General features: G+C 53.3%; 91 protein-coding genes (1 of these 91 running past the window's edge). 17 read left to right on the top strand and 74 right to left on the bottom strand.

Going from position 1 to position 83780, the window contains the following annotated elements; all coding sequences use genetic code 11:
* Positions 1-147 precede the first annotated feature (147 nt).
* From KNP81_RS06630 to KNP81_RS06600, 7 genes are all read right to left on the bottom strand, one after another.
* Positions 148-837: a glycerophosphodiester phosphodiesterase gene (locus tag KNP81_RS06630; protein WP_214719380.1), complete on the bottom strand. Its 690-nt coding sequence runs from the start codon at positions 835-837 to the stop codon at positions 148-150.
* A 1-nt stretch (position 838) separates the two neighbouring features.
* Positions 839-2149 (bottom strand): ABC transporter substrate-binding protein, encoded by a 1311-nt coding sequence (locus tag KNP81_RS06625; RefSeq protein ID WP_214719378.1) that lies wholly within the window; start codon positions 2147-2149, stop codon positions 839-841.
* Positions 2150-2164: 15 nt separating this feature from the next.
* Positions 2165-2974: a carbohydrate ABC transporter permease gene (locus tag KNP81_RS06620; RefSeq protein ID WP_214719377.1), complete on the bottom strand. Its 810-nt coding sequence runs from the start codon at positions 2972-2974 to the stop codon at positions 2165-2167.
* Positions 2971-3876, bottom strand: coding sequence for a carbohydrate ABC transporter permease (locus tag KNP81_RS06615; protein ID WP_214719375.1), 906 nt, complete (start codon positions 3874-3876; stop codon positions 2971-2973). Before KNP81_RS06615 ends, KNP81_RS06620 begins: the two co-directional genes overlap by 4 nt.
* A complete protein-coding gene (locus KNP81_RS06610; protein ID WP_214719374.1) occupies positions 3873-4964 on the bottom strand; it encodes an ABC transporter ATP-binding protein in 1092 nt (363 codons plus the stop codon). The genes KNP81_RS06615 and KNP81_RS06610 overlap by 4 nt, the downstream gene beginning before the upstream one ends.
* Positions 4961-5557 carry a glycerol-3-phosphate responsive antiterminator gene (locus KNP81_RS06605; RefSeq protein WP_214719373.1) on the bottom strand — a complete coding sequence of 199 codons (597 nt, stop codon included), beginning with the start codon at positions 5555-5557 and terminating at the stop codon, positions 4961-4963. Before KNP81_RS06605 ends, KNP81_RS06610 begins: the two co-directional genes overlap by 4 nt.
* A 254-nt stretch (positions 5558-5811) precedes the next feature.
* A complete protein-coding gene (locus KNP81_RS06600) occupies positions 5812-7299 on the bottom strand; it encodes a cryptochrome/photolyase family protein (protein WP_214719371.1) in 1488 nt (495 codons plus the stop codon).
* A gap of 74 nt (positions 7300-7373) precedes the next feature.
* Here KNP81_RS06600 and KNP81_RS06595 point away from each other — a divergent pair, with 74 nt between their 5' ends.
* Positions 7374-8000: a class I SAM-dependent methyltransferase gene (locus KNP81_RS06595; RefSeq protein WP_214719370.1), complete on the top strand. Its 627-nt coding sequence runs from the start codon at positions 7374-7376 to the stop codon at positions 7998-8000.
* Positions 8001-8002: 2 nt separating this feature from the next.
* Here the strand turns inward: KNP81_RS06595 and KNP81_RS06590 are convergent, their stop codons facing one another.
* Positions 8003-8281, bottom strand: a complete 279-nt coding sequence (locus KNP81_RS06590; protein WP_214719369.1) for a hypothetical protein — start codon at positions 8279-8281, stop codon at positions 8003-8005.
* 76 nt (positions 8282-8357) lie between these two features.
* On the opposite strand from KNP81_RS06590, the gene KNP81_RS06585 reads away from it, so the two are divergent.
* Positions 8358-8828, top strand: coding sequence for a GNAT family N-acetyltransferase (locus KNP81_RS06585; protein WP_214719368.1), 471 nt, complete (start codon positions 8358-8360; stop codon positions 8826-8828).
* 17 nt (positions 8829-8845) lie between these two features.
* On the opposite strand, the gene KNP81_RS06580 is transcribed toward KNP81_RS06585, so the two are convergent.
* The 5 genes from KNP81_RS06580 to KNP81_RS06560 all read right to left on the bottom strand — a co-directional run bounded on the left by KNP81_RS06580 (position 8846) and on the right by KNP81_RS06560 (position 12945).
* Positions 8846-9895 carry a C45 family autoproteolytic acyltransferase/hydrolase gene (locus KNP81_RS06580; protein WP_214719366.1) on the bottom strand — a complete coding sequence of 350 codons (1050 nt, stop codon included), beginning with the start codon at positions 9893-9895 and terminating at the stop codon, positions 8846-8848.
* Between the two features lie 63 nt (positions 9896-9958).
* Complete coding sequence (locus KNP81_RS06575; RefSeq protein ID WP_214719365.1) at positions 9959-11698, bottom strand: methyl-accepting chemotaxis protein; 1740 nt, start codon at positions 11696-11698, stop codon at positions 9959-9961.
* Positions 11699-11795: 97 nt separating this feature from the next.
* Positions 11796-12245 carry a hypothetical protein gene (locus KNP81_RS06570; protein WP_214719364.1) on the bottom strand — a complete coding sequence of 150 codons (450 nt, stop codon included), beginning with the start codon at positions 12243-12245 and terminating at the stop codon, positions 11796-11798.
* Positions 12246-12257: 12 nt separating this feature from the next.
* Positions 12258-12680, bottom strand: a complete 423-nt coding sequence (fabZ, locus tag KNP81_RS06565; protein ID WP_214719363.1) for a 3-hydroxyacyl-ACP dehydratase FabZ — start codon at positions 12678-12680, stop codon at positions 12258-12260.
* 13 nt (positions 12681-12693) lie between these two features.
* On the bottom strand, positions 12694-12945 hold the full coding sequence (locus tag KNP81_RS06560) for a DNA-directed RNA polymerase subunit beta (RefSeq protein WP_029594701.1): 252 nt from the start codon (positions 12943-12945) through the stop codon (positions 12694-12696).
* A 205-nt stretch (positions 12946-13150) separates the two neighbouring features.
* On the opposite strand from KNP81_RS06560, the gene mscL reads away from it, so the two are divergent.
* Positions 13151-13528 (top strand): large-conductance mechanosensitive channel protein MscL, encoded by a 378-nt coding sequence (gene mscL / locus KNP81_RS06555; RefSeq protein ID WP_214719362.1) that lies wholly within the window; start codon positions 13151-13153, stop codon positions 13526-13528.
* 27 nt (positions 13529-13555) lie between these two features.
* Here mscL and KNP81_RS06550 read toward each other — a convergent pair whose 3' ends face one another.
* From KNP81_RS06550 to KNP81_RS06535, 4 genes are all read right to left on the bottom strand, one after another.
* Entirely contained in the window at positions 13556-14653 is a 1098-nt protein-coding gene (locus KNP81_RS06550) for a glycerate kinase family protein (protein ID WP_251130286.1), read from the bottom strand.
* 66 nt (positions 14654-14719) lie between these two features.
* Positions 14720-15499: a flagellar hook-basal body protein gene (locus KNP81_RS06545; RefSeq protein WP_214719361.1), complete on the bottom strand. Its 780-nt coding sequence runs from the start codon at positions 15497-15499 to the stop codon at positions 14720-14722.
* 11 nt (positions 15500-15510) lie between these two features.
* Positions 15511-16284, bottom strand: coding sequence for a flagellar hook-basal body protein (locus KNP81_RS06540; RefSeq protein WP_021066151.1), 774 nt, complete (start codon positions 16282-16284; stop codon positions 15511-15513).
* Positions 16285-16402: 118 nt separating this feature from the next.
* Positions 16403-18334, bottom strand: a complete 1932-nt coding sequence (locus tag KNP81_RS06535; RefSeq protein WP_214719360.1) for a sensor histidine kinase — start codon at positions 18332-18334, stop codon at positions 16403-16405.
* 181 nt (positions 18335-18515) lie between these two features.
* On the opposite strand from KNP81_RS06535, the gene KNP81_RS06530 reads away from it, so the two are divergent.
* Positions 18516-20327, top strand: coding sequence for a sensor histidine kinase (locus tag KNP81_RS06530; protein ID WP_214719358.1), 1812 nt, complete (start codon positions 18516-18518; stop codon positions 20325-20327).
* Positions 20308-21087 carry a response regulator gene (locus KNP81_RS06525; RefSeq protein ID WP_214719355.1) on the top strand — a complete coding sequence of 260 codons (780 nt, stop codon included), beginning with the start codon at positions 20308-20310 and terminating at the stop codon, positions 21085-21087. The genes KNP81_RS06530 and KNP81_RS06525 overlap by 20 nt, the downstream gene beginning before the upstream one ends.
* 35 nt (positions 21088-21122) lie before the next feature.
* Here KNP81_RS06525 and KNP81_RS06520 read toward each other — a convergent pair whose 3' ends face one another.
* From KNP81_RS06520 to KNP81_RS06440, 17 genes are all read right to left on the bottom strand, one after another.
* On the bottom strand, positions 21123-21431 hold the full coding sequence (locus tag KNP81_RS06520) for an SDR family oxidoreductase (RefSeq protein WP_353048079.1): 309 nt from the start codon (positions 21429-21431) through the stop codon (positions 21123-21125).
* A 35-nt stretch (positions 21432-21466) separates the two neighbouring features.
* Positions 21467-21886, bottom strand: a complete 420-nt coding sequence (locus tag KNP81_RS06515; protein ID WP_214719352.1) for an SDR family NAD(P)-dependent oxidoreductase — start codon at positions 21884-21886, stop codon at positions 21467-21469.
* A complete protein-coding gene (locus KNP81_RS06510) occupies positions 21887-22321 on the bottom strand; it encodes a DUF4275 family protein (protein ID WP_214719351.1) in 435 nt (144 codons plus the stop codon).
* Positions 22322-22423: 102 nt separating this feature from the next.
* A complete protein-coding gene (mreB, locus tag KNP81_RS06505) occupies positions 22424-23410 on the bottom strand; it encodes a rod shape-determining protein (RefSeq protein WP_021066145.1) in 987 nt (328 codons plus the stop codon).
* Positions 23411-23487: 77 nt separating this feature from the next.
* A complete protein-coding gene (gene murA / locus KNP81_RS06500; protein ID WP_214719350.1) occupies positions 23488-24789 on the bottom strand; it encodes a UDP-N-acetylglucosamine 1-carboxyvinyltransferase in 1302 nt (433 codons plus the stop codon).
* 246 nt (positions 24790-25035) lie between these two features.
* Positions 25036-25254 carry a DUF1146 family protein gene (locus KNP81_RS06495; protein WP_214719349.1) on the bottom strand — a complete coding sequence of 73 codons (219 nt, stop codon included), beginning with the start codon at positions 25252-25254 and terminating at the stop codon, positions 25036-25038.
* Between the two features lie 197 nt (positions 25255-25451).
* Complete coding sequence (locus KNP81_RS06490; RefSeq protein WP_251129003.1) at positions 25452-26648, bottom strand: EAL and HDOD domain-containing protein; 1197 nt, start codon at positions 26646-26648, stop codon at positions 25452-25454.
* Between the two features lie 172 nt (positions 26649-26820).
* Positions 26821-27231, bottom strand: coding sequence for a F0F1 ATP synthase subunit epsilon (locus tag KNP81_RS06485; protein WP_128123479.1), 411 nt, complete (start codon positions 27229-27231; stop codon positions 26821-26823).
* Between the two features lie 28 nt (positions 27232-27259).
* Complete coding sequence (atpD, locus tag KNP81_RS06480; protein WP_285222543.1) at positions 27260-28678, bottom strand: F0F1 ATP synthase subunit beta; 1419 nt, start codon at positions 28676-28678, stop codon at positions 27260-27262.
* 34 nt (positions 28679-28712) lie between these two features.
* Complete coding sequence (gene atpG, locus KNP81_RS06475; protein ID WP_214719348.1) at positions 28713-29570, bottom strand: ATP synthase F1 subunit gamma; 858 nt, start codon at positions 29568-29570, stop codon at positions 28713-28715.
* A gap of 36 nt (positions 29571-29606) precedes the next feature.
* A complete protein-coding gene (gene atpA, locus KNP81_RS06470; RefSeq protein WP_114165153.1) occupies positions 29607-31115 on the bottom strand; it encodes a F0F1 ATP synthase subunit alpha in 1509 nt (502 codons plus the stop codon).
* A gap of 18 nt (positions 31116-31133) precedes the next feature.
* Positions 31134-31667, bottom strand: a complete 534-nt coding sequence (locus KNP81_RS06465) for a F0F1 ATP synthase subunit delta (RefSeq protein ID WP_214719347.1) — start codon at positions 31665-31667, stop codon at positions 31134-31136.
* Complete coding sequence (gene atpF, locus KNP81_RS06460) at positions 31667-32194, bottom strand: F0F1 ATP synthase subunit B (RefSeq protein ID WP_021066136.1); 528 nt, start codon at positions 32192-32194, stop codon at positions 31667-31669. Before atpF ends, KNP81_RS06465 begins: the two co-directional genes overlap by 1 nt.
* A gap of 71 nt (positions 32195-32265) precedes the next feature.
* Complete coding sequence (gene atpE / locus KNP81_RS06455; protein WP_012727360.1) at positions 32266-32487, bottom strand: F0F1 ATP synthase subunit C; 222 nt, start codon at positions 32485-32487, stop codon at positions 32266-32268.
* A gap of 69 nt (positions 32488-32556) precedes the next feature.
* Positions 32557-33294 carry a F0F1 ATP synthase subunit A gene (gene atpB, locus KNP81_RS06450; RefSeq protein WP_021066134.1) on the bottom strand — a complete coding sequence of 246 codons (738 nt, stop codon included), beginning with the start codon at positions 33292-33294 and terminating at the stop codon, positions 32557-32559.
* Positions 33294-33722 carry an ATP synthase subunit I gene (locus KNP81_RS06445; RefSeq protein ID WP_214719346.1) on the bottom strand — a complete coding sequence of 143 codons (429 nt, stop codon included), beginning with the start codon at positions 33720-33722 and terminating at the stop codon, positions 33294-33296. Before KNP81_RS06445 ends, atpB begins: the two co-directional genes overlap by 1 nt.
* Positions 33719-33946 carry a hypothetical protein gene (locus KNP81_RS06440; RefSeq protein WP_021066132.1) on the bottom strand — a complete coding sequence of 76 codons (228 nt, stop codon included), beginning with the start codon at positions 33944-33946 and terminating at the stop codon, positions 33719-33721. Before KNP81_RS06440 ends, KNP81_RS06445 begins: the two co-directional genes overlap by 4 nt.
* Positions 33947-34591: 645 nt before the next feature.
* Between KNP81_RS06440 and KNP81_RS06435 the strand changes: the two genes are divergently transcribed.
* The 4 genes from KNP81_RS06435 to KNP81_RS06420 all read left to right on the top strand — a co-directional run bounded on the left by KNP81_RS06435 (position 34592) and on the right by KNP81_RS06420 (position 40210).
* Positions 34592-35992 (top strand): FAD-binding oxidoreductase, encoded by a 1401-nt coding sequence (locus tag KNP81_RS06435; RefSeq protein ID WP_251129010.1) that lies wholly within the window; start codon positions 34592-34594, stop codon positions 35990-35992.
* Positions 35993-36057: 65 nt separating this feature from the next.
* On the top strand, positions 36058-37320 hold the full coding sequence (locus tag KNP81_RS06430; RefSeq protein WP_214719389.1) for a (Fe-S)-binding protein: 1263 nt from the start codon (positions 36058-36060) through the stop codon (positions 37318-37320).
* A 182-nt stretch (positions 37321-37502) separates the two neighbouring features.
* Positions 37503-38627: an ABC transporter ATP-binding protein gene (locus tag KNP81_RS06425; RefSeq protein ID WP_021066129.1), complete on the top strand. Its 1125-nt coding sequence runs from the start codon at positions 37503-37505 to the stop codon at positions 38625-38627.
* Entirely contained in the window at positions 38624-40210 is a 1587-nt protein-coding gene (locus KNP81_RS06420) for an ABC transporter permease/substrate-binding protein (RefSeq protein WP_214719344.1), read from the top strand. Before KNP81_RS06425 ends, KNP81_RS06420 begins: the two co-directional genes overlap by 4 nt.
* 63 nt (positions 40211-40273) lie before the next feature.
* On the opposite strand, the gene KNP81_RS06415 is transcribed toward KNP81_RS06420, so the two are convergent.
* From KNP81_RS06415 to glyA, 10 genes are all read right to left on the bottom strand, one after another.
* The gene (locus tag KNP81_RS06415) at positions 40274-41434 is read right to left on the bottom strand and encodes a GGDEF domain-containing protein (RefSeq protein WP_251130285.1); all 1161 of its coding nucleotides are present in this window, start codon (positions 41432-41434) and stop codon (positions 40274-40276) included.
* Between the two features lie 156 nt (positions 41435-41590).
* A complete protein-coding gene (gene upp, locus KNP81_RS06410; protein ID WP_021066126.1) occupies positions 41591-42220 on the bottom strand; it encodes a uracil phosphoribosyltransferase in 630 nt (209 codons plus the stop codon).
* Positions 42221-42363: 143 nt separating this feature from the next.
* On the bottom strand, positions 42364-43713 hold the full coding sequence (locus KNP81_RS06405) for a glycoside hydrolase family 191 protein (protein ID WP_214719343.1): 1350 nt from the start codon (positions 43711-43713) through the stop codon (positions 42364-42366).
* A 359-nt stretch (positions 43714-44072) separates the two neighbouring features.
* Entirely contained in the window at positions 44073-45302 is a 1230-nt protein-coding gene (locus KNP81_RS06400; RefSeq protein ID WP_214719342.1) for a hypothetical protein, read from the bottom strand.
* A gap of 128 nt (positions 45303-45430) precedes the next feature.
* The gene (locus KNP81_RS06395; protein WP_251129001.1) at positions 45431-46159 is read right to left on the bottom strand and encodes a hypothetical protein; all 729 of its coding nucleotides are present in this window, start codon (positions 46157-46159) and stop codon (positions 45431-45433) included.
* A 116-nt stretch (positions 46160-46275) separates the two neighbouring features.
* Positions 46276-47514, bottom strand: a complete 1239-nt coding sequence (locus KNP81_RS06390; protein WP_214719340.1) for a sensor histidine kinase — start codon at positions 47512-47514, stop codon at positions 46276-46278.
* 1 nt (position 47515) lies between these two features.
* Complete coding sequence (locus KNP81_RS06385) at positions 47516-48193, bottom strand: response regulator transcription factor (protein WP_214719339.1); 678 nt, start codon at positions 48191-48193, stop codon at positions 47516-47518.
* Between the two features lie 72 nt (positions 48194-48265).
* Positions 48266-48535 carry a hypothetical protein gene (locus KNP81_RS06380; protein ID WP_214719338.1) on the bottom strand — a complete coding sequence of 90 codons (270 nt, stop codon included), beginning with the start codon at positions 48533-48535 and terminating at the stop codon, positions 48266-48268.
* A 108-nt stretch (positions 48536-48643) separates the two neighbouring features.
* Positions 48644-49570: a hypothetical protein gene (locus KNP81_RS06375; RefSeq protein ID WP_214719337.1), complete on the bottom strand. Its 927-nt coding sequence runs from the start codon at positions 49568-49570 to the stop codon at positions 48644-48646.
* A 3-nt stretch (positions 49571-49573) separates the two neighbouring features.
* Positions 49574-50827: a serine hydroxymethyltransferase gene (gene glyA, locus KNP81_RS06370; RefSeq protein ID WP_058764822.1), complete on the bottom strand. Its 1254-nt coding sequence runs from the start codon at positions 50825-50827 to the stop codon at positions 49574-49576.
* A gap of 128 nt (positions 50828-50955) precedes the next feature.
* On the opposite strand from glyA, the gene KNP81_RS06365 reads away from it, so the two are divergent.
* Positions 50956-51741: an alpha/beta hydrolase gene (locus KNP81_RS06365; protein ID WP_214719335.1), complete on the top strand. Its 786-nt coding sequence runs from the start codon at positions 50956-50958 to the stop codon at positions 51739-51741.
* Between the two features lie 35 nt (positions 51742-51776).
* Here the strand turns inward: KNP81_RS06365 and KNP81_RS06360 are convergent, their stop codons facing one another.
* The 9 genes from KNP81_RS06360 to rho form a co-directional block, all read right to left on the bottom strand.
* The gene (locus KNP81_RS06360) at positions 51777-52319 is read right to left on the bottom strand and encodes a TIGR01440 family protein (RefSeq protein WP_214719333.1); all 543 of its coding nucleotides are present in this window, start codon (positions 52317-52319) and stop codon (positions 51777-51779) included.
* Entirely contained in the window at positions 52316-52756 is a 441-nt protein-coding gene (gene rpiB, locus KNP81_RS06355; protein WP_021066115.1) for a ribose 5-phosphate isomerase B, read from the bottom strand. Before rpiB ends, KNP81_RS06360 begins: the two co-directional genes overlap by 4 nt.
* Positions 52757-52760: 4 nt before the next feature.
* The gene (locus KNP81_RS06350) at positions 52761-53255 is read right to left on the bottom strand and encodes a low molecular weight protein arginine phosphatase (RefSeq protein ID WP_251128999.1); all 495 of its coding nucleotides are present in this window, start codon (positions 53253-53255) and stop codon (positions 52761-52763) included.
* 40 nt (positions 53256-53295) lie between these two features.
* The gene (locus KNP81_RS06345) at positions 53296-54294 is read right to left on the bottom strand and encodes an L-threonylcarbamoyladenylate synthase (protein WP_214719329.1); all 999 of its coding nucleotides are present in this window, start codon (positions 54292-54294) and stop codon (positions 53296-53298) included.
* Positions 54260-55132: a peptide chain release factor N(5)-glutamine methyltransferase gene (gene prmC / locus KNP81_RS06340; protein ID WP_214719386.1), complete on the bottom strand. Its 873-nt coding sequence runs from the start codon at positions 55130-55132 to the stop codon at positions 54260-54262. Before prmC ends, KNP81_RS06345 begins: the two co-directional genes overlap by 35 nt.
* Positions 55132-56202 (bottom strand): peptide chain release factor 1, encoded by a 1071-nt coding sequence (gene prfA, locus KNP81_RS06335; protein WP_214719327.1) that lies wholly within the window; start codon positions 56200-56202, stop codon positions 55132-55134. Before prfA ends, prmC begins: the two co-directional genes overlap by 1 nt.
* A gap of 79 nt (positions 56203-56281) precedes the next feature.
* On the bottom strand, positions 56282-56893 hold the full coding sequence (locus KNP81_RS06330; protein ID WP_214719325.1) for a thymidine kinase: 612 nt from the start codon (positions 56891-56893) through the stop codon (positions 56282-56284).
* A gap of 137 nt (positions 56894-57030) precedes the next feature.
* A complete protein-coding gene (locus tag KNP81_RS06325; protein ID WP_021066109.1) occupies positions 57031-57273 on the bottom strand; it encodes a type B 50S ribosomal protein L31 in 243 nt (80 codons plus the stop codon).
* Between the two features lie 82 nt (positions 57274-57355).
* Positions 57356-58696 carry a transcription termination factor Rho gene (gene rho / locus KNP81_RS06320; protein ID WP_021066108.1) on the bottom strand — a complete coding sequence of 447 codons (1341 nt, stop codon included), beginning with the start codon at positions 58694-58696 and terminating at the stop codon, positions 57356-57358.
* Between the two features lie 378 nt (positions 58697-59074).
* Here rho and KNP81_RS06315 point away from each other — a divergent pair, with 378 nt between their 5' ends.
* Together KNP81_RS06315 and KNP81_RS06310 are read left to right on the top strand one after the other, a co-directional pair.
* Complete coding sequence (locus KNP81_RS06315) at positions 59075-59773, top strand: C40 family peptidase (protein ID WP_214719323.1); 699 nt, start codon at positions 59075-59077, stop codon at positions 59771-59773.
* A gap of 131 nt (positions 59774-59904) precedes the next feature.
* Positions 59905-60303 carry a hypothetical protein gene (locus tag KNP81_RS06310; RefSeq protein WP_131471447.1) on the top strand — a complete coding sequence of 133 codons (399 nt, stop codon included), beginning with the start codon at positions 59905-59907 and terminating at the stop codon, positions 60301-60303.
* 10 nt (positions 60304-60313) lie between these two features.
* Here the strand turns inward: KNP81_RS06310 and KNP81_RS06305 are convergent, their stop codons facing one another.
* From KNP81_RS06305 to KNP81_RS06265, 9 genes are all read right to left on the bottom strand, one after another.
* Complete coding sequence (locus KNP81_RS06305; protein ID WP_214719321.1) at positions 60314-61084, bottom strand: ABC transporter permease; 771 nt, start codon at positions 61082-61084, stop codon at positions 60314-60316.
* Positions 61074-62000, bottom strand: a complete 927-nt coding sequence (locus tag KNP81_RS06300) for an ATP-binding cassette domain-containing protein (protein WP_214719319.1) — start codon at positions 61998-62000, stop codon at positions 61074-61076. Before KNP81_RS06300 ends, KNP81_RS06305 begins: the two co-directional genes overlap by 11 nt.
* Before the next feature lie 101 nt (positions 62001-62101).
* Positions 62102-63070 (bottom strand): class II fructose-bisphosphatase, encoded by a 969-nt coding sequence (gene glpX, locus KNP81_RS06295; protein WP_029594665.1) that lies wholly within the window; start codon positions 63068-63070, stop codon positions 62102-62104.
* Positions 63071-63086: 16 nt separating this feature from the next.
* The gene (murA, locus tag KNP81_RS06290) at positions 63087-64340 is read right to left on the bottom strand and encodes a UDP-N-acetylglucosamine 1-carboxyvinyltransferase (protein WP_214719317.1); all 1254 of its coding nucleotides are present in this window, start codon (positions 64338-64340) and stop codon (positions 63087-63089) included.
* A gap of 26 nt (positions 64341-64366) precedes the next feature.
* Positions 64367-65017, bottom strand: a complete 651-nt coding sequence (gene fsa / locus KNP81_RS06285; protein WP_214719316.1) for a fructose-6-phosphate aldolase — start codon at positions 65015-65017, stop codon at positions 64367-64369.
* A gap of 79 nt (positions 65018-65096) precedes the next feature.
* Positions 65097-65927: a hypothetical protein gene (locus KNP81_RS06280; protein ID WP_214719314.1), complete on the bottom strand. Its 831-nt coding sequence runs from the start codon at positions 65925-65927 to the stop codon at positions 65097-65099.
* A 98-nt stretch (positions 65928-66025) separates the two neighbouring features.
* Positions 66026-66880, bottom strand: a complete 855-nt coding sequence (gene fba / locus KNP81_RS06275) for a class II fructose-1,6-bisphosphate aldolase (protein WP_214719312.1) — start codon at positions 66878-66880, stop codon at positions 66026-66028.
* A gap of 157 nt (positions 66881-67037) precedes the next feature.
* Positions 67038-67400, bottom strand: a complete 363-nt coding sequence (locus KNP81_RS06270; RefSeq protein ID WP_058764844.1) for a response regulator — start codon at positions 67398-67400, stop codon at positions 67038-67040.
* Positions 67401-67480: 80 nt separating this feature from the next.
* Positions 67481-67831, bottom strand: a complete 351-nt coding sequence (locus KNP81_RS06265) for a YxeA family protein (protein WP_029594660.1) — start codon at positions 67829-67831, stop codon at positions 67481-67483.
* 112 nt (positions 67832-67943) lie between these two features.
* On the opposite strand from KNP81_RS06265, the gene KNP81_RS06260 reads away from it, so the two are divergent.
* Positions 67944-68366 (top strand): hypothetical protein, encoded by a 423-nt coding sequence (locus tag KNP81_RS06260; RefSeq protein WP_214719311.1) that lies wholly within the window; start codon positions 67944-67946, stop codon positions 68364-68366.
* Between the two features lie 37 nt (positions 68367-68403).
* Here KNP81_RS06260 and KNP81_RS06255 read toward each other — a convergent pair whose 3' ends face one another.
* Positions 68404-70059, bottom strand: a complete 1656-nt coding sequence (locus KNP81_RS06255) for a glycerol-3-phosphate dehydrogenase/oxidase (RefSeq protein WP_214719309.1) — start codon at positions 70057-70059, stop codon at positions 68404-68406.
* A gap of 262 nt (positions 70060-70321) precedes the next feature.
* Between KNP81_RS06255 and KNP81_RS06250 the strand changes: the two genes are divergently transcribed.
* From KNP81_RS06250 to KNP81_RS15445, 3 genes are all read left to right on the top strand, one after another.
* Positions 70322-71437 (top strand): NADH-dependent flavin oxidoreductase, encoded by a 1116-nt coding sequence (locus KNP81_RS06250; protein WP_214719307.1) that lies wholly within the window; start codon positions 70322-70324, stop codon positions 71435-71437.
* A 266-nt stretch (positions 71438-71703) separates the two neighbouring features.
* Positions 71704-71916, top strand: coding sequence for a hypothetical protein (locus KNP81_RS06245; RefSeq protein ID WP_029594656.1), 213 nt, complete (start codon positions 71704-71706; stop codon positions 71914-71916).
* A gap of 114 nt (positions 71917-72030) precedes the next feature.
* Complete coding sequence (locus KNP81_RS15445; RefSeq protein WP_125317989.1) at positions 72031-72699, top strand: helix-turn-helix transcriptional regulator; 669 nt, start codon at positions 72031-72033, stop codon at positions 72697-72699.
* Between the two features lie 14 nt (positions 72700-72713).
* Here KNP81_RS15445 and KNP81_RS06235 read toward each other — a convergent pair whose 3' ends face one another.
* From KNP81_RS06235 to KNP81_RS06210, 6 genes are all read right to left on the bottom strand, one after another.
* Positions 72714-73262, bottom strand: a complete 549-nt coding sequence (locus tag KNP81_RS06235) for a GNAT family N-acetyltransferase (protein ID WP_029594654.1) — start codon at positions 73260-73262, stop codon at positions 72714-72716.
* Positions 73263-73305: 43 nt separating this feature from the next.
* The gene (locus KNP81_RS06230; RefSeq protein ID WP_029594653.1) at positions 73306-74136 is read right to left on the bottom strand and encodes a TVP38/TMEM64 family protein; all 831 of its coding nucleotides are present in this window, start codon (positions 74134-74136) and stop codon (positions 73306-73308) included.
* A gap of 133 nt (positions 74137-74269) precedes the next feature.
* On the bottom strand, positions 74270-75865 hold the full coding sequence (locus KNP81_RS06225; protein WP_021066089.1) for a CTP synthase: 1596 nt from the start codon (positions 75863-75865) through the stop codon (positions 74270-74272).
* Between the two features lie 236 nt (positions 75866-76101).
* Positions 76102-76581: a DNA-directed RNA polymerase subunit delta gene (gene rpoE, locus KNP81_RS06220; protein ID WP_029594652.1), complete on the bottom strand. Its 480-nt coding sequence runs from the start codon at positions 76579-76581 to the stop codon at positions 76102-76104.
* A gap of 149 nt (positions 76582-76730) precedes the next feature.
* Positions 76731-77000: a hypothetical protein gene (locus KNP81_RS06215; protein WP_214719305.1), complete on the bottom strand. Its 270-nt coding sequence runs from the start codon at positions 76998-77000 to the stop codon at positions 76731-76733.
* Positions 76976-78016, bottom strand: coding sequence for a hypothetical protein (locus tag KNP81_RS06210; protein ID WP_214719303.1), 1041 nt, complete (start codon positions 78014-78016; stop codon positions 76976-76978). The genes KNP81_RS06215 and KNP81_RS06210 overlap by 25 nt, the downstream gene beginning before the upstream one ends.
* 171 nt (positions 78017-78187) lie before the next feature.
* Between KNP81_RS06210 and KNP81_RS06205 the strand changes: the two genes are divergently transcribed.
* Positions 78188-79486, top strand: a complete 1299-nt coding sequence (locus KNP81_RS06205) for a methyl-accepting chemotaxis protein (protein WP_029594650.1) — start codon at positions 78188-78190, stop codon at positions 79484-79486.
* 38 nt (positions 79487-79524) lie between these two features.
* Here the strand turns inward: KNP81_RS06205 and KNP81_RS06200 are convergent, their stop codons facing one another.
* The 5 genes from KNP81_RS06200 to KNP81_RS06180 all read right to left on the bottom strand — a co-directional run.
* Positions 79525-81654 (bottom strand): (Fe-S)-binding protein, encoded by a 2130-nt coding sequence (locus KNP81_RS06200; protein ID WP_021066085.1) that lies wholly within the window; start codon positions 81652-81654, stop codon positions 79525-79527.
* A 90-nt stretch (positions 81655-81744) separates the two neighbouring features.
* Positions 81745-82461, bottom strand: a complete 717-nt coding sequence (locus KNP81_RS06195; protein WP_029594649.1) for a hypothetical protein — start codon at positions 82459-82461, stop codon at positions 81745-81747.
* A gap of 6 nt (positions 82462-82467) precedes the next feature.
* Positions 82468-82983 (bottom strand): GNAT family N-acetyltransferase, encoded by a 516-nt coding sequence (locus tag KNP81_RS06190; RefSeq protein WP_214719301.1) that lies wholly within the window; start codon positions 82981-82983, stop codon positions 82468-82470.
* A gap of 133 nt (positions 82984-83116) precedes the next feature.
* Positions 83117-83545 carry a hypothetical protein gene (locus tag KNP81_RS06185; protein WP_214719299.1) on the bottom strand — a complete coding sequence of 143 codons (429 nt, stop codon included), beginning with the start codon at positions 83543-83545 and terminating at the stop codon, positions 83117-83119.
* Positions 83542-83780, bottom strand: the 3' portion of a protein-coding gene (locus KNP81_RS06180) for a YwiB family protein (protein WP_214719297.1). Its footprint extends 181 nt past the window's final position; only the last 239 of its 420 coding nucleotides appear in the window; the start codon falls outside the window, past its right edge; it ends in the stop codon at positions 83542-83544. Before KNP81_RS06180 ends, KNP81_RS06185 begins: the two co-directional genes overlap by 4 nt.

Here is an 83780-nt window from a genome sequence, read left to right as displayed (position 1 = left end):
GAATAGGTTCATTATAGCGATTCATGCGCACACGAAAAACCCCGAGTGAGGCACTTTTTTCAAGTGTCCATCATTCGGGGTTCAGTTCACACGTCGCGCCAGCTGGCCTCTTTCTTACATATCGATTGAGTTATATCCAGCCTCACTTCAATGACGCAACCTCGATTGGAACCGCTCGACCTCGTCCGTCATGATGGCGTCGACACCAGTCATGTCCGGCAACTCGCTCGGATTGTTGATTGTGTAGAGGCGAAGCAACCGATTCTGTTCGCGAATCGTCGCCGCGTCCCTCGTCCCGATAAACTTCGGTTGGGCATGGACCGCCTCGGCTCCGACCCGTTCGACGAGCTCAATCAAGTGCGGATGACCGTCCCCAGTTAAGACGGCGATTCGCGCCTCGCGGGCGACGTCCCGCAACCGGACGAGCGTGTCCGGGTTGAACGAGGAGAAGACGACACGCTGCTCGAGCTTGAACTCGGTGACGGCGAGCCACGTCAAATACTCGATTCCTTCATAATCAAATTGATCTGTCTTCAGCTCGATATTGAGCGTGACGTCGGACGGTTCAATCAAGACGAGTACTTCCTCGAGCGTCGGGATCCGTTCCCCGCTCTCCGTCCGGAGCAAGCGAAGCTGTCGAAGCGTCATATCTTTGACGAAGCCGCTGCCGTTCGTTGTCCGGTCGACTGTCTCGTCATGGATAACGACGAGGCGTCCGTCGCGCGTCAATTGGACATCGAGCTCAATGCCGTCGACGTGAGGTAACGCCGCCTTGAACGCACTGATCGTGTTCTCCGGATACTTGGCGCTATAGCCGCGATGTGCGTAAATCAACATATCATTGCCCCAAGGTGGAAGTCGTCTCATCGGCCGCACGCTTCAACGCGTCCTTGACCGAAACACCTTGATACAGGCTCTCCATGGCATTGACGACGCTTTGGCGGGACTGCGGGAACGTCGAGATGAGTGCGCCTTGTGTCGCCGGTGAAGCTTTCGTCTCGCTCAATTGATCGACTGTCACTTTCAATTGCGGATACTCAGCCCACATCTCTTTGACGACCGGCTCGTCATATGCTTCCGGGTTGATGGCGAAGTAGCCCGTCTCGACGTGCCACTTGGCCTGTGCTTCTTTCGATGCCGCAAACTTCATGAACTCCCATGCACCCTGTTTCGTCTCATCAGCGATGCCGTCACCCATCCAGAGTGAGGCTCCGCCAATGATGACACCTTCCCGATCAGCTTCGTTCGGGACCGGTAAGTATGACGCCCCGACCTCGAAGTCGGCGTTGTCCGCGACGGTGCGAATGCCGGCCGACGAGTCGAGATACATGGCAACTTTCCCTGATTGGAAAGCGGCACGCATGTCGTCCCAGTTTTGACCGACGTTCATAAACGTCTTCTCGTCATACATCTCTTTAATCAAGTTGAAGGCGTTCTGCCCCTCTTCCCCATCGAAGACAGCTTTCGTCGGTGCCCCGCTACGGCCATTGTCATTGTCGACATAGAGCCCGCCTTGCGCGGCGACGAGTTGCTCGAAGAACCAACCGTAGTTGAGCATCGTGAAGCCGGTCTGCCCGTCGGTCGTCAGTGCCTTCGCAGCTTGCTTCAGTTCGTCATACGTGCGCGGCGCTTTCTCTGGGTCGAGACCCGCTTTTTCAAACGCGTCTTTGTTGTAGATGAGCACCGGTGTCGAAGAGTTGAACGGCATCGAATACTGCTTGCCGTCGACTTGGTAATAGCTCAAGATGTTCTCTTCCCAGACGCCCGTATCGAAGTCCTCTTTGTCGATGAACTCCTGAACCGGCGTGATTTTGTTCGAGTCAATCATATATTTCGTGCCGACCTCGAACGTCTGCATGATGGCCGGTGCGTCCGGTGACCCTGCGACGGCGTTGAACTTCGTGAGCGCCTCTTCATACGTGCCTTGGAACACCGGTTTCACTTCATAGTCGTCCTGTGACTCGTTGAAAGCGTCGACTTGGTTGTTGAGTGCGGTCTCTAAGTCCCCGCTCATCGCGTGCCAAAACACGACTTCTGTCTTCCCATCCGTCGTCGTGGTCGCCGCTGCCTCTTCCGCTTCTTGACTGCCACATGCCCCGAGCAATAACACCGAACTGGCCAACCCTGCGAATAATGCTTTCTTTTTCATGAACGTTTCCCCCTATTATTTGATCGCACCTTGCGTCAAGCCTTCCTGTAACTGCTTTTGTCCTGCGAATAACAGCATCAGCGTCGGGATGATGATCAAGATGACCGCCGCCATGACGACACCCCAATCCGAGGCGACCTCGTTCGACTGCATCTGCTTAATCCCGATTTGCACCGTGCGGGCCTGCTCCGTGTTTGTCACGAGGAGCGGCCATAAGTACATGTTCCATGTCGTCAAAAAGCTGTATACCGACAGGGTGACGAGCGGCGTCTTCGACACCGGCAAGACGACGTTCCAAAAGAAGCGGAAGCGGCTGATGCCGGCGATTTGTGACGCCTCATACATCTCGTATGGAATCGTCTTGAACTGTTGCCGGAGCAAAAACGTCCCGAACGCGAGCGCGAAGAACGGCACCGACAGCCCCCAAACCGAGTTGAGCCAACCGAGCGACTGGATTGTCAAGAAGTTCGGTACCATCGTCGCTTCCCAAGGCACCATCATCGTCGCGAGGAAGAGCATGAAGATGAGCCCTTTCCCTTTGAAATCGATGAAGACGAACGCGAAGGCGGCAAGACTCGATAAGACGACTTGGCCAACCATGACGATGAGTGCGACGACGAGACTGTTCCATAAATACGTTATGAGCGGGATGCGCTCGAACGCAGCGACATAGTTGTCGAACGTGACGTCACGCGGGATGAGGTTTCCTTTTAACACCTCACTCCCGTCCATCAGACTGATTGAGAACGCGTAGGCGATCGGGAACAGCATGACGACGGCGCTCAAGACGAGGAGCGTATACGTGACTACTTTCCGGAGTGTCATTGGTAATGCACCTTCCTTTCGACGAGCTTGAACTGGAGCCACGTCAATGTCAGGACCGCGAGGAACAAGAGCACGGCCTGCGCACTCGCCCCGCCGACGTTATAGTTGATGAACGCATCTTTGTAAATGGCGTAGACGATGACGTTCGTCGAGTTCGTCGGCCCGCCTTTCGTGAGTAAATCAATCTGCCCGAACGTCTGGAACGCGTTGATGAGCGAGATGATGCCGACGAAGAAGAGCGTCGGAGACAGCATCGGAATCGTGATGGCCCGAAGCTGGGTCCAATATCCTGTCCCGGCGATGTCCGCACTCTCGTAAAGCGTCCGGTCGATGTTTTGTAGGCCGCCGAGGAGAATCAAGAACGTGAATCCGATGTTCATCCAGACGGTTGCGAGCGACACCGACAGGAGCGCGTACTGCGGGTCGAGGAGCCACTGCACCCCGCTTGCCCCGACCGCTTCCAAGAAACGATTGAAGATGCCGATCGACGGGTTGTACATAAACATCCAGATGACCGACGAGGCAGCGACGCTCATCCCCATCGTCGCCGAGAACGCCGTCCGGAAGATGCCGATGCCGCGTAACTTCTCATTGGCGAGCAGCGCGAGTCCGAGCGCGATGACGATTGTGAGCGGCACGGTCAACAGGACGAAGCCGACCGTCGCCTGAATGCTCTGCCAAAACGAGGCGCTCGTGAACAGTTTGGCGTAATGCTCGCCCCCGACATAACTGAGCGGCGTTCCTTGTGTATCCGTTTGAAAGAAACTCAAGTAAATCGTCCGGAACAGCGGATAGACGAGGAAAATCCCGAATAGCGCGATCGACGGGGATAAGTAGAGTAGCCCGCTCGTCGCGTCCGATAATCGAGTCCGGACGCGTTGTCTCGGAAGGGCAACCGTCATTGGAACACCTCCAACGCCTCGAACAGTTTCGGTTGCCGCGGTTCAATACGATTGCCGTTCGTATCAAACAAAGATATCTGTTTCGGGTCGACGTGACAGGCGATTTTCTCCCCGATCGACAGCGGCCATTGTCCCGGCCATTTGGCGAGCCATTCGACGCCGCCCATATCGAAGGCGAGAATCGTCTCCGTGCCGAGCACCTCGACGTTCTTCAGCTCGGCATAGAACGTGACATCCTCTTGCGCAGGCGTGATTTGTTCCGGGCGGATACCGAGCGTCGCCGTGTCTTCTCGCGTCAGCGTGTTCGGATGGAACAGGCGTCCGTCCGAGGCGGCCCAACCGTTGTCCGTCCGTTGTACCGGTGTGAGATTCATCGGCGGTGACCCGATGAACGAGGCGACGAACGTATTCGCCGGCTTATTGTACAAATCGAGCGGTTGACCGACTTGTTGGACTTCACCATCGTTCAACAGCATCATCCGGTCGGCCATCGTCATCGCCTCGACTTGGTCATGGGTGACGTAAATCATCGTCAGCTTGAGCTTCCGTTGCAGCTGTCGGATCTCCGAGCGCATTTTGGCCCGAAGTTTCGCGTCCAAGTTCGAGAGCGGCTCGTCCATGAGGCAGATCGGTGACTCGGTCACGATGGCTCGGGCCAAGGCGACACGCTGGCGCTGTCCGCCTGAGAGCTCGCGCGGCTTCCGCATCAAATAGTCGGTCAGTCCGAGCGCCTCGGCCGCCGCTAGGCATCGTTCGCGTTGCTCGAGCTTCGTCAGTCCTTTCGTATGTAAGCCGAACGTGATGTTCTTCTCGACGGTCATATGCGGATAGAGCGCATAGTTTTGGAACACCATCGACAGCTGTCGTTCGCTCGGTTTCAAGTCGTTCGCGGCGACGCCGTCGATGCGGAGCGTCCCGCTTGTGATGGACTCAAGCCCGGCGATCATTCGCAACATCGTGCTCTTGCCGCAGCCCGACGGTCCGACGAGGGCGAAGAATTCACCGGCCTCGATGGTGACGTCGATACCGCGGATGACTTCTGTCTCGTCATATGCTTTTTTGATGTTCTGCAGTTGAATCGATTTCATATGATTTCCTCCTTCATTCCTTGCGACGCCCAGAGCCGCTCGTCCCCGGTCGAGACGGCGAACGCCCCATGAGACAGTGCTTCATGCACGTGAATCGGCTTCCGGATCATCCCGCCCGTCACGATCGGCAGCGAGACGTGTTCGGCGACATGTTCGATGACGCTCGGGATCAGGCCCGGCATCAATTCGAGCGCGTCCGGCTGTTGGTCTTTCGCCATCTTGATGCCTGACGAGATGGCGTCCGAGTCGACGAGAAACAGACGCTGCACCGTCATCAGTCCGGCCCGTTTGGCATGTTGGATGACAGATGCCTTCGTCGTCACAATCCCATCGGCCCCGACCCGTTTTGCCAAATAGTCGATGCCGTCCCGGTCGAGGCTGATGCCGTTGATGCGTTCGGCGTGCAGGAACACGGTCCGATTCTCCTGTTTCAAATGGGCGACGTAGCGGTCGAGTGTGCTGAGCGTCCCCATCATGAGGAACGTCGTCGTCACGTCCGATTGCAGGAACTTCTCGAGTTGTTTCGGTGATTTGATGGATGCGATCATCTTCTCTTGTCCGATCGTGCGCAGCGCTTCATTCACTTGAATCATCCTTCCCTAGAAAAAAGGACCAACAGAAACATGACGTCACGGACGTATGGGCTTCTGTTGGTCTCTCGAATGTTCTACCAGTTGCTATTCACTTGGCATGTGGGGTCTCACAAGTCATATCGTACCGGATGAATGTAAAGCGGTCGTGAAGGACGTGCAAAAGTTTGTGAAGACGACGTAAAAAAAACGACTCATCATGAGTCGGTTTTGTAAATTCATTCGACGATACAAGCTCATCCTTCAGGCGCCTCCGTTTATAAAGAGTCAGTCTGGGCGAGCGTCTGTCTCGCCTTCGCCAAAATGTCGGCTTTGACGGCATCATCGCGGCCTTGCCAGTTGCGAACCATCATCTTCATGCGCTGGTTCTTCGCGAACCGCTCCTCGTGCTTGTCGATGAAGTTCCAATAGAGCGCGTTGAACGGACAGGCATATTCTTCCGTCGTGTGTTTTGGGTTGTACATGCAGCCTTTGCAGTAGTCGCTCATCTTGTCGATATACTTGCCCGAGGCGATATACGGCTTCGTCGCCAACTTCCCGCCGTCGGCATGGAGCGCCATCCCGAGCACGTTCGGCAACACGACCCAATCGTAGGCGTCGATATACATCTCGTTGAACCAGTCGCTCGTCTGCTGCGGTGACACCTCGAACAGCGTCGCGAAGTTCCCGAGCACCATGAGCCGCTGGATATGATGGTTGTGTGAACGCTCGATGACCGGCTTTACGCTCTGATGGACGCAGTGCATGTCTGTCTCGGCGTCCCAGAAGTAATGCGGCAAGTCGCGCTTATGCTTGAACGTGTTGACCGACTCGTACCCCGGCATCGATGCCACATAGACGGCGCGCATATACTCTCGCCAACCGAGGATTTGACGGACGAACCCTTCGACCGAGGCGAGCGGTGCGTCCGACTCCACCGCCGCTTGGACGACCTCATCCGGAGTCAGCAGTCCGACGTTGATGGCTGCGGACAACAGGCTGTGTGACATCTCTTGATTGTCCGACAACATCGCGTCTTGATACGGACCGAACGTCTCGAGTCGCTCCTCAACGAACCGTTTCAATGCCCGTCGTGCCTCACTGCGCGTCACCGGCCAAACGAACGGCGTGATGTCCCCCGGATGGTCAGCGAAATCACGATTCACTTTTTCGATGACGTCTTTTGTGATCGCGTCTGGTCGGAAATGAATTGGTGCTGGGAATGTCAGCCCGTCTTTCGGTGGCTGGCGGTTGTCCGCATCGAACGACCATTTTCCACCGCGCGGTTTCCCATCCTCGAGCAATATCTCAAACCGCTTCCGCATTTGGCGATAGAACCTGTTCATCCGCCATGGCCCGCTGCCGAGCGTGTCGACCGCTTCCTGTTTCGTTAAATAGAAGAGTGGTACGTCCGAATGTTCGACGAGCTTGTGTTTTTGACCGAACTGTTTCAGTTTTTTCTCCATCGCGGCGTCGGTGACGGCCGTGTAATGGATTTCTTCCGGTTCATATCGTGTGAAGTGGTCGTCCCATGAGCCCTGGAACGAGTCAGCCTCGTGATAGTCGACCGTATAGCCTTTGTCGCGCAACTCCTCGGCGAAATGACGCATCGCCGAGAAGATGAGGACGAGCTTCTGTTTATGGTACGGCCGCCACATCGCCCGGGATGTCGCCTCGATCATCACGATGACATCATCCTCCTCGATGTGTCTGACTAGCTCAAGCTCGTGTGACAACTGATTGCCGAAAATCCAAAAGGAACGCATCGATTCAACTCCCCTCTTAAAATGGTTATGCTACACTCAATTTACAACTGCTTCATTCAGAAAGGAATGGTTTGATGCGCTTCACACGTCTTCAAACATGGATTGACAGTCAATACGAGAACCCACGCGGTATCGTCGGGACATACATCGGCGAGAAGATGGTGCGTCAACACCGGGTCGAAGTCGATTGGACGATTGAGCAACTTCTGATTCAACCTGACAATCGCGTGCTCGACCTCGGTTGTGGGGCCGGCGACGCGTTGGCACAAATGCTACGTCGCTATGCTCATGTGCATGTGACCGGACTCGACCGTTCCCCGACGATCGTCCGCTCGGCGTTGAAACGAAATCGAGCAGACGTACATTCCGGACGAGCCGAAGTCGTCGAGGGCGATCTCGGGACGCTCCCGTTTCCGGACGCACAATTCGACCGCGTCTTCAGCATCCATACGATTTACTTTTGGGAAGACGTACCCGCGGTGCTTGCCGCCATCGACCGTATCCTCAAACCAGGCGGGTCATTCGTCATCACGTACTGTGATGGGAAAGGTGGCGTGAACTGGGACGGTATCACGGCAATCGTGCGTGAACAGTTGATTCCTGCTGCTTCTGTGCTCGGGTTCATTGATGTCCATGAACGCCGAGGACCTGACTCGCGAGATTATCATACGGTCGCCGTGACGGGACAAAAGCCAGTCTAACGTCATCCCCGGCTCTTCCGTGTCACGGCTACCCCGCCAAATCCGCTGATGATGGCGATATAGAACCCTAAATCATAGAACCAGCCAGTGTTGTTCACCTCATAGACGCGATACGTGTCATTGAACAATCCTAAAATGAGTGACACCGGGGCAATCCAGCCGTGCCAGACGCCCCAAAAGAATCCGGCCGGGTCGGTCGTGTACGTCCCGTCGCCCGGCACACAGCCGCCGAGGACGACAATCAAACTGAACATGATGGCTAATAATCCGATTCGTTTCATCTGAATCCCTCCTGCTATGAGTATTCCCGCTTTTACGGAAAACAGTGCCGTTCAACACGCTGAAGGAGCTGAGGACATGACGATTTATAGGATTCAACGAATTCACGATTTAGAGGAACTTGACTTGACTCAATTGCTTTTAGCTAGTCGTCAGGAAGGCTTTCGCATGCTCGACCGGTTGATCGATGACTTTCGAAATGGACACAACGGGTTCAATCACCCCGGCGAGTGTCTACTTGGTGTGTTTGACACCTCTGGTAATCTAGTCGGCATCGGAGGATTGAATCAAGATCCATATTCTCTGGGACTTCCGCTCGGTCGATTGAGACGATTTTATATTTTGCCGGCTTGTCGCAGACAAGGTATCGGGAGACGTCTCGCGAACGCATTGTTGCTCGAAGCGAAGCGAACCTTCCTCACCGTCGTTCTCCGGACCTATACGATACAAGGGGCACAGTTCTATGAATCGCTTGGCTTCACCCCATACGATACCTCGACTACAAGTCACATAATCCGCTTCAACGAAACAAGCAGCGACTCGTCATGAGCCGCTGCCTGTTTGTGTTATCGCCATAGTTGAACCGTGTTCGCAAACTCGATATCGGTCGCGATTTCCCCATCGAGGGCATGCAAATCGAAATCCTTACCGTCGAGCCACTCCTGAAAATCGAAGATGACCGGGTCGCGGTCGCCACCGAGGGCGAACCACGTCTCGAGCGTCTCCGGGAAATAGGCGGCCGTGTGAATCGTGCCGGCCCAGCTCTTATACAGCTCGGAGAAGACACCCTTGTCCGAGTCGTTCATGAGTCGGAACGCGCTCTCGGCGTCTTGGACGATATGTTGATACATTTTGATCTCCATCATCCGACGTGTCGAGTCGTCGAGATGGTAGCGGTTCTCGTGCTGCAGGAGCTCGAAGTGGTTCGTGCAGATGTTGGATTCACGGACACGGATGTCGCGCGGTGTCGCTTCGATGACGCGCGTCTTCGACGACTTGTCGTGGACGACATACGTGAACGAGCCCCGATGTGGAATCTCTCTTAATAAATCGACCGCCTCTTCGACCGTCGCGCACGTCTCGAGGATCATCCGCCCGATCATCTGGCAGACGAAACCATCCCCGGGACGACGACGGTTGATAAAGTTATAGCCCATGGCGAGCCCTTTCTCGTTCATTCCGTCCATTCGGCCCGTGACTCGTGAGACGGGACCGATGACGGCGTAACCCTCGTCCGGCTGGAACACGTTGTAGCGCCCATCGTACGTCATCGGGTGATAGTCATAGTTGCGGACGAGGAAGTTGTCCCCCGTCAAAATCGAACAGCCGCTGACCGGGTTATTGACCCGGAAATGACCGAAGTGAAGGAGCGTGTCGGCGAGCGTCAATTCGAGCTCATCCTGCAGGCCGAGCAGTTCTTCCCAAATCTTCGGAGCGAACCGGTCGAACGCCTGCTTCGCCTCGCGCTCGTCAATCTCAAAGCGCGGGACGCGGAGCTTCCACTGGTCGGTCCGGTTCTCGAGCAGTTTGCTGCGCTTGATGTATTGTCCTTGAAAGCGGCCAAAGTCATAGTGACTGCCGCGGAATTGTGTGAGTTCACTTGAGACGCGTTGCATGAAAAAACCTCCCTTGCGCCTAGTATAACGGACGCAACGGAGGTATGTCTGACTTGAGACTGTTTACAACTTGAACTGTCGGCTCATGCGTTGCATGTCCTCGGCCGTGTGCGACAAATCTTTAACGAGCCGGTTCATCGTCTCGCTCGTCGCCGACATCTGTTCGGTCGAGGCGGCCACTTCCTCGTTACCAGCCGTACTCTCTTCAGAAATCGACGCGATGTCAGAAAGACCACGTTTGATGTCGTCTTGGTTCGTCTTGACGCGTCCGAGCTGCCCTTGCATCGAGTTCGTCAGGCGCTGCATCTCCCGCACACTCTGTTCAATCTCATTGAAGGCGCGCTTCGTCTCCTCGAGCGTCCGCTTGCCGTCCTCGGCAGCGTGCATGCTGTCCGTGAACGTCTCGCCGAGCGCGATCGAGTTTCGTTTGACGCTGCCAACGATTTCCGAAATCTCACTGACCGACCGCGCAACGCTGTCGGATAACTTGCGAATCTCAGAAGCGACGACGGCGAAGCCTTTTCCATGCTCCCCGGCACGAGCCGCCTCGATGGCCGCGTTCAAGGCGAGCAAGTTCGTCTGCTCAGAGATTTGACGGATCATCGTGACGAGCGCCGTCACTTCGTCCGCCTGTTGCTCGAAGTCCTTCACCTGGCCTTGCGACTCGCGCACTTGCAGATGGATGTTCGTCATCTTGCCGACGGCATCCTCCATCAGTTCGAGCCCTTCTGCCGTCACACGACTGACGACTTCCGCTTGTTCGCTCACGCCGTTCCCGTCGTGCGCCGTCTGGTCGACGAGTCCCGAGAACTCATTCATATGTCCGTACAGTTTCATCGTGAGCACGCTCTGATTCTCGACACCGCCCGCGATTTCTTCCATCGTGAACGCGATTTGACGCGAGGCATCGTTCACTTCTTCCGAGATGCTCGCCACGTTGCCGCTCTCGTCACGCACCGTCTGGGCGGACGTTTGTAATCCGGAGATCAAGTCGCGGAGCATTTTCGTCATCTGATCCATCGAGGCGGTGAGCCGCTTGATTTCGTCATTCGCCTTCAACTGGATGTTGTCCATCTCACGAGCCGCCGTCGCCAAGTCCCCGCTCGCGATATGGGTCGCGACACGCTCGAGCTCCCGGAGCGGACGAAGTTTCCAGCCAAGGTAGCGCCAGATGATGACTGAGGCGACCCCGAGCAAGACGACGAGTCCGATAAGAATCGGCGGCAAACTCTCTTGCAACACGTCTTCCGTCACCGCGGCGACGTCACTCGCCCCTTTATCGATGCCGAGGACACCGATGACGTCCCCGCCTTGTTTGATTGGAACGAGTACCGTCATATAGTCCCCGTACTCTTGGTCCTCGACAATCGGTGTCGTGACGGCCCCACCGTCGAACGCCGCTTTCGCATCTTCGAACGACGTCGCCGTCGTCGGCGTGCCAATCTCAACCGCATCGGCCGCGCTCATGCCATCGACGATGATTTGAAGCTCTTCGCCGTCAGCTGCGAGCGTATAGACGTACATCGCCCCGATTTGCGTCCGATATGTGTCGAGCTGTTCCCGAAACTGCTCGAACCGTTCATCTTTGGTCGGATTTTGCATAAAGGCCGCATACGCCTCCGCATCAATCGCCTCGCTGATGCGGGCCCCGTCCTCCAATAGAACGGCTTGCATCGAACTCTGTACCGTGTGCTTTGTGCTAACATATTGCAACACGCCGAACGTGACGATGAGCAGCGTGATGAACGCCAACATCATCGCCAAAATTCGCGTCTGCAGTAACTGTGGTTTATTTCGTTTCATGTGATTCCCTCCATTCGTCCTTACTGTGTGTATCGGACGATTCCCGAAAAAACTGCACAAAAAAACGGATGATTTTCGACAAAAATCATCCGTTCGTTCATTCATTTGTCGAATCTACAACCTCGAGCGGCATCGACACCTCAGCCTCGCCCTCTTCTCCGACATGGAAGAGAGGCAGCGTCTCGGTGACGAATAGGTCGGGGTTCAAATCCGCTTGATAGACGTACGTGCGCACATCCCCTTCGCGTTCCGCGACGAGTTCACCGAACGGAATCGGGACACGCGTGCCGTCGACTTCATAACTAATGATCGTCGTCGGATCGAGGCGACGGTCTTCGAGCATCCGAATCGTGAACAACATCGTTGAGCTGTTCGTCCGCTCGAGCGAGACTGCAATCGATTCTGATTGACCGGCTCGCTTGTCGATCATCGCATCATCGACGTCCTGTTCGAACACGACGTTCTCCTCGACCGGATCATCTTGCACTTGTTGGCAACCGACGATGGTCGCCAATCCGAGAATCAAGGCAATCACCAATACGCGCATCTCGTTCTCTCCTCACTTCAAGGCGAAAGTGAGTTCCGCTTCACAAGCAACTTCTCCATCGACTGTCGCCACGGCGCGTCCTTTACCGATTGGTCCGCGCACTTTCAAGATTTCGACCTCGAGGCGCAATTGATCGCCTGGGACGACTTGACGTTTGAAGCGACATCCGTCGATGCCTGCGAAGAACGCGAGCTTGCCGCGGTTCGACTCTTGCTTGAGCATCGCGAACGCGCCGACTTGCGCGAGCGCTTCGACGATCAAGACGCCAGGCATGACGTTATAGTCCGGGAAATGTCCGTTGAAGAATTCCTCATTCGCCGTCACATTCTTTAACCCAACGGCCCGCTTGCCTTCATTGACCTCGAGAATTCGGTCGATGAGCAAGAACGGGTACCGATGCGGGATCACTTCTTTAATCTGTTCAATCGTGTACATGGTTCCACCACCCTTATGATGTTAGCCAAAAATCGGTGATATGGCGCCACGTGTCGATGTTGAACACGTCCTTCCACTCGCCTCCGCCAATCACGCTGTACCCGATGATGGCCCCAATCGCAAGCATCACGAAAGCCAACAGCAGGACAACGATGACGCGTAACAAGATCGGGAAACGTCGATGGTTCGATAATCGCTTCCGCTCCGTCCGCTCTTTGGACTCGGTCTGTTCCGAGCCGTTCTGTTCTTCGTTCGCCACGTCCATACATCCTTTCAGCTGAATTAATCATAACATATTAGTACCTGGTAATAAAACAATTGCATGAGTTCTATATAAGTGTAACGTATCTACTATCGGTCGAACAAGCGCCCGGCCTAGGACACGAACGACGCTTCTGTGAAAATACTGCCCACTCCCACCTATGCTGTGCTACCATAAGAGTATTCATCGTTTAGGAGGTATTATTTCTATGTGGAAAGAATTCAAAGAGTTTGCGATTAAAGGCAATGTGATTGACCTGGCCGTCGCCTTCATCCTCGGGGCTGCCTTCACGGCCATCGTCACGTCGCTTGTCAATGACATCTTCATGCCGTTCCTCGGCATCCTCATCGGCGGCATCGACTTCTCGACGCTCGCGGTATCGGTGCTCGGCGTGAACGTGACGTACGGCAACTTCCTGCAAGAAATCGTCAAGTTCTTCCTCATCGCCTTCGCGTTGTTCATGATGGTCAAAGTATTGAACCGTCTGAAGCGAGAAAAAGCGGTCGAAGAGACACCGGAGCCGGAATTGTCGCGTGAAGAACAGCTCCTTTCGGAGATTCGTGACCTATTAAAAGAACGTTCGTGACCAAAAGACGCCTGAACCGAAGTTGGTTCAGGCGTCTTTGTCGATTAACCGGAACGCTCGGCTGACGGCGTCCGTCAAGAGCGGCGCCGCTTGCTGCATCGACTCTTCGAGCGTCATCACCCGGCAAACGATTGGGAACACGGCTTCGATGCCGACGTCCGGAACGGCAATCAGTTCCGATTGTCCCGCGAAGACGAGCGTCGGGACCCCGTGTGCATATGCGATTCGGGCCAATCCATAAGGTGCTTTTCCGTGGAGCGATTGCTCATCGAACCGGCCTTCCCCGGTGATCAACCAGTCGGCCATTTGCAACGTTTCCTCTAGTTTCGACCACCGTACTACCTCGTCAATCCCGCTCCCATATACGGCTCCGAGCTGATAGAGCGCGAAGCCGATCCCGCCGGCCGCGCCCGCCCCCGGTTGTCCCGTCACATCACGCTCGAAGCAACGGGCATACGCGGCGAGCTGTTCGTCATAACGGTCGACGTCCGTTAGCGCCAATCCTTTCTGCGGACCGAATACGGCGGCCGCCCCAGATAGACCGAGTAACGGATTCGTCACATCCGAGGCCATCCGCCACTCGACATGACGCGCTTCCGGTAGGAGTCCGGTCCAATCGACTTGCGCGACGCGCTCGAGTTGATGCGGGAACGAATCAATGACATGCCCTGTCTCATCAAGAAAGCGGACGCCGAGCGCCTCGAGCAAGCCTTTCCCTCCATCGACGGTCGCGCTCCCGCCGAGACCGACCGTGATGCGTGTCGCCCCGTGCCCGAGTGCATCTTTAATCTGCAGTCCAGTCCCATAAGAACTGTAGCGCCACGGGTCGAGCACGTCGATGAGAGTAAGACCGGACGCCTCAGCGACTTCAATCACTGCCTCGCGCGTTCGTTCCGACCAGCCATACCGGGCTTGCCGCACCGTCCCGTCAAGCGACATCACGTCTTGCGTGACCACCTCGGCATGCGGGTGCGTCAAGAACCATGCATTCAAAAAACCTTCCCCGCCGTCTGAGATTGGTACCTCGACGACGTCATGCCCAGCGAGCGCTGCACGCACCGCCCGATTGGCTTCCACGCTCGTGAGTGACCCTTTGAACGAATCCATTGCCACGACAATCCGCATGTCCATCCCTCCTCCTATTTTTAGTGTAACGCAAAAACCGCCCTTCCGAAGAAGAACGGTAAGTGATTACCGAAGTGACGTGACGAGTCCCATCATCTGGTCACTCATCGACAACGCTCGTGAATTCATCTGATACGCGCGTTGCGTGATCGTCATGTCGGTCATCTCTTTCGTCAAATCGACGTTCGATGACTCGAGCGTCCCTTCAATCAACAGATTGCCGAGCGGGCGATCGATGTCCGCCGCCAAGTCGGCCGCATAGACGTTGTCACCGAGAGGTCGTAGCGCCGATGTGTTACGTACCTCAACGATGTCGAGACGACCAAACTCTTGCTCGACGCCGTTCACGCTGGCGACGACCATCCCATCTTGACGGACACGGTGCGCCGTCGCTTCGTTCGGCATGACGATCGGGTTCCCGTCCGCACCAAGAAGGGCGTTACCGTTCACGTCGACGAGCGTCGTCGTGTCGCCGACCGAGAGCTGCATGTTCCCACTCCGGGTCAATCCGACACCGTTTTCCGTCTCGATGGCGAAGAACTGACGGCTCGCTTTCAAGAACACGTCAAGGGCCCGGTCGGTCTTTCGGATTTGGCCGATATTGAACTGTTGGCTAATATCGGCGACGTGGCCGCCGACACCGATGCGAATCCCGTTCGGCGTATCGCGTCCGATTTCGAGCTCGGCGCGCGGTTGATTGTCATACGCCTGCGACAAGAGCGAGGCGAAGTGGGTTTGTTCCCGCTTATAGCCAGCCGTGTCGACGTTGGCTATATTGTGACCGGTCACATCGAGCTGGCGTTGAAGCTGCGTGAGCGACGAGACCGAGTTATAAATCGATTGCATAAGCTTCCTCCTTAACGAATCCGAGCGATTTCAATGGCCCGCTCGGCACTCTTGTCATACGCTTGGACAACTTTTTGGTTCGCCTCGAACTGACGGTACGTCGTCATCAAGTCGGCCATCGTCCGATCGAGATCGACGTTCGCCTCTTCAATGAATCCTTGTTGGAACTGAACATTCGCAGCAGGCGGGGCGTCTCCGTTGACCCGATAGTCGTTCCCGACTTGCTCGAGTGTAGCCAAGTCATCGATTTGGACGGCACCGAGCGTCGCCACATTCTGCCCGAGTGACGTGATTTGTCCGTCACCTGACAACGTGAACTCACTTGACGGCAATTGAATCCGTTCGCCGGCGTCCGAGAGGATATACCCGCCATCTGCTGAACGCAAGAAGCGTTCTTCATCGACCGCGAAGCGCCCGTTCGTCGTATAGAGCGTCTCACCGTTCTGTTCGACTGCGAACATGGCCGCACCCGTCGCGTCAGCCGGTACCTTCATATATACGTCGGTCGGGCTGCCCGTCTCGGAGATGCTTCCCGTCGAGAAACGCGGCATCGTCTCTTGTAGATATACGCCCGTCGACAACGTGCCGACTTCGCCTTGCACGCGTGAGCGCGCATTCCCAGGGTGGCTCACTTGGGCAAGCAACATTTCTGGGAACGAGCGGACGACGCCGTTTGATGCTTTGAATCCAGGGGTCCGGACGTTACCGAGGTTATTGCTCAAAATCTCTTGTTGACGCTGGAGCGCGTTCATCGCGCCCGCCGCCGTATATAATCCGCGTAGCATGCTTCGTCTTCCTTTCGTCGTTCAAAGTCTTCACTTTCTATATCGTACCAAAGGAACGTTTCATTCACCGTTTTTTGAAAAAAACTAAAAAAACCACTTCGCAATGAAGTGGTTTTCGTCAATCGACAATCGGGAGTTCGACCGTCATGGTCGTCCCATTCCCCAGTTCCGAACTGACGCTGATTGTACCGCCGTGCGATTCGATGATTTCCTTACAGATTGCAAGCCCAAGGCCGGTGCCTCCAATATTGCGACTCTGCTCGTTCTGCACACGGTAGAACTTCTCAAACAGCTGTTCGGCATCTGCGGGTGCTACACCCATGCCTTCGTCTTCGATGGCGATCCGGATGACATCGTCATCACACGAGACGTTAACGGCGATATTACCGCCGTCGGGTGAATATTTAATGGCGTTATTCAAGATGTTCGAGAACACTTGACGTAGTTGCGCCGGGTCTCCGGAAATGCGAATCGTTTCATCACAATCGAAATGGAACGCATGCAATTCGGTTGAGCCGGCATGAATTTCAAGAACATCAGACAATAGTTCAAACAAATTCTCGACTTTGAAGTCTTGTTCCGTTTTACCGGCTTCCATCTTCTGAACATCCAGTAAGTTACTGACGAGCCGCTCGAGCCGGGTCGTCTCACTGTGAATCATGCTCAAGTAGCGTTTTCGCTTCTCTTCATCGACATGCCGATGTTCAAGCAATTCAGTAAATCCAAGAATGGATGTGAGCGGGGTCCGAAGTTCGTGAGAGACCGTCGCGACGAGTTCCGTCTTCAAGCGGTCGATCTCGATTTCTTTCGTAATATCCCGCGACACAAACATCACACCGAAACGTTCGTCCTGCATTTCAATCGGTTCGGCGTACATCCGTACGGTACGTGTTCCCCCTTGCATCGAGTACGTAAACGTTTCGTCGAAGATTCCGAGCCGTTTGGCCCGGTCGGTGAAGCGGTTCAATCCTTCTTGATTGTCGATTTGCTCCATGAACGGTGCATAGAAGGCATCAATCGGATAGAGGCTCTGACGGTCGCCGAACGGGAATGGTTGGTCATACAGTTCGAACAGCGCCTCGTTCCCGAAGCGTTGGTTCGTCTCGAGCTCGACAAAGACGATGGCGTCCCGCATAGTGTGTACCATCTGCGCGGTTTTCTCGCGCTCACGCTCGAGTTCATCGTGTTGTCGAATCAATGACGTCGACATTTCGGAAAAAGACTTGGACAATTGTCCGACCTCGTTTTTCAACGGTTGAATCGGGATGAGCGTCGCATGCGGGTCGACCGCCAGTCGTTCACTGTTCGTGATGAGCGATTGAAGTTGATTCGTCAAACGCACGATGTACGGCTGCAGGCTGACGAAGAGGATGAACAATGCACCGAGCAAGATGAGCAACCACATCCATTGAGCTTTGGCGAGCTGTTCCGACAGTTCCTCCCGAAGACCCGTCTCTTGGAAGTCAAGGTCGGCCCGGTAGTCGGTGAATACCGATTCCATATCGACGATGCTCGCACTCATATCGGCCGCACTCTTCGTATTCAGTTTGAAGCGGGTCTGGGTCGAGCCCGCATTTTTCGGCATAAGTTGTCCGACGGTCGCCATCTGTAAGAATGGCTCATCGATTTCTCCGTTCGCCTTGGCGATGACGTACCGTTCAAGACCCGGCATGACGCGTGACGTATAAATGCTGAACAGAAGGCGCGCATCTTCTGCGAACGTCGTCTCTTCCTTGCTCGCAGCGTTTTCTTCAAACCAGCTCGTCTGGTCGTCAATCCGTTCTTGCGCTCGTCTCACTTCCGCAAGCAAGGCGTCCTCCCCGAGCAACACGTGACCGCGCATCTCATATTGCATCGACTGCCATGTCTCGAACAAGTCGGTCGCCCGTGATCGTTGTTCACTGATACGTTCAAGTTCGACCGTCGTGTCTCGGATTGCCTGCTGGGTATAAAAATATGTGCCGAGTGACGTCAACGTGATTAAGGCGATTAATACATAAAACACGGTGAGGACTTGGCGGCTAATTCGTTGTTCAATCCAGCGTTTCATATATAGCCTTCTTTCATATTGATGATTAATCGGATTGGGTAGTTTCGTATGTTCGGCTATTCAAAAAAGTCAGTTTCGTGTACGATAAGAAAACATTGGTCACTTCTAAAAGTGAACGACTAGTGTCAGTATATCGTCCGTTTCTCACAAGAAACTCACAAATCACGAAGGGAATATGCAGATGACCCCTAAATCGATTGGGCTGGTCGTATTGATGATTGTCTTTGCACTCGCAGGCGGGCTCGCCTTGACACGAGGACAAACCATCGACGACGCAGTCACCGTCACACAAGGAACGGCCGATTTGACCGATTCCCGCGTGACCGAACACATCATGCGTCTGGATGGGACATGGCGCTTCCAATCGAGCTTTCTCGATCAAGTAGACCGTGAATCCTATCGAAGCGTTCCGCATATGACGCCACACAAAACGGCGACCTATGAGGCTGACATTAGCCTACCTCCGGGACAATATGCACTACGCGTCCCGCGCAACCACCCACATGTCAATCTCCTCATTGATGGAAAAAACGTCTCGCCCGTCTACGCATCGACAGTTGAAGACCCTCGGCATGCTTACCTCGTTCTCCTGGATACGCATACCCCGACGTTTCGTTTGACGATTCAAACAGCCGAGACGGAGGAGCTCGCAACTGGCGTTTCCGACAGTTTGCTCATCGGACCGACGAGCAATATGATGACGTACCATAATAAATATTTCAGTTATGAGTTTGTCATCGTCCTCATCTCGCTACTTATTTTCTCGTTCTATGCGATCGTTTGGCTATTTCATCGCAAAGAAGCGCTTTATTTGTATGGAGCCGCTTTCTTTTTCCTTGTCAGTATTTCACTGTTGATGAGCGATCAAATGATTGTCTTCGAACTTATCCCACTGATGACTTATGTCTTGGCCCATAAATTGAATTTGATTACAGCGCTCTTAAGTGTTGCCATGCTCATTAACTTTGCGCTTCAGCTCGAACGCGTTCCATTCCGTCACTTTTTGAAGTATGTGGCGTATCCATTTTATGCACTTAGCCTGATTGCCTTGGTGCTACCTTACACTGCACATACTATGTTTGATCAATTTGCATGGTTTTACGTTCTGTTCATCACGTTCTTTTGGACCGGTCTGAATATCAACTGGTTGTTCGAGCGGAAAGATAACGGCTATCCGTTTGAATTTTTAGTGTTCACGGTGGCACTCATTATCGGGTACATCGGGCAGTTGTTAAACGCCTTGATTGATCACCCGAATCAGGAACTGTATACGAGTGTCATGTCACTCATTTATTTCTTGCTCATGTTCACGTTACTTCCGATTCACTTGTCGACCGATAAGCGACAAAAACGGGAAGTTCAAACATTCGCCAATCAAAGTGAAATCTCATTTTTCAACGCCCAAATCAAACCACACTTCTTATATAACACGTTCGGGAACGTCATTGCGCTCTGTTATACAGCACCGATTGAAGCAGCACGGTTACTCAGTCACTTGAGCACATACGTCCGCTTCATCTTTGAGAACGGCCGCACTGAGAATGACATCTCACTTGGTCAAGAACTTGAGGTTATCGATTCGTACTTAATGATCGAGCAAACTCGTTTCAATGACGCCTTCACCATCACGAAGGATATCGATGAATCTGTGCTCAACGCTTCAATCCCACCGCTGTTATTGCAACCGCTCGTCGAGAACGCGGTTCAACACGGGTTGATGAAGCAAGAAGGTGTGAAACGGCTCATGTTATCGGTCCAGGAATCGGATGATTCAATCGATATCCGGATTGCCGACAACGGCATCGGTTTCGATCCAACACCGCATTTGAAACAATCAAATGGAATCGGTATCCCGAATGTCAGAAATCGGATCGGTTTCTTGCCAGGTGCCACGTTTAAATTAAATTCTGAGCCTGGGGTCGGTACGCATGTGCATATTCGACTTCCAAAACGAGAAAGGATGAATTCGCAACATGCGCACGATTTTGATTGAAGATGAACACCATATTTTGAGGATGATGGAACGCCTCATCCAAGCCGAACCGAACTTAAAATGGATGGGCTCGTTCCACGATCCGTTCCAAGCGCTTGATTTTTTAGCAAACCAGGAAGTCGACCTCGTGTTTCTCGATATCGAGATGCCACAGATGAGCGGCCTTGATTTCGCCAAACGTTTACCCGAAACAACGCAAGTCGTCTTTACGACGGCACACAGCCAATATGCGGTCGAAGCGTTCAACTTACAAGCGACACACTACCTGCTTAAACCAATCACCGAACAGATGATTCACGACCTGATCCCGCGCGTCTCGAAGCGATACGCGGAGACACTATCGACCGATCATCACCGGACGTGTACGATTCAATGTCTTGACCACTTCTCAGTCAAGACACAAGACGGCGACCTCGTCAAATGGCCGACGCAAAAAACCGAGGAACTGTTCGCCTACTTGATTTTCCACCGCGATAAAGTCGTCAACAAATGGCTCATTGCCGAGACGCTTTATCCAGATATCGACGAGCCGCAGCGGGCGCTCCATAACGTCTATAACCTTGTCTATCGGTTGAAAAAGACGCTCGCCGAGTATGATTTGAGCATCACGGTTCAGACGATTAACAACGGTTACTCGCTCCATTTGGATGACGCCTGTCTTTGCGATTACCATGACTGGTTAGATGCAAAAGAAAAGCCGTTCCCGCAAACAGATTTGTCCACTCGACTCTTTGTCGACAAAGATTATACATGGCATTAAAAAGAGCTTCTCCCAATTCAAGGGAGAAGCTCTTTTCAGCGTCCGACGAAGCCACCGTCGACGTGAAGATGTTGGCCGTTGACCCACGCCCCGTCCGGCCCCATGAGAAAAGCGATATAGCGGGCCGTGTCCTCAGGTGTCCCGACGCGTCCATACGGGAACAGCGGTACGAGTTGTTCGCGGAGCACGTCATCAATCCAACCCGAATCGGTCGGGCCCGGGTCAAGCGCGTTCACGGAGATTCCATACTGACCTGCCCCGTTAGCGAGCGCCGGCGTGATCGCGATCACAACATGCCTTTCGTGGCGATATAGGCCAAATTGGACGCATCCGCCCCACCGGATACCATGAACAGAATTCGTCCGTCCGTATGCCCAGCCTATTTGTATCGCTCGATGAATGCAAACGTCAGACCGAGCGTCCCTTCGTTATTGACGAGATAATGCCGGCGGAGTGTCTCGGTCGTGAACGTATCGACGCCCACGTGCCGCTCATACGTCGCGTTGTTGATGAGGCGGCTTGGAGTACCGAGCGCCGCTTCGACGCGGTTGAGCAACCCTTCTACGTCTCCAGACGATAAGTCGTACGACTCATGGGCCACGCGAGCCCCCAATGCCCGTAATTCGTCGACGAAGCCGTCGATGAAGTCCGGTTCCGCTCCGACACCTTCCGTGCCGTCAAACGGGCTCCAGTGCGTGATATACAAGTCATGACCTGACGTAGCGAGTTTTCGCGCGATGGCCGCCCCAATGCCTTGCGTCCGGCTGACGCCGGTAATGAGTGTGAGTGGTCGTGTCATTTAATGATCCCCTTTAGTCCCAAATTTGGTGAGAAAATATGGTCCCCAGTCCGCTTCGTGCGGGATGACATACGTCCACGTGTAAGCTGGGTCTACGATATAGACATCCGCATAGTCCATTGTTTCAACAATCAAGTCTCTCCTAGTGAGTGGTTTTGCTTGCGTCAAATCGAGCTCGAGCACATCGTTCGAGTGTTGAAAAAAGAGTATCGCTTTCCACTTCCTGACCCGTTCGAACGCGCGATCAGCGGCTGTTCTGACGAGACAGCCGTCAGTCCCTGCCACGATATCCTCCCATAGATGAGGAGAAAGTCGTGTCGGCTGTTCAGGTCGTATGAAGTGCGTCAACCATTTTTGACGCGCTTCTTGGCCTCGGTCTTCAATCTCTGTGACCTCGACTCCTTTTGCCGTCAATCGCTCAATCAATGGATTCATCTACAACCCTCCCTCCCTTATTTTATCCATTTACAGGAAAATCGGACAGTGTTGAACGCAAAAAAGGTACGACGCCTATTGACGTCGTACCTTTAGATGATCTTACTTCAAACGATCCAAGTGCTCGAGCATGATGCCCGTGCCGTGCGCGACGCTGAGCGTCGGCTCTTCGGCGATCATGACCGGCAACCCGACACGCTCGGCGACGAGCTGGTCGATCCCGTGGAGGAGCGAGCCGCCACCTGTCATGATGATGCCGCGGTCGATGATATCGGCCGCAAGTTCCGGAGGCGTCTGTTCGAGCACGCGCTTCGTTGCTTCGACGATCTCATTTGCCGATTCGGCCATCGCTTCACGGAGTTCTTCCGACGTGATGGTTACCGTACGCGGAAGCCCACGCACCATGTCACGACCTCGGATATCCATCGTCTCGTTACGGCCGCCTGGGAAGACCGTCGCAATCTCTTTCTTGATTTGCTCGGCCGTCCGCTCACCGATGACGAGCTTATGCTTGTCTTTGATGGCGCGGAGGATGTCCGTATCGAACCGGTCCCCGGCGATTTTAATCGTTTCGCCGCAGACGATATCGCCCATCGAGAGGATGGCAACGTCTGTCGTTCCGCCACCGATGTCGACGATCATATGACCGACCGGCTTCCAGATGTCCATGCCCGAACCGACGGCTGCCGCTTTCGGTTCTACGGCGAGGAAGACCTCTTTTGCGCCGGCCTTCTCGGCCGCCTCACGGATGGCTTTCGCTTCGACCGGTGTCACGTTCGCCGGCGTACAGATGAGCATGCGGATGCCGCCAAAGAAACCGCGGACTTGAATCTTCTCGACGAAGTGACGAAGCATCTCTTCGGTTGTCGCGAAGTCGGCGATGACGCCGTCACGGAGTGGACGGATGGCGACGATGTCACCAGGTGTACGTCCGACCATCTGATACGCTTCTGTCCCGACAGCGAGTACTTTCCCTGTCGAACGTTTAATGGCAACGACCGATGGCTCGTCGAGGACGATGCCTCGACCTTTGACGTGGATGACGACGTTTGCTGTTCCTAAATCAATCCCGATATCTTTTGAAAACATGGTGTGTAGGTTCCTCCGTTCATTACTTCATTGAAAAGAGCGAGAAGAGTCTCTCCTCGCTCCTATGAGTCTATTAATTAGTTCTTAACCATTTCTTCGGCAACTTCGACGTTCCCTTGGATGCGCTCGATGTCAGCACCGAGAGCTTGCAATTTCTTGTGGAAGTCGACGTATCCACGGTCGATGTGGTAGAGATCGCCAACGCGTGTCTCTTCGTCCGCAATGAGTCCAGCGAGGACAAGGGCAGCACCAGCACGAAGGTCAGTCGAGACGACTTCAGCACCTTGGAGGCGAACGCCACCTTTGATGATGGCCGAACGGCCTTCGATTTTAATGTCTGCGTTCATGCGGCGGAACTCTTCCACGTGCATGAAGCGATTCTCAAACACTGTTTCTGTGATGACCGATGTACCGCCTGCTTTCAAGACGAGTGCCATCATTTGAGCTTGGATGTCAGTCGGGAAACCAGGGTGTGGCATTGTCTTCACGTCGACCGGCTTCAACTCATCCGGTGCCATGACACGCATGCCTTCTGCTGTATCCTCAAACTTGACGCCCATTTCTTCCATCTTCGAGATGAGCGGACGAAGGTGCTCGCGCTCAGCACCGATGACTTCGATGTCGCCGCCTGTGATGGCTCCAGCGACGAGGAACGTACCTGCTTCAATGCGGTCAGGAATGATTGAATGCTCAGCGCCGTGAAGCTTATCGACACCTTCGATGCGAATCGTTTCTGTACCGGCACCGCGCACGTGTGCGCCCATACCGTTCAAGAAGTTGGCAAGGTCAACAATTTCAGGCTCTTTGGCGACGTTCTCGATGATCGTCGTGCCTTCCGCGAGGACAGCAGCCATCATGATGTTCTCTGTCGCGCCGACAGATGGGAAGTCCAAGTAGATTTTCGCACCTTTCAAGCGACCGTCAACCGAAGCTTCAACGAAACCGTTGCCGATGACCGTCTTTGCACCCATTGCTTCGAACCCTTTTAAGTGGAGGTCAATCGGACGTGAGCCGATTGAGCAACCGCCCGGCATCGCAACACGTGCGTGCCCAAGGCGAGCGAGAAGAGGACCCATGACGAGGATTGAAGCACGCATCTTACGGACGTACTCAAGTGGCGCCTCGTCTTTGATTGTGCCCGACGCATCGACAGTGACTTCATTGCTCGCTTCGTCAAATGCAACCTCTGCACCGAGGTGGCGAAGCACTTTGTTAATCGTGTACACATCAGCGAGGCGCGGCACGTTTTGAAGTACCGACTTTCCTTCACCTGCTAAAAGAGTGGCAACCAATGTTTTGAGTACGGCGTTTTTAGCTCCTTCAACACGCACAGTACCTGACAATTTACGTCCTCCACGGACTACAATCAAATCCTTCATATCTCTCTTTGTCCTCCAACTTCGTTAATTTTTTGTTTTATACGTCGATATCCGTTACCGGATGTGGTTGTGTCGATTACTATGATGGTTTGTATTACGTGACGCTTCATCAGAGAGAAAAATAATAATAAAAGCAACCATAAAATTCTGATGAAAAATTTCGTCATGTCAGACGAATTTATCCTATCACGATAAACATATACGATACGTTACAGCAGGATTACAGTTTAGTAATCATTTCCCTGCCTACTGCAATGGTGCGAGTGCCTGAGCCAATCGGATATACTCCAAAAAGAACTGGGCGATCAGTGAACCGAAGACGACGGCCACGAGGACGCGCAAGACAGCTGCTTGCGGACTCCTCACTTGATTGAGCAAGCGGTCCCATTTGACCGGCATGAGCGCCCACCAAGCGACGTAGATCGCTACGACGTAGATGAAGAGCGATAATACGGTGTTTAGCATCGACGATTCCCCTCTTTTCAAAAATTCGTACCGTTTTTAATCATAGCATGTCACGTTAGAGAAAAAAAGACTTAGCGTTCAAGTGAGTGGTTGAATGGGTTCATCCGATCAACTCGCTTTCTCTCCAAAAACCGCATACAAAAGGAACGTCAATCGGCGCATGGCCTTAGTACAGTAATTGACGTCCCTTCAATATTTCAAACATTATTCACTTCAGCATCATAAGTTTGGCTCCAACGGATGGCTTCGACATAGTGTCGAGACAAATCCGGCATCGTCTCATCGACGTCGACCGTCAATTGCTCGTAGGCGAGAACGGTCTCAAGTAACCCGCGTAATTCGTTGTCGTCCCCGAGGAGAGCCGCCTTGACGATTGGTTCGACCGGAAGCTCCGACACGAGCGTCTGCATCGTCTCATCCAAGATGACGTCAAGCGACGAGAAGATACCCGTGATGAACGCGTCGAACGCCGCCACGTGCGGTAACGTCTCGGCCGCAATCAATTCCATCATCTTGCCGCGGATGACACTCTGTTTAATCAATTCTTTCGATTCGGACGTCTGTAGCTCACGCAACAGCATCAAATACGACCAACGCCGCATCTCATCGAGCCCGATACGCGCGACGGCCTGTTCGATTGATTGAATCGTGTGACGTCCCTTTTGATACACCGTGTTGACCGAGCGTAACATTTTATACGACAAGTCGACGCTTCGTTCGATTTGGCTGGCGATGCGTCGGAAGTCCGGTTCCGGCTTATCGAGTTCCTTCAGCACTTCGACGAGCGTATGCCGGAGCGGATGGACCTCCGCACCGTGGACGACCGTCGGACGACTGAAGAAGTAGCCTTGGAACATGTGATAGCCGAGCTTCTTGGCAATCTCATATTCAAACGGTGTCTCGATTTTCTCCGCCAGAAATTCGACGCGATGGCCGAGGGCGTCGATGAGCCGCTTCTGTTGGTCGATCGGTGTCGCCTGGTAGTCGATTTTGATGATATCGGCGAGTCCGATGAGCGGCCGATACTTCTCTTCGAACACAAAGTCGTCGAGGGCGATCGTATAGCCTTTCCGACGTAACGAACGTAACGCCGCCAAGACTTTCTCCGTCGGTTCGACATGCTCGAGCACCTCGACGACGAGCGTCTGCCTTGGCAGTAAAGCCGGGACCTCACTCTCAATCAAGTTTTGCGGAAAGTTGATGAACGCTCTCGTCCCTTCCGTCAACTCCCGGAAGTTGAAAACGAGATAGGCGTTATGAATCACATCGGCGGTCGCAAGTGCGTCATCGACATGTTCAAATATATTTTTCTCGCTGCGGCGATATAACAGTTCATAGCCACAGACGCGTAATTTTTGATCAAAGATCGGTTGGCGCGCAACATAAACTTTCATCCCATTGTCTCCTTTACCGTAGTTCCCATCTATATTATCGGATAAGGTGCGCCTATCTTCCACTATTTGGGCGTAAAACTTTTGATGCTTTAGACCCATATATAATGAAGGAACGTGATTGATTCGGTCCATCCACAAAAAATCTCCCCTGCGGCTGCAGGAGAGATGTCGGTTATTCTTTGATATCGCGAATGCTCAAACGGTTAATCGCTTTTTTGAGCGCGAGCTCCGCACGACGGAATTCGAGGTCCGAGAGCTTCGTGTCTTGTAGACGACGCTCGGCACGAACTTTCGCCGCAGAAGCGCGGTCGTAGTCGATTTTATCCGCCATTTCGGCTGTTTCAGCTAAGATCGTCACCGTATCGGGACGAACTTCCATGAAACCGCCACTGAGTGCGATCAGCGTGCGTCCACCATCTTCGTGGCGCAGTTTGAGAACTGAGATATCGAGCGGTGTCACCATCGGGATGTGTTTCGGTAAGATACCGAGTTCACCGGTCACCGATTTGGCAATCACCATCCGTGCCTCGCCCTCATAGGCTGCACCATCCGGGGTGACGACGTTGACGTGAAGAGTATTCATCGTCTAGTTTCCCCCTTCCGTGTAGGTCTTAGACCAACGTCTTCGCTTTTTCGATGACGTCTTCGATTGGACCAACGAGACGGAATGCATCTTCTGGAAGATCATCGTGTTTACCATCGAGGATCTCTTTGAAGCCGCGAACTGTCTCTTTAACTGGTACGTACGAACCTTTTTGGCCTGTGAACTGCTCAGCCACGTGGAAGTTTTGTGACAAGAAGAACTGAATACGACGGGCACGGTGAACCGTGAGCTTATCGTCTTCAGACAACTCGTCCATACCGAGGATTGCGATGATATCTTGAAGCTCTTTGTAACGTTGAAGCGTCTGCTGGACGTTACGGGCTACTTCGTAGTGCTCTGGTCCGACGATGTCAGGCGAGAGGGCACGTGAAGTCGATGCGAGCGGGTCAACGGCTGGGTAAATACCCATCTCCGAAAGACGACGCTCTAAGTTAGTCGTTGCATCAAGGTGAGCGAACGTTGTCGCTGGAGCCGGGTCAGTATAGTCATCGGCTGGTACGTAAACCGCTTGAATCGATGTGACCGATCCTTTAGCTGTTGACGTGATCCGCTCTTGAAGCATACCCATTTCCGTTGCGAGTGTTGGCTGGTAACCTACAGCAGATGGCATCCGACCGAGGAGGGCTGAAACTTCCGAACCTGCTTGTGTGAAACGGAAGATGTTATCGACGAAGAGAAGAACGTCTTGTCCTTGCTCATCGCGGAAGTATTCTGCCATTGTAAGACCCGTCAAGGCTACGCGAAGACGCGCGCCCGGCGGCTCGTTCATCTGACCGAAGACCATCGCCGTTTGCTTGATAACGCCTGAGTCCGTCATCTCGTGGAACAAGTCATTTCCTTCACGCGTACGCTCACCGACTCCTGCGAATACAGAAATACCGCTGTGCTCTTGCGCGATGTTGTTGATGAGTTCCTGGATGAGAACGGTTTTACCTACACCGGCACCACCGAAGAGGCCGATTTTACCACCTTTGATGTATGGTGCGAGAAGGTCGACGACTTTGATTCCCGTTTCCAAGATTTCAACTTTTGTCGACAACTCATCGAACGTCGGTGCTTGACGGTGAATCGGTGACCGACGAACAGTCGGTGACACTTCTTTATCGTCAATCGGGTTACCGAGTACGTTGAAGACACGACCGAGCGTCTCTTCTCCGACTGGTACTGAAATCGGTGAACCTAAGTCAAGTACTTCCATGCCGCGGCGAACGCCGTCTGTTGAGTCCATCGCAATCGTACGGACCGTGTCATCGCCAAGGTGGATCGCCACTTCGAGCGTCAAGTCGACGCTGACATCTTGTGCCGATGCAGCCACGTGTGTGACTTTAAGGGCGTTATAGATGTTCGGTAAGTGGTTGTCAAACTTAACGTCGATAACTGGGCCCATGACTGCGACTACGCGGCCTTTCATGCCGTATTCGTTCATCGTGTTAGCCTCCTACAATCTAGAGGGCGTGCGCTTATTCAAGCGCAGCCGCACCTCCGACAATCTCTGTGATTTCTTGTGTGATCGCCGCTTGACGCGCGCGGTTGAACTTGAGCTTGAGTCCACGGATGAGTTCATCCGCGTTGTCTGTCGCGTTCGACATCGCCGTCATCCGAGCCGCGTGCTCCGATACTTTTGCATCGAGGAGCGCGCCGTAGATGAGTCCTTCCGCGTAACGCGGGAGAAGCGCTGCTAAGATCGTTTCTTCTTCTGGTTCGTATTCATACATCACATTGGATGCGGTCTGTTCGATATTCCCAAGCGGAAGCAATCGATCAATCTTCACTTCTTGGCTGATGACAGAGATGAATGAGTTGTAGCAGAGCTTCAATTCATCAATCTCGCCTTCACTGAACGCGCCGACCGTCTGTTTGACGATCTCTGCGACTTCAACGAATGATGGCTGGTCGTTGAGTCCTGTCATGGCACTGTACACCGGAATGTTACGGGCCTTGAAGAACTGAACGCCGACCTTCCCGATCACGTACAGACGGTACTCGTCTGTTGAATCGTGTTTGGCTTTCAACTCGCGATACACGTCACGAAGGACGCTGGCGTTGTATCCACCAGCAAGTCCGCGGTCTGACGTGATGACGATATAGCCGGTCCGTTTAACGGGACGGACTTGAAGCATCGGGTGTGTTGCGCCTGAAGTACCGCCGGCAATCGACGAGATGACTTCCTGCAACTTGGTCATGTACGGCTTGAAGTTGGCGTTGCTCCCTTGAGCGCGGTTCAATTTCGAAGCCGACACCATGTTCATCGCTTTCGTGATTTGCTTCGTGCTTTGGGTCGAGGTGATCCGCATCTGGATCTCACGTAATGATGCCATTTCGATTCACCACCTTAATAGACGCTCGTCACCGGATTAAACCGATGGCGAGAACGTCTTTTTGAATTCCGTAAGCGCATCGACCATCGCCTCGTCAGCAGGAAGGTTTCCTGTTTGACGGATTTCACGGCAGAGGTCCGCACGGTTTTGGTCGAGCCATGCGTTCATTTCTTTTTCGAAACGACGGATGTCTTCGACTGGGACATCATCGAGATGACCTTTCGTGAGTGCGTAGATGATGATAACTTGCTTGTCGACCGAGAGCGGTGCGTTCAAGTCTTGTTTCAAGACTTCAACGGTACGTTGTCCACGGTTGAGCTTCGCTTGTGTCGCTTTGTCGAGGTCCGACCCGAACTGGGCGAACGCTTCGAGCTCACGGTATGACGCGAGGTCAAGACGGAGCGTACCAGCAACTTTCTTCATCGCTTTCACTTGAGCCGAACCACCAACACGCGATACCGAGAGACCGGCGTTAATCGCTGGACGTACCCCTGAGAAGAAGAGGTCCGACTGAAGGAAGATTTGACCGTCTGTGATCGAGATAACGTTCGTCGGGATGTACGCCGAGATATCCGACGCTTGTGTCTCGATGAACGGAAGAGCTGTCAATGAGCCGCCGCCGAGTTCGTCGTTCAACTTCGCCGCACGCTCAAGAAGGCGTGAGTGGAGGTAGAAGACATCCCCTGGGTAGGCTTCGCGGCCTGGAGGACGACGGAGAAGAAGCGAGAGCTCACGATAAGCTGCCGCTTGTTTCGAGAGGTCATCATACACGACGAGGACGTGTTGTCCGCGGTCCATGAAGTACTCACCCATCGATACCCCAGCGAATGGTGCGAGGTAAAGAAGTGGGGCTGGCTGTGAAGCCGATGCCGAAACAACGATCGTGTAATCGAGAGCGCCGTTTTGACGGAGCGTCTCAACTACGCCACGGACAGTCGATTCTTTCTGACCGATTGCGACGTAGATACAGATCATGTTTTCTTCTTTTTGGTTGATGATCGCATCGATTGCGACCGAAGTCTTACCAGTTTGACGGTCACCGATGATGAGCTCACGCTGACCGCGACCGATTGGTACGAGGGCGTCAATCGCCTTAATCCCAGTTTGGAGCGGTTCGTGAACTGACTTACGGGCCATAACGCCGTAAGCTTTACGCTCGATCGGGTTGTATGTGTCCGTCACGATCGGTCCGAGACCGTCGATTGGTTGTCCGAGTGGGTTGACGACGCGTCCGAGGAGCGCTTCACCGACTGGAACTTCCATGATGCGGCCCGTACGTTTTACCGAGTCGCCTTCTTTGATGCCTTTGTAGTCGCCAAGGATGATAATCCCGACGTTACCTTCTTCTAAGTTTTGCGCCAAGCCCATTACGCCGTTAGAGAACTCTACGAGTTCCCCCGCCATAACGTTATCGAGTCCGTATGCACGAGCGATACCGTCACCTACTTGAATGACTGTACCTGTCTCACTGACTTCGATTTCAGAACCGTACGAAGCGATCCGCTCTTTTAGCAGGGCGCTGATTTCTTCAGCTTTGATCGTCATTGAATTCACCCCTATTTCTTACGCATTCAACAATTCACGCTCGAGGCGTGTTAGTTTGTTTTCGATTGTGTCATCATACGTCGTGTAGCCGATTTGGACACGGAGTCCACCGATGACGTCTTCATCGACGACGTTCTTCAATTGAAGTGTCTTGTTCATCTTCTGTCCGAAGACGAGTTCGACTTCTTTCAACTCTGTTGCCGACAACGGGTAAGCACTCGTGACGAACCCTTCGGCGATGCCACGGTAGTCATTGATGTAATCAAGGACGTAGCGCGACAAGCCGCGAACTTCGCTCGCACGGTCGTTTTCGACCATGACGAGAAGTGTGTTGAGCACGATATCTGTCATGTCACCAAAGCTATGTGTTAAAAGCTGTGCAAGCTCGCTGTCACTGATTGCCGGATTCTCTAAGAGATTCGCAAGTTCAGGAGTCGCGTGGAGCACTTCATCGAGCAGACGCACTTCCGCTTCGACTTGGTCGAGCGCGCCTTGTTCCCGCGCTAAGTCGAAGAGCGCTTTGGCATAGCGTTTTGCTAACGATGTGTTCATCAGTTAGCACCTTTCGCTTTAGACAGGAAGTCTGTAACGAGGGCACGTTGTTTCACTTCGTCGCCTTTAAGGTCTGACTGAAGGACGTGGCGTGCGGCCGAGAGCGCCTGTGTGACGACTTCGGTCTGGAGCGATTGTTTCGCGAGCTCACGCTCACGTTCGATCGCTTTACCCGCCTCGATTTTGATTTGTTCGGCTTCCAAACGCGCCTGCTCCACCAAACGTGCTTGTTCCGCTTCTGCTTGACGACGGCTTGAATCAAGCATTTCTTTCGATTCTGTCCGTGCTGCGCTGAGCGCGTCACGTTGTTCGACTACATATGTTTCCGCATCTTTGCGGCTCTTTTCAGCGAGTTCAATTTCGTTCGCTACATACTCTTCACGCTGTCTCATCATTCCAAGGAGTGGTCCCCAAGCAAATTTCTTCAACAGGGCCAAGAGTACGAGGAATGTGAAAAGTGTAAAGATCATATCCAGGATGCGGAGGCCTTCGCCACCAGCACCAGCTGCAATCATCATCGTATCCATGCATACCCTCCTCTTGACTAAATAAGTGAGGGAGACACGCTCCCTCTTACGTTGTTCTCGTTAACTCGTAATCAAGAGTTGAGGAGAAGGAAACCGACAGCCACACCGATGATCGGGAGGGCTTCAACCAAACCGATACCGATGAACATTGTTTGACGAAGTTCGTTTTTGAGTTCTGGCTGACGTGCTTGTCCTTGTACTGTTCCGTATACGATGAGACCGTTACCGATACCCGCCGCGAGTGCTCCAAGACCGATAACGAGTGCTGTTGCAAGAAGATTGAGTTGTTCCATTGTGTATATTCCTCCTAAAAGTTAAGTAAATAGTTTTTTTGTTCAACGCTTTGGCGAGACCTGCCCGAATTAATGCTCGGCAGAAGCTTTATGCCCGATGTACACCATTGCAAGCGTCAGGAAAATGTAGGATTGGATAACCCCGATAAAGATTGAGAAGCCTTGCCATAAAATCATTGGGAGAATTGCGAACACAGCACCGAGTGGGTTAAGTGCCCCTTCTGCGGTAATTGCGAGTCCCAAGATGATGGTAATCATGATTTCACCGGCAAAGATGTTACCGTAAAGACGCAGACCGAGCGTCAAGGTGTTCGCGAACTCCTCGATGAGCTTGATCGGCAATAAGAACCAGACCGGCTTCACGAATTCCGCCGAGTAGTGCTTCAAACCGTGTAGCTTCACGCCGTAATAGTGCGACATTGCAACGACGAGTGTCGACAATGCCAACGTGACGTAAGGATCGGCCGTCGGTGAGTTGAACCATAGATAGTGACCAGAAATGACGTTAAACGGTAGACCCATCAAGTTCGAGAAGAGAATGAACAAAATCAACGTCATTCCAAACCCGATGAAACGGCCCCCAGTCTTCCAGTCCATCGCACTTGAGATAATCCCGCGTGTGAATTCTGCGAAGAATTCCATTAAGTTCTGCTTACCAGTCGGCTTCATAGCCAAGCGTCGCGTTCCCCAAACGGCAAACGTAAATACGAGTAGTGATGCGATCAGCACCGTAATGACGTTCGTCCAGCTCCCATATAACGTATAATCTCCGAGTTGTAGAGAATATGTGGGAAACTCATGACCCATTAGTATTCACCTCTTTTCCTGCTGAGCTGGGCAAGTGTGAACTCGCCAAATTGTATGATGTGGCCGGCGATTAGACCAGTTACCACCGCAATCAGCGATACTCGATCCTCATAAAAGAGACCGACTATCACGGCTAGTGCACCGACTGCCATTCTTGAAACAGTCCCGTGCGACTTTGGGCGTCGTCCATGTTCGATGACGTCAAACATCCGAATGACGCTTCGATTCTGCATATGTAGAATAATGAGACTGGCGACCCCACCTAGGAACAAGCCGAGAAATACCGGTTTGTACATAGGGACGATGAGCGCTCCGATGAGGAGAATGGCGAACCATCCGATAAACCACTTCGTATAGCGTTTCATCAACTGCTTTTGTGCTTTTCTGTCTGCTTGCACTTGTTGTAGTTCCTTTTGTTCTAGCTTCATTCGTCCTCTCCTGTCAGTAAACTTCGAAGGGTGAGAACAAGCGCCGTGATTCCGAGAGCCATCCCCAGAAACACCGACACATTCCAACCAAACGTGCCCCAAAACTCACGTCTCGCCCCGTATTGGCCAACGAGATAACCGATGACGATCGGTCCAGCGAGCGCGGTCGAAATTTGAGAGGCGAGCGAGGCGTAGGATAGGTAACGATTGTCTTTTTTCGTCATCCTGATCCTCCTTTCGAGCTGCCGAGCTTTCCGTCTTCTCCATCGAATTCACACTCGCGTGACCATCAAAAGTCACACAAGTTCAGAGTACTGGAAATGGCATAAGAAGTCAATGAATTTCACAATTATAAAAGCGCTTTAAATCAAGGTGTATCAAGGCTTTTACGCAGTTCACAAACTAAATTAAAATCGCTAAATTTTAAAAAAGTATGAAGAAACGGTGAAATAAAAATGTTGACTTTATAACATTTCACATTGCGAATCAGATGAAGAATAGTTCAGTTATACCTCCACGTTTTGGAAAACACAATGACAAACGGCTTACGTTCACAAAAGGTTTTGAAACGGACGTTGACCCGATTTTGAAATCGTTTTCATCTTCCTGTATCAGTATACCGATTATCTTTTTGTCATGTCGAGGGGTTCTGACGAATTTGTAGTGATGAATCTCACAGGGCGATTTTTATCGTCCACACGTCTGGAAATCCCTTCCCATCAAGCCGAAATGGGTGGACAATACCAGTTCGAATGGCTACGATTACGATGTAAGCGCTATCTAAAAATGTGTCGATTTTGTGACTTTCGAAACCGACGCCCGCATCATGAAAATTTTGATGCATGTGAGGAGGAACTACCATGGACTGGATGAATCAATTACGTGAGGAAATCGGTGCCGACGTCGTCTTCACGGACCCGACGACCCGACTCGCCTATTCGTTTGACGCGACACCTAACTATCAAGCGATGCCCGACGCCATCGTCGCCCCCCGCTCGACCGAACATGTACAGACTGTACTACGGCTGTGCCATACATACCGCATCCCAGTCGTCCCCCGTGGGTCGGCGACGAACCTTGCTGGCGGGACGACGCCGCTTTCTGGTGGTGTCGTCATAGATTTCCGCCATATGGACCGCATCCTCGAGATTGATGAGAAGAACTTGACGGTGACGGTCGAGCCGGGCTGCATCACTGTCCATCTAGCGCAAGCCGTCGAGGCGAAAGGACTGTTCTACCCGCCGGATCCGAGCTCGATGAAAATCTCGACGATTGGCGGCAACATCAGCGAGAACTCAGGTGGGTTACGCGGATTGAAATACGGTGTGACGGCCGATTACGTGCTCGCGCTCGAGGCGGTGCTCCCGAACGGGGATGTCCTCCATACGGGCGGCAAGCTCGCCAAGGACGTGGCCGGGTACGATTTGACGCGTCTCCTCGTCGGCTCGGAAGGGACACTCGCCGTCATTACGCAAGCGACACTCAAGCTCATCCCGCTCCCCGAGACAAAACAGACGATGCTCGCTTATTTCGAGGACTTGGACAGCGCGGCCCGAACAGTGAGCCGCATCATCGAGAATCGCGTCATCCCGGCGACGCTTGAGTTCATGGACAAGAAGACGATCGAGGTCGTCGAGGCGTATGCGAACATCGGATTGCCGACGGACGTCGGCGCTCTCCTTCTATTAGAACAGGACGGCCCGCGTGACGTCGTCCGACAAGACATCGAGGCGATGCATGCCGTCTGTCTAGAAGAAGGGGCCTTGTCGGTCGAAGTGGCCCGAGACGAGGCGCATGCTGAGACGCTCCGCTACGCCCGGCGCATCGCCTTGTCCGCCCTCGCCCGACTCAGCCCGACGACGATTTTAGAGGATGCGACCGTGCCACGGAGCGAGATTGCCGAGATGGTCCGGCGCATCGAAGCAATCGGACAAGCGTATGATATTCAAATCGCCACGTTCGGTCATGCCGGGGACGGCAACCTGCACCCGACGGTCGCGACCGATGCCCGGAATCATGAGGAGATGGAACGTGTCGAGGCGGCGTTCGCTGATATTTTCGCCGCCGCGCTCGACCTCGGCGGGACGATTACCGGCGAGCATGGGGTCGGGGCGATGAAAGCCCCGTATCTCGAATGGAAGCTCGGTCCGGCCGGGATAGACGTCATGAAAGGCATCAAGCTCGCCTTCGATCCGCACGGCATCATGAACCCGCAGAAGATGTTCGCCAAAGCGGCGAAAAAACGCATCGTCCAAGGAGGTAAATCATGAAGCAGACGCCCGAACTCGCCAGCCGCATGACCGAGAAGCTCGACTATGAAGAGATGCTCGGCTGCATGCGCTGCGGTTTTTGCCTGCCGACTTGCCCGACATATATCCGCTCGAAAGACGAGTCGGCCTCCCCGCGCGGCCGCATCGCCATCATGAAAGGTGTCGTCGACGGATTGATTGAACCGGACGAGGGCGTCGAAAAGACGCTCAACGAATGTCTCGGTTGTCTCGCCTGTGAGCCGGCATGCCCGGCCGGGGTACGCTATAGCGTTCTGCTCGAGGACGCACGCGCCGCCATCACCGAACATAAACGTGCGACCGGGCAGATGCCGGTCCGCGAACGTCTCGTCCGCAAAGTCGTCTTTGACGGGCTGTTCTTGAATAAGGCGAAGATGGAGACGGCGACGGGCTTTCTCCGCTTCTATCAACAGTCTGGCGTCCAGACGCTCACTCACAAGCTCCGCATCCTCGATTGGTTCCCGGACCAGCTCCAGAAGATGGAGACGATTTTACCGACGGTCCCGCCGAAGACGGAGCGACGTCGACGTCCAGAGCGAATCCCGGCGACGGGAGCGACAACGGCCCGAGTCGCCTTCTTCAGCGGCTGTTTGATGGACACGATGTTCTATGAGACGAATGCCAACACGATTAAACTGCTCCAAGCGGCGGGCTGCGACATCGTCATCCCGAAAACGCAACAGTGTTGCGGGGCCTTACATGGTCATGCCGGTGAACAGACGGGCGCCGTCACGCTCGCCAAGCAGAATATCGCAGCGTTCGAGGCCGAGGACGTCGATTACATCATCACGAACGCCGGCGGTTGCGGTGCGTTCCTCGTCGGCTATGACCATCTGTTAAAGCACGACCCGGAATGGGCCGAACGCGCGGAACGGTTCACGGCCAAGATTAAAGACTTCGCCTCGACTTTGATTGAGGTCGGCTTCCTCGACCGCGTACCGCTCTCCCTACCGGAGCAGCTCATCACGTACCAAGACTCGTGCCACCTCCGCAACGTGCAAAAAGGGGCACTCGCCCCACGGGTGTTGCTTCAGGCAATCGAAGGCGCCGTCTATATCGAACAGAAGCATGCCGACCACTGCTGTGGCTCGGCCGGCGTCTACAATCTATTGCAACCGGTGATTGCGAACGACATCCTCGAGATGAAGATGGGTCACGTGAACGCCACGGCGGCACAAACGATTGTGACATCGAATCCGGGCTGCCACATGCAGATGCAGCTCGGCATTCAAGAACACGGGACCGACTCGATGCGCGCTGTCCATTTGGCAGATTTACTCGTCGAGGCGATGGATATTCATGTAAACTAACGTATTGAGAGGAAGACACTGGCTACACGTGTCCTCCTCTCTTTTTCATTTCGAATAAAAATGACAATAATAATCCCCGCTTTATCAGAGGTTCAAACTCTTTTTTCGAAAAAAATGTTTACAATCATCTAACAACGGGCATATAAGATTATGTGAAAATAATTATTGAAAAGGGTGACTGCATGATTGAGTTTAAACAAGTCAAGAAAACGTTCAAACAAACGACCGTCTTGAAAGAGATGAATCTCACAATCAACAAAGGTGAGCTCGTCGTCTTTATCGGCCCGTCCGGCTGTGGGAAGACGACCTCGTTGAAAATGATTAACCGCTTGATCGAGCCGACGGAAGGCACGATTATCGTCAACGGCCAAGACACACGCAAAATGGATCCGATCGAATTGCGGCGCCAGATGGGCTATGTCATTCAACAGACCGGCCTCTTTCCGCATATGACGATTCGCGAAAACATTCAATTGATTGCGAGCCTCGAAGGACATGCCGAACAAGACATGGACGCACGCACCGAACACCTTCTCCGTATGGTCGGCCTCGACCCGGACCAATTCATCGATCGCTATCCGAGCGAATTGAGCGGCGGTCAGCAGCAGCGTATCGGTTTCGCCCGTGCCCTCATGAACGACCCGGAAGTCATTTTGATGGATGAACCGTTCAGCGCCCTTGACCCTGTCACTCGAAACGATCTCCAAGAAGAGCTGTTCAATCTTCAAGAAGAAGTGAAAAAGACGATTGTGTTCGTCACCCATGATATGGATGAGGCGATCAAGCTGGCCGATCGCATTTGTATCATGCGCGACGGGGAAATCGTCCAATTCGATACTCCGGAACAAATTCTCCGGAACCCGAAAGACGAATACGTCGAGTCGTTCATCGGGAAGAATCGGATTTGGAACAGCCCTGAATTCATTAAAGCGAAAGATATCATGATCACCGATCCGGTATCAATCAGCGGGAAACGGACGGTGCTTCAAGCGATTGAAATCATGCGTTCACGTAAAGTCGACAGCCTGTTGATCACCGACCGTGATCGCGTCCTCCAAGGACTCATCAAATTGAAGGACGTCCACAGCATTCAAGACAAGACGAAGCGACTCGAGGAAGTCATGAATACGAATTACGCCTTCGTCTCAATCGAGGACTCGCTTCTCGACATTTTAGACGTCATGAACACGAGCGACCAAGGGTACCTCCCCGTCGTCGACGGTTCAATACTTCACGGCTTGATTACACGCAGCAGTTTGCTTTCCGTCCTCAGTGAGCAATTCATGCAAGAGGAGGAAACGCTATGAACGCCATTCAATCATTTTTCGATTACTTCACGAACAATACCGATCAAATCGGGACGCTCTTGCTCGAACACTTACAACTAACGGTGTTCGCCGTCTCACTTGCGGTCCTGTTAGGGGTACCGCTCGGGATTCTCATCTTACGGATTCCGCGCCTCGCGAAACCGATTCTCGGGCTGACGAGCGTTGTCCAAGCCGTACCAAGTTTGGCTCTCCTCGGTTTCCTCATCCCGTTCATCGGAATCGGGTCGACGCCGGCCATCATCATGGTCGTCTTATACTCGCTCCTCCCGATCGTGAAGAACACGTACACGGGCCTCTCGAGCATCCCGGGTGATACGCTCGAGTCAGCTAAAGGGATCGGCCTAACCGACCGTCAGATTTTGAGTAAGATTCAGCTCCCGCTCGCGCTCCCGATCATCATGGCCGGGATTCGCATCTCGGCGGTCACGGCCGTCGGACTCATGACCATCTCCGCGTTCGTCGGAGCCGGTGGTCTCGGCTATCTCGTCTTCGCCGGGATTCAGACCGTTGACAACAACCAAATCCTTGCCGGTGCCATCCCGGCCGGTCTGCTCGCACTGTTGATTGATTTCATCGTCAGCCGCATCGAGTACAAGGTCGCACCGAACGGCATCGTCCTCGCGGATGGCCGGATGAAGAAAAAGACGCGTCGTTCGGCGAAGAAAGTCACGAAACCACTCATCGTCATCGCGACGGCGTTCGTCCTACTCCTCGCCGGTTCGATTTATGCCTTCACCCGTGAAGATGACACGATTGTCGTCGGATCGAAAAACTTTACCGAGCAATTGATTCTCGGGAACATGGTCGCCGACTTGATTGAAGACAAGACAGACCTCGATGTGAAACGTCAATTGAACCTCGGCGGGACCCAGGTCGCTTTCAGCGCCCTACGGACCGGTGAGATTGATACGTACGTCGAATATACGGGCACGTTGTTCGTAGATGTATTGAAGCAAGAAGTCGAGAACGACCCGGACGTCGTCTACGACAAAGTCGTGACACAAGTGAACGAACGTTTCGATATCCGCACGCTCGATCCAATCGGCTTCAATAACACCTACGCCATCGCCGTCAAACAAGAAGACGTCGATAAATACGGTTTAAAGACCGTCTCAGATCTCGCTGCGGTGAGTGACGAGCTCGTCTTCGGTCCGACAATCGAGTTCTCGAACCGTGAAGACGGATACCTTGGCTTGAAAGAAGCGTATCCGTTCAACTTCCAGGACGTGAAACCGGTCGACGGCGGACTCCGCTATACGGCACTCATGAACAATGAGAGTAACGCCATCGACAGCTTCTCGACCGACGGCTTGCTTAAACGCTTCGATTTGACCGTCCTCGAGGACGACAAACAGTTCTTCCCGCCGTATTACGCGGTCCCAATCGTCAGTGAAGAGACGCTCGCCGAGCATCCTGAGCTCGCGGACGTATTGAACTTGCTGAGCGGGAAAATCACGGACGAGACGATGCAAGAGCTCAATTATCTTGCTGACGTCGAGAAACAACGTCCGGAGAAAGTCGCCCGCGACTTCCTCATCCAAGAAGGATTGATTGAACAATAAACCTATACGAAAGACGACCCTCCCGTTTGAATCGGGAAGGTCGTCTTTTTTCTGTGTCCGCTTTTAACCTACGTTCGTCGCCTGGCCGACCGAGACGCGGTTGCGCCCACTCTGCTTCGCCCGATAGAGGGCTTGGTCGGCCGCCTCAATCAAGTCGGTCTTATCGCCACTTGGCGTTGGCGCATGTTCGGCGACGCCGATGCTGACACTCACTTTTCGCAACGGGGTGTACATTTCGTGCACGATGTTCAGTTTGAGCACCGCCTGCCGAATCCGTTCCGCGATTTCTTTCGGTTGGCGCGCGTGACGTGGCCGCAGGAGCACCGCGAACTCTTCGCCTCCATAACGTGCCGTCATGCCGTCTTCCCCGACCGCCTTGTCGATCGCGTTCGCCACCCGTTCGAGGCAAGCGTCTCCGGCCAAATGGCCGTATGTGTCGTTATACGTCTTGAACGCATCAATATCAAGCAAAAGGAGCGCAAGCACGTCTTCGGTATCGGTCGCTTCGTCCCACATCCGTTCTAACTTCTCGTCAAAAGCTCGACGATTCCAAATCCCGGTCAAGGCGTCATGGAGCGAGCGATGGATGAGCGCTTGTTTGCTGCGCTCGAGCCGGAACGTATGCATGAACGTCATCAACAGCAACAATGCGATGCCGACGACGATGAAGATGACCCATTTCGCTGAATTCGAGGCAGTTTCACTCCGAAGCGTGGCTTGTTGGATGATGTTGTCGATGTCTTCACGAAGGGCCGCATCGACGTCTCGGAACTGGTTGATATAATCGATGCCACTATAGCGACGCGCGTTCGCGGGGATGACATCCCCCGCCTCGATGAGTTCGATTTGCGACGCATGAAACGCCTCCATTTTTTGAATGAGCGGCAACGCCTCGTCTTGAATCAATTCCTGCATAATCGGATGACGCTCGTCGAGTTCACGAATAATACGAATCGTCTCCTCCAATGATTGTTTCGTCGCCTCATACTGTTCGAGCGACTGCGCGTCTTGGTTATATGTATAGCCCCGAACCGATAGCTCTTGGTCGAGCAATAGCCGAAACAGCTCCGAGACAGCGTTCGAAATCGGGATGGCTTCCTCGACAATCCGTCGATTTTCCTGCTCGATGTCCTGAAACGCGCTATAGCTCCAGACGCTCGTCAAAAACAACGCCATCAAGGAGATGAGTAAGTATCTTTGCAGTAGCGAGAATTTAGTCTTCATCGTGTCTCTTCCCTTATCCCGACGTCGGACCGACTTACGGTCTCTTCCTCTTCTACTATCGGCCGTCTCTTCGATCGTCTCAACTAATTTGAATCGATTGGTGCACATTCCCACAAAAAAGAGAGGATCACCAGGATCCTCTCATCGGGTTCATGCTTATTTCGTTCCGAACAGACGGTCACCTGCGTCACCGAGTCCTGGTACGATGTAGCCGTGGTCGTTCAACTTCTCGTCAAGTGCGGCGAGATAGATTTCGACGTCCGGGTGTTCGGCTTGAACACGTTCCACACCTTCAGGGGCTGCACAGAGGCAAGCGAGCTTAATCGACTTGGCACCGTGCTTTTTAAGCGCGGCAATCGCGTCGGCTGCTGAACCGCCTGTCGCGAGCATCGGGTCGACGACGATGAAGTCACGTTCTGTGACGTCCGTCGGCAACTTGAGATAGTATTCGTGCGGCTCGAGCGTCTCTGGGTCACGGTATAAACCGATGTGACCGACTTTGACGTTCGGCATCATTTTGAGGAAGCCATCCACCATGCCGAGGCCTGCCCGTAAAATTGGGACGATTCCCAATTTTTTGCCGGCAATCATCTTCTGTGTCGATACAGAGACCGGTGTCTCGATTTCCACATCAGTAAGCGGAAGGTCGCGTGTAATTTCATATGCCATGAGTGACGAAACCTCGTCTACGAGTTCACGGAACTGCTTCGTCCCCGTCTCTACTTTACGCATAATCGTCATCTTGTGCTGAATCAATGGGTGGTCATAAACGTGTACTTTGCCCATCATGCTTCACTCCTCTCTCAATCTCTCTTGAGCATTGTACCCTAACTTTTCTGAGAAAGGTAGGGTCAACTTCTGTTTTTTAAGAGGTCAGACGAAACCCGAAGGAACGAAATCGATCCCTCGGAGTTCAGGTGACACATGGTTTAGAATTTGAAGAAATTTAAGAAACCGGCCGTCTTGTGTTTCACTTTTCCGCACATGTTTCCTTTGGCGGCGTGATGGTCGTTAGACGAGCTGTGCTTGCCGGCATGCTTTTTAGCATGTTTTTTGGCATGCTTTTTCGCCTTCTTCTTCTCTTTTTTGTCTTTCTTCTCTTGCTTCCAGTCAGCTTTTTCTTTTTGTTTCGACTCGGTCGGTTTGTCCGTCGAGGCATCTGCTTTCGGAGCTGAGACTGGCTTTGTGACAGGCTTTGTCGCCGTTTCTGTTACAGGCTTCGTCGTTGTCGTCGCAGCCGGTTTCGTTGCTGTCGTTGTAGTTGGCTTCGTTGCAGTCGTTGTAGCTGGCTTCGTCGTTGTCGTTTCAGCTGGCTTCGTCGTTGTCGTTGTAGCCGGTTTCGTTGCTGTCGTTGTAGTTGGCTTCGTTGCAGTCGTTGTAGCTGGCTTCGTTGCAGTCGTTGTAGCTGGCTTCGTCGTTGTCGTCGCAGCTGGCTTCGTCGTTGTCGTTTCAGCTGGCTTCGTCGTCGGTGCTACTGCGACCGGTGCCGGCGTCGTATCCTGTGTACGCGTCACGAGACCTGCGTTCCAGTTCACGTAAGCATCCGCTTCGTGGAAATGGATGAACCCAGAATCTTTGGCGAGCTTGTGGCTTTCCGCGCTAAGACGTGTCGAAATCGTGAGCGTCTTGACCGAATGCTTCGCGTCGACTGCTTGTAATTTCTTAATCATGTTTTGTGACCAAGCGTCGCTCTTGATCGTGTCGGCGTTGAAACTCTCCCACATGATGCCGTCAACGTAAGGTGCCGTTGACGTTTCTAACGTGTCAAAGCCCCAGTTTTGGACCATGGCGATCTCACCATAGCGGGCCCGTGCTTGCTTCAAGAAGTTGACGAGTCCGTCACGTTGCTGTTTGAGCACGGTAGGATTGTTCAAATGTTCGTTATCGATATCACCGACCGTATCCATGAACACGCCATCGATGCCTTTGGCGACGACTTGGTTCTGGATTTCCGTGAGGAGCAACCCTTGGAAGTGCGGTGAGGCGATGTTCGTCAAGTATGAATCCCATTCCGAGTAATGGACACGTTGTCCGTTACGCGTAAAGAAGTCACCTGACTGAAGTTTTGACATGAGACCTGTGTTCCATGTCGCGACTTCCATGACGCTAATATATCCGAGTACTTTTGTCCCGCGTGCTTTGATTTGCTCCACTTGCGCTTTCGTGTAATGAAGCGGTTCAATAATGACGAGGTCATAGTTTTGCATATCTTTCAAAATCGCTGCCGTTGGATGGCCATAATACACTTGATAGTTCTTCACACCGTCGAGTGGGTTCATGGTTTGTGCCCCCGTTTTAGACATGTTCAGACTAACAATCAACAACACTACCATTAGAGACATAATTAACTTTTTCAATTTCACTACCCATTCCTCTCCTGATGACTGACAAAACGTGGTGACGGACGATGATGGTTGAATGGAGTTGTGTCTCGTGGCTCCCCCTTTTCTTATATTCAAATGACGAGAAGGTTAGTGCTGTGTGTTTTATGGATGTATCGGATTCGTGTATGTAATGTTGAACCTTCGCAAAAAAAATTATAGGATAGTTTTTTACGAAAACATAGTGTCAATTTGAAAACAAAAACCCGTCTCACGACATGAAAGTGTCATGAAACGGGAAAAAAATAGTTTTTAGCTTATATGTAAGTGTCCAGTAATTCCTCTAATTCCAGTTGATCAATCAAATAAACCCGCTTCGTCTCGACGTCCATCAGTTGAAGGGTATCTTTCTCTTCCTCGATCCAAACGTCGAACCGTTGCTCGGTCAACTGCTCATATAACGCGAGCGTTCCCCGGCGTTCGCCCGTCGGTGCGGCAGTCGTCGTCTTCACGCGGGACAACAGTTCGAACAGTTCACGCGTATTCGGGCCACCAAGATGAGCCGTCTTCGTCTCCGTCTCGTATGTCGCCAAACGCATCGCATCTTTTTGCTCCGATGTGATCGTCAATTCACCGGCGCCTGGCCGTTGGACGGCCCCCCATACCTCAATCACGGTATCATAACGAGTCGATAAGACGGCAGAGTCCTGCTCCGAGACGTCTTCGATCGGCTCATCTGCGAGCACGATTCGCTTCAAGAGCCGCCGTCCTTCGGCATCTAAATTAAAGACGGCTTCCATCGAGTCGATTTGCACGTACTCACCCGAAAGCGAACTAGGTAACACGGTTCGGTCCCGCGCCTGTTCTGTACCCATCTGGAGCGTAATCCGTTGATCGGCCAACTGGGTCAAGAACGCCACGCCTTCATTCTTACCGCTCTCGAAGACGAACAGTCCCGGCTCAATAAACTGTCCCGTCTCGGCACCGTCTTTATAGACGTGATAGGTGACATGAAGCGCGCCACGGTCCGGTGTGTGGTACCGGAATACCGAACCGGGAACAATCGTCTCATGCGTCTCGTTGACCGCGAAGGCGCGCGCCACGGTCGTGACGTCTGGTTCAGGAATGAACGATAGCGTGTTGCCGACATCGACCTCCCTCGGTTCTGACCCCGCCGCGGACTCGAACGCCTCAATGGCATCGGTACGGAAGACGCGCTCATTTTGTTCGTTGCTGTTCAAACAAGAGACGTAACGCTCGTCCCCGCTCCGCCAATATTTGACGGTCTTACTACCTAATTCGTCATAGAAGGGGTGGCGGAATGTGATAGCCGCCAATTCGGCCCGACGCGTCGGCAACACGTCTGTCGGTTGCCGCTCACAGTAATTCAACAATCGCGTCTTCAACGCAGACGTCAACGGAATGTCTCGGTCTTGTTGAATTGCATACGTCGACAGCGGTCGTAAATTGAGCGCATTGATTTCATTCGCTCCGCAGCCACTTAATAGTACGGCAGCCAAACTTATCAGACCAATTGCGTTTTTCATCCCGCCCCCTCCTTTCACATTTATTTGGATTGAATCGCCTAAATTTTTCTTTTTCACCTTATCATACAATAATAATTATTGACCTAGTTAGAAGATTAAACAAAAAATGCCACTTTCGTGGCATTTTTTTAGTCGTCGTCGCGCTCATCATCTTGATCATCGTCACGGTCGTCATCTTGGTCGTCATCATTTTGATTGTCGTTTTGATCATCTTGATTGTCTTGGTCATCCCGGTCATCGTCACGTTCAATCTCTTTCACTTGCTGTTGAAGGTTCAACTCGAGTTTGACACGGTCACCGGCTTTTGGCGCCTCGTCGTCAAGCTCGTAGCGGCTCGCGAGTTTAAACGTCTCTGACTCGCCGTCACGTTCGATTGTCACGTCACGGTCCGACAGGCTGACGAACGTGCCATAGATGTCGAAGTCGTCACTTTCACGGTCGACTTCCTTCACTTCCTCGTTTTGATTGAATTCCAATTTGACACGGTCCCCTGCTTTCGGTGTGTCGTCGTCAATCTCATGACGGGCCGCGAGCGGATACGTCGATTCTTTACCGCTGAAGCTGATCGTCACATCACGATCCGATAAGCTGACGAGGGTACCATACAATTTATAATCATCGTCATCGACCGAACGGACCGGCGTATCGTTCGATGCTGATCCTTCTGACGAAGTGGCTGCTTCTTGACTCGCATCATCTTGCGCATCGTCTGCGGCATCATCGGTTCCGCTGTTCACGCTATCGACCGCGCGTGGAACGATGACCGTGTCCGTCTTGTCGTTCGCGACATACAACCCGATTCCGGCGACGGCTAGTACCGCCAACCCGACTCCTAAAATCCATCCGATTAATTTCATGATGCTTCCTCCTCGTTTCATGTGGTGAACTTGTTCTACATCTTCATCATAGAACGGTGACCTTAGAGCACCACGAGGATTCCATTAGAAAATGATGAGAATCTGCGAAAGTTTTGTCATTTTGTGACGTAGAAGACGCTGCCGTCCGGCGCGTTCGCATAACTGCCGACCGTCCACCCGTTCAAGTCCGCCACTTCCTTGGCGATGGCGAGACCAAGTCCGCTGCCGCTCCGGTCCCGTGCCTCATCGAGTCGATAGAACCGGTCAAATAACCGTGCCCGGTCCTCCTCCTTGAGCGCCGTCCCATGGTCGCGTACTTCGATGCGGTCCGGCGTCATCGTCACGCGTGTGTCAGTCGCATACTTCAAGCTGTTATCGATGAAGATGACGACGAGCCGTTGCAACGAATCGCGATGACCGTGCCACTCCCCCATCGCCTCGATCGGAACATGGATACCGTGCGATCGTTCGAACCGTTCGGTCAATTGTTCGGCCAGCTCAGTCAATCCGATCGCCTCGGTCTCCACTTCTTTGAGCGAAGAGAATCGGCTCAGTTCGAGCATCGGTTCAATCAAGTCCTCGCGCATTTGCCGCGATTCGGTCAAAATGTGGTCGATGGCCTCGTCACGAACGGCCGGGTCGCTCTGTCCCCAGCGCCGGAGCAGTTTGGCGTACCCTTCGATGACGGTGAGCGGCGTCTTCAGTTCATGTGAAACATCGGCGACGAAGCGTCGCTGTTGCTCCATCGATCCTTCGACCCGGGCAATCATCTGGTTGAAGCCGGTCGCGAGCGTCGAGACCTCGTCTCGGTTCGTCCCGACATCGATTGTTTCGAGCGTACCCGACTCGGTGATCCGTTCCATCGTCGACTCGAGACGGCGGAGTGGATCGAGCCCTTGCCTGACGATCCATAGGCTACCGAGGAACGTCATCGCCACCGCAATCAAGAAGATGACGAGAAAAATCGTGGCGAGCGTCTGGAGCGTCTCGCTCACGGCCGCGTCTTGAAACGCGTAGCCGAGCCCGTTCGACGTCGCGATGACGAACCAATCATCGACGAGCGCCGGTTCTCCAAAGTTGACGGGAAAACGCAAACTCTCTTCGGCCTGTCCGCCGATGATGCCCCAATCGCCGTTCGCTTGCCGTTCGAGCACGACACTGTCCTCGTGCAACGACAAGACGGCTTGTTGGTTCCGCTCGTCTTCCTCGAGCAAGCTGAGTGCCTGGCGCAAGACATCATAGCGGGCGTCGACGATCTGTTGACGCGAGACGAGCCAGGCTACACCGAACGAGGTGATCAGGAGGAACAACATGAACCCCGCCATCGCCAAGGCAATCTTCGTCCGTAGCTTCATCTTATTCACCACGCTTCAACATATAGCCGACGCCTCGGACCGTCTGAATCCAAGAACCCCCGAGTTTCTTCCGGACATAGCGGACGTACACATCGACGACGTTCGTGTCCCCGTAATAATCGAAGCCCCAGACGTGCTCGACGAGTTGGTCGCGTGTGAGCACGCGTTCGGGATGTTCGAGCAGATAGACGAGCAAGTCGAACTCACGTCGGGTCAAGTCGACTTTTTGCCCCTCGCAGATCACTTCATGGCGATTGACGTCGACGGTCAGCCCTTCATAAGATAAGACCCGTTCGCTCGTATCGATTTGGACGTGTTGCCGCATCCGTAAGAACGCCCGAATCCGCGCGAGCAACTCTTCCATCTCGAACGGTTTCGTGATGTAATCGTCGGCCCCGAGGTCGAGACCGCTCACTTTGTCGTAGCGGTCCCCGCGTGCCGTCACCATCAATACCGGGAGGAGCGGTTGCTCTTCTTTGACGCGGCGCACGACTTCAAGTCCGCTCATCTGTGGCAGCATGACATCGAGCAACATCAGGTCAATCCCACCGGTGAGCGCCCGGTCGAGCCCAGCCTGCCCGTCATGGGCGACCTCGACTTCGTAACCGGCATGCATGAGTTCAAGTTCAAGTAATCTGGCAATTTTAGCATCGTCTTCAACGACGAGAATCGTAGGCATTCCATTCATCCTTTCTTAAAAAAAACGCCGAGCAGTCCGCCCGACGCATCATTCTAAGTGTTCCCGGATTCCTCAGTCAAAAAACGGACGAACTGCCTCTGGAATCGCTTGTTCGATGCGCAATTCGAGTGAATCGCCCATCCGGTCAAACGTCGTTTCAATCCCTTCCGCCTGAAACGCCAAATCAGTCCCGACTTGAGCGATTTGGTCGAGCCAGGCGTTACCGGTCAAGGTGAATAATAAGAACCCGGCGACACCTGCCGACATGAGTGTCAATGCGAGCGCACCGACGGCCACTCCTCGAATCAATCTTCCAATCTTTCCTCTGCTAGTTGAGCGCATATGTCCCTCTCCCTTATCCTTTTTCTTTACTGTACGGGAGCGAGCTGAGAAAGAGCGGTGAAATTGATTAGAATTTGATGAGAAAAAGGTCACAGCACGGCTGCGACCTCATTCTTCCTCGAGCACCGATTTGGCAATCGGGGCCCAATACGTCCCGTCCATGGCGGCGACTTCGGCGAGCGTCGTCCGGTATGTGTCGTCCCCGGCCTTCTTCTCGGCGATGCCTTTCATCCATAAGACGTCCGCCTTATATCCCGACTCTGGATACGTGTCGACATAGGCGGCATAATCGGCGATCTCTGCTTCGCCAAGCTTGTTGTCGACGAGCAACCGATAAAACCCGACGGCCTGTTCCTGACCGGCTTTCGCCTTGCCGATGAGGAGCGCATCGGCTTCCTCGTACTGTTTGTCCGAGACGAGCGTTTCGACTTCGCCGAGCGGGATGACTTCCGGTGCCTCAGGAGCTTCGGTCGTCTCGTCCTCGGTTTGGAGCGCCTTGTTCGCTTCCTCGAGTCGAGCAACTTCTTGCTCGAGCTCTTCTAACCGTTTCGCGAGCGCCTCGTCCTCCGTCACCGTTTCGACCCGTTCGTTTGATGCGGTCGGCGTCACGGGCGGCGGCTCCGAATCCGGCCAAAAGATGAGTGCGACCAGACCGAGACCAACGACGAGCGGTAGACCGAGCCACGATTTGTTCCATTTGAAGGCGTTACGCCAAGCCGACAAGTCCGCATGACCGGTGACAGCCGGCGAGAACGAACGAAAGCGGCGCTTGGCCGCCTTCTTTCCGTTCGCCTTCACTTCGAGCGCAAGCCCGAGCCGATGAAACGCCGCCGGCACTTTCATTCCGAGAAGCGGTACAATCCGTTCACTTGCCTCGATATAATACCCGTGGTCGAGTAACGTCGTCACGACCCCGAACTCGTTCGCGACGAGGCGAAACGTCGGGTCATGCTCGCCTTTTCGGACGAGCCATTCCGTCATATCGATGAGCGGCAGTTCCGCAAGTTCCCGATCTGCGAGTGTCCGTACGTCCATTCGTCAGCCTCGTTCAGGATAGAGCGAGAACTTCGACGTCAACGCGCGGACTGCTTCGTGCGCTTCCGCGAGCACTGCTTCATCTTCATGGTTCGTCAAGACGCGTCCGATCAAGCGAGCGACTTCACGCATATCGTCTTCTTTCAATCCGCGCGTCGTCATCGCGGCCGTCCCGAGACGAATCCCGCTCGTGACGAACGGTGATGCCGGATCGAATGGAATCGTGTTCTTGTTGACCGTGATGCCGGCTGCGTCGAGCGCATGCTCGGCCGCTTTCCCGGTGATGTCGATGCCGCGGAGGTCGACGAGGAGAAGGTGGTTATCCGTACCGCCCGATACGATGCGGAGCCCTTCCTCTTCTAGCCCTTGCGCGAGCACCTGTGCATTCTTGATGACTTGTGCCTGATACTCTTTGAACTCAGGTTGGAGCGCTTCCCCGAACGCCACGGCCTTCGCCGCGATGACGTGCATGAGCGGACCACCTTGAATCCCTGGGAAAATCGACTTGTCGATCGCCTTGGCGAACTCTTCTTTACAGAGAATCATGCCGCCGCGTGGACCGCGAAGCGTCTTGTGCGTCGTCGTCGTCACGAAATGCGCGTGCTCGACTGGGTTCGGATGAAGACCGGCCGCGACGAGACCGGCGATGTGGGCCATGTCGACCATGAGGTAGGCATCGACGCTATCGGCGATTTCACGGAACTTAGCGAAGTCGATCGTCCGCGGGTACGCCGAGGCACCAGCGACGATGAGTTTTGGTTTATGTTCTTTCGCGAGGGCTGCGACAACGTCATAATCGATGTGTTCTGTCTCTTTGTCCACACCGTATTCGACGAAATTGTACTGAACGCCTGAGAAGTTGACCGGACTTCCGTGCGTCAAATGGCCACCGTGCGACAAGTTCATGCCGAGCACCGTGTCACCGGCTTCAAGGACTGTGAAATAAACGGCCATGTTCGCTTGGGCACCCGAGTGCGGCTGAACGTTGGCGTGTTCTGCACCGAACAGCTCCTTGGCGCGGTCGCGGGCCAAGTTCTCGGCCACGTCGACAAACTCACAACCACCGTAGTAACGACGGCCTGGATAACCTTCCGCGTACTTGTTCGTGAGCACGCCGCCTTGCGCTTCCATGACTGCTTCTGAGACAAAATTCTCCGAGGCAATGAGTTCGATGTTCTCGCGTTGGCGACCGAGCTCGTGTTGCATCGCTTCAAACAATTCCGCATCCTGTACTTTCAACTTCGTCGTGTTTACCATGTTGAAACCCCCTCTGAATGTCTAAAATCAACACCCCCATCGTAACATATGCTTCTTTTTTTGGGTATCGTCTAATCCACGGGCAAGTCGGGTATCATATGAAAGAAGACGATCAGAGGAGGCTACTTATGATTGAGACAAAACAAATTACCATCACCCCGTTCGAGCGCGAGCGGACGATTCGGATTTATACGCCGGCCGATTACGACTCGACGGACAAACGTTATCCCGTGCTCTATATGCATGACGGACAGAACGTGTTCGCCGACGAGGACGCGAGCTATAAGATGAGCTGGCGCGCCGGTGAGTATATGGACGCTTCGAAGCGCGACATCATCATCGTCGGCATCGACAGCGCCCCCGGCGAGATGCGGCTCGACGAGTACGGTCCGTGGGAGAACCCGTACATCGGCGAGAGCTTGCTCGGTCAAGACGTGACGCTCGGCGGACAAGGATCAGCCTACATTGAATACATCTCACAAGAGTTGAAGCCGATGATTGACGCGAACTATCGGACGAAGCCGGACGAGACGGCGATGATGGGCAGCTCAATGGGCGGCTTGATTTCGATTTACGCCGCTTGCGTCTATCCCGACGTCTTCAAGCGCGTGGCTTCATTGTCCTCGGCGTTCTGGTTCAACCAGACCGAGCTCGAGCAATTGATTGACGCGAGTGATTTGAACGGCGTCGAACGTCTGTATATGGACGTCGGCCGCAAAGAAGTCGAACAGCCGTCAGCGGACGGTCCGACGAACGAGATGTATCTCGAGTCGAGCGAGCGTGTCTACGCCCTGCTGCGCGACAAGGTCGAACATATCCGCTTCGAGGTCATCGAGGAAGGTGTCCATAACGAGCTCGCTTGGCGCAATCGGTTCCCGATGGTCATCTCATATTTGTTCAGTGAAGAGTTATAACGCAAAAGAAAGCCGGTCGCGCAGACCGGCTTTCTTTATTTTGCTGGATAGTGGGCCCGTGGGCCGCCAATCAATTTCGGTCGCGTGATGGCGAACGTAACGTACGCCTCACCGAGCTGCTTCGCCGACAACCGGACCGGGATTGCGACCGGCTTCAAATGCATGCCGATCAGCGTCGATCCGATATCGATGCCGGCGTCCGCTTGAATCGCTTCGACGACGCACGGGGCGTCGAAACGCTCGTACGCCTTCTCGGCCATCGCCCCGCCCGCCGCGCGGACCGGGACGACCGTCACTTCCGTCAACCCGAACTGTTTCAAGGTCCGTCGCTCGATCGTAAGGGCGCGATTGATATGTTCGCACCCTTGAAAGGCGAGATGGACGCCGGTCTTGTCCCGAAACGCAAGGAACGCCTCGATCAAATCCGACGCCACATCAATCGAACCCGCTTTCCCGATCGTCTTGCCGACGACCTCGCTCGTCGAACAACCGATGACGAGCATCTTTTCCTCATCTAACGGAAACCGTTCATGCAACTCCGTCAATAAGTTCAAAAGCTCCGCCTTCATCGTCGTCACTTCGTTTCGTAAGCGCTCATCTTGTCGACACGGTTCGAGTGGCGTCCGCCTTCGAAGTCCGTATCGAGCCATGTCGCCACTAAGTCGAGTGCAAGACCCGGTCCGATGACGCGCTCGCCCATCGTCATGATGTTCGAATCGTTATGTTGACGCGTCGCTTTCGCGCTGAACGAGTCGTGCACGAGTGCCGCCCGAATGCCTTTCACTTTGTTGGCGGCAATGCCGATGCCGATTCCAGTCCCGCAAATCAAAATGCCACGGTCGAACTCGCCGGCCGCGACTGCTTCGGCGACTGGAATAGCTACGTCCGGATAATCGATTGACTCGGCCGAGTGTGTCCCGAAGTCCTTATACTCGTGTCCAAGCTCTTCCAATAATCCGATGATGTCTTTCTTCAAATTGAATCCGCCATGATCGGCGCCGATTGCGATTTTCATTCCGTCATTCCCCCGTCTTCTTTGGTAGGCGTCTCGGTGGTTTCGTCACCTTTGACCCGTCATTCGTCAATTTTAGCACAAGTCGATTCACGAGTGGTTCGAGTTCGTTTCGGACTTGGCGGTAGACGTTCATCGACCCTCCGAACGGGTCGTTAATATCGCGCTCGAGTCCCGTGACGAACTCATATAATGTGAATGTGCGATCGGTCAAATCCGGATACGTGTCCCGAATCTGTTCACGATGCGCCCGTGTCATCGTCAAGATGACGTCCGACCAGCGTCCGAGGACGTCGTCAAACGTTTGCGTCACGTGCTCGAGCTCAATTCCTCGTTCACGCAACACTTGGAGTGCATTTTCTGATGCGTCAAACCCTTGCATCGTCCGAAGCCCGGCTGAACGAATATCGAACTCGTCCCCCGTCACTTTCGAACGGAGCAGGGCCATCGCCATCGGGCTTCGGCATGTGTTCCCACTACATATGAATAATACGCGTTTCATCGACATCGCGTGATCCTCCTCTATGTCCTTAAGCCTCTTCCTATGGACGGATGACTTTACCGCCAGCCGCCTTGTAGAGGCGGTTATAAACGGCAAGAGCGACTCCCGTCGGTTCAATCCGATTCACGTAAATCTCTTCTACATCCGTCTCATCAAATTTACGCAACGCCTCGTATAGACGCTGGGCCGCCGTCTCCATCGAAGTGCCGAGAGAGAGGGTGACGTCAGCCGGGGTCGTCGCTTCATCGAACACGAGTGCGCCAACTCGCTTGCCCGCTTCCTGCCGCGCCATGACGACACGGACGAGGTCTTCACGTCCCCCTTCGACTAAATACAGGGGTGCGCTCGGGGCGTAATGGGTGTACTTCATTCCTGGTGATCGTGGCGCAGCTGTTTCATCGCTCAAGTTGGCATCGAGAATGACCGGGCCAATAACCGTTTCAATCGCTTCTTTCGTCACGCCGCCCGGACGTAAAATCGTCGCCGGTTCTGCCGTGCAATCGATTACGGTCGACTCGACGCCGATGCCTGTCGGTCCCCCATCCATAATACCCGCGATCCGACCGGTCAAATCATCTGCAACGTGCCGGGCCGACGTCGGTGATGGACGTCCCGAACGGTTCGCACTTGGTGCTGCCAGTCCAAGACCGGACGTGCGGATCAAGTCAAGTGCGGCCGGATGGTCCGGCATCCGCAATCCAATCGAATCCAGACCAGCCGTCACGAGTGACGATGCCCGACCGTTCGACGGTAAGATGATGGTCAAGGCACCGGGCCAAAACGCTTCCATCAAGCGTCTCGCGACCGGCGGGATGGTTTGCGCGAAATGTTCGGCCTGTTCGACCGTAGCGACGTGGACGATGAGCGGGTTATCCGACGGTCTTCCTTTCGCCTCAAAAATCTTTTTGATGGCGACATCGTTCGTCGCATCTCCGGCGAGTCCGTAGACAGTCTCCGTCGGGATGGCAATCACCTCGCCAGCCTTCAAGAGACGTACCCCTTCCTCAACTTCTGTCGGCTTGATCCATTTCGTTTCCATGCGCAATCCCTTCCCTTACGGCGTAGACGATTCGGTCTTTGCCGTTTATATCTTTTAAAATACCCGTTTCTGCTTCAGGATAACGTTCGGACAGGTACGATTTCACAACTTGTCCTTGATTATACCCGATTTCAAATGCAATCAATTGCCAATCGGCACACAGGACGCGCATCGAGTCGGCAATAATCGTTCGATAAAAGTCGAGCCCGTCCGCTCCGCCGAACAAGGCGAGGTGTGGCTCATAGCCCGCAACCGTCTCATCGAGCAGTTCGTCCGCCTCGATATAAGGTGGATTCGAGACGAGAATACGAATCGAGTCGTCGGCAATCGGCGCGAGGCAATCTCCTTCATAGAAAGACACATCCGCCCCGAGCGCGGCTGCATTACGCTCGGCGACAGCGATTGCTTCCCGGGAAATATCGACCGTTTTGACACGGACACCGAGCTCGAGACTGAGTGTGATGGCGATTGCGCCGCTGCCCGTTCCAATATCGACGATGTCATCGTCGGAGACATTATGCACATGCTCGACGACCCATTCAATCAATTCTTCCGTTTCCGGACGCGGAATCAAGACGTCACGATTGACCTCGAACATCCGTCCATAAAACGGGGCATGACCAATCAAGTGTTGGACCGGCTCACCTGCCAAGAGACGCTCAAACCCGGCGTCAAACGACTTCGCCTCGTCCGTCGTCAATTCATCAGACAAACGGATGAGCAGTCCCGTCCGATCGACGTCAAGGACGTGCATGAGCCACCACTCCGCCATCGAGGCATCACGATTAGCGGCCTCGAGCTCCCGTTCCGCTTGTTTCAGCTTCGCCGCGATTCGCATCAATCGACATCCTCCATCAGACGGGCCTGTTCGTCCATGACGAGGGCGTCGATGATATCTTCAAGTTCCCCCGCGAGGACGCGGTCAAGCTTTTGGAGCGTCAGCCCGATGCGGTGATCGGTCACACGGCTCTGCGGAAAGTTATATGTCCGAATCCGCTCCGAGCGGTCTCCCGTCCCGACGGCCGACTTGCGTTGTGCCGACAGTTCTTGAAGGTGTTCACTCTGCATCTTGTCATACAGGCGGGCCCGGAGCACTTTAAGTGCCTTATCTTTGTTTTTATGTTGTGACTTCTCGTCTTGACACGAGACGACGAGCCCCGATGGGATGTGCGTCAAGCGCACGGCCGATTGGGTCGTGTTGACCGACTGGCCGCCCGGTCCCGATGATGTGAACGTGTCGACACGGACGTCTTTCATATCGATGTGCACTTCGACGTCCTCTGCTTCCGGCAACACGGCGACGGTCGCCGTCGATGTATGGATGCGTCCACCCGACTCGGTCGATGGGACACGTTGGACCCGATGCGCCCCGTTCTCAAACTTTAGTTTCGAATAAGCACCCGTCCCGTTGATGAGGAACGTCACTTCTTTGAAACCGCCGAGTTCCGTATAGTTGGCGTCAATCAACTCTGCCTTCCAGTTCTGGCGCTCGGCGAAGCGCGTGTACATTTTGTATAGGTCGACTGCGAACAGTGCCGCCTCGTCACCTCCGGCTGCCCCGCGAATCTCGACGATGACGTTCTTGTCGTCGTTCGGGTCTTTCGGTAACAGCAAGACACGTAATTTCGCCTCGAGCGCCTTCACTTCCGGCTCAAGGAGTGACATCTCTTCTTTGGCGAGCTCGCGCATGTCAGGATCAAGCGTGCGGTCCTCGAGCATCGCTTTTGCTTCTTTATACGCCGTGCTCGTCTCTTTATAGTGACGGTACGCCTGCACCGTTTCTTCGAGCTGCGACTGCTCTTTTGAATATTGTCGTAATTTATTCGCATCGCTGAGCACTTCAGGGTCAGCGAGCATCTCATTTAATTGCATATAGCGTTCTTCTAATACGCTCAAACGGTCAAACATGATGATCCGTCCTTTCTCCGTCAAATCGAACTGTCTTCATTATAGCAAAAAACGAACCGCCAAGGGCGGTCCGTTGACGTCAGTCGGCCACTGTATGGCGGACTGGCCGTGGTTTATTCGGGACGTCATGGCAATGACGGCAACGCGGTTCGTACGACTCGGAAGCGCCGACCAAGATGATCGGGTCCTCGAAACGGGCAGGCTCTCCGTCAATCAATCGTTGCGTCCGAGAAGCTGGCGCTCCGCATGATAGACAGATGGCCTGCAGCTTCGTGACGAACTCTGCACGCGACAACAGCTCTGGCATCATCGTGAACGGCTCACCTCGGAAGTCCATATCGAGGCCGGCGCAGATGACACGTTTGTCTTCTGACGCCAATTGCTCGATGACGTCGACGATCCCTTCGTCGAAAAACTGAACCTCGTCGATGGCGATGACTTGCGTCTCTTCACGCACCGCATCGTATAAATCTTGACTCGATTGAATCGGCACAGCCACGACTGAGTTGCCGCTGTGGGAGACGACGTTCTCTTCATGATACCGGTCGTCGATTGCCGGTTTGAACACTTGGACAGGGATTTTCCCGTAGTGCGCCCGACGGACACGGCGGATCAGTTCCTCCGATTTCCCAGAAAACATACTCCCACAAATCACTTCTATCCAACCGTAACGGTTCGTCACATGCATCATTCTACTTCGCCCTCTCCTTGGTTAATCGCTTCCCGATTATACCCATCTTTTTCTTGAAGAAAAAGGGTTGACTTCTATCTAGAAAAAATAAAAACCGCCAAGGGCAATCCCTAGGCGGTGTGCATACAAGTTGACGATTAACGTTGGTACTTCTTGTTGAAGCGCTCGATACGACCGTCCGCAGATGCGAATTTCTGGCGACCTGTGTAGAACGGGTGCGAATCAGAAGATACATCGACACGGATGAGTGGGTATTCGTTACCATCTTCCATCGTGATTGTCTCGTTAGAGTAACGAGTCGAACCAGAGATGAATTTGAACTCAGTCGTCGAGTCCATGAATACGACTTTACGGTATTCTGGGTGGATTCCTTGTTTCATTGCTTTTCAACTCCTTCTGCCCTAAGTATTCTTTCAACCTAGAGAAAGTTCACTAGAATATAATAGCACCCGGTTCAAGGATTTACAAGTCCGTTTTCGTTTTTTTCACCGGGCGTCGACTCTTTTTCTTATCGGCTTCAAGCGCCGCAAAAAAGTCGAGGTTCGTTTTCGTTTCGCGGACCCGGCGCAAGAACTGATCGACGAAGTCTGGCGACTCGTTCATCGTGCGACGAATCGTCCAAAGCGAGTCGAGTTCACCTTTGCCGAGCAGCAATTCTTCCTTGCGCGTTCCCGAACGACGAATGTCGATGGCCGGGAAAATCCGACGTTCCGCCAGTTTGCGGTCGAGGTGCAGCTCCATGTTGCCCGTTCCTTTGAATTCTTCATAGATGACGTCATCCATGCGCGAACCCGTATCGACGAGTGCCGTGCCGAGAATCGTCAAACTGCCACCGTCCTCGATATTACGGGCCGCCCCGAAGAACTTCTTCGGTTTATGGAACGCGGCCGGGTCAATCCCGCCGGAGAGCGTCCGTCCGCTCGGCGGGACGGACAAGTTGTACGCCCGCGTCAGACGCGTGATCGAGTCGAGCAAGATGACCACGTCTTTCTTATGTTCGACGAGGCGCATCGCCCGTTCGAGAACGAGCTCCGAGATGCGAGCATGGTTCTCCGGTGTCTCGTCAAACGTCGAGTAGGCGACGTCTGCGCCAGGCACCGAACGTTGGATATCCGTCACTTCTTCCGGCCGCTCATCAATCAACAGAATAATCAACTCGACGTTCGGATGGTTCGTCGTGATCGAATTGGCAATCTCTTTTAAGAGGGACGTCTTCCCTGCCTTCGGCGGCGCGACAATCAATCCTCGCTGCCCGAAGCCGACGGGAGCAATCATGTCCATGACGCGGACCGACAAATGGTTCGGCTCCGTCTCGAGAACCATCTGTTGTTCCGGATAAATCGGAGTGAGCGCCGGGAAGTAGTCTCGGTTGCGCGTCGAGTCCGTCGTCTCGCCGTTGACCGCCTCGACGCTGAGAAGCCCTTGGAACCGTTCATTCTCTTTCGGCTTCCGGACTTTCCCCGTCACGAGGTCGCCGTTGCGGAGATTGAAGCGGCGGATTTGCGACGCCGCGATATAAATGTCTTCAGACGATTGCGAGTAATTGATGGGGCGTAGGAAGCCAAAACCGCCATCGTTTTGCGACTGTGGGTTAGGCGGAATAATCTCTAGGATTCCTTCGAGGAAATAAAGATCTTTTGATTCTGCCTGTGATTTCAATATCCGGAACATGAGCTCACGTTTACGAGCCTCTCGATATTGAGGCACGTTCACTTCTTTCGCAATCTCATATAACTCTTTCAACGTCTTCGTCTCGAGTTCCCGAAGCGTGTAGTTTTTAGCCGGTTCAGTCGTTTGACTCATTCAAGTCACCTGTCTTTCATGATTCTATATTTCAAAAGTAAACGTTCATTCCTCATTCATCTAATCACACTTCAGTCAAACCGTCACTGTTTGAAAAACGGCTTCATGTCAGTCTATTCCCCTGTTGTTGAAAACATAACAACCTTTTTACTATGTATGTAACAAATAAGTCTCTATTCTCGCATATTGTTTCAAATATGTTACAAGAAAACTGTTTTTGTCTTGTGATTGAAAAATGCCATCGGTCTTGCGCATGATATAGTTTATTTGCACAGGAAACCGGGTAATATCCGCAACTTGTGCTCTAATCTTGTTAACACACATCGATCATATACAGCCACTTAGGGTTTTATTTTAAAAAACGGAGGGAAATATACTATGTTAAAGCGTTTCGCATCTATCATCGTCGCTGCCACTCTCGCTTTCTCGGGTCTTGCTTTCACAACAGGTGAACAAGCAGAAGCCGCTTCTGGAAAATCTGTTTATTCAAAAGTGAATGGCTTGAACATCCGTACAGCACCATCGCTTAAATCGAAAGTATCGGCATCTATGAATAAAGGCCAACGCTATACATACCTCGGTAAAGTTGGTTCGTTCTACAAAATCAACTATAAAGGGACTCACCGTTATATCTCTGCTTCTTCGGCTTACACGTATTTGAAAGCAAATACAGCAACGGCTACTAAAAAAGCATCAGCACCTTCGGCTTCAAACGCTCGTACAAAGCTCGTCGCTGAGTCGAAGAAGTATCTTGGAACACCGTACCGTTACGGCGGAACGACAACTTCTGGTTTTGACTGCTCAGGTTACACAGGTCACGTTTACAAGAAAGCCATCAACAAATCGATTCCGCGTGATTCTCGTTCGCAATACGCAAACTCGAAAAAAGTATCGAAGTCAGCTATTCAAGCCGGCGACCTCGTCTTTTTCTCACACAATGGACGCACGATCCAACACGTTGGAATGGCACTCAGCAAAACACAAATGATCAACTCTGAAACAGGCGGCGTGAAATACGCGAGCTTCACATCAGGTTACTGGGCACCACGTTATGTCGGTGCAGGATCATACCTCTAATTTAAACGACCAAACGACCCGGTTCATAGGAACTGGGTCGTTTTTTTTGCGTTCGTTCATCTTCCGTTCATCTTCCGTTCATATGGCTTCGTTACGATAAAGCCATCACGTTGAAGGAGTTGTTCTATGCCATGGAAAAGATTTGGAGTCTTCGCTTAATTCGCCTCGCCGCGCTGTTCGGTGTCATCGGGACTGCGCTCGGGTCGCATATGTCGGGCGCCGGCAGTTATGCCTTTCGTCCGATCCACGCCCATATTCTGCTCGCCGGTTGGTTATCGGTTTTCGCCTGGGGAGTCTTCTATCGCTTATATGCGGTCCGTAACCAACTGCTCGTCACGATTCACGGGTGGACGGCCGTCATCGGATCAATCGGATTGACGAGCGGGATGTGGTTCTACACGATGAACCCGTTCCAATGGAATGAGACCGTCACCCTTGTGTATTTCATCGTCGGGGGCACAGTCTCGTTAATCAGTTTTATTCTCTTTTTGATTGTGACGTTTATGATCGACCAGGACGAGCGGGGCTGAACCCCGTTCGTCATTTTTGTTTCAAGGCACCGCGTGCGTTCGTCGCCGCGAACACGACCATGATGACGCTCATCGCCCCGGCGACGGCAAGTCCGGCCGATAACGCGCTCCAGTCGATCGTCGGTTGCGTCAATACGGCACGCATCCCTTCAAAGATGTACGTCGTCGGATTGAACGTCGCCGCTACTTTGAGCCATTCTGCCTCAATCAACTCTTTCGGGACGAACGTCGTCGACAAGAAGATGAGCGGGAAGAATAAAAGGGTCCCGGCTTGTGCAGCTTGAGCGTTCCGTGTCTTTAACGCTACACCGACCGAGTAACCAGCAAAACCAAGGCCGAATCCGATGGCAAGCAGCACCGTGAACAAGAAGCCAGGCAGACCGACCGGAATCGACAAACCGAGCAAGAACGCCACCCCGAAAATGAGGAGCGTCTGGACGAGCAGTTGCAACATCCCGGCAATCATCGGGCCGAGCACAATCGCCGTCCGCGTCGCGGGAGTCAGAAGCAAGCGGGCGAAGTAACCTCTCTCGATATCCCGGACGAGTGCTTGTCCCGTCCCCCCGGCCCCACCGACCGCCCCGGACACGATGGAGACTGGCAAGATGAAGTTCAAATAGGCGCTCCCATCAAACTGAGGAAGCGACGCGACGCTCGACAATCCGCTCGTGTAAACGAGTAAGAAGAAGACGGAAATAATCAAGTTCGGGATGAACGAAAATGGATTCCGAATCGTCGTAATGAGGCTTCGTTTCGTGAAGAGCCATGTCTCAGTCCACATCGGGCACACTTCCTTCATATGACTCACCGGTCACTTTCAAAAAGACGTCATCGAGCGACGGTTGCTTCACGGTCAGACGTTCCGGTTGAAGCGACCGTTCATCGAGCTGGCGCACGACTTCCATCAGCGTATGATTGACGAGCTCGAACGCCACGTGTTGCCCGGTCGCCGTATGACCGAACAACGCAGCGGCTGCAGATGCTTCTTGATCGCTGCGGAACGTCATCGCAATCGTCTCGCCGCCGACGAGTCGTTTCAACGCTTCCGCTGTCCCTTCGCTGACGATTTTTCCATGATTAATGATGGCAATCCGGTCGGCCAGTTCGTCCGCCTCTTCTAAGTACTGGGTCGTCAAAAAAATCGTCGTGCCGAACTCCTCGTTGAGCCGTCTTACCTCGTTCCAAATCTCGATGCGGCTCGCCGGGTCGAGCCCGGTCGTCGGTTCATCTAAAAACAAGACGGTCGGTCGATGGACGAGCGTGAGTGCCAAATCGAGCCGACGCCGCATCCCGCCCGAATATGTGCCGCTTCTCCGGTCGGCCGCTTCTGTGAGCGAGACGACACGGAGCAGTTCCTCGGCGCGCTTCTCCGCCTCTTGTTTCGTCATCTTGAACAACCGGCCTTGCAAGACGAGCAGTTCCCGGCCGGTCAACACTTTGTCGATGCCGGTCTCTTGCAGGGCGACGCCAATCGACAGGCGGACGTCTTTCTCTTGTTTGACGACATCAAATCCGTTCACCCGTGCTTTTCCCTCGGTCGGCCTGACAAGCGTCGTCAACATTTGCACGGTCGTCGACTTGCCAGCCCCGTTTGGTCCAAGGAAAGCGAAAATCTCTCCTTTCTGGACCGAGAACGAAATCCCATCGACGGCCGCCACGTCCCCGAACGTTTTGACGAGCGATTCCACTTCGATCATTTGTATACACCTCCTGACTCTCTATTCCCGTTCTAACGCATAATAAATATGTAGGAACACATCAAAAAAGCTGTGGACGCAATGTCCACAGCTCGAGAGAATTAAGGTTTCATGACCATTTTCGGTTTTTTCTTCAATGAGTGGATGCCTTCGACGAAGCGGACCGTTCCTGACTTAGCTCGCATGACGACCGAGTGCGTCTGACCACCTTGTCCGGTGAACTGGACGCCGCGGAGGAGTTCCCCGTCCGTCACACCCGTCGCTGCGAAGATGCAATCTTCACCTTTGACGAGGTCGTCTAACAGCAAAATCCGGCCCGTATCGGCGATGCCCATGTCTTGGCAACGTTTCTCTTGGGCCTCGTCTTCAGGAAGCAGGCGACCTTGGAAGTCACCGCCGAGACACTTCATCGCGACGGCCGCGATGACGCCTTCCGGCGCACCGCCAGAGCCGAGCAATAAATCGACGCCCGTTTTCGGGAACGCCGTATTGATGGCTGCGGCCACGTCTCCGTCGGGAATCAACTTGATGCGGGCACCTGTCGCTCGGACACGTTGAATCATCTCTTCGTGACGATCACGATGTAAAATCGTGACGACGACGTCTTCGACGTTCTTGTTCTTCGCCTTGGCGACGATGGCGATATTCTCTTCAATCGAGTTGTCGAGACTAATCAATCCGGCCGCTTCCGGACCGACGGCAATCTTGTCCATATACATGTCCGGCGCGTGAAGAAGGTCACCGGCGTCAGCGACAGCGAGAACGGCAAGCGCTCCCCACGTTCCCGTCGCGACGATGCTCGTCCCTTCGAGTGGATCGACAGCGACGTCGAGGCGTGAGCCATAGCCGTTCCCGACTTTTTCACCGATATAGAGCATCGGTGCCTCATCCATCTCGCCTTCCCCGATGACAACGACCCCTTTCATCGGAATCGTATCAAACACTTCACGCATCGCGGTCGTCGCCGCATCGTCCGCCTCTTCTTTCAAGCCTTTACCCATCCAACGAGCCGAAGATAGCGCTGCCGCTTCTGTGACTCGGACCAATTCCATTGATAAACTACGTTCCACCCGAATTCTCCCCTTTTTACTCGGACACCTCATCGACCCAGACGAGCGCGCCGAGTTGTTTTAGTTTGCCGACGAAATCGACATATGAATCGTTCAATTTTTCCGCATGGATCACCGTGGATTCGCCGTTCGCTTGAAGCCCAGCTAAGGTGAGGGCTGCCCCACTCCGTGCGTCTGCACATTCCATTTCCGCATTGGCGAGCGTTGTCCCGCCGCGAATGACGGCCGAAGCATCCTCGAGCGTGATCTGTGCGTTCATGCGCCGCATTTCCGCGATATGGCGGAACCGTTGGGCGTACAGCTTGTCGGTGACGATACTCGTCCCATCCGCTTTCAACAGTGCGGCCGACATGATCGGCTGCAGGTCGGTCGGATACCCCGAATAGTGAAAGACACGGATATCAATCGGTTTAAAGGCGTTCGCCCGCACCGTGATCGTCTCTTCCCCGACTTCGACATCAGCCCCGTAATCCAGTAGTTTTTGAATGACACCTTCTAAGTGCGTCGGAATGACGTTGCGTACCGTCACTTCGCCTGCGACCGCGCCATAAATCATGAACGTCCCAGCCTCTAACCGATCGGGAATGAGCGTGTGTGTACAGCCGTGGAGCTTGTCGACCCCTTTGATGCGAATCTCGTCGGTGCCCGCCCCGATGACGTGGGCCCCCATCGAAGTGAGCATCGTCGCGACGTCGACGATTTCCGGGTCGATGGCCGCGTTCTCGATGACGGTCGTCCCATAAGCGAGCACGGCCGCGAGCATGGCGCTCACTGTCGCCCCGAACGAACGGAGATCGAGATAAATTCGATTTCCTTCCAGCTTTTCGGCGTTCACATGATAAAGTCCCGACTCGTTCTCGACTTTAATGCCGAGACGTTCGAGTGCTTTCAAATGTAAATCGATCGGTCGTGGACCAATCGCATATCCACCGGGAAGCCCGACGGCTCCTTTCCCAAAACGAGCCGCAAACACCCCGAGCAAATAGACAGCGGCTCGGACTTTACGCGTCTCTGAGCCGAGCAGCGGCATGGCGACGGCATCTTTCGCATGAAGCGTCATCCGCTCCCCGTCCCGTTCAATCGCGACGCCGAGTTCTTGTAATAGACTGAGCATCACTTCGACGTCCTCAATGACGGGGACGTTCTCAATCGTCACCGGTTCTTCCGTCAAAAGTGCTGCGACGAGACAAGGCAAGGCGCTCTGTTTGGCACCGCTAATGTCAACTGTTCCTTCAAGTTTTTGCTGTCCTACGATATGGAGAATTTCCACGAAGATCAAACCTTTCTGCGACAAACTTATTTGGATTGAGCGTTGTTCCAATCCGCTAAGAATTGCTCGATCCCTTTGTCAGTGAGCGGATGTTTCATCATCTGTTCGATGACTTTGTATGGTACCGTGGCGATGTCGGCTCCAAGGAGAGCCGCCTTCGTCGCGTGGACCGGATGGCGAACGGAAGCTGCGATGATTTCTGTATCGATGCCATGGATGGCAAAGATATCGGCAATCGTCTCGACGAGGTCGAGACCATCTTGACCGATATCATCCAAACGACCGATGAATGGTGAGACGTATGACGCGCCGGCCCGAGCCGCGAGTAGCGCTTGGTTGGCGTTAAAGATGAGCGTCACGTTCGTCTTGATGCCGAGCTGTGAAAACGTATTGACCGCTTCCATCCCTGCTGGCGTCATCGGTACCTTGACAGTAATATTCGGCGCGATGGCCGCAAGTTCCTTTCCTTCTTCCACCATACCCGCTGCGTCAAGCGCAATAACTTCCGCGCTGACTGAGAGATCCCCGACGATCTCACAGATTTCGCGTAGCCGTGTATGGAAATCGACGCCTTCTTTGGCGACGAGCGATGGATTCGTCGTCACTCCCCCGATGACGCCCATCTGATGAGCTTTCTTGATGTCTTCCACGTTTGCCGTATCAATGAAAAAACGCATGTACAATTCCTCCTCGAATGGTGTTGTGATCGCTTACACTTCTTATTATGAGGAAATTGTCATGGAATTGCTACACCCTTTACGTCAAGCCAGCGATGGCGAACATCGATCCGATGAGTAAACCAACGCCAACAAGCGTCCCCACTGCCGTCCATCGTTTCACGTTTTTTTGTTTTGTCTCATACGCTTGATACGGCCCTTCCTTTAAGCGCTCCGACCCATGCGTCTCGATCCAAAGTCCGACCGCGGTCTCTTCGTCGGTCACGAGATTGCCTGTATACGTGAACGGGATGATTTCTTCGGGTCGACGGAGAATGTCGAACCGCTCCCGCCGTGTCGCGATGTTCGCCCCAATCCAGTAGAGCCGTTTCGGTGTATAGAAAACTGGCACGCTATCTCCGATAAAATACTGAATCCACTGTTCGAACGCGGCGAGATCGCGTTGGTCGAACAAGATTTCCATTGAATCCTCGTCAGTCATGATGGCGAGCATCGGGCACAACTCGATCGTCCGTCGTCTATAGGGATGCGGCATGGCCGCTTCTGTCTTTCGGACGATGGCCGGGAAGAAGACGACTTGCTTGATTGCGTCGAGCGGGAACGATTGCTCGACTGACTCACCCGGCTCGTGCCGATACGTCGTCCCCTCAATATATGTCGCGGTCACTTCATAGTGCGACTGGTGCCGCTCTTTCCAGAACAGCTGGCGAAACAGTTGCAAGAACCGATACACGCCGTAACCGCCGAGGACGGTGAGTGACACCAGCGGAATCAACCACGGTTTCGGATTCATGAGGATGAGAATGACCGGCAGCGCAGCAAAGGCCAACGTCACACCAATTATAATGATGGGACCGACGATATAGAAAATGCGCCAAAATGATTCTGTCGAACGTTCTTGATACTTCATGCAACCCCTCCTTTTTCATCTATATACGGTACCCTAACCGCTTACGTTTCAATAAAAAAAGCCGGTTCTCACAGGGAGAACCGACTGATGTGACAGGATTATGCTTTGTTGCTTGAACCGAACTCACGCATTTTGCCAGTAACGACGTTGTAGATCGCTTCGATACCAGGGCCGATGACTTTACGTGGGTCATATACTTTCGAGTCAGTGTTGAGCTTCTCACGTACGGCACGAGTCCATTCTTGTTGGCACTCTGTGTTAACGTTGATTTTGCTGTGACCGAGCTCGATTGCTTTTTTGATTTGGTGCTCAGGAATACCTGAACCGCCGTGAAGAACGAGTGGAGTTTTAGTCGCTTCTGCGATTTCTTCCATCTCTTTGAAGCCGAGTTTAGGCTCGCCTTGGTATTCTCCGTGTACAGAACCGAGTGCTGCCGCAAGAGCGTCAACTTTCGCTTCTTTCACGAGGCGTACGCACTCGTCGAGGTCAGCGTATTGTACGCCGCCAACAACGCCATCTTCTTCGCCGCCGACTGTGCCGACTTCCGCTTCAACTGAAGCACCTTTAGCGTGTGCGTATTCAACGACTTGTTTCGTCATTTCGATGTTCTCTTCGATCGGGTGGTGTGAACCGTCGATCATAACAGACGTGAAACCAGCGTCAATCGCTGCTTTACACTTGTCGAAAGATGAACCGTGGTCGAGGTGGATTGCAACTGGAACAGTGATGTTGTAGTCGTGCATGAGACCTTCAGTCATTTTAACAACTGTTGTGAAGCCACCCATGTACTTCGCTGCACCTTCTGATACACCGAGGATAACTGGTGATTTCTCGTCTTCCGCAGCGCGAAGAATCGCTTGCGTCCACTCGAGGTTGTTGATGTTGAATTGGCCTACTGCATACTTGCCTTCGAATGCTTTGTTAAGCATTTCTGTCATTGATACTAATGGCATAATGACATCCTCCTGTCTGTTCGCTATTGTGCACTTTGGGAAAAATGCCCCCGTGCAATTCGTTCCCATTATAACACACGTCGAAACTTGTGCCTATGCTATTCGGGCATAGAAATGGCTCTGCGCAAGCGTTTACATATGTCATCTTCGTGACGAATTACGTGATTTTGAGGACTTCCTTCACTTTTTCAATCATCCGATAAATATCGAACGGCTTTTCAAATTGCGCGGTAATGCCAAGTCGTTGCACTTCTTCGAGCGTCGATTTTTCCCCGAACGCGGTCATAATCATGACCGGGGTGTCGATGTTCCGTTGGCGCATGTTGCGTAGTACTTCATGACCGAACATGCGCGGCATGTTCATATCGAGCAATACTAAATCGTATCCGTTCTGTTCGAGCTTTTCCCAAGCGTTCTGTCCGTCGTTCGCCGTGTCGACCTCGATGCCGAGGCTTTGGAACACTTGCGCCAACATCAACCGAATCCCGTCTTGGTCGTCTGCGATCAACATCCGTGACATCCATCTACCTTCTCTCCATAGTTTGCACTAGTCTAACCATACCAAATCCGATTTCGTTTGGCGACGGACCTATTTTGAAATCAAGGCAACGGTATCGATACCGGTTCTTCGGTCTGTTCGTCCTTTAACTGGGCCGGTACTTCCGACTCAGGTACCGGCTCGTAGGCCGTCACCGTCTGCTCGTCTTTCACATACAGTTTCAAAAAATCGCCTTCGGCCAGCCGAATCGGTGCCTCGAACGTGATTGGTCGTTTCTTGCCGTCTTCATCATAGCCAATCGTTTCATACGTATGTCTCTTTCCTTGGTCGGTGACGTTTGTGCTCGGCACTTTCGTATAGTAGACGTCGGCAAACAGCCGATTCGTATCGACGAACTGCCAACCGAGAAATAAGATGAGGACGACGCCACCGATTGCCCATGCTCGTTTCATCGTAACTCCCCCGCCTTTCTCTTTTCCATCTGTTTCAATACCATTGTCTCCCTATTTCTAAACACCCGGTACGCTGATATACTGAAAACATGAAACGAACAGGAGCGAAATCATGAAACCATATTTGTTATACATATTGTTCGTCTTGGCACTTGGAAGTATGGTCGGACTCGTCGTGAACGTCTTCGGGGAAGAAATAGAAGAGACACCGCTCGCCGCTGCCGTCGAAACCGATCTCGAGGATTTGCCGGAGACGTTCGCCGTCTTGTCCGAGACGTTCGATGAGCCCATCGCAGACAATGACGTCGCCCGCATTAAAAAGCTGGCTTCTAATCCGGAACTCGACGAAATGAACCAGCACGCACTCGGTACAATCGAGGTCATCTTCGAGGGACGCCCGACCACGCTGACACTCGAAACGGACATATATCGCGAGGACGGCACGTATCTTTATCTCTATTTATTCGGCGAACCGGACGTCGTCGAGGCGCTCGACGAACGCATCATGGCGTATTATGAAGAATTAGGCATATGAAAAGGAACCTCGCCGCGGCGAAGTTCCTTTTATTTCGTTAGTCGACCGTGACAGGGACGACCGCGAGATCAATCTCTTTCTCGATCTCGGCCCGCTCTTCAGCGAGACGAGCATCCGACCATTTGAAGACATCGGCCATGCAACGGAGCACACCGTCTTTATAGTTGCGGACGAAGTCGATGTCGAAGAACATCGCTCCGGTGCGGCGGACGAGGAAGTCGATGGCCCGAACGACCGACTCTTCTTCGATGCCGTACATGAGTTGTGCATAGACGTACTCTGGAAGGTCGTACGCGTTCGAGTCCATCCGTTCGATGACACGATCGATGTTCGATCCGTAGAGACGGACGAGTTGCTCGGCTTTGACGTCATCGAGACCAAGGTTTTTCAGTTCAGCCTTCTTCTTCGTCAAGAAGTCATCGAACCCTTTCGAACCGCCGACATGACCGCCCGACATCGGCATATGTTTCGTGCGCGAAGCGAGAAAGACGATGCCTTCTTCTTGCTTGAGCAGTTTCGCCACCAAATCGACGACCGTCTCTGACATCTTGCGATAACCGGTCAACTTCCCACCGGCGATCGTGATTAAGCCGCTCTCCGACTGCCAGACCTCATCTTTCCGTGAAATCTCAGACGGGTCTTTGCCTTCTTCATAGATGAGCGGACGAATCCCGGCCCAGCTCGACTCGACGTCGTCTGCCGTCACGTTCACGTCTGGGAACATATAGTGGATCGCCTCTAAAATATAGTCGCGGTCCTCGGTCGTCATGCGTGGATGAGCTTTATCCTTATCGAAGAACGTGTCCGTCGTCCCGACATACGCTTTGCCGTCACGCGGAATCGCGAACACCATCCGGCCGTCCGGTGTATCGAAATAGATGGCTTGTTTGAGCGGGAATTTCGACTGGTCAATGACGAGGTGAATTCCTTTCGTCAAACGGAGCATCTTCCCTTTGTTCGAGCCGTCTTGTTCGCGGAGCACGTCGACCCAAGGTCCGGTCGCGTTGATGACTTTCTTCGCATAGACATCGTACGTCTTGCCGTCGATTTGGTCTTCAACGTGGACGCCGACGACTTTGCCTTGCTCATAGATTAGACCAGTCACTTTCGAATAGTTCAAGAGGAGGGCGCCGTGGTTGGCCGCCTCTTTCGCGACTTCAATCGTCATACGGGCATCATCTGTCCGATATTCGACGTAATAACCGCCACCGACAAGACCGTCTTTTTTGACGAGCGGCGCTTTTTGAATGACTTCATCCGGCTTCAACATCAAACGTCGCTCGCCGCGTTTGACGCCCGCTAAGAAATCGTACACCATCAAGCCGACCGCTGTGGAGAGCGGTCCGAACGTGCCGCCTTTATGCATCGGCAACAGCATGCGTTCTGGCGTCGTGACGTGCGGCCCGTTCTCATAGACGATGGCGCGTTCTTTTCCGACTTCGGCGACGAGCGCGACTTCGAACTGTTTCAAGTAGCGCAACCCTCCGTGGACGAGTTTCGTCGAACGGCTCGATGTTCCGGCTGCGAAGTCTTGCATTTCGAGCACGGCCGTCTTCATTCCGCGAGACGCGGCATCGAGCGCGATTCCGGCACCGGTGATTCCTCCGCCGACGACGAGCACGTCGTGACGTTCACCCGTTAACTGTTCATATCGTTTGGCACGTTCTTTTGCTGAGAAATTTCTGATTTCCATCTTGTCCCCTCCTATAATGAATCCGGTTCGATGTATGCGAAAAGAGACCACAACAAAACAAGGCTTCGCCCCCCATGTCGTGGTCTCTCTGTAGTCTCCAACCGGTTATCAACTTTTCTCCTGTATTATACCCCATTTTCTAGCATTCAACCATCGACCCGCTCACGGAGTGTGCAACCTGCTCCTCAGAAAGCGTCCCGCTCGCAATTTCAAAATGAGAAGACTAGACTTCAAAGTATCACCAACAAGGAGGAGTTTTTTTATGAAACGCATGTTACAACCTTTCCAATTCAAAAACGGCGTCGAGATCCACAATCGGCTCGTACTTGCGCCGATGACCCATTATTCGTCAGAACCGACGGGTGAAGTGTCGGAACACGAACTCGCCTATTACCGCAAGCGAGCGAAGAACGTCGGCCTCGCCATCACGGCGTGTGCTTACGTGACCGAAGACGGCAAAGGGTTCCCGAACGCCTTCGGTGTGAATGACGACAAGTTCATCCCTGGGCTTCGTCAGCTCGCTGAAAGTTTGAGAGCGGAAGGCGCGAAAGCGATTCTTCAAATCTTCCATGCAGGACGCATGTCTCCTCCGGAACTCGTTCCGAACGAACAACCAGTAAGCGCCAGCGCCATCGCACCGGTCCGTGAAGGTGCCGCCACACCACGCGCCCTTGAGACTGAAGAAGTCGAAGCCATCATCGAGGCGTTCGGCGAAGCGACACGTCGTGCCATTGAGGCCGGTTTTGACGGCGTCGAGATTCACGGGGCGAACACGTATTTGATTCAACAGTTCTTCTCACCTCACTCGAATCGACGCGACGATCGCTTCGGTGGCGACGTAAACGCACGCCTCACATTCCCGCGTGAAGTCATTCGCTCGGTCAAACGTGCAGCTGAAGGCGCGGACAATTTCTTAATCGGCTACCGCTTCTCGCCTGAAGAAGTCGAAGAGCCAGGCATCACGCTCGACGATACGGACGTATTGATCGATATGTTGCTCGAAGAAAATCTCGACTACCTCCACGCCTCGCTCTGGAACTTCAATATCGGTTCAATGCGGAACGAGAACGTGACGGAGCGGTCGATTGATCGCATCGCTAAACGCATCAACGGTGCCGTCCCGCTCATCGGAGTCGGACAGCTCCAGCGCCCAGGTCAAGTCGAAGACGCACTGAACGTCATCGACCTCGCCGCGCTCGGCCGCGAACTCATCATCGACCCGGATTGGCTCGAAAAAGTGAAAGACGGTCGTGAAGACGAAATCGAGACCGAACTCGACTTGAACAAACAAGCCGAACTCGCCGTCCCGGCTCCGCTCTGGAACGCCATCACAACACGTGCCGGCTGGTTCCCAATCAAAGACCAAGCCGTCAAATAAGCCTTCAACCGCAGACTTCATGTCTGCGGTTTTTTTGTGGTTTGTGCAATTCATCGAGTAGTGTGAGAAATGGGATATGCTACGGACACAATTTCGTCACATTTTTCATCTTTTTCACCACTTCTTTCGTGTTGACCTAACTTTCCAAGCTTTCACCCCCTTCGTAAGCTAAGGACAGGAACCGTTTCCTCGATGAAACTGCGGGCCAAGCCTCGCTTGCACCGCGCCTGTCTGTTTGACCGTCTTTTGAAAGGGGCATATGATGTATGACGAAAAAGCCAATTGATCTCGATGCGTACAACAAACAACTCAATCAGCATCAACAGCGTACGAAAGAAGTCGCTGAAACGTATCGACAAAAAAGTAAGGAACTCGAACACCACCTCGAATCATCCGCACGTTCCCGTGAAGAAGCACTCGCTCGCGAAATCGCCGAATTAAAGCAAGTGACTAAACGGAACGTTCCGCGAAATAAATAAACGGTTCCCGATCGTACGACGAAAGAAGTGACTCATCCGGTGGAAAACAAAATCAAACGCCAATTTCTGAATCATCTGCATCGTGACAAAAATTTGTTCGATGATTTTCAGCATGTGGATAACTTTTATACGCTCGATCAACAAATTGTGAGTGCGCTCCGCAGCGCCCATCCGATTCGGGCCGAACAGCTGCTCGAGACGCTGACGCTCGACCTATTGAAACTTCCGGTCTCCGATGAGTACATGAGTGTCCGTTTTTACTACCGCGGCCTCGTCTATCACGTCATCCGTCTGATTCCAGTCGATAACCCAAACGTCCAGACCGCGCTCAATTATACGAGCGCTCTTCTCATCTTAATCGATGAACTGACGACGACACTCGACTTTATCTATGCCATTCCCGTCATCGTCGACCATTTGACGAAGATGATGGCGTTCCTATCCCCTCCCGTGTCGACGAACCCGAACGTCACGACGACCATCCATTTGATTGAAGAGCATTTGAAAGAGCCGGAATTATCGCTCCCGTGGATCGCCCAACAAATCGGGTTATCAAACAATTATTTGTCGGCCCTGTTCAAACAGGAAGTCGGCGAGAGTGTACCCGAACGAATCCGGCGCCGCCGCATCGATGCGTCCATCGCCGATTTGCTCGGAACGAATTTGCCGATTTGTACCATCGGTGAGAAATATCGCTTCGCCTCGTGCACGGCCTATATCAACACGTTCAAGACGTACAAACAAATGACCCCACTCCAATACCGCCAATTGTTCCACACGTGAAAAGCGCTAAGCCTCTACCGAGACTTAGCGCTTTCTGTCATCCATTCTTCTCGCAACAAACCCATGCGAATCGAGTCGTAACGCACGTCGTCGACGACGCGCACCTGACGAATCCGACCTTCGAGTCGCATGCCGATTTTCTCGGCCACTTTCATCATCCGCTCATTGCCCGACCACGTCGTCAATCCGACCCGGACCGTCGGCAACGTCTGAAACAGATGGCCGACCCACAGCTTGAGCGCCCGCGTACCGATGCCCCGATTCCAGCGATCGGCTTGATGGAGGATGATGCCGACCTCGAGCCAGTTCTGTCCGGCGTCTTCATAATAGAAGGAAACCGTCCCGTAGACGGTCCCATCGACCTCGATGACCCACATGTCGTCACGGCCGACGTGTTCGTCCGCATTCTGACAGTACACCTCGTACGTCTGCGCCCGATGTTCGAAATACGGCGCGTCCCACTTCTTATATTCTGGTGCCTCGTTCTTATACATCAATTCCCATAACCGATCCAAGTCCCGTGCCTCAATCGGTCGAATCACTAACGCTTCATCACGAATCATACCCTCGTCCTCTCTATCTGTGCTGCTATACTCTTTCAAGGGATCAGTTCGAATTCCCTTTTTTCCGCTTTCGCCAGACGAGCGCCAAGATGACGAGCAACAGACTCGCCGTCACCGAGACGACGGCGAACGGACTCGCACCGGTGATGAACAGTTCGCCGAGCGAGACCGAATAGGCGAGACCGAACGACGTGACGAGCTTCGCGCCGATGGCGATCAAAACGAATCGAGGAAATGGCACCCGGCTGAACCCAGCCGCGAGACAGATGACCTCATCGGGCAAGATCGGGATGATGAACAAGACGAGCAACACACCGAGCCCGTACTTGTCCACGTATCGGTCATACGTCGCGAGCTTGTCGGCGTCGATAAGCCGCATCACCCGTTCCCGCCCGAACCGAGCGAGCCCGTACATGACGAGGATGCCGAGCGTCGTCGCGACGCTCCCGATTAAGGCCGCCCGGAGCGGGCCAAGGGCGACACTGCCGATCGGGACACTGACCGCCTCCGGTACCGGAAGCGCGATCGGTTGCAGGAAGCTGAAGGCGGCGAACACCCACATCGCCTGGTCGCCATACTGTTCGAGCAACCGCTCGAGCCCGTAAGAATCATATAAAACGAGACCAAACGAAACGTAGTATACGAAGACGAACAACAAAAATAACGTGAACGTGACTTTGAGCATCTGTTTCAAGTATGTGTTCGAGCCCTCGCGAATCGACCGCAATAGACCAATCGACAGTGCGAGCAATACAATCCCGGTCCACCCGAGTTGATACGGCAATAATAGCGTCGGCAAGACGACGAACGGCAACAGGCTGAGCGTGACGAGCGCTCCCCCGTATCCTGCATAAATCATAGTTCGTTCTCGCATGTCGCATCGCCCTCTCCCTGTTCTACTATTAGTGTACCCGGATTTCGGGCAACATGTATCCACCTGAAGCTGTTGCGCACATCAGCCTTTTGCCCGAGAAAAAAGGCCACAGTCATAGACTGTGACCTGCCACTCACTCGCCGAGTGAGGCTTGGATGAAATCGTGGAACAAGCGTTGCGGACGCTCTGGACGCGAAATGAGTTCTGGGTGGAACTGTGACGCGACGAACCACTTGTGCTCTGGAATCTCAATGATTTCGACGAGACGGCCGTCCGGGCTCGTTCCTGAGAACTTGAACCCTTCTGCCTCGAACGCTTCACGGTACTCGTTGTTGAACTCGTAACGGTGACGATGGCGCTCGTAGACGAGCTCTTGGTTGTAAGCGGCGTGCGCTTTCGTACCTGGCTCGAGCTTGCATGGATAGAGGCCGAGACGGAGCGTGCCGCCGAGATCCTCGATATCTTTTTGTTCTGGAAGCAAATCAATAATCGGATAGTTCGTCGTCGGATCGATTTCGGCCGAGTGGGCACCGTCGAGCTTCAAGACGTTACGGGCGAACTCGACCGTCGCGAGCTGCATGCCGAGGCAAATCCCGAAGAATGGGACGTTGTTCTCACGCGCATAACGCGTCGCTTCGATTTTCCCTTCGATGCCGCGTTCTCCAAATCCGCCTGGGACGAGAATCCCGTCTGCGTCTCCGAGAAGCGTCTCGACATTCTCTGCCGTCACCTCTTCAGCGTTGACCCAATCGATATCGATGTCGGCGTTGAAGGCGTAACCGGCGTGCTTGAGCGATTCTGCTACCGAGATGTACGCGTCACGAAGTTCGACGTATTTTCCGACGAGAGCGATTTTGACTTTCTTCTCGAGGTGCGTGACCGTGTGCACGAGCTCTTTCCAAGCCGTCATGTCAGCGGCCGGCGTGTTGAAGCCGAAGTAATCGTTGACGAGTTGGTCCATTCCTTGCTTTTGAAGGTTGAGCGGCACTTCGTAAAGCGTCGACGCATCTTGTGCCTCGATGACCGCTTCTTTACGTGTATCACAGAACAAGGCAATCTTTTCCCGCATCTCTTCTGGGATATCGTGCTCGGTACGGAGGACAATGATATCCGGCTGAATCCCGTAACTGCGGAGCTCTTTGACGCTATGTTGGGTCGGTTTTGTCTTCATCTCACCGGCAGCGCGGAGATAAGGGACGAGCGTACAGTGAACGTACATGACGTTCTCTTTGCCGATATCGTTTTTCACTTGACGAATGGCCTCGATGAACGGAAGCGACTCGATGTCCCCGACTGTTCCACCAATCTCTGTGATGACGACATCTGCGTTCGTCTCGCGACCGGCGCGGAAGACGCGGTCTTTAATCTCATTCGTGATGTGTGGAATGACTTGGACCGTTCCACCGTTATAATCGCCACGACGCTCTTTTTTCAAGACCGTCGAGTAGATGCGACCTGACGTCACGTTGGCGTTTTGCGACAAGTTGATGTCGATGAAGCGCTCGTAGTGACCGAGGTCAAGGTCCGTCTCAGCGCCGTCATCTGTGACGAACACCTCTCCGTGCTGGTACGGGCTCATCGTTCCTGGGTCGATATTGATATACGGGTCAAACTTCTGAATCGTCACGTTCAAACCTCGGTTTTTGAGTAGACGTGCGAGTGAAGCGGCTGTGATCCCTTTACCGAGTGAAGATACTACCCCACCTGTTACGAAAATATACTTTGTCATCATCATTCTCCTCTCTTAAATGCCACAACGGGAAACGAAAAAACAAAAAAAGCAAAAGTGCCCCCACTGAAATGGAGGACACTTTTGCTGCATCGTTACGTGCTAAACTAGCCCATGACTAATTTACGTCAGAGACGATGCAGTCGTCAAGTCATTATTTTTTCTTTTTTTTCAACTGTCAAAAAAGAAAAAGAGACACGCCTAGCCGGGACAAATGCCCGGCTTTTTGCGGTCTCTTATAAATCATCCTCGTCTTTAAGGTCGAGGTCGTCGTCCAAGTCTTCGTCCTCGAACTCGTCAAGGCCTTCCACTTTTTCGGCTTCATCCTCGGCATCGAACTCAGATGCGTCAAAATCTTCACCTTTTGCAAAGACGTCAAGGTCGTCTTCAATGTCGACGATGCCTTCATCCGTCTCATCGATCTCTTCTTCGAACTCATCGAGCTCACCGCGCTGGCGTGCTTCGATGACGAGATCTTCGTCTGACTTATCGAACGGATACCAAACACGAAGCGCCCAACGGTTAGCTCCCAAGTTGACGAATAGTCCGTCGATGTTCATGTCCGTGTAGAGTTGCGCGATTTTCTCGAGCTCCTCCTCTTCACTTGCGAACGTATAGTTTTGTCTGATCAGCTCACGAATCTCATCAAATGACACTGGTTGCTCGCCAGTCTTTTGAAGAATTTCGTAAACGAAATCGATCAACGATTTATTCATTAAAGGACACTCCTTTTCCGTCACTAGTTAAACATCACTCCTCATTATAAACAAAACCGATATGAAAAAGCTAGAGGAAATTATTTTGAAGTTTCAACGGTTTTTTGGATGCTTAACCAATAGAGCGTAATCAATCCGACGTTGAAGATTCACGTCAAACCGAGCACCCCGAGCATCCAACCGCGCGGGACTTTGAAGGACAACTCTGCATTGACGGACTGGCCAGTATATAGGCCGTAGCCGAGCAATCCAACCATGAGCGCGGAATAAGCGACGACCATCCCGATCCGTTTCCATAGTTGCAAGAGCAGCGAGGCGAACTCTTTGTTGTCCCCATACGATGCATATAGATAGACGTGACCCGCACTCGCGTACATCGTCTGGACGTACCCACTCACAAACAGGACCGGAATAAACACGAGCGGCTCCAAGAAACCGAGGAAGAATAGCAGCGAAGCGGCTCCAAGAAACCGAGGAAGAATAGCAGCGACGTGACGAGCAGGACGTAGTACGGATGGCGTGCCACGTCGAACACACGGTTCAATAATATCCAGCCGATGACGCCCGCCAAGAACGGCATGAACACGTAGAATAAGAGCACTTGAAACGAGTATAGGGCCAGACTGACGAATACGGCGCCAATCAACGTCCAACCGCCAAATAACCCGACGACGAACGAGAGCAACTGGACTTGCCGTGTTTTGGTGGCACTGACGTACGTTCTCGTCCGCTCCTGGAACAATACCCACCCGACGTAGCCGAGCAAAATAATCATCAATAAAAAGATTTCCACGTACCCGCTCGCCTCTTCCAACAGGCTGAGGAGACGGCTCACCAACGTGAACACGGTGACGGTGATGAAGGCAAGCACGAACTTCCCTGTCGCCCATGCCCACGTCGCCGTTTTCTCGAGCGGCAACTTTCTCACGAACAGCCAAGGCAGGATCAGACTGACGAGGAAGAGGATGACAGCCTCGTCATATGATCGAGTCAGCACATAAGAGAAAATGACGATCCAGGCAACGAGTGCGAGTACGAGCGGGAGCGAACTCCCTTTCTGATCCGCCGACTCGTCTGTGGTGGACAGTTCCTTCAGCTGTGACAAAATCGTCGTCATAATCGACCCGACACCGATCGATCCGACACCGACAAGAAAAGCGCTCAATTCGATCGCCCAGCCAAACGGCAGCAAAAAGCAGATGAGTCCGGTCACCAAGACGGTCAGCGCCAGTAAGAATGTCTGTTTCGAGCCAAGGCGACCAATGATGTACACCCATAGAAGCAGTCCCGACATACTCGCCACGTAAAAAATCATGAACGGGATTAATCGTCCAACGCCGTCTTCGACCGCCATGATGGACAAAAATAAAATTTGAGGCAAGATTTGACTGCTGAGGGCACTGACAATCGTCAATAACACGACCGTGTTTTTCATTAAAGATACCTCATTTCTAGAAAATGATTGAATCGCTCTCCTTTCCTTCTTTCCCGCCCCCTTCCATTCGAGAACCTCTCGAATCACACATCAGCTCCTCAGTTTTTTCACATGTTTGCCGATATAGAATAGAACGCTATTTTAGCTGTACGAGAAAAAGGAGAATGAAACATGGCACTGTTCCGTAAATCAAAACCTACCGCTTACACCGCGTCGATCGGCTTCCCTGATGTGGCTAAGACCGCACGACCGACCGATCCAAATTTGAACGGGCGCACCCATTATATGGGTTATACGGCATCGCAAGTGAAGCGACTCCAAGACATGGCCCCGCTCGTCGAGTCCGTGTTAGACGATGTCCTCGAAAACGTCCTCGACCACTTGATGTTGCAGCCTGAGATGGTCCAAATCGCCAACGCCTCGTCGACACGTGAGCGGCTTAAAAAAGTGTTCGCTGACTACTTCCGGAGCTTGTTGACCGGAAACATCGATGAAAAGTTCCTTGCGATGCGTAAACGGATGGGCCAGACGCATCACCACTATGCCGTACCGGTCGTCTGGTTCCTCGCGACCTATTCTGCCTTCAACACGTTGCTCGTCCCAAAAATCGTCGAGACGTACCAACACGACCCGGCCACATTGACCGAATCGCTCCTCGCATTGTCCCATGCGATGAACTTGGACGCCCAAATCGTCACTGAGCAGTACGTCGATGCGCGTCTCGATGAGATTGAATCGGCAAACGTCGCCCGAGCGACGCTATTGAACGATGTCAGTCGCGTCAGCACGGAAGTCGCGACGACGATGGAGCAGACCGGTCACGCCATGTCCGAGACGAGCAAGCGAGCCCATCAAGTGTTGTCCGAGACCGAGCAGACGGAGAAGATGAGCCGTCACTTGATGAGCTTGACGCATACGAACGGCGAGCAAATCGAACAGATGGAATCCGAGTTCAAACAGTCGGCGACGTACGTCGACGCCTCGCTCGATCGCATCACCGCGCTCAAGGACGGCTCGCAAGAAATCGTCAGCATGACTCGGAGCATCGAACAGATTGCCAACCAGACGAACTTGCTCGCCTTGAACGCATCAATCGAAGCGGCCCGAGCCGGTGAGCACGGCAAAGGCTTCGCCGTCGTCGCGACCGAAGTGCGGACGCTCGCCGAGAATGCGAAACAGCTGAGCAGTCAAATCAACGTCCTCATCCATGAGAATGAAGCGAACATCGCCGCCCTGCTCGATCAAATGGGACAGATGCATCGAACGAACGACGAGGCAATGCGTCAACTCGGTGCCGTCAAAGCTGGCTTCTCGACCGTCAAAGACGAGATGGGCAATTACGTCATGTCGTTCGAACGAAACAAGCAAGACCTCGGCCAAATGGTCGAGACGATTTCGGCCATCAATGAGACGACGCAAGGACTATCACACCTGACGTCTTCCTTATTGGCCACTTCCGAGATGCACTAACGACAAACAAGGCACGGTCCGCGGACCGTGCCTTGTTTTTATTGGACAATCGGTTCTGGTACTTCGATTGGAGCGAGGGAGCGATCAAGCAATTCGACGACGTCGAACGTACCGACCGTCTCATCGACTTCTTTCGCTTTCGTCCCGTCCGAGAGCATCGTCAAACAGTACGGACATGCCGACCCGATGACCGTCGGTTTCGTCTCGAGCAACTGCTCGGTCCGGGCCACGTTAACGCGCGTCCCGACTTTCTCTTCTTGCCACATGAGACCGCCACCGGCGCCGCAGCACATGCCGTTCTCACGGTTCCGCTCCGCCTCGACGAGTTCGACACCTGGGATGCGTTCCAAGACGAAACGTGGGGCGTCGTAAATACCGTTATAGCGTCCGAGATAACATGAGTCGTGATAGACGACACGCTCGTTCACGGAGAAGTCCGGTTTGACCCGGCCCGTATCGAGCAGCTCGGCGAGGAGCTCGGTATGGTGATACACTTTCACACCCGTGAGTCCAAAGTCCGGATACTCGTTTTTGAACGTGTTATACGCGTGCGGGTCGACCGTGACGATTTTCGTGACCCCATACTTCTCGAACAGTTTGATGTTCGCTTCGGCGAGCTCTTGGAACAACAGCTCGTTCCCGATGCGGCGTGGCGTATCCCCTGAGTTCTTCTCTTCGTTACCAAGGATGGCGAACGAGACGCCGGCCTTGTTCAAGACGCTCGCAAAGCTTTGCGCGACTTTTTGGCTACGGCTGTCGTATGAGCCCATCGCTCCGACCCAGAAGAGGAATTCGAACTCTTCGCCGGCCTTTTTCTTCTCTTTTGCCGTCGGGATGACAAGTTCTTCCCGGTCTTTGCGCCAATTCTCGCGCTCTTTCCGGTTCATCCCCCACGGGTTGCCTTGACGTTCGATATTGGCGACCGTACGCTGCGCTTCTGGATCCATCTTGCCTTCCATCATGACGAGGTAACGGCGCAAATCGATAATCTTGTCGACGTGCTCGTTCATGACCGGACATTGGTCCTCACAGTTGCGGCACGTCGTACATGCCCAAATCTCTTCTTCGGTGATGACGTTGCCGATCAACTCGTCGGCGACGAGCATATGCCCGTCTTGGGCCGCGGCGGCAATCTCGGCCCCTTGCGTGTTTTGGAACAAGAGCGCCGGTGCCCACGGTGACTTCCGTGTGACGGCGGCCCCTTTCATGTTCATATGGTCGCGCAGCTTGACGATGAGGTCCATCGGCGACAGCATCTTACCGGTCCCGGTCGCCGGGCAGACGTTCGTACAGCGTCCGCACTCGACACAGGCATACAAATCGACGAGTTGTTTTTGGTTGAAGTCTTCGATTTTATTGACCCCGAAGACGACTTCTTCGTCCGACTCCTCGGCTTCTTCCATCGCCGAGAAATCGACCGGAGCGAGACGACCGACCTGGTGCGTCCGTCCGAGCCAGACGTTGAGCGTCCCGGCGATCAAGTGGGCGTGCTTGCCTTGCGGGATATAAATCATGAAGCTGAGCAAGAACAAGAGATGAAGCCACCAGAAGACGACGAACAAGGCGAAGGCGACCCCTCCCGGTACCCAAGCAAACGCCGAACCGATGAGCGTCGCGACCGGTTCACCCCACATCGGAAGTTCTTCCTTATAGACGAGGTAGAACCCGTTCCCGAACAAGACCGATACCATCAGCCCACCGATGAAGATGAGGGCGAGGCCGGCCAAGAAGTTTCGTTTCAAGCGCACGAGCTTCTCGATGTAACGGCGGTAGAATCCCCAAACGACCGCGACAAGAATCATGAGCATGACGATTTCTTGCATGAACGTGAAAATCGGATAGAGCGGACCGAGCGGGATATGCGGGAAACGCGTCCCGACAGCAAGCCCTTTCCAGATGAAGTCGATGGCCCCGAACTGGACGAGGATGAACCCATAGAACATCATGACGTGAATGATGCCGCTCTTCTTGTCTTTTAACAATTTCTTTTGGCCGAACACATTGATCATGACCTGTTCGAGCCGTTCCTTATTCGTTTGGCTCCACTCTGCCTGCTTCCCGAGCTTGATGAACGTATAGCGCTGATAGACCAGCGAGGCGAACAAATACAGTCCATAGCCGAGGACGAGCAAGAATAGAATCCAGTTGACGATTAAAAATGTAGACATCCCCAAAACTCCCCCTTATGAAAACGGATTCAATCTTGAATTCAGTATATCAAACAATGAATGAACAGTCATTCATTTTTATCGAAGGGGTCAAAAATTGAGCACATGCTTCAAGAATAAGAGGATGCCGCCATACCCGACGACCGCGAGGACGAACGTCCGGAAGTGAAGGTTGCGGTCGGCTGGAAGTTCGAACTTGACGATATTCAGAATCATCGCCCCGGCGACGAACGCGAACAAGATGGCCTCGACGTGCGAGGCGAGATCGATGAAACGGGAGAAGAAACCGCCGATGAGGATGCCGCCGCTCAACAAATAACGTCCTTGCCGAAGGTAGCGTTCCCCGTAATGGCGATACAAGTCGTGACCGACGGCGAGGAAGTGGACGCCGAGCGCCGTCGCGTAGAAGCTGCGGGCGACGAACGTGACGGATGATGCCGTAACGACGTAAGCCGAGAACGACATATATGCCGTCAACAGCGTCACTTGGAGCCAATACGACACGTTCTGATCAATCGTCTCGTCTTTGAAGTGTGGCGTTCGAACGACACGCATCGTCCCGTAAAAGACGGTGAAGCCGAGCAGGCTGATGACATAAATCTCCGACGGCAAGGCCAGGTCGAGCCATTCGACCCGGAGCGTGTCTTGCCGCTTATTCAAAGACGGCAAGAGATACATGAAAAAGTACGTGATGGCGATCCCGCTCGAAAACGAGAACCATTTTTGAGACGGTACCCGGTCTCGTGGAAACAGATAGATTCCCCAAAAATTGATCAGTGCTAAATAGACCACGATCCAATTCGCCATCTCACGTCATCCTTTCAGTTCAATCCAAAACCGCTCGACGATTTTCCCGCCTTCCGCTGTGAACGGTGTGTCCGGTATTCCTCCGTTATTCAAGATGACTTGGCGTGACGCCACGTTCGTCCGGTCACACGTAATCAACGCCCGCTCAATCCCGAGTTCTTTCGCTTTCTCGAGCGCGAGCTCGAGCTGTTTCGTTGCCAGACCGCGTCCACGTGCGCTCGGCTTGATGCCGTAACCGATGTGGCCCCCAAAGTTGAGGAGGTTGTCATTCAATTCGTGGCGGATATTCGCCGCCCCGAGCAACTCGTCCCCGTCCGTCAGCCAATACGTCGTGCTCGGCACCCAACTGAGGTTGTTCACCCGTATCTCTTTATCACGAATCTGTTTGACGTACGACGCAAAGTCAGACGCGTCGCGGTCGACCGCGTTCGGGACGATCGTCTCTTCCCGCTCCCGCCACTCCTTTAAAAATTCGAGTACTTGCGCTTGTTGCGCCATCGTTGTTTTGACGAGCTGTAGCATCTGACGTCCCCCTAATTGATTGGTCTCTCTTCATCATAACGAAGCCGATTCACGTTGAAAACAGACGTTCCTGTGACGAGATGTCGCCTTTTTCATAGAATCATCTAGCAAAAAACCCGCAATCGATTGCGGGTCAGTCTTCTAATCCTAGTCGTTTTGGCATCTGTGGGGCGAGCGTACGGGCCTCGTCTAAACGGCCAGCCTCGACGAGCGTGTGGAACCGTAAAAATTCCTCATGTGTCGCGTCACCGATGGCCGCCAAATAATCGATATAGCGTTCGTACGCCGACTTGTCTTCCGGCCGCGCCTCGATCAACGCGACGTAAAGCCGGACCGTATCTTCTCCATAAAGAAGCGGGAACTCATCGTTCAACTGGAGCAACTTGTCGACCGAGTCCATATCGACACCGGTCTCGTTGTCATAGTGCCCGACGACCTGCTCAGCATGGTCCTCGAGGCGGCCACGCCACTCTTCATACTCGTCCTCGTTCGTCTCGAGCATCTCGAACCAATCCTCGTTCAACATCTCTTCAATCTTTTTCACGCGTTCTGCAAAATTCATGCGAACTCTCCTCCTTCAAACGTCCATGTGACGTCGACGTCATAATTTCCCGCCATGTCTTCGTTCATCGATAACTCGTAGACGAAGCGGCAACGGCCGTCCGCGACATCGAGTCGCTCTGTCGTCGTCGCCATCGTCATCGACATATATAGGTTTTTATATAGGCTTTGCGTCAAACGTCCTTCGATAAAGGAATGATTCATCTCGATCGGTCCTTTACAGATGAGCGCGAGCC

Source organism: Exiguobacterium sp. s149, assembly GCF_018618395.1.
Lineage (GTDB): Bacteria > Bacillota > Bacilli > Exiguobacteriales > Exiguobacteriaceae > Exiguobacterium > Exiguobacterium chiriqhucha.
Note: the sequence above shows the minus strand (reverse complement) of the source record. Positions and strands in the feature narration are given on the sequence as shown.

What these genes read in the sequence shown, in the direction of transcription:
- KNP81_RS06195 (WP_029594649.1), bottom strand. Translation starts at nt 82,461, where the DNA reads ATGGCGAATTGGATCGTGGTCTATTTAGCACTGATCAATTTTTGGGGA.
- murA (WP_214719350.1), bottom strand. Translation starts at nt 24,789, where the DNA reads ATGAAGGATTTGATTGTAGTCCGTGGAGGACGTAAATTGTCAGGTACT.
- KNP81_RS06280 (WP_214719314.1), bottom strand. Translation starts at nt 65,927, where the DNA reads ATGAAGTATCAAGAACGTTCGACAGAATCATTTTGGCGCATTTTCTAT.
- KNP81_RS06190 (WP_214719301.1), bottom strand. Translation starts at nt 82,983, where the DNA reads ATGCTACAGCTCGTCAAAACAACGATGGCGCAACAAGCGCAAGTACTC.
- KNP81_RS06615 (WP_214719375.1), bottom strand. Translation starts at nt 3,876, where the DNA reads ATGACGGTTGCCCTTCCGAGACAACGCGTCCGGACTCGATTATCGGAC.
- KNP81_RS06485 (WP_128123479.1), bottom strand. Translation starts at nt 27,231, where the DNA reads ATGAATACTCTTCACGTCAACGTCGTCACCCCGGATGGTGCAGCCTAT.
- KNP81_RS06585 (WP_214719368.1), top strand. Translation starts at nt 8,358, where the DNA reads ATGACGATTTATAGGATTCAACGAATTCACGATTTAGAGGAACTTGAC.
- KNP81_RS06310 (WP_131471447.1), top strand. Translation starts at nt 59,905, where the DNA reads ATGGAAAAGATTTGGAGTCTTCGCTTAATTCGCCTCGCCGCGCTGTTC.
- KNP81_RS06260 (WP_214719311.1), top strand. Translation starts at nt 67,944, where the DNA reads ATGAAACCATATTTGTTATACATATTGTTCGTCTTGGCACTTGGAAGT.
- KNP81_RS06570 (WP_214719364.1), bottom strand. Translation starts at nt 12,245, where the DNA reads ATGCGCGTATTGGTGATTGCCTTGATTCTCGGATTGGCGACCATCGTC.
- atpB (WP_021066134.1), bottom strand. Translation starts at nt 33,294, where the DNA reads ATGGGTCATGAGTTTCCCACATATTCTCTACAACTCGGAGATTATACG.
- KNP81_RS06230 (WP_029594653.1), bottom strand. Translation starts at nt 74,136, where the DNA reads ATGCGAGAACGAACTATGATTTATGCAGGATACGGGGGAGCGCTCGTC.
- KNP81_RS06315 (WP_214719323.1), top strand. Translation starts at nt 59,075, where the DNA reads ATGTTAAAGCGTTTCGCATCTATCATCGTCGCTGCCACTCTCGCTTTC.
- KNP81_RS06435 (WP_251129010.1), top strand. Translation starts at nt 34,592, where the DNA reads ATGAATCAATTACGTGAGGAAATCGGTGCCGACGTCGTCTTCACGGAC.
- KNP81_RS06465 (WP_214719347.1), bottom strand. Translation starts at nt 31,667, where the DNA reads ATGAACACATCGTTAGCAAAACGCTATGCCAAAGCGCTCTTCGACTTA.
- atpF (WP_021066136.1), bottom strand. Translation starts at nt 32,194, where the DNA reads ATGGATACGATGATGATTGCAGCTGGTGCTGGTGGCGAAGGCCTCCGC.
- KNP81_RS06345 (WP_214719329.1), bottom strand. Translation starts at nt 54,294, where the DNA reads ATGGAAACGAAATGGATCAAGCCGACAGAAGTTGAGGAAGGGGTACGT.
- KNP81_RS06325 (WP_021066109.1), bottom strand. Translation starts at nt 57,273, where the DNA reads ATGAAACAAGGAATCCACCCAGAATACCGTAAAGTCGTATTCATGGAC.
- KNP81_RS06495 (WP_214719349.1), bottom strand. Translation starts at nt 25,254, where the DNA reads ATGCTAAACACCGTATTATCGCTCTTCATCTACGTCGTAGCGATCTAC.
- KNP81_RS06590 (WP_214719369.1), bottom strand. Translation starts at nt 8,281, where the DNA reads ATGAAACGAATCGGATTATTAGCCATCATGTTCAGTTTGATTGTCGTC.
- KNP81_RS06530 (WP_214719358.1), top strand. Translation starts at nt 18,516, where the DNA reads ATGACCCCTAAATCGATTGGGCTGGTCGTATTGATGATTGTCTTTGCA.
- upp (WP_021066126.1), bottom strand. Translation starts at nt 42,220, where the DNA reads ATGGGCAAAGTACACGTTTATGACCACCCATTGATTCAGCACAAGATG.
- KNP81_RS06550 (WP_251130286.1), bottom strand. Translation starts at nt 14,653, where the DNA reads ATGCGGATTGTCGTGGCAATGGATTCGTTCAAAGGGTCACTCACGAGC.
- KNP81_RS06540 (WP_021066151.1), bottom strand. Translation starts at nt 16,284, where the DNA reads ATGCTACGCGGATTATATACGGCGGCGGGCGCGATGAACGCGCTCCAG.
- KNP81_RS06620 (WP_214719377.1), bottom strand. Translation starts at nt 2,974, where the DNA reads ATGACACTCCGGAAAGTAGTCACGTATACGCTCCTCGTCTTGAGCGCC.
- rho (WP_021066108.1), bottom strand. Translation starts at nt 58,696, where the DNA reads ATGAGTCAAACGACTGAACCGGCTAAAAACTACACGCTTCGGGAACTC.
- KNP81_RS06625 (WP_214719378.1), bottom strand. Translation starts at nt 2,149, where the DNA reads ATGAAAAAGAAAGCATTATTCGCAGGGTTGGCCAGTTCGGTGTTATTG.
- prmC (WP_214719386.1), bottom strand. Translation starts at nt 55,132, where the DNA reads ATGCGAATCGCGGCGAAGCTGAAACAAGCGGAACGGGAGCTCGAGGCC.
- atpD (WP_285222543.1), bottom strand. Translation starts at nt 28,678, where the DNA reads ATGAACGAATACGGCATGAAAGGCCGCGTAGTCGCAGTCATGGGCCCA.
- fabZ (WP_214719363.1), bottom strand. Translation starts at nt 12,680, where the DNA reads ATGTACACGATTGAACAGATTAAAGAAGTGATCCCGCATCGGTACCCG.
- mscL (WP_214719362.1), top strand. Translation starts at nt 13,151, where the DNA reads ATGTGGAAAGAATTCAAAGAGTTTGCGATTAAAGGCAATGTGATTGAC.
- KNP81_RS06365 (WP_214719335.1), top strand. Translation starts at nt 50,956, where the DNA reads ATGATTGAGACAAAACAAATTACCATCACCCCGTTCGAGCGCGAGCGG.
- KNP81_RS06405 (WP_214719343.1), bottom strand. Translation starts at nt 43,713, where the DNA reads ATGAACCCACTCGACGGTGTGAAGAACTATCAAGTGTATTATGGCCAT.
- glyA (WP_058764822.1), bottom strand. Translation starts at nt 50,827, where the DNA reads ATGGTAAACACGACGAAGTTGAAAGTACAGGATGCGGAATTGTTTGAA.
- KNP81_RS06595 (WP_214719370.1), top strand. Translation starts at nt 7,374, where the DNA reads ATGCGCTTCACACGTCTTCAAACATGGATTGACAGTCAATACGAGAAC.
- KNP81_RS06605 (WP_214719373.1), bottom strand. Translation starts at nt 5,557, where the DNA reads ATGATTCAAGTGAATGAAGCGCTGCGCACGATCGGACAAGAGAAGATG.
- KNP81_RS06440 (WP_021066132.1), bottom strand. Translation starts at nt 33,946, where the DNA reads ATGACGAAAAAAGACAATCGTTACCTATCCTACGCCTCGCTCGCCTCT.
- KNP81_RS06265 (WP_029594660.1), bottom strand. Translation starts at nt 67,831, where the DNA reads ATGAAACGAGCATGGGCAATCGGTGGCGTCGTCCTCATCTTATTTCTC.
- KNP81_RS06185 (WP_214719299.1), bottom strand. Translation starts at nt 83,545, where the DNA reads ATGAATTTTGCAGAACGCGTGAAAAAGATTGAAGAGATGTTGAACGAG.
- KNP81_RS06415 (WP_251130285.1), bottom strand. Translation starts at nt 41,434, where the DNA reads ATGAAGACTAAATTCTCGCTACTGCAAAGATACTTACTCATCTCCTTG.
- KNP81_RS06250 (WP_214719307.1), top strand. Translation starts at nt 70,322, where the DNA reads ATGAAACGCATGTTACAACCTTTCCAATTCAAAAACGGCGTCGAGATC.
- mreB (WP_021066145.1), bottom strand. Translation starts at nt 23,410, where the DNA reads ATGTTTTCAAAAGATATCGGGATTGATTTAGGAACAGCAAACGTCGTC.
- KNP81_RS06235 (WP_029594654.1), bottom strand. Translation starts at nt 73,262, where the DNA reads ATGATTCGTGATGAAGCGTTAGTGATTCGACCGATTGAGGCACGGGAC.
- KNP81_RS06630 (WP_214719380.1), bottom strand. Translation starts at nt 837, where the DNA reads ATGTTGATTTACGCACATCGCGGCTATAGCGCCAAGTATCCGGAGAAC.
- KNP81_RS06330 (WP_214719325.1), bottom strand. Translation starts at nt 56,893, where the DNA reads ATGATGCATGTGACGAACCGTTACGGTTGGATAGAAGTGATTTGTGGG.
- KNP81_RS06225 (WP_021066089.1), bottom strand. Translation starts at nt 75,865, where the DNA reads ATGACAAAGTATATTTTCGTAACAGGTGGGGTAGTATCTTCACTCGGT.
- prfA (WP_214719327.1), bottom strand. Translation starts at nt 56,202, where the DNA reads ATGTTTGACCGTTTGAGCGTATTAGAAGAACGCTATATGCAATTAAAT.
- atpE (WP_012727360.1), bottom strand. Translation starts at nt 32,487, where the DNA reads ATGGAACAACTCAATCTTCTTGCAACAGCACTCGTTATCGGTCTTGGA.
- KNP81_RS06545 (WP_214719361.1), bottom strand. Translation starts at nt 15,499, where the DNA reads ATGCAATCGATTTATAACTCGGTCTCGTCGCTCACGCAGCTTCAACGC.
- KNP81_RS06420 (WP_214719344.1), top strand. Translation starts at nt 38,624, where the DNA reads ATGAACGCCATTCAATCATTTTTCGATTACTTCACGAACAATACCGAT.
- KNP81_RS06270 (WP_058764844.1), bottom strand. Translation starts at nt 67,400, where the DNA reads ATGTCACGGATGTTGATCGCAGACGACCAAGACGGGATTCGGTTGATG.
- KNP81_RS06400 (WP_214719342.1), bottom strand. Translation starts at nt 45,302, where the DNA reads ATGAAAAACGCAATTGGTCTGATAAGTTTGGCTGCCGTACTATTAAGT.
- fba (WP_214719312.1), bottom strand. Translation starts at nt 66,880, where the DNA reads ATGCCATTAGTATCAATGACAGAAATGCTTAACAAAGCATTCGAAGGC.
- KNP81_RS06580 (WP_214719366.1), bottom strand. Translation starts at nt 9,895, where the DNA reads ATGCAACGCGTCTCAAGTGAACTCACACAATTCCGCGGCAGTCACTAT.
- rpiB (WP_021066115.1), bottom strand. Translation starts at nt 52,756, where the DNA reads ATGAAAATCGCAATCGGCGCCGATCATGGCGGATTCAATTTGAAGAAA.
- KNP81_RS06525 (WP_214719355.1), top strand. Translation starts at nt 20,308, where the DNA reads ATGCGCACGATTTTGATTGAAGATGAACACCATATTTTGAGGATGATG.
- KNP81_RS06515 (WP_214719352.1), bottom strand. Translation starts at nt 21,886, where the DNA reads ATGACACGACCACTCACACTCATTACCGGCGTCAGCCGGACGCAAGGC.
- KNP81_RS06445 (WP_214719346.1), bottom strand. Translation starts at nt 33,722, where the DNA reads ATGAAGCTAGAACAAAAGGAACTACAACAAGTGCAAGCAGACAGAAAA.
- KNP81_RS06200 (WP_021066085.1), bottom strand. Translation starts at nt 81,654, where the DNA reads ATGTCTACATTTTTAATCGTCAACTGGATTCTATTCTTGCTCGTCCTC.
- KNP81_RS06490 (WP_251129003.1), bottom strand. Translation starts at nt 26,648, where the DNA reads ATGAAAGTTTATGTTGCGCGCCAACCGATCTTTGATCAAAAATTACGC.
- atpA (WP_114165153.1), bottom strand. Translation starts at nt 31,115, where the DNA reads ATGACGATCAAAGCTGAAGAAATCAGCGCCCTGCTAAAAGAGCGGATC.
- KNP81_RS06205 (WP_029594650.1), top strand. Translation starts at nt 78,188, where the DNA reads ATGGCACTGTTCCGTAAATCAAAACCTACCGCTTACACCGCGTCGATC.
- KNP81_RS06255 (WP_214719309.1), bottom strand. Translation starts at nt 70,059, where the DNA reads ATGGAAATCAGAAATTTCTCAGCAAAAGAACGTGCCAAACGATATGAA.
- KNP81_RS06610 (WP_214719374.1), bottom strand. Translation starts at nt 4,964, where the DNA reads ATGAAATCGATTCAACTGCAGAACATCAAAAAAGCATATGACGAGACA.
- KNP81_RS06425 (WP_021066129.1), top strand. Translation starts at nt 37,503, where the DNA reads ATGATTGAGTTTAAACAAGTCAAGAAAACGTTCAAACAAACGACCGTC.
- KNP81_RS06385 (WP_214719339.1), bottom strand. Translation starts at nt 48,193, where the DNA reads ATGCCTACGATTCTCGTCGTTGAAGACGATGCTAAAATTGCCAGATTA.
- KNP81_RS06210 (WP_214719303.1), bottom strand. Translation starts at nt 78,016, where the DNA reads ATGAAAAACACGGTCGTGTTATTGACGATTGTCAGTGCCCTCAGCAGT.
- atpG (WP_214719348.1), bottom strand. Translation starts at nt 29,570, where the DNA reads ATGGCATCATTACGTGAGATCCAGATGCGGATCACCTCGACCCAAAGC.
- fsa (WP_214719316.1), bottom strand. Translation starts at nt 65,017, where the DNA reads ATGCGTTTTTTCATTGATACGGCAAACGTGGAAGACATCAAGAAAGCT.
- KNP81_RS06535 (WP_214719360.1), bottom strand. Translation starts at nt 18,334, where the DNA reads ATGAAACGCTGGATTGAACAACGAATTAGCCGCCAAGTCCTCACCGTG.
- KNP81_RS06560 (WP_029594701.1), bottom strand. Translation starts at nt 12,945, where the DNA reads ATGGACGTGGCGAACGAAGAACAGAACGGCTCGGAACAGACCGAGTCC.
- KNP81_RS06380 (WP_214719338.1), bottom strand. Translation starts at nt 48,535, where the DNA reads ATGCGCTCAACTAGCAGAGGAAAGATTGGAAGATTGATTCGAGGAGTG.
- KNP81_RS06430 (WP_214719389.1), top strand. Translation starts at nt 36,058, where the DNA reads ATGCGCTGCGGTTTTTGCCTGCCGACTTGCCCGACATATATCCGCTCG.
- KNP81_RS06305 (WP_214719321.1), bottom strand. Translation starts at nt 61,084, where the DNA reads ATGTGGACTGAGACATGGCTCTTCACGAAACGAAGCCTCATTACGACG.
- KNP81_RS06300 (WP_214719319.1), bottom strand. Translation starts at nt 62,000, where the DNA reads ATGATCGAAGTGGAATCGCTCGTCAAAACGTTCGGGGACGTGGCGGCC.
- KNP81_RS06575 (WP_214719365.1), bottom strand. Translation starts at nt 11,698, where the DNA reads ATGAAACGAAATAAACCACAGTTACTGCAGACGCGAATTTTGGCGATG.
- KNP81_RS06350 (WP_251128999.1), bottom strand. Translation starts at nt 53,255, where the DNA reads ATGAAACGCGTATTATTCATATGTAGTGGGAACACATGCCGAAGCCCG.
- rpoE (WP_029594652.1), bottom strand. Translation starts at nt 76,581, where the DNA reads ATGAATAAATCGTTGATCGATTTCGTTTACGAAATTCTTCAAAAGACT.
- KNP81_RS06375 (WP_214719337.1), bottom strand. Translation starts at nt 49,570, where the DNA reads ATGGACGTACGGACACTCGCAGATCGGGAACTTGCGGAACTGCCGCTC.
- KNP81_RS06390 (WP_214719340.1), bottom strand. Translation starts at nt 47,514, where the DNA reads ATGAAGCTACGGACGAAGATTGCCTTGGCGATGGCGGGGTTCATGTTG.
- KNP81_RS06395 (WP_251129001.1), bottom strand. Translation starts at nt 46,159, where the DNA reads ATGAAATTAATCGGATGGATTTTAGGAGTCGGGTTGGCGGTACTAGCC.
- KNP81_RS06600 (WP_214719371.1), bottom strand. Translation starts at nt 7,299, where the DNA reads ATGCGTTCCTTTTGGATTTTCGGCAATCAGTTGTCACACGAGCTTGAG.
- KNP81_RS06245 (WP_029594656.1), top strand. Translation starts at nt 71,704, where the DNA reads ATGACGAAAAAGCCAATTGATCTCGATGCGTACAACAAACAACTCAAT.
- KNP81_RS06510 (WP_214719351.1), bottom strand. Translation starts at nt 22,321, where the DNA reads ATGAATCCATTGATTGAGCGATTGACGGCAAAAGGAGTCGAGGTCACA.